Source organism: Roseicyclus mahoneyensis (genome assembly GCF_003148775.1).
GTDB classification, from domain to species: domain Bacteria; phylum Pseudomonadota; class Alphaproteobacteria; order Rhodobacterales; family Rhodobacteraceae; genus Roseicyclus; species Roseicyclus mahoneyensis.
This window is the reverse complement of sequence record NZ_QGGW01000003.1, coordinates 166,027-277,277: the sequence shown is the minus strand read 5'-3', so window position 1 is coordinate 277,277 and position 111,251 is coordinate 166,027. Positions and strand designations below refer to the sequence as shown.

The following is a 111,251-nucleotide window of genomic DNA, read 5'->3' as shown; positions in this document are numbered from 1 at the left end:
CCACCAGCACGCCGCCTTTGGCGGTTCCGTCCAGTTTGGTCATCACCAGCCCCGAGACATTGGCCATCTCCTGGAAGGTCTTGACCTGGCTCAGCGCGTTCTGCCCCGTCGTCGCATCAAGCACGAGGATCGTGTTGTGCGGCGCGTCGGGATCCTTTTTGCGGATGACGCGGACGATCTTGGCCAGTTCCTCCATCAGGTCGGCGCGGTTTTGCAACCGCCCGGCGGTGTCGATCATCAACAGGTCGGCACCATCGGCCTCGGCGCGTGTCATCGCGTCAAAGGCCAGTGCAGCCGGGTCGGACCCTTCGGGCGCGGTCAGCACCGGCACCCCGGCACGCTGTCCCCAGACCTGCAACTGTTCGACGGCCGCCGCACGGAACGTGTCGCCGGCCGCGATCACTACCGTCTTGCCCGCTGCCTTGAACTGGCTGGCGAGCTTGCCGATTGTCGTGGTCTTGCCCGATCCGTTCACGCCCACAACCAGCACGACCTGCGGCTTCTTGGGATAGATCGGCAACGGTCGCGCCACCGGCTCCATCACGCGCGCGATCTCGGCGGCGAGCAGCCCCTTGATATCGGTTGCCGACATCATGCGACCATGGCGGCCCTCGGCCATGTTGGCGGTGACGCGCAGGGCCGTGTCGACGCCCATGTCGGCGGCGATCAACAAGTCCTCGAGGCTTTCGAGCATCTCATCGTCGAGCGCGCGGCGCGGCTCGACCGTGCGGCTAACCAGACGCCCCAAAAATCCGGGCTTGGCGGCGGGCGCAGGCTCGGCCACAGGGGGGGAAACACTCGGAACAGGCACGGGTTTTGGCGCGGGGGCCAAGTCGTGGGACTGCGGTGCCAGCGGTCGCGGGGCAGCATCAGGCTCCGGCTCCGGCATCGCTTCTGGCTGCGGGTCCGGCATCGCTTCTGGCTGCGGGTCCGGTTCGAGGGCCACATCGACTGCACGCTTTTCGATGATCGCGTCCAAGCCCTCGTCGATCTTCGACGAAGATCGGAGCATCCGGTCCTTCAGCTTCTTGAAAAAGGACATGCGCGGCCTTTCGACTATCTTGACCTGCATGTCACCTAATACGGGGCGCGCGCGAAAGGAAGGCCATGGTTTTGCCAAGAATTCGTGCCACATTCCCAGCGATACCCCCCGAAGCTGCAAGGCCCCGCCCCATGCCCGTGATCGCCCGCTACGCCATCGTGACGCTGATCCCCGCCCTTTTGATCGCGCTTGGCGCGACGGTCTGGGGGTTCGGCGGCGTGCTTGCACTGATCTGGCTGACACTGGTGGCGGCGGGGATGGACCGGCTGCTCGATCCGCCGGTGCTGGACGATCACGACCACGCACCGTGGTCCGACCGGCTGGCGCTGGGGCTTGGCGTGATCCATTTCGCGCTTGTGCCGCTGGTCTTGCTCGCCCTGGGCGATCCACGTCTGTCCTTTGGCGAGACGCTTGCGCTCCTGTTCGCCACGGCCAGCTTCATGGGTCAGGTCAGCCATCCCAACGCCCATGAGCTGATCCACCGCAAAACTGCGCTTTCGCGCGGGATCGGGGCGGCTGTCTATACCTCGGTCGGGTTCGGACACCATGTCTCGGCGCACAGGCTGGTGCATCACCGCCATGTCGGCACCCCCGACGACCCCAGCACCCCACTGCCCGGCGAAAGCTTCTGGGCCTACCTGCCGCGCGCCTGGCGCGGGTCCTTCGAGGCGGGGCTCGCCTGCGAGGTCGACAGGCTCGAACGCCGCGGCCTGTCCGGCCTGAGCGCGCACAACCCTTACGTGGTCTGGGTTGGCGGCGCGGCGCTGTCCCTTGTCATTGCCCTTGTGCTGGCCGGCGTCGGCGGGGCGCTGGCGCTGATTGTGCTGGCGGCACTTTTCGGCGGGCAGGTGCTGATGTCCGACTACATCCAGCATTACGGGCTGCAGCGGCTGGAATTGCCCAATGGCAGGGTCGAACCGGTCGCGCCGCATCACAGCTGGAACGCGCCGCGCGGGTTTTCATCCTACCTGATGATGAATGCCCCCGCCCATTCGGAACATCACATGCACCCCGACCGGCCCTATGACCGGCTCGACCCGCAGGCCGATGTGCCAACGCTTCCATGGTCGCTGCCGGTCATGGCTACGCTGGCGATGGTCCCCTCGGTCTGGCACCGTGTGATGGACCGCCGCGCGTTGAGGGTCATGGAGGCGGCACAGGCCCGTCTGACCGCGACACCACCGGTGCGGCCGCGTCACCCACGCCGCGACATGTCCCAGCCCGTCACAGAAGGGGGCGGGGTCGATGAGGATGATGCTGCCCTGATGGCACGCATTGCGCGCATGGTCGACTGACCAAGGCGCTCAGAGGGCGACGCCCTGCCGCCCCGCAAGATCCGAAAAGAACTGCCAAGCCACCCGTCCCGACCGCGACCCGCGCGTGGCCTGCCATTCGATCGCCTCGGCGACCAGTTGGCTGTCCTCGACCTGCACGCCATGGGCGGCGCAATAGCCGCGGATCATCGTCAGGTATTCGTCCTGCGAACAGGGATGGAAACCCAACCAGAGGCCGAAGCGATCGGACAGCGATACCTTTTCCTCGACCGCCTCTGAGGGGTTGATCGCCGAGGAGCGCTCGTTCTCGATCATGTCGCGCGGCATCAGATGGCGACGGTTCGAGGTGGCGTAGAACACGACATTGTCCGGCCGGCCCTCGACGCCCCCATCCAGCACCGCCTTGAGCGATTTGTAATGCTGGTCATCATGCGAAAACGACAGGTCATCGCAAAACAGGATCACGCGCACCGGGGCCGCGCGCAGCAGCGTCAAGAGCCGCGCGATGCTGCCCAGATCCTCGCGCTGCACTTCGACCAGCTTGAGGTCGGGGGCGTCCGTCAGGCAGACGGCATGCACCGCCTTGACCAGTGAGGATTTCCCCATCCCCCGCGCGCCCCACAACAGCGCGTTGTTCGCGGGCAACCCACGGGCGAATTGCGCGGTATTGGCCAGCAGCGTGTCGCGTGAGCGGTCGACGCCATGCAACAGCGACAGGTCTACGCGGTTCACACGGTCCACCGGGGCCAGCCGGTCCGGGTCGGCGTGCCAGACATAGGCGCTGGCTGCGTGCCAGTCGGGGGCGGCTGCGGGGGCGGGCGCCATACGCTCAAGCGCCGCGGCGATGCGGGTCAGGACATCATCGGTCATGGGGATCAAAGCTCTTCGTTTTCGCCAAGGATGCCTTCGGCGCGCAGGCGGCGGATCTTGGACCGCTCCACCAGCCGCACCAGCACGATCGACACTTCGTACAGGCCGTAGACCACGACGAAAAGGATCAGCTGGGTGACGACATCGGGCGGTGTCACCAGTGCGGCCAGCGTCAAGATACCCACGACCGCCCATTTGCGCACATTGCCAAGCCCCGCCGCCGTCACAAGCCCCGCCTTGCCCATCAAGGTCAGCAAGACCGGCAACTGGAAACACAGGCCGAAGGCAAAGATGAACTTGAGCGCCAGATCGAGGCTTTCGCGGACGGAGCCGAGGAAGATCGTCTGAATGCCGTCGGATGGTGCCTCGGGGTTCTCGAAGGTGCCCTCGCCCGCGATCAGATTTGCCAGAGCCGGGATCGCGTCGGAAAACCCGATGAAGAAATTCATCGCCAGCGGCGTCACGACATAATGGGCGAAAGACGCACCCATCAAGAACAGCACCGGCGAGGCGATCAGGAAGGGCAGGATCGCGCCCTTTTCCGATTTGTAGAGGCCCGGTGCCACGAAACGCCACAGCTGGTGCGCGATGACCGGGAAACTGACCGCAAAGCCCATGATGATCGAGATCCGGATCAGGACGAAGAATTTTTCCTGCGGCGCGGTAAAGATCAGTCGCGCATCCTCGCCGCGCGAGCGCAGCACCTCGGCCAAGGGTTGCGAGATGAATTCCAGCGTCGGCTCGGCGATGGTGAACATCGCGACCATGCCGACGACAAAGGCCAGCACGGACCGGATCAGGCGCGTGCGCAACTCTGCCAGATGCTCGATCAGAGGCGCGGAGCTGTCTTCGATCTGGTCTTCGGCGCTCATGATGATGTGGACCCGCTGCGCGCAGCCTCGACCACCGGCGTGGGCTCGGCGGTCACATCCGCTGCAGGCGCCTCGAGGGGGGCTTGGGCCGCGGCGTTGGCGGCCGCCTCCTTGTCAGCGATGGTCTGATCGATCTTGGCCTTGCGCCGTGCCTCGACCTCATCGCGCATCTGCTTGGTCGCGGCGGCCTTTTCCTCGGCCATCTTGCGGCTGTGGCTGCCTTCGGGGAATTTCTCGGGATCAAGGTCGAAATCGTCGCCAAAGGTATCCTTCAGCGCGCTCATCCCGGCTTTCTTCGGGTTGGCGGCGAAATTCGTTGCCTTGCGCAGGTCGCGGTTCAGCTCGGTCATGCCGCTCTCGTCGGCGGCTTCGTCCATGGCGCGCTGGAAATCCTTGGCCATGGCCCGCACGCGGCCCGTGAACTGGCCTACCTTCCGAAACATCATCGGAAGTTCCTTGGGCCCCACGACGATCAGCGCAACGATGCCGATCACCAGCAGCTCCATCCACCCGATATCAGGCATCTGCGTCCCTATGCACTAGGCGGACCGCCCCCGGTTGCACGCGGGGGCACGGGTCGCGATCAGGCGTTGTCGCGCTCGGCGCGCGGGGTGACATCGCGGGCAGCCGTGGTGTCGTCTGCGGTGTTCGAGGCGTTCTCGATCTCCTGAGTCGAATCCTTCACGCCGCGCTTGAAGGCGGTGATGCCCTTGCCGACCTCACCCATCAGGCCCGCGATCTTGCCGCGGCCGAACAGGACAAGGACCACGATGGCAATGAGCAAAAGGCCCGCCGGTCCGATATTGTTTAGCATGGCTCTCTCCCTAACACCGCGGCCGCCCCAAGGGGGCGCGCGGTCCACAGATGGTCGTCAGGCAACATAGGTAGGCGTTCCGCGCGCCAGTTCAAAGCCCCAAAACGCAAGCCGCCCCGCCCCGGTCAGCGCTTTTTCGCAAAGACAAAGCACCGGTCGCGCCGCACGGTTAGCCACAGCGGCGTGCCGGGCTTGGGCAAGAACACCGCCGGAACCGTCGCCTTGAGGATGCCGCCATCGAAATCCATGCGAAACTCCACAAGGCTTTCATGGCCCATGAACCGCGCCCGCTCGACCACGCCGCGGGCAGGCGTGCCATCTTGGGGGGTGGGGTTGGGGCCGCGCCCGCCCCGGTCGAAGTCGATCTTGACGTGCTGCGGGCGGAAGACGATTTCCACATCCGTGCCATCTGCATGGCCAGGCGCGAGGAACTGGCCAAAGGGCGTGTCGACGAGCGCGCCCTGAACCGTGCCCAAGATCACGTTGATATCACTGAAGAACGCCGCCGCTGCCTTGTCGCACGGCGCATTGTAGATGTTGTACGGCGCGCCCTTTTGCACGATCTTGCCATCACGCATCAGCGCGATCTGGTCGGCCATGCGCATTGCCTCCTCGGGCTCGTGGGTGACCAGAACCACGGCCGTCCCCTCGTCCTTCAGTAGCTGAAGCGTCTCGTCGCGAATGCCGTCGCGCAGCCGGTTGTCTAGGCCTGAAAACGGCTCGTCCATCAGCATGATCCGCGGCCTTGGCGCGAGCGCACGGGCCAGCGCGACACGCTGTTGTTCGCCCCCCGACAGCATGTGCGGCGATTTGTCGGCATAGCCGCCCAGATCGACCCTTTCGAGCAGTTCCGCCACCCGCGCCGCCATCGCGGCACGCGGGCCACGCAGGCCGAACGCGACGTTCTGCCCGACCGTCAGATGGGGAAACAGCGCGAAATCCTGAAAGATGAGGCCCACGCCGCGCGCCTCCGGCGGCAGATGCATGCGTGCGTCCGACAGCGGCGCGCCATCGGCGCGCACGAGGCCCGATGATTGCCGCTCGATCCCCGCGATCACGCGCAGGCTGGTCGATTTCCCGCAACCTGACGGACCCAGAAGGCACAGGATCTCACCCGGACGCACCGCGAAACTGACATCGCGCACGACCTCGCGCCCGTCGAAACGGCAGGTGATGTGATCGACCTCGAGACGGGGGGTGTCAGCCATGGCGGGAAATACCCGATCAATTCAATCGGAAAAGCAGGTAACAGGCCCACCCCGCCGGGGCAAGGCGGGCCCGCAGCTCCGGTCAGATGGTCGCGCTGGTCTGTCCGCCATCGAGCAAGATGTTTTGCCCAACGATAAAGCCGGCATGTTGCGAGCACAAGAAAGCGCAGGTCGCGCCGAATTCCTCGATCGTGCCATAGCGCCCTGAGGGGATGGCCTTGCAGCGGATCGCGCGCGCCTCTTCCAGCGACACATCCTGCGCCTTGGCGACGCCCTTTTCCAGCGCCACCGCGCGGTCGGTGTCATGCGAGCCCGGCAACAGGTTATTGATGCATACCCCCTTGGCCGCCACCTGCCGTGCGGTGCCCGCGACATAGCCGGTCAACCCGGTGCGCGCCGCGTTCGACAGGCCCAGCGCGGGGATCGGCGCCTTGACCGATTGCGAAGTGATGTTGACCACACGGCCCCAGCCGCGGTCGATCATGCCCGGTACCAGCGCAGTCATCAGCGCGATGGGCGTCAGCATGTTGGCGTCGAGTGCCTTGATGAAATCATCGCGCGTCCAGTCCGACCACAGCCCCGGCGGCGGACCACCGGCATTGGTCACAAGGATGTCGACCGCGCCCGCGGCCTCCAGCACGCGCGCGCGCCCGGCCTCTTCGGTGATGTCGGCGGCGATGGCGGTCACGCTCACGCCATATTGGTCGCGGATGGCCTGTGCGGTTGCCTCAAGCGCCTCGGCGCCGCGGGCGTTCAGAACCAGATCGACACCCGCCTCGGCCAGCGCTTCGGCGCAGCCGCGGCCCAAACCCTTGGAGGATGCGCAGACCAGCGCGCGTTTACCCGAAATTCCCAGATCCATGCCCAAATCTCCCCTGTCTTGGCGTTCGACCCGTCCTATCAGCCCCGCCAGCGGCCCGCCAGCCTTGACCCGGCCGACCGCTGGCCCTACCCAAAATCACCACCTTGCATCCAAAGCATAAATCCATGTCCGATCTTGCACCGCTGTGCCGCTTTTCCACCTATCCGGCCGATGCCATCCGCGCCCTGACCGGCGCGAACGAGGGCGACCCGATCGGCCTTGGCGATGCGGCGCTGCCGGGTGACACCTACCGCCTGCACCGCGAAGCCGTGCCCGCACGGCTTGCCATCTGCGACCGCCCCGGAGGCGGGCAGGCCGTGGCCGAAGGGTCCGAGGTCGGTCTGCCCGGCGAGGCGCTGACCATCGCGGATTGCCATCGCTTCATGGGTGCCAAGGGCGACATGATCGAAGTTCTGGTCCTGAAGCGCCAAAGCGAGACCGAGGGGACGGTGCTGCACCTCTTGCCGCTGTCGCCCCTGCAGCCCGGCACCGAATACGACCTGATCGGATCGTCACGGGCCAGCGCGCCGGAGCGCTTCGCCGACATTGCCTCGGTCAGTTTCTTTGCCGGAACGCACCTGACATTGGCGGGGGGGGGACAGCGCAAGGTCGAGGATCTGCGCGTGGGCGATCTGGTCCTGACGCGCGACCATGGCCCCCGCCCGGTCCGATGGATCGGCCCGCAGACCCGCCGCGCGACGGGCGCCTCCGCCCCCATACGCATCGCCCAAGGCACGCTGAACGCCGCGCGCGACGTGCGGCTGTCGCCGCAACACCGGCTGTTCATCTGGCAGCGGCGCGACCGGCTGGGCACGGGACGGGCAGAGGTGTTGGTGCGCGCCGACCTGCTGGTCAACGGTACGACCGTCACGCGCGAGGAAGGCGGCCATGTCGACAGCTACCAGATCCTGTTCGACAGCCACGAGATCATATTCGCCGAAGGCATCGCGGTCGAAAGCCTGCTGGTCACCGCCGAAATCCGCGCCCGCCTGCCGCAGGGGCTGACGCTGGACGCCATCACCGAGGGCCAGCGCGAGGCCACGCGGCTGGAGGTGGACGAGACCGTGCTGGGCGACGCGGCGGGTGCCGCCGCCCGCCTGACGCATGCCAGCCGGGGAACGGGGAGCGACGAGGACTAAGCGGACTGTCTCATATCTTGTTGCGCAGCGCCGCCCAGTCGGGTGCGCAAGGCCTCGGGCAGAAGGCGGGCACTGGTGATCCGGGCAGGCTTCATTTCGGGGTAGATACGCTCGGCCCCGTAAAGGCTGAGATATTCCGCGAAATTGTCAAAGGCCCGCCGCCCTGTGTAGTCGATGAACGTCTCGGACGCTGCGCCATTGGCGACGATCACGTCATGCGCCTCGGTCTCGACATGGTAGACGGCGAAGCGTTTGGGCGTCTGGTACAGCGGCACAAGGTCGATGCCGGGAAGGCCGACAAAAGCGCCCGCATTCACCAGGACCCCGTCGATCAGCATCCCGTGCTCTTGGGTGACGCGCAGCTCCCGGTGCGTGTCCAGCACGCCCGCCGCGATGCGCACCAGACGCGCGGCATCGCCCGCGAACCGCGTCACGATGGTCTGCCGCCCAAGCCAGAGCACCGGTGCCACACCGCCACCGGCCCGGCACACAAGGTCACCCGCCGCCAGATCCTGCACCCGCCGCTCGCCGTCAGGTGTCGCGATCAGAGTATCCTCGGCAAAGCAGTTCGCGGCCCCCAGGCTGGCCGCACCATTCACCCAAGTGTCGCTGCCATCTGTCTCGCGCAGGACGCTGGCGAAGCCACCGGAACTGAACAGGGGAAATACTTCCGTCGTGCCGACTTGTGTTGCCGATGGGTGAATCGCCTCGAGCGCGGCGACCATGGTCGTTTCGGAGGCGGCTGCGGTCTCTCCCCTGAGCAAGATGAAGTCGCCGCTCGTGGGGTTGAAGAGCGCGAAGGTTGCGTCGTTCGATGGAAGCAAGCTGCGGTCGGCCTGCATCCCCGGACCGACATTGTCGAGATTGTTGAAATCTCCTGACGCTTCCACGATCGTGAAGTACCCGCCGGGCGCCATCGTGACGCCCGGATTGATCGTTGCGAGCTTACTGGCGATGCTCGTGTTGTTCTGTGTGTCCCAGAGTTCCCATCCCGATATATCTACGGTGCCAGAACTCAGATTGTGCAGCTCGATCGCGTCGTCGTCACGGCGCAAAAAGCCGTCATTGTTGGCGTCGATTGCGCCGACACCCGGCACAACAACTTGCAACTCATTGAAAACAATACCGGACAATGCGGCTGGCATGGTAAGCTACCCTTGATAGTCTTTAAGCAATGGCGATATGCCAACCAGACGGCATCGCCACCCGAACGATACCATCCGCGCCTTGCAGGGCAACAAAAACCTGCGCCAGCCCCTCGCCCAAGGCCGACCTGCCCCAGCGCGGCCGCCCGGCTTCCGGCCAGCATTGCCCCCACACCCGCCCGCCGCTATATCGCGCCCATGCTCGACGCCCCCACCAACCGCCCCGCCCTGCCGCCCGAGATCGCGCGGCGCCGGACCTTCGCCATCATCTCGCACCCCGATGCGGGCAAGACGACCCTGACCGAGAAATTCCTCCTGTTCGGCGGCGCCATCCAGATGGCGGGCCAAGTCCGCGCCAAGGGCGAGGCGCGGCGCACGCGGTCGGATTTCATGCAGATGGAAAAGGACCGCGGCATCTCCGTCTCGGCCTCCGCCATGTCCTTCGATTTCGGGAAATACCGCTTCAATCTCGTCGACACCCCCGGCCACAGCGATTTTTCCGAGGATACCTACCGCACGCTCACCGCCGTCGACGCCGCGATCATGGTGATCGACGGCGCCAAGGGCGTGGAATCCCAGACCCGCAAGCTGTTCGAGGTCTGCCGGATGCGCGACCTGCCCATCTTGACCTTCTGCAACAAGATGGACCGCGAGGCGCGCGACACCTTCACCATCATCGACGAGATTCAGGAAAACCTTGCCATCGACGTGACGCCGGCCTCTTGGCCCATCGGCATGGGGCGCGAGTTCATCGGCTGCTACGACATCTTGCACGACCGGCTGGAATTGATGGACCGCGCCGACCGGAACCGGGTCGCCGAAAGCATCCGGATCGATGGCCTCGATGATCCGAAACTGGCCGAACACGTCCCCGCAGACCTGCTGGCGCAGCTCCGCGAAGAACTTGAGATGGCGCGCGAATTGCTGCCGCCGTTTGACGCCAAGGCCTTTCTGGAGGGCTCGCTGACGCCGATCTGGTTTGGCTCGGCGATCAATTCCTTCGGCGTCAAGGAATTGATGGAAGGCATGGCAGAACACGGCCCCGCCCCGCAACTGCAACCCGCAGAACCGCGTCAGGTAGCCCCCGAGGAAGACAAGGTGGCGGGCTTCGTGTTCAAGGTGCAGGCCAACATGGACCCCAAGCACCGCGACCGGGTGGCTTTTGTCCGCCTCGCCTCAGGCCATTTCCTGCGCGGGATGAAGCTGACCCATGTGCGGTCGAAAAAACCCATGGCGATCAGCAACCCGGTGATGTTTCTGGCAAGCGACCGCGAACTGGCGGAAGAGGCTTGGGCGGGCGATATCATCGGTATCCCCAACCACGGGCAGCTCCGCATCGGCGACGCGCTGACCGAGGGCGAGGCGCTGCGTTTCACCGGCATCCCCAGTTTCGCGCCGGAACTCCTGCAGACCTGCCGCGCGGGCGACCCGATGAAAGCCAAGCATCTCGACAAGGCGCTGATGCAATTCGCCGAAGAAGGTGCGGCCAAGGTCTTCAAGCCGATGATCGGATCGGGCTTTGTCGTGGGCGTCGTGGGTGCCTTGCAGTTCGAGGTTCTGGCCAGCCGGATCGAGGGGGAATACGGCCTGCCCGTCCGGTTCGAGCCGTCGCAGTTCACCTCCGCCCGCTGGGTGCATGGCCCCAAGGATGCGGTGGAGGCCTTCGGGCAGGCCAACAAGCAGCACATGGCCACCGACAATGACGGCGACCCGGTCTATCTGACCCGCCTGCAATGGGACATCGACCGCGTGGCGCGCGACTACCCGCAGGTGCGGCTGTCGGCGACCAAGGAGTTGATGGTCTGAGGTCAGGCGCGTTGACAGCGGCCCAGTCCGGGCGCAGGCTGTGAACATAGCATGAACATACGAGGCCAGCATGACGACGCGCCTGCCCATCGACTATGTCGAGTTTACCGCCCCCGTGCTTGAGGAAACGCAGGCCTTCTTTGCCGCCGCCTTGGGCTGGGATTTTGTCGATTACGGCCCCGATTACCGCGACATTCAGGGCGCGGGCACCGGCGGCGGGCTGGAACGGGGGCCGGCGCGGGCCCCGCTGATCGTGCTCAAGGCCGATGACCTCGAGGGCGCGCTGGCGCAGGTGTGGGCCGCAGGGGCCGAGATCACCAAGGACATCTTTGCTTTTCCGGGTGGTCGCCGCTTCGAGTTTCTCGCGCCGGGAGGCATCGCCATGGCCGTCTGGACGACGTGACGCGGCCCAAAGGCAGACCGGCGGGATCGCTACAGAACCGCGTCCTGCCTACGGGCGAGATCGTGGCGGAGGCGACCTATCGCGGCATGTTCACCGGAAATCGCGGCATTCTGCACCGGGCCGACGCCACGCTGGGCGCGTCGCGCTGGACCCATCCGCATTGGGTGACCTGCACGCTCACCCATCCGCGTGGGCACCATCACGGGGCGATGCCCGATCGCGGCTGGACAGCGCTGTTCTTCCTAGACGAGGCAGTGGCGTTGGCCGCCGGGCACCGGCCCTGCGGCTATTGCCGTCGCGCGGCCTACGATGCATGGCTCGCGGCTTGGGCGCAGGCGCACGGACCGACAGACCGGATGATCATGGACCGCCGCCTTCACGGCGCGCGTGTGACCCGCAACCGCGCGCAGTTCCGGCATCAGGCCGAGGCGCAGGCCCTGCCAGATGGCGTGTTCGTGCTGTGGCGCGACCGTCCGCACCTGCTGGTCGGGGCGCAAGCCTTGCCCTTCGACGTAAATGGCTACGGTCCAGCACAACCGCGACCGCCAGGGCCGGTCACGATCCTGACGCCGCGCCCGACCGTGGCGGTGCTGGCGGCAGGATACAAGGCGGATATCCACCCCTCGGCCGCAGATGACGGAGTTTAACCCCGCCTTAACCCAGCCGGTGCCATACCCGCGATCATGTTGTGCTGGATTGCCCTGTGCCTGTCCCTCCTTGCTCTGCAAGCCCATGCGACGGGCGGCGCGCTGTCCAATGCGGCCACCGGCGTCGCAGGCGTCTACACCGGCCAGCAGCGGATCAGCGACCACCCTCACCACGTTCTCATGGGCCATGTCATCATCGTCAGCCGTGACGGGGCGTTGGCGCGCGCGCTGGTAATCGGGCACCGGCTCGACGGGATCCACCGCTTGCGGTTCTCGGAAGCCTGGACCGCCGGCCAGCCCCTGCCCTTCCACCGCGAGACAGGCGCGGGCTGCACCCATGGCCATTGCCGCGACGGGTCGGTGGGAATGATCCTGCTTGATGGCGCAGGTTTCGATCAGGCGCTGCGCAGGGGTCTTGCCGCGCGGCTGACCGTCCCCTCGGGCACCATCGACATCAGCGTGCCCGCCGCCCTGTTCCACGATGCGGCCACCCATGCGGCAGGAATGTGACAGGGCCTTGCGCCCTTGTTTGACGGCGCCCCGCTTTTCCCCTATGTGCCACCACAACCCCGCGATCCGCGCGTGGGCCCTGATCCGTGGGGCGCGACGGTCTTTGATGCGCTCCAATCCCCCCATGCCGGGAGTGTCCCGGCCAGACTGGACGCATATGACGACGTTTTCCGACCTCAACCTTAATCCCAAGGTTCTGAAAGCCGTATCCGAAGCCGGATACGAAACCCCCACTCCGATCCAGGCAGGCGCCATCCCCCACGCGCTCGAAGGGCGTGACGTGCTGGGCATTGCCCAGACCGGCACCGGCAAGACCGCCAGCTTCACGCTGCCAATGATCACCATTCTGGCGCGTGGCCGCGCCCGCGCGCGCATGCCGCGCAGCCTTGTGCTGTGCCCGACGCGCGAACTGGCGGCACAGGTGGCCGAAAACTTCGACACCTACGCCAAATACGTCAAGCTGACCAAGGCCTTGCTGATTGGCGGCGTCAGCTTCAAGGAACAGGACATGCTCATCGACAAGGGTGTCGATGTCCTGATCGCGACCCCCGGCCGGTTGCTCGACCATTTCGAGCGCGGCAAGCTGATCCTGACCGACGTCAAGGTGATGGTGGTGGATGAGGCCGACCGCATGCTCGACATGGGGTTCATCCCCGATATCGAGCGCATCTTCGGCCTCGTGCCCTTCACCCGGCAGACCTTCTTCTTCTCGGCCACCATGGCGCCCGAGATCGAGCGGATCACCAACACTTTCCTGTCCAACCCCGCCCGGATCGAAGTGGCGCGTCAGGCCAGCGCCTCGGCCACCATCGAGCAGCGCCTGCTGGAATTCCGCCCCTCGCGCCGCGACCGCGAAACCACGGCGTCTGAGAAGCGCGAGATGCTGCGCGCAGCGATCACCGCCGATGGTGCCGCATGCACCAACGCCATCATCTTCTGCAACCGCAAGGTGGATGTGGATGTGGTGGCCAAGTCTTTGAAAAAGCACGGCCTCAACGCCGAGCCGATACATGGCGATCTGGACCAGTCGCATCGCACCCGCACGCTCGACGGGTTCCGCGACGGGTCGATCAAGTTTCTGGTAGCCTCCGATGTCGCCGCACGCGGCCTCGACATTCCCAACGTGAGCCATGTGATCAACTACGACGTGCCCAGCCATGCCGAGGATTATGTGCACCGCATCGGTCGCACGGGTCGCGCCGGTCGCACCGGCATCGCCATCACCATCGCGGTGCCCTCCGACGAGAAATACCTCACGGCCATCGAAAGCCTGATCGAAACGACGATCCCGCGCACTGCTCTGCCGTGGACGCCCGAGCAAGGCAGCGCCGAACAGGCCCCGCGCCCGACAGCCCGCACCGAGACCGATGACGAGGCCCCGCGCCGGACGCGGTCGCGCAGGCCCCGCTCAGGATCGCGTGCCGTTGAGGCAGAAGCGCCGACAGCCCCCCCACGCCCCGAGACCACCCGCGAAGAGGCCCCGCCGCGTGAGCGCGACACGACCCAGACCCGCGCCCGCGAGGACCAGACCCGCGCCCGCGAGGATCGCACCCCGCGCGAACGGGACGAGCGCGCTCTGCGCGACCGCGATGACCGTGGACCGCGCGACCGCGGCACCCGGGATCGGGGCGACAGGGATCGGGGTGGCCGCCTGATCGGCATGGGCGATCACCTGCCCGGCTTTATCGCCATGAGCTTTGACGAACGCCGTGGCGGCCCTGCGCGCGAAACCATCCGAGATACCGACAGCAGGATCGACGAGGATGAAGCCCCGACGACCGTCGTATCGCAGGATCTTGAGGTTGCGATCGAGTCACAGATCCCGGCAGAACCCGTCGATGAGGGCAAGCCAGCCCCGAAACCGCGCGCCAGCCGCAGCCGGGCCAAGAAGCCCAAGGCGGATGATACCGCCGCCTGACAGGCGGCGGCGCGTGCGCTCCGGCTATGGCATAGCGCGTCGGGCGATCACCCCGAACCAGCCAAGACCTTCATAGGTCTCAAAGCCCGGCGTGCGGTGGTAGGCGTATTCGAGACCCGTACGAGTCGCGATGACGCCCTTGTCCTCCTTGGTCTCGGCCAGTGGAATGACGTCGCTCAGGACGCCGTGACCGTCCGAAGACGCCAGAACCAACCCGGTCCGGTCCGCGATGATCAATCGGGTGTCGAGCGCGGCAGGATCGCCTTGATCGGGCACAAGCACCGACTCTGCCTGCCGCGCCCAATCGAAATGGACGGCCAGAGCCCCGATCGGCGTGCCGTCGAACCGGCCGCCACGCCGCACGGCTGCGGCATAGGTGAGGACGGTGTCGTTCGCCATCTGGGGGCTGCGTCGCACATCATCGACCACATAGCCGTCACCATCGGGCAACTGCATCGCCGGCCCGAACCACGCGGAGCGTGCGGCGTCATGACCTGTGACGGGAAACTGTCGGCCACGCGCTGAGGCGATCACACGGCCCTGCATGTCGCAGAGCCAGATGTCGACATAGACGCGATAGACCCGCCAGATCGTTTCCAGCCGGGAGGCGACACTGGCCGCGTGCGCCGGATCGGGGTCGGCGCAGAAATCGGCGATCAGCGCCTCGCTGGCCCAGGACCGCACATCGCAGGTGCGCTCGTAAAGATTGCGATCCATCGTGGCGATCACGGCGCCTGCCTGATTGATGCGTCGCTCGGCATCGGCGCGCATGGCCATGTCATGGACGCTGTCCTTGAGCGCCTGCAGCCCGCGGGCCACCTCGGCGTCCAGCTCGGTCGAGACACTGTTGATGTCCAGCGCCAGATCCTTGACGGCATTTGCGACGATTGCAAAGCCGCGCCCGTGCTGGCCTGCGCGCGCCGCCTCGATCTTGGCGTTGAGGGCGAGCATGTTCATCTGCAGCGTCACCGCCTGAATCTGGCGGGTCTTGCGGGCCGCGGCGCGGCTCAGGTCTTCGGCCTTGTCGGCAATACGTTCAAGCGCTTCGTATCCAGCCGCGGCTTCAGCGGTGGACGGTATGGTATCCAGCATGGGGCCCTACTCAGGAAAAACACATCAGTTCTCCCTCAACGGCCGCAGGCCGAAAATCTTTACACTCAATCCGCACGACCGATCTGCGCCCGTGCGCCTTTATTTCGATGCCGTCAGGCGGCCATCAGCCGCGAGATCAGCACCGCCACCTCGGGCTTCTTGCCGATCTCGGTCATGCAGACCTGTCGGATGACGCGGCGTACCGCCTCTTCCAGCTTGTCGTCGTCATTGACCGTCTTGGCGTTGAACCGCGGCATGGCGCTGGCCAGTTCATCCTCGATCATCTCGGCCAGATCGGCGCCGCCGTTCGTCAGTTCGGGCAGGCCGCGCAACTGGACCCAACTGTCTTCAAGCAGCAGATCATCCTCGTCAACGATCAGCGCCACCGCCACCAGCCCGTTCAGCGCCAGCTTCATCCGGTCGCGGATCACGCCATCGAGCGCGCCGACAAAGGCCGTGCCGTCGAGATAGGTCTTGGACACCTCGATATAGTCCACGATGCCCGGCGCATTTCCCGACAGCTCCACCATGGAGCCATTGGCGGCAATGATGCCCGCCATCCCCTTGGCCAGCGCCAGTTGCGCGTGTTCGCGCAGGTGGCGGTATTCGCCGTGACAGGGGATCACGATGCGCGGGCGCAAGATGTCGTGCATCGCCTCGATGTCGGGGCGGTTGGCATGGCCCGAGACATGGTAGAAGCCGTGGCTGTCGTCGATCACATCGACGCCCTTTTCGGCCAGCGCGTTCTTGATGCGGGCGACACCCACCTCGTTGCCCGGAATGGTCTTGGAGGAGAACAAGAACATGTCCCCCTCCTTCATTTCATGGCCGAGATAGCTGGACCGGCTGAGCGCGGCCGAAGCCGCGCGCCGTTCGCCCTGCGATCCGGTCACGATCAGCATCAGGTTCTCGCGCGGCACGTCGGTCGCTTCCTCGGGCGACAGCGTGCGCGGGAAATTCGTCAAGACACCCGCCTCGGTCGCCGCGCCCACCATCCGTTTCATCGCGCGTCCCATCAGGCAGATAGAGCGGCCGTTGGCCATGCCCGCGTCGGCCAGCGTCTTGAGCCGCGCGATGTTGGAGGCAAAGGTCGTGGCCACGACCAACCCCTTGGCCCCCGCGATCAGCTCTCCGATGGGTTCGGGAAGCTGGCTTTCGGACCGGCCGGGGTGGCGGCTGAAGACGTTGGTCGAATCGCAGATGTAGGCCACCACACCGTCCTGCCCGATCTGGCGCCACATCTCCTCGTCAAAGGGCTCGCCCACCACCGGGTCACGGTCGATCTTGAAATCGCCCGAATGCACGACGCGGCCCGCGGGCGTGTCGATCACCAGAGCGGAGGCCTCGGGGATCGAGTGGCTGACGGGGGTGAATTGCACGGTGAAGGGGCCGGCGGTGACGGCCTCGGGCCACACGGGCGCGACGCGTACCTGCGCGATGTCGTGGCCTGCCTCTTCCAGCTTGCGCATGGCGTGGATGGCGGTGAAGCGGCGGCAATGCACGGGGGCCTGAAGCCGCCCCCACAAATGCCCCACCGCGCCCACATGATCCTCATGGGCATGGGTGATGAAGATGCCGTCGATGCGGTCACGCCGCGCTTCCAGCCACGCGACATCGGGGATGATGACATCGACACCGGGGGTGCCGTCCATGTCGGGAAAGGATACGCCGAGGTCGACGACGATCAGGCGTTCCTTGCCTGCGGGGCCGTAGCCGTAGACGTAGCAATTCATCCCGATCTCCCCCGCGCCACCGAGGGGGAGGTAGATCAGCCGGTTCCGGTCAGTCATATGACGCCTTGGTCCTTGTTGTATTGGTGGATGACCGTCAGGCCATGCATGGTGAGGTCATCTTCGACCCCGTCAAATAGCACATCGCCCTGCGAGAACAACGATGCAAGCCCCCCGGTGCCAATCACCCGCATGGGCCGGTCGTATTCGCCCCGGATGCGGTCGCAGATGCCGCGCACCAGTCCGATATAGCCCCAGAACACGCCCGATTGCATGCAGGCCACCGTGTTGGTGCCGATCACCTGCTGCGGCTTGGAGACATCGACATGCGGCAGCGCGGCCGCGGCATGGTGCAGCGCCTCGAGGCTCAGGTTGACGCCCGGCGCGATGACGCCGCCGACATAGGCCCCGTCATGGGCCACCACGTCAAAGGTGGTGGCGGTGCCGAAATCGACCACGATCAGGTCGCCGCCATGCCGGTCATGCGCGCCTGCGGTGTTCACCAACCGGTCTGGCCCGACCTGCGTGCCTTGATCGACGCGGGGCGGGCGCGGCAGCAGGCAGTCTGGCTTGCCCACCACCAGCGGGCGGCAGTCGAAATAGCGGTCACACAAGACGCGCAGGTTGAAGACCACGCGCGGCACAGTCGAAGACAAGATGCATTCCGTGATCTCGACCGGGATCTTGTGATGCGCCATCAGCGCCGCGAACCAGACGAAATACTGGTCCGCTGTGCGCTGGTGTTCCGTCGATGTGCGCAATGTGCACAGGAACCTTGTCCCATCCCAGACGCTGAAGACCGTATTGGTGTTGCCGCAGTCGATGCACAAAAGCATGGGCCCCGCCCCCCCGCTCAGAAGAAGATGTCGGCCGCGGCGATGCGCCTTGGGCCCTGTGCCGTTTCCAGCACGAGTTGCCCGTCGCTGTCCACGTCGGTGAAGGTTCCGGTGATCTCGTCGCGGGCGGTGCGCGCGATCAGGGTCTGGCCCAGTCGCGTCGCGCCTTGTAACCAGGCCGTTCGGATCGGGGCAAAGCCATCGGCGGCAAAGGCCCGTTCCCAGCGGTCATAGGCCGGCGCAAGCTGGTTCAGAAAATCCTCGGGCGCGATGGTTGTGCCGGTTTCTGCGGCAAGGCTGACGGGGGCAACGGCGCCCGGTTCCACCTCGGTCGCCGCAGGGGCAGCCACAAGGTTTACGCCGATGCCGATGACAAGGTGGTCGATCCGCCCGCCCAGCCCGGTGCTTTCCAGCAAGATGCCCGCGACCTTACCTCCCTTCAGCAGCACGTCATTGGGCCATTTCAGCCCCAGCGCCTCGGGGCGACCGGTGACAGCGGCCAGCGCGTCGCGCAAGGCCAGCGCCGCGACAAAGGACCTGAGCGCGGCCTGCGCTGGCAGGCCCTCGGGGCGCAACACCAGCGAGGCCGCGAAATTGCCCTGCGGGTTGACCCAAGGCCGACCCCGCCGCCCGCGCGCGGCGGTCTGGTCCAGCGCGCAGATCCATGTAGGGCCCATCAGGTCCGGCGCGCGGCGCGCGGCCTCGGCCATCGTGCTGTCGGTCGTCTGAAGGATCACCCGGCCCACACCCTCGGGCCAGGCGACAGGGTCAGCGCACAAGGGTTTCGGCGGCGGCCGCGGCCATGCCTTCCAGCCCCATCAGGTTGATCCCCGGCAGCCAGGCCAGCGCGATCAGGGCCGCCATCGCCATCAGGCCCGCGTATTGCACCACGCCCATGCGCCCATCCAGCCCCTCCCGGTCTTCGCCGAAATACATCAGGTAGACGATGCGCAGGTAGTAATAGGCCCCGATCACCGAGGCGATGACGCCCGCGATGGCCAGCCACGCCATGTCGGCCTCGACCGCGGCCCAAAGGACGGCGTATTTGCCGAAAAAGCCCACCAGAGGCGGCACGCCCGCAAGGCTGAACATCAAGACCAAGAGCGCCAGCGCCTTGCCCCCCTCGCGGCTGGCGTAAGACGACAGCGCGCTAATGTCGGTCACATGGCGGCCATCCTTTTCCATCGACAAGATGAAGGCGAAAGTGCCGATGTTCATGGTGACGTAAATGGCGATGTAGATCAGCATCGCCTCGACACCCTGTTCGGTGCCCGCCGCCAGCCCCATCAACGCAAAACCCATGTGCCCGATCGACGAATAGGCCATCAGGCGCTTGATGTCGGTCTGCCCGATCGCGGCGATCGAGCCGAGGAACATCGACAGCACGGCCAGCACCGCCACGACCTGCTGCCAGTCGCCGACAGCGCCGCCAAAAGCATCATGGACCACGCGCGCGAACAGCGCGATGGCCGCGACCTTGGGTGCCGTGGCGAGGAAGGCAGTTACAGGCGTCGGTGCGCCTTCGTAGACATCGGGGGTCCACATGTGGAAGGGCGCGGCAGAGACCTTGAAGGCAAGGCCCGAGATCAGGAACACGAGGCCGATCAGCAAGCCAATGGACATCTCGCCTTCGGTCGCAGTCACGATGATGCCCGAGAAGATCGTGGTGCCCGAGTAGCCATAGACCAGCGACGCGCCATAAAGCAGGAGGCCCGAGGACAGCGCGCCGAGGATGAAGTATTTCAGCCCGGCCTCCGTCGAGCGCACGCTGTCACGGCGCAGCGAGGCAATGACGTAAAGCGCCAGCGATTGCAGTTCGAGCCCGAGGTAGAGCACGATCAGGTCGCCCGACGAGACCATGACCATCATCCCGATCACCGAAAGGGTCACGAGGATCGGGTATTCGAACCGCAGAAGATCGGCCTTTTGCATGTAGTCGACACTCAGCGCGAGAATGGCGGCGGCCGAGAGCAAGATGGTGATCTTGGCGAAGCGCGCGAACCCGTCATCGACGAAGCCGCCGTTGAAACCAACGCGCACGCCTTCGCCCGTGACCCCGATGTAGAAGGCCATGATGACGAAGACGAGCGCCGTGCCCCAGGTCAGCGTGGCAGCCACCCCGTCCTTGGACGTGTAGACCGCCGCCAGAAGTGCGCCGAGCGAGAACAGCGTGAGCACGATCTCGGGGATCAGGATGGCTAGGTCGGGACCGATCATCGGATCACCTCAGTTGTTTGCGGCGACCATCGTGTCGGCGGCGTGCGCCGCGACAGCGATGTCGTAGGAGGAGACGAGCGCCTCGACCGAGGGACCGATCATATCGGTTACAAGGCTTGGGTAGACGCCCAAAAGCAGGGTCATGATGATGAGCGGTGCAAAGATCGCCTTTTCGCGGCCGGTCATGTCGGTGATGGATTTCAGGCTTTCCTTGATCAGGTCGCCGAACACGACCCGACGGTAGAGCCACAGCGCATAGCCCGCCGACAAGATCACGCCCGTGCAGGCCAGAACGCCGACCCATGTGTTGACCTGGAACACACCGATCAGCGTCAGGAATTCGCCGACAAAGCCCGATGTGCCGGGCAAGCCGACATTGGCCATGGTGAAGAGCATGAAAATCGCCGCATAGGCCGGCATCCGCACGACAAGCCCGCCATAGGCGTCGATGTCGCGGGTGTGCATCCGGTCATAGATCACGCCCACGCACAGAAACAGCGCGCCCGAGATGAAGCCGTGGCTGATCATCTGGAAGATCGCACCATCCACGCCCTGCTGGTTGGCGGCAAAGATCCCCATGGTGACAAAGCCCATATGCGCGACGGACGAATAGGCGACGAGCTTTTTCATGTCGTCTTGCACCATGGCGACAAGGCTCGCGTAGATGATGGCGATGACACTCAGCCACAGCACCAGCGGCGCCATGATGTCCGAGGCGACGGGGAACATCGGCAGCGAAAAGCGCAAGAAGCCGTAGCCGCCCATCTTGAGCAAGATCGCCGCCAGCACGACCGACCCGGCCGTGGGCGCCTGAACGTGGGCATCGGGCAGCCAAGTGTGCACCGGCCACATCGGCATCTTGACCGCGAAACTGGCGAAGAAGGCGAGCCAGAGCAGCGTCTGCATCCCACCCGCGATCTGCCAGCCCAGCAGGCTGATCGGACCGGCATCGAACTGGTGGGCAAGCAACAGCTCGATATCGGACGTGCCGGCCTCGACATACATGGCGATCATGGCGACCAGCATGAGGACGGAGCCGAGGAAGGTGTAGAGAAAGAACTTGAACGAGGCATAGATGCGGTCCTTGCCGCCCCAGATGCCGATGATCAGGAACATCGGGATCAGGCCCGCCTCGAAGAACAGGTAGAACAGCACCAGATCCAGCGCCACGAATACGCCCAGCATGAGCGTTTCCAGCACCAGCATGGCGATCATGTATTCCTTCACGCGATGCGTGACGCCCCAGCACGAGGCAATCGTGATCGGCATGAGGAACGTGGTCAGCAGCACGAACAGGACCGAAATGCCGTCCACGCCCACCTTGTAGGTCAGGCCAAACAGCCATGGGCTTTCCTCGACCAGCTGAAAGCCGGTGTCGCCCGGATCAAACTCGACCAAGATCGCCAGCGAGATCAGGAAGGTCGCCGTCGTCGCGGCCAGCGCGAGCCGCTTGGCGTTGAGTTGCGCCGCCGCATCCTCGCCGCGCAAGAACACGCCAAGGATCAGCGCCGCGACGATCGGCAGGAAGGTGACGATGGAAAGTAGGTTGTCCATGGGTGTCTCTCAGCCCCCCGCACGCAGCGTGACCCAGGTGACGAGGACGACGATCCCCAGAACCATGGCAAAGGCATAGGTGAAGATGTAGCCGGTCTGCGCCCGGCCCGCGAGGCGGGTGAAGAACGGGATGATGCCAAGCGCCAGCCCGTTGATCCCGCCGTCGATGATCGCGCCATCGCCGCCTTTCCAAAGCATGCGCCCCAGCCAGCGCGCCGGACGGACAAAGAGGAAATCGAACATCTCGTCGAAATACCATTTGTTCAGCAGGAACAGGTAGAGCGGACGCTGGTTCGCGGCCAGACGCTTGGGCAGCGACGGATTCACGATGTAGAACCAGAAGGCCACGGCAAAGCCCAGAGCCATGGCAAGGAAGGGGCTCCACTTGACCCAATAGGGCACCTCGTGGGCCTCGTTCAGGATGTTGTTGTCGGGGGCCGCGTGGATCGCCCCCTCGCCCGGCGCTCCGGTGAAGACGTAGTGGGAGTAGCCTTGATCGCCATCGGCAACGGCGGCGGCGTCGCCCTCGGCCGGCTCATCGACCTGCGCCTCGTCCGAATGGTCCTCGACGGCGTAGGGCACGCCAAAGAACCGCGCGACGTCATTGGTGTGCCCGAAGAAGGAATTGTACCAAACCACGCCCGCAAAGACCGACCCGACAGCCAGCAGGCCCAAGGGCGCCAGCATCGTCCACGGGCTTTCGTGCGCGTGCTCATGCGTGTGCTTGTTGCCGCGCGCCTTGCCAAAGAAGGTGAGGAACATCAGCCGCCAGGAATAGAAGCTGGTGAACACCGCCGCCACGATCAGCGCCCAGAAGGCGAACTGACCCAGATCGCCCCCGAAGGCGAAGGCGCTTTCCACCACCGCATCCTTGGAGAAAAAGCCCGCGAAGCCGAAATAGGTGGTCGGGATGCCGACGCCGGTGATGGCCAGCGTGCCGATCATCATGGCGGCGAAGGTCATGGGGATCTTTTTGCGCAAGCCCCCATAGTTCCGCATGTCCTGCTCGTGATGCATCGCGTGGATGACCGAACCTGCACCAAGGAAGAGCATCGCCTTGAAGAAGGCGTGGGTGAACAGGTGGAACATCGCCACCGAATAGACGCCCACGCCGGCCGCGACGAACATGTAGCCCAGCTGCGACATGGTCGAATAGGCGATCACGCGCTTGATGTCGTTTTGCACCAGACCGATGGTCGCGGCCACAAAGGCCGTCAGCGCGCCCACGATGATGATGAAATTGCCCGCTGTGGGCGCGTATTCGATCACCGGCGACATGCGGCAGACCAGAAACACACCCGCCGTCACCATCGTCGCGGCATGGATCAGCGCCGACACCGGCGTCGGCCCCTCCATCGCGTCGGGCAGCCAGGTGTGCAAGAACAGCTGCGCAGATTTGCCCATCGCGCCGATGAACAGCAAGAAGGCGATGGTTTCAGCCGCGTTCATCTCCATCCCGAGGAAGGAGAGGGTCATTCCCGCCAGTTCGGGCCCCATGGGCAAGATCACGTCGAACTGGATCGAATCCGTCAGCCAGAACAGGGCGAAGATGCCCAGAAGGAAGCCAAAATCGCCGACCCGGTTCACGATGAAGGCCTTCATCGCGGCAGCGCCCGCCGACGGCTTGCGGAAATAGAAGCCGATCAGGAGGTAGGACGCGACCCCCACCCCTTCCCAGCCGAAAAACAGCTGCAACAGGTTGTCGGCGGTGACCAGCATGAGCATGGCGAAGGTGAAGAACGACAGGTAGGCAAAGAACCGCGGCCGGTAGCTTTCGCCGTCCTTGAAATTGTCGTCATGCGCCATGTAGCCGAAGGAATACAGGTGCACGAGCGCCGAGACGCTGGTGATCACGATCAGCATGATCGCCGTCAGCCGGTCGATGCGGATCGCCCAGTCGGTGAACAGCGTGCCCGACTCGACCCATGTGAACAGCGACTGCGTGTAGGTCTCGCCATCAAAGCCCAGGAACACCACCCACGACAGCAGGCACGACAAGAACAGCATGGCAGTGGCCACGGCCTGCGCGCCGGTCTCGCCGATCATGCGCCAGCCGAAGCCCGCGATCAGCGCGCCGACAAGGGGGGCGAAAAGCAGGATCGTTTCCATATGCCTCAGCCCTTCATGTTCGAGACGTCTTCGACCGCGATCGTGCCGCGGTTGCGGAAGAAGCACACAAGGATCGCAAGGCCGATGGCGGCTTCGGCCGAGGCGACGGTCAGCACGAAGAGCGTGAAGATCTGCCCGGTCAGATCACCAAGGAACGCCGAAAAGGCGACGAGGTTGATGTTGACCGCCAAGAGCATCAACTCGATCGACATCAAGATGACGATGACATTCTTGCGGTTGAGAAAGATCCCGAAGATGCCGATCACGAAAAGTGCGGCCGCCACCGTCAGGTAGTGTTCTAGTCCGATCGTCATCTCGTCCCTCCGGGGCTTGCGCCCCATCTTGTCGTTCGAACCGGGGTCTGGCCCGGGTGGTCTGTCTTGTCACGCGCGATCTGCGCGCCCGTCTTGTCCGTCGCCTCGGACTTCAATCGCAAGAAGACGGCGGCGGCGGGATCGACGGCAGATCGCAGCCGCAATGCCCGGCCGACAAGCCGACCCGCTGCGCCGCGACACCCCTGCCCCGCAAGGTCCGCACGATCTGGTCCAGTGTCTGCGGGACATCGTCGGTCATGACCTCGTAGAAGTACTCCTCGGCGACCTGCCGCAGGCGGACGTCATCGTCCGGGCGGTCGGTTACCATGATGCCCTGTCGGCTGGTGCATTCGACCAGCACGCGCCGCGTGAGTTGGTCGGCGTCACGCCATTCATTGAACCAGACGACATTGCCCTCGACATGCTGGAGAAAAGCCGCGCCCCCGACCGTCGCGCAGCGCGGCGGATCAAAAACACAGGCCCCGGCGATCTCCGGTGGCACGGTCATCAAGACGGCCGTCGCAATCGCCGCACCGCGCATGTTCACAGCCCCTGCCCCGGTTTCACGTCCTTCAACTCCATCGCGGTCTTGGGGTCACGCATCATCTGCGCGACCACATCTTGCCGCTTGACGTCCGACCGGTGGCGCAGCGTCAACACAATCGCCCCGATCATCGCGACCAGCAAGATCAGGCCCGAGATCTGGAAGGCGAGAAAATACTGGTCATACAAGATCAGACCCAGAGCCTGCGTGTTATGCGCCTCCTCAAGCGGGGGCGTGGGGCTGGCCAGCCGGGTCTCGATTCCCTCGGACGGGGTCCAGGGTCCAAAAGCCAGCGCCAGCTGCATCATCAAGACGATCCCGATCAGGCCCGCCAGCGGCATGTATTTCGCCATCTCGGCCTTGAGCGCGGCGAAATCGATGTCGAGCATCATCACCACGAACAAGAACAGCACCGCAACCGCGCCGACATAAACGATGATGAGCAGCATCGCCACGAATTCGGCGCCGATCAGCACGAACAGACCCGCACCCGACAGGAAGGACAAGATCAGCCACAGCACGGAATGGACCGGGTTGCGCGCGGTCACGGTCATCAGCGCGCCGATCACCATGACGGTCGAGAACATGTAGAAGGTGACATCCGCGACGGTCATCTTACGCCTTCCCTTCCGCTTCCAGCGCCTCGGTCGCCAGTTCCATCGCCTTGGTCATCGCGGGCACGCCGCCGAACAGCGCGGCCAGACCGATGGTCTCGGCCACCTCCTGCTTGGTGGCGCCCGCGGCCACCGCATGGCGCACGGTCAGCCGGATCTGCGCCTCTGCCACTGCACCTTGGATCGTGAGACCCAGAAGCGTCAGCAAAAGCCGCGTCTTGGCTTCCAGCCCCTCGGGGTTGAACTGGCGGCCGAGAAAGGCCTCCAGCATTTCGGCTGGCACGGTGGGCCACAACTTGTCCATGCTGCCGGGGCTGACGCCGGACAATGCCGGGTTGATTGCCTTGACCCAGGCCTCGGACATTTCCTGCGCCTGGCGCATCATCGCTTCGAACGGGTTTGTGGGGGTGTCGGTCATCGGTAGGGCGCATCCAGTTCCAGGTTGCGTGCGATGGCCGCTTCCCATCGGTCGCCGTTCGCCAGCAGTTTGGCCTTGTCGTAGTATAGCTCCTCGCGCGTTTCGGTGGCGAATTCGAAATTCGGCCCCTCGACGATGGCATCGACGGGGCAGGCCTCCTGACAAAAGCCGCAATAGATGCACTTGGTCATGTCGATGTCGTAGCGCGTGGTGCGGCGTGAGCCGTCCTCGCGCGGTTCGGCGTCGATGGTGATGGCCTGCGCGGGGCAGATCGCCTCGCACAGCTTGCACGCGATGCAGCGTTCCTCGCCGTTGGGGTAGCGGCGCAGGGCGTGCTCGCCCCGGAACCGCGGGGAAAGCGGCCCCTTTTCGTGCGGGTAGTTGATCGTCACCTTGGGGGCGAAGAAGTATTTCATCCCCAGTTTGAAGCCGGCGAAGATATCGGCCAGCAGGAAATATTTCGCAGCGCGCGTATAGTCGATCTGGCTCATGTCACCCCCCGATCGCCCAGCGGGCATAGGCCCCGCCGAACAGTTCGAATTTCGCGGCAAAGGCCACCAGCACGACCCAGCCCAGCGACATCGGCAGGAACACCTTCCAGCCCAGCCGCATCAGCTGGTCGTAGCGGTAGCGCGGCACGATGGCCTTCACCATCGCGAAGAGGAAGAAGAAGAACGCCATCTTGGCCACCATCCACAGCGGGCTGTCGGGGATGAAGGGGATGGGGCTGAGCCAACCGCCAAAGAACAGCAGCGTGATCAGCGCGCACATCAAGAAGATGGCGATGTATTCGCCCGCCATGAACAGCAGGAACGGGGTCGAGGAATATTCGACCTGATAGCCCGCCACCAGTTCCGATTCCGCCTCCGGCAGGTCGAAGGGCGGTCGGTTTGTTTCCGCAAGCGCCGAGATGAAGAACAGGAACACCATCGGCAGGTGCGGCAGCCAATACCAGCCAAACAGGCCCCAGCCGGTATCCTGCGCCGCCACGATGGCCCCGAAGTTGAGCGAGCCGGTGGAGATCACCACCCCGATGATGATGAGGCCGATGGAGACCTCATACGAGATCATCTGCGCCGCAGACCGGAGCGAGCCGAGAAACGGATATTTGGAGTTCGACGCCCAGCCGCCCATGATCACGCCGTAGACCTCGAGCGAGGACATAGCGAAAACATAGAGGATGGCCACGTTGATGTCGGCCAGCACCCAAGTCTCGTTGAACGGGATGACCGCCCAGGCGATCACCGCCAGCACGAAACTGGTCATGGGAGCGAGCAAGAAGACGGGGCGGTCCGCACCGGCCGGGATCACCACTTCCTTGACGACGTATTTCAGCGCATCGGCCACCGTCTGCAGCAGGCCGAAAATGCCCACGACGTTCGGGCCGCGCCGCATCATCACGGCGGCCCAGATCTTGCGATCACCGTAAACGAGGAACAACAAGCTGATCATGACAAAGCCGAGCACCAGAAGGCTCTGCGCCGCCATGATCGTCATCAGTCCCAGCGTGGTCGAAAAGAAACCGTCCATGGGTCGTTCCCTAAACCGTCGGTATCCCCTGATCGGCACATGCGGCCGCCACGACTTCGGCGTCGAGCGTCTGCAACCCCCGAGGGAGCGCCGGCGAAATGGTGTAAACCGCATCTGCGACCCAAACGCCACCCTGTTCCTGCACATTCGTGCGGACATGTCGCGCAAAGCCGAAGCCACGGATGAGGGCGTATTGCGCAGCCGCGCAGCGGGCGTAAGCGTCCAAGTCGTCGCGGGTCGCCACACCCGTCATCTGGACCCGGAAATTGACCAGATCATCGTCCAGAAGCCGGGTCTGGACACCGTCATAGCTGGCGGGCGGCATGCTGCCGGGGCGCGGCCCCTCTGGGGCCGTGCAGGCAGCAACGGCGCAGAGGCCCGCAAGGGCCAGCAGACCACTGCGGCCCCGCGTCACGGGCCCTACTCCGCCGCGATCCTGGTCTCGGCGCGCGCCTTGGCCCGCGCGGAAAGGTCGGCCATCAGCCCCGATGCCCGGGTGATCGGGTTGGTCAGGTAATGATCGGTAACGGCAAGGACGAAATCGGCGTTGCCAAGGGCGCCCGTCGGCATGGCCTGCCATGCGTTTTCCGGCACCTCGTCCACCATCGCCAGATGCGGCACGGCCTTGACCATGGCACGCCGCAACTCGGCCAGCGTGCTCCAGGGCTGCGTCAAGCCCAGTTCGGGCGAGAGCGCGCGCAAAATGGCCCAGTTTTCCTTGGCCTCGCCCGGCGGGAAGCCTGCACGCAGCGCCAGTTGCGGGCGGCCTTCGGTATTGACGAAAAGACCCTGTTCCTCGGTCCATGCGGCGGAAGGCAGGATCAGGTCGGCCCGATGCGCGCCCCGGTCGCCATGGCTGCCCTGATAGATCACGAATGCGCCCGGCGCGATGTCGACCTCGTCGGCGCCAAGGTTGTAGATCACATCCGCGCCCTCGACCGCGGCGGTCAAACCACCCTCGCAGGTCGCGCCAACGTCCATCGCGCCGACGCGGCCAGCGGCGGTGTGCAAGATCAATAGGCCCGAGCCGGTCTTTTCCGCCACGGCTTGGGCATGGGCCAGAACCGCCGCGCCATCGGCCTCGCGGAGCGCGCCCTGCCCCACGATCACGATAGACGGCACATCCCTGACCGCACCGAACTCACGGGCGGCGAGGTCGGCAAGGGCCTTGCGGTCGGTGCCCATATGGGCGACGTCATAGGTCAGATCGACCGCCGCACCGATCAGGCCTACTTGCGCGCCCTTCAGCCATGCCTTGCGGATTCGTGCATTCAGCACCGGGGCCTCGGCACGCGGGTTGGTGCCGATCAGCATGATGTATTTCGCGGCGTCGATATCCTCGATCGAGGCCGTGCCGACATAGGCAGACCGGTTGCCCACAGGCAGTTTCGCCCCATCGGTGCGGCATTCGACGACCCCGCCTTGCCCCTCGACCAACTGCTTGAGCGAAAATGCGGCCTCGGTGGGGACCAGATCGCCGATCAACCCCGCAAGCTTCACCGCCCCTTTCATCTTGCGCCCCGCAAGCTCCAGCGCTTCGGGCCAGGTGGCCGCGCGCAACTTGCCGTTTTCGCGGATATAGGGCCGGTCAAGTCGCTGGCGGCGCAAGCCGTCCCAGACATAGCGCGACTTGTCTGACAGCCATTCCTCGTTCACGCCGTCATGGTTGCGCGGCAAGATGCGCATGACCTCGCGCCCCTTGGTGTCAATGCGGATGTTGGACCCCAGCCCATCCATCACGTCGATGGATTCGGTCTTGGTCAGTTCCCATGGCCGCGCGGTGAAGGCATAGGGCTTGGACGTCAGCGCACCCACCGGGCACAGATCGACGATGTTGCCCTGCAACTCGGAGGCCAGCGTCTGGCCCAGATAGCTCGTGATCTCGCTGTCTTCGCCGCGGCCGGTCTGGCCCATCTCGGGCACGCCCGCGACCTCGGTGATGAAGCGAACGCAGCGGGTGCACGAAATACAGCGCGTCATCGCAGTGCCGACCAGCGGGCCGAGGTCCATGTTGTCGGCCGCCCGCTTGGGTTCGCGGTAGCGCGAGAAATCGACGCCATAGGCCATCGCCTGATCTTGCAGGTCGCATTCGCCGCCCTGATCGCAAATCGGGCAATCGAGCGGATGGTTGATCAGCAAGAACTCCATCACGCCCTCGCGGGCCTTCTTGACCATGGGCGAGTTGGTCTTGACGACAGGCGGCTGCCCCTCGGGGCCGGGGCGCAGATCCTTGACCTGCATCGCGCAAGACGCGGTGGGCTTGGGCGGACCGCCCACGACCTCGACAAGGCACATCCGGCAGTTGCCGGCGATGGACAGTCGCTCATGGTAGCAAAACCGCGGGATCTCGATGCCGGCGACCTCGCAGGCCTGAATCAGGGTCATGGCGGGATCCACCTCGACCTCATGGCCGTCAATGATGATCTTGCGCAGGTCGCTCATGGGATGCGGTCCTTCCTCGGGCCCGGGCGGCGCGTCTGAAATGCCGCCCTGCTCAGTCTTGGTTGGAGCCGCTTTTAGACCTACCGGAGCAGTCTGCCAATGGGCGAACCGGCGGCGATTTCGTCGCGGCCCACGCGGCAGGCGCCGTCGGCATCCGCATCCGACATCACGCCGCGTTCGGCAAAGTATTGCCGCGCCAAGGCAATATAGCGCGCCTGCTCAGTGTCATCCTCGACATAAGCCGTCACCTCGGCGCGGCTGTAACCAAGGCCCATGGCGTGATTGGCCAGCCCCAGCAAAAAGGCGTTCGCGGCAAGGCTGCGGCGGTCGATGGAGGGGCAGGTGCGTTCGATGTGCCGCCCGATGGTGACGGCCAAAAGTCCGTTGTGAAGCCGTCCGTCGGTGCGCAGCGCAGCATATTGGTCGGCGCGTGCCGACCCGACGGTCGTGAGCAGGCCGGTTGCGATCACAAGGATCGAGATCGCCATGACTTTGGCATAGGGTTTCATCTTGGTCTTGCCTTTGGTTGCCTGTGGTCCCGCCGCCGACATGGGGAAATCGCCATCGGTTATTCAATATCAGGCACGAGACGCGAACCCGGCTGAGCGCCGGCTCGCTTATCGCCTTGCCAGAATGCGCTTAAATCCGCACACCCCAGAAGGTGACGATCAGCCAGACAAGACCGGTGATGAAGACCATCGAGAGGATGCCGTAGATCGCGGCCTCCATCCGTTCGGGTGTGTTGAGCGCCATCGCCACGCCCGATGCCATCATGGCGCCCAGCACGATCCCGAGGATCGAGCCGCCGATGCCCCATGTATACCCCAAGACCATCCCGGCGGCACAGGCCGCCATATAGATGATCGCAAGCCCGTACCAATACAGACGTACCATGTACCGATGCCCTTGCTGCCCTTGCCCTGCCCGACCTCTTTCGATGGGTCGGATCACTCTTATGGGTGTGAATCTAGGGAAAAAGAGCAGTATTCACAACATCGGGCGCCGCGCTTTGCCACGACTTGAGTCGAATTGGCCACAGATGTCGGCCTAGCCCATCCACCAGACGACCCCGGCGACGGCGATCAGCGCGAACACGGCCCCCATGACCTTCAGTTCGAGTCGGTGGCGTGCTCTGTCCCCCGAAAGACCCTCGCGGGCGCGCCGCGCCCTTGCTTCCTTGCGTCGTGAGGCCATGGCACGCTCTAGCGGATCCTCGGCAATCTTCGCGCCGCATCCGTCACAGGTCATGGAGCCGAACCCGAGCGCATTGGCATGGCCGCATTCCGAACAAAGGCCTGGGTTCGGCCGACCCCGATCACGGAGACCAAGGCCGAACGCCATCCCTTACCGCCGGGCGCAGCGGCCCGACACCACGGGCTCGCCCGCGGCGCTGCGCGCCACCGCCCATTCGCCGGTCGCGGGGTCGATCGCCCAAATGGCATCGGAAAACCCGGTCTGTTCGATGCAATGGCGCGTCGCCTCATAGCGGGCACTTTCGCGCGCCTGCTCCAGCGTCGCACCCGGCGCGCGCACCAGAACCGAGAAATCGCGCCGCGTCTCGCCCTCGGACAGACGCGCGTCAAAGGGCAGGCCCACGCCGCGCGGCCCCTGATCGCGCGCGCCACAGGCGGTGACCAAAGCCACCACGCCGAGGACCATCACAGGACGCAGGATCTTCTTCGTCATGGGTCTTCCGTTTGCCAGCACAGCCCGGGCGCGACATCGCCCTGCTCCGGTCTCGCCCATCCGTCCCTGTGCGTCAAGCGTCCGCCGGTAACAGCCGGGTTCAGCGCAGGCAGCGGGCCATGAAGTAGAACACCCCATCATCAAGCCGGATCTGGGTGTAGTCGCGCGCGGGCGGCAGGCGTTCATAGGTGGCACCCAATCCCGTGCAATGGGCCGCCGCGGCGGTTTCGGCGGCGACCCACTCGTCGCGGACCAAGCCGGTGCCGTCGCTCCGGCGCACTTCGATCGCAGGCAGGCTCTGGCTATAGGGCACGCGCCCGTTCAGGCCGCCGACCTCAAGCTGGGTCTGCGTCGCGATCAGGGCGGGCGCAACGGCGACCGGCGTGCAGCCCGACAAGATCAGCAGACACAGGCAGGCGGCCCGCAGGGCAGTCATTCGGCGGCAATCTCGACCGTGCCGCCGCGTTTCACGCGGATACGGTCCTCGATCTCGTGGCGGAAATGGCGCACGAGGCCCTGGATCGGCCAGGCCGCCGCATCACCCAAGGCGCAGATCGTGTGCCCCTCGACTTGCTTGGTGACATCGAGGAGCATGTCGATTTCCGACACCTCGGCCTCGCCCTTCACCAGACGGTCCATCACCCGCATCATCCAGCCCGTGCCCTCGCGGCAAGGCGTGCACTGACCGCAGGATTCGTGCTTGTAGAATTTGGACAGCCGCCAGATCGCCTTGATGATGTCGGTGGACTGGTCCATCACGATCACCGCCGCTGTTCCAAGTCCCGAGCGCTGTTCGCGCAGCCAGTCGAAATCCATGATCGCGCCCTCGCGCATCACGGCGGCCGGCAGCATCGGCACCGACGACCCGCCGGGGATCACGGCCTTGAGATTGTCCCAACCGCCGCGGATGCCGCCGCAATGGCGCTCGATCAGCTCGTCGAAGGGGATGCTCATGGCTTCCTCGACGACACAGGGGTTGTTCACATGGCCCGAGATCGCAAACAGCTTGGTGCCCGCGTTGTTGGGGCGGCCAAAGCCCGCGAACCATTCCGCGCCACGGCGCAGAATTGTGGGGGCTACAGCGATGGATTCGACGTTGTTGACGGTCGTGGGGCAGCCATAAAGGCCCGCGCCAGCCGGGAACGGCGGCTTCATCCGCGGCATGCCCTTTCGCCCTTCGAGGGATTCGAGCAGCGCCGTTTCCTCGCCGCAGATATAGGCCCCGGCCCCGTGATGCAGGTAAAGGTCAAAATCCCAGCCGGATTTCGCGGCATTCTTACCCAGCAACCCGGCCTCGTAGCATTCGTCGATTGCGGCCTGCAGCGCCTCGCGCTCGCGGATGTATTCGCCGCGGATGTAGATGTAGGAGGCATGCGCCTGCATGGCGAAACTGGCGATCAGGCAGCCCTCGATCAAGGTGTGGGGATCATTGCGCATGATCTCCCGGTCCTTGCAGGTGCCCGGTTCGCTCTCGTCGGCGTTCACGACCAGATAGCTTGGCCGCCCGTCCGATTCCTTGGGCATGAAAGACCATTTGAGACCCGTGGGGAAACCCGCGCCGCCGCGCCCGCGCAGGCCGCTGGCTTTCATGATCTCGACGATCTTGTCTCGTCCAAGGGCGATGATGTCCTTGGTGCCATCCCAATGGCCACGCGCCATCGCACCCTTGAGGCTGCGGTCGTGCATGCCGTAGATATTGGTGAAGATCCGGTCCTTGTCCTGAAGCATATGGCCTCTCTCGCGTGTCTGGGGCCCGGGTCTGGCAGGCCGCATGGCTTGCGTCAGCGATCTGCGCGCCGCGCTTTCCACACCCAATATGTCACAAATAGCGCCCAGACCAGTGCGGCAATCGCCGCAAGGTCGATCAGGAAGGCAAAGCGCGGCGGCAGGCCCAACCGTCCGCCGAGGAAACTGGCCCCCATCCACAGCACCATGGTGGCGGCCATCACGAAGGCCGCCAGCCGGATCTGGCCAAGGCGGCGGCGCTCGGTGTCTGTTTCGATCTTGGGGGTCTTGGGTCGCGGTGCCATCACGGGCCTTGCCTTGGATCGCCTGCCGCCCGCTTTAGCGGAAGTGCCGTGGCCGGGGCAATCCTCGGCGTCCCGGACCGCGGAGGGTCAGACCAGCGCGCGGGCCTGCGCGACGATATCGTGGCGGGCGCAGATCATGCGAAACCCCTTTTGCTGCGCGTCGAGCCAGGCGATCCCCTCCTCGTCCAGCGCAGCGATCTGGTCGAAACGGTAGATCCCGAACTCGTTGAGCGCGGCCTCCAGCTTGGGGCCGACGCCCTTGAGCCTCGTCAGGTCATCGGCCACGCCGCCGCGCGGGGCATCCCGCAGATGCTGAGAGGCGGTCGCGGTCGCTTCGGGGTCGGTCGGCGCAGGCGCGGCCCGAGGTATCCGGGGTGCGTCAGGCACGACCAGAGCGGGCGGCGTCAGCTTGACAACCTCCGCCACGGATTTGCGCGGCGGTTTCGACCGCAAACGGGGCGGGGCCGCTGCTGCGCGGCCAAGCGCGGCCCAATAGGAACGCGGCGCTGTCAGGCCAAGGGCAATGGCCTGCACGGCAGCGGCCCCCACAAAGGCCGTGCCGAAGACAACAAGGTGAAAAAAATCCCGCTGCGCAGCCTGCCCGCGCAGCCACATCGCCTCAGTCATGGTCATGTCCACACGCTTCGGGTCTGGTGGTCACCACCCCTCCGGAGGATCAGTATACGTCGCCATCGTCGACTTTGCGCGAAAATTCCGTGTCGCCACCGGCCGCCAGAACCCGCGCCTGCGCCACCCATGTGTCGCGGGTCACGCGGCCCTTGAAGCCTTCAAGGTTCTCGTCGACCCATGCGACCTCGGCCGGGGTCCATGCCGCGATCTGGTCGAAATGGTAGAAGCCGAGCCTGTGGCACAGTTGCTCCAGCTTGGGGCCGATGCCCTTGATCCGCTTGAGATCGTCCGCACCGCCCGCGCGCGGGCCATCAAGCGCGGCAGGGCGGGTGCCGACGGCGTCCGTCACCTCGGCGGGTGCGCTTGACGGTGCGGCCACAGGCTCGGGCGCGGCGGCGGCTGTTGCGGTTTCGGTCGTGACCGCCTCGGCCGCCGGTGCCGCTTCCTTGGGTGCGGCGGCAGGGGTCGCGGCGGCCCCATGGGCGGCCTTGGACACCTCCGTCGTCTTGCCGCCCCAACCCGCGCTTCCGGCAGGCACCGGGCCAGGCAAGGGCGACAGGAACATCAAGGACAGGACAACGCCCAGAATGAAGAAGATGATCGCAGCTGCAAACAGCGCCTGAAGCAGTGTCCAATCCCCAAGCAGCATAAGCGCCGCCATTCCGGCAAAGCCCGCCGCCGATGCCACGCCCCAGACAATGGCCAGATTGATCAGGCCGCTTGGCGTCGAGTTCATAACAGATCCCCCCGTTACATGTCGCTTGGCGCATGTTTAGCCCGGGGAAACCCGTTTGTCTCGCCCCTTTAGGACGTTGTGTCGCGGTCTGTTGCCTGCGCGCGCTGTCCTTCGATCATGCCATCGAAGTCGGTCGCGAACAGGAACTGCCCCAGAACGCCGCCGACGACCGTGGTCCCAAGACCCGCGAAGGCGCCCACGGCAACCCACAGGCCAAGCCAACCCACGGCGGCAAGGGCCACGGTCAGGCCCATGATCGCCGACAGGGTCCAGACTGCCGTGATCAGCATGAACCGGCGCCCGGTTGTCATTTTTGTCATTGATTTCAACTCCAGAACGGTCGTTCCGACATCAAGTTAAGCATGACCGCGCTGACGACCAGTGGCCCGGGCCGCGACATAGTGGCCTCGCTATGGGGTCAGCGCGACCCGGCCAGCGATGCCGCCTGTCCGATCCAGTCGTCACGCTCGATCCGGCCCTTGAATTGAAGGCGCGCATCGACCCAGGCGACCTGTTCGGGCGTCCAGGCGGCGATCTGGTCGAAATGCCAAAAACCCATCTCGTTCAGCAGACCTTCGAGCTTGGGGCCCACGCCCGAGATCTTCTTGAGATCATCGGCCGCTGTCCCGGCGCGCGGGGCGATCAGACGCTCGGGCTCGGCTTCGGGCGCAGCGCCCGGCACGGCCTCGTGGGTCGGACGCGCCGTGGCCTCGGCTTGCGCGGCCTGTTCGGTCACGCCCGTCCGGTCCGCGGGTTTGCCCGCCGACGGTCGCGGATCGGGCGTGCGGGTGGCACGTTCCGCCACAGCGACATCGCTGCCCGACTGCTTGCCCCATGGCGCCAACAAAGGCACCTCGGTGCCGTCGATCCGCTTGATCGTGTCGCCAAGGTCGACCGCCAGCCGTGCAGAGGTGTTGAGCACATCGCGCCCTGCCTCATGATCCTTGAGCGAGGTCAGCCCGCCCGCGGGCTCGGAGGCGTAGCGCCCGTTTTGCGGCCCGGGCGTGGGGACGCGACCGGCTGCCATCTCGTCGATGATATGGGCCAGTTTCGCGGCCGTCAGATCCTCGTAATAGTCCTTGCCGATCTGGGCCATCGGCGCATTGGCGCAGGCGCCCAGACATTCCACCTCTTCCCAGCTGAACTTTCCATCGGCCGACAGCTGGTGCGCCTTGGGGGCGATCTTGTCGCGGCAGACCGCGATCAGATCCTCGGCGCCGCAGATCATGCAGGTCGTGGTGCCGCAGATCTGCAGATGCGCAACGCTGCCGACGGGCTGCAGCTGGAACATAAAGTAAAACGTCGCGACCTCGAGCGCACGGATATGGGCAAGGCCCAGCATCTCGGCCACATGCTCGATCGCGGGCCGGGTCAGCCAGCCCTCCTGCTCCTGCGCGCGCCACAAAAGCGGGATGATGGCGCTGGCCTGCCGCCCCTCGGGGTATTTGGTGATCTGCGCCTCGGCCCAGGCCTGGTTGGCGGGGGTGAAGGCGAAGCTGGCGGGCTGGTCGGGGTGGAGGCGGCGAAGCATCTGGTGAGCGGTCCTAACTGGTCATCTTGTACGGCGGTTGAAGCTGCGGGAGCCTCCGGCGGGGATATTTTTCAAACAGAGAAGAGACGGAAGGGCGTATTCACCGGTCCACTTCGCCGAACACGATGTCGAGCGAGCCGAGGATCGCCGACACATCCGCCAGCTGGTGACCGCGGCACAGGTGATCCATCGCCTGCAGATGCGCGAAGCCCGGCGCGCGCAGTTTCGCGCGGTAGGGTTTGTTGGTGCCATCGGCCACAAGATAGACGCCGAATTCACCCTTGGGCGCCTCGACGCAGGCGTAGATCTCGCCCTCGGGGACGTGGAAGCCCTCGGTGTAAAGTTTGAAGTGATGGATCAGCGCCTCCATCGAGGTCTTCATCTCGGCGCGCGGCGGCGGGCTGATCTTGCCGCGCGTCATCACTGGGCCCTGATTTTCGGGCTCGCGCAGCTTGGCGCAGGCCTGCTTTATGATTTTTGTCGATTCCCGCATCTCGGCCATCCGGCACAGGTAGCGGTCGTAGCAATCGCCGTTCTTGCCGACCGGGATCTGGAAGTCGAACTCGTCGTAGCATTCATAAGGCTGCGCGCGCCGCAGATCCCAGGCCAGACCCGATCCGCGCGCCATCACGCCGGAAAAGCCCCAATCGAAGATATCTTGCTCGGTCACCACGCCGATATCGACATTGCGCTGCTTGAAGATGCGGTTTTCGGTCAGAAGCGTGTCGATGTCGGCCAGCGCATTGGGAAACTCATCGGCCCAGGTGTCGATATCCGCGATCAGCGCGGGCGGCAGATCCTGATGCACGCCGCCGGGGCGGAAATAGGCGGCGTGAAGCCGCGCCCCGCAGGCGCGCTCGTAGAAGATCATCAGCTTCTCGCGTTCCTCAAACCCCCAGAGCGGCGGCGTCAGCGCGCCCACGTCCAGCGCCTGCGTGGTGACGTTGAGCAGATGGTTCAGGATGCGCCCGATCTCGCAGTAAAGTACGCGGATCAGTTGCGCGCGGCGCGGCACGGGCGTGCGCGTCAGCTTCTCGATGGCCAGCACCCAAGCATGTTCCTGGTTCATCGTGCCAACATAATCAAGCCGGTCGAAATAGGGCAGGTTCTGCAGGTAGGTGCGGCTTTCCATCAGTTTTTCGGTGCCACGGTGCAGAAGGCCGATATGCGGGTCGCAGCGTTCGCAGATCTCGCCGTCCAGCTCCAGCACGAGGCGCAGCACGCCATGCGCCGCCGGGTGCTGGGGCCCGAAGTTGATATTGAAGTTGCGGATCTGCTGTTCGCCGGTCTCGACGTCCTGAAACCCGCGCCGTGTCTCGATGCTGCCGTCCATCATGATCTCGATCCCCCTGCGGATGCGACCGTGGCCTTGGTGTCGGTCTCCCACAACCACGATGCGGGTGCCGCATCGCCGAAGCGCGCGCGCACCACCTTGTAGACCTGATCGAAGACCTCGCGCGCGTCATCGCGCATGGTCTGCGTCAGGTCGGATTGGCTTGCATGCGTTGTGTCGGTTTCCCAGACCTTTCTGTCCAGCGCGCCCTCGCGGCGGGATACGCCGAGGAAATCGGTGAGCTTGTCGAGATGGCTCTGGCCGTGCGGACTGAAGATGTGTTCGTAGAAATCGTAATGGATACGCTCGCGCGGCACGACGGATTCCAGCTCGTTGATGACCCGGCCATACCGAGAGAACAGGACAAGATGGTCGGTCGGCACACGCAAACGGTCGTAAAAAAGTTCCTGAATGGATTTGGTTGCCCGCGTTTCGGCATTGCTGGCATACCACATTCGGACGGATGACCAAAATCGCATGACCGGATCACGCATCAAGAAAATGAAGCGGGTATCGGGATGGCGGCCGGCCATGTCTGTATAGGCCTCGCGGGCCAAAAGGCTGTAGGAGGGTGACAGGTCACCAAAAGCCTTTACGCCCGGAGCGCGGGCATGAAACAGGCTTAAGTAGTCCGCCTTTCCGCCCAAGACAGCGATGAGATTACTAAGCTCCGCAATCCGATCGAGCGGAAAGTCTTCGCGCAAGGCACCGTTTGAACCCTGTGTCACGCAATCCTTCAAAAGGATCTGCAGACGTCTTCGGATCTGCTGGCGCTTGTTGCCTGCTTGAAGACTGAAGAAATAGTCCATCTCCTTGTGATGGGGCACAAAAACCTCTGGATGTTGGCCGAGATACTTGCTCAGCCAGGTCGTACCGGCTTTCTGCGCGCCGATGCAGTAGAACAGCGTTTCGCCGGTCCGGCTCATTTCGCCGCCCCCTTGGCCTTCTCATCGCCCGGCAGGACATACTCGGCGCCTTCCCACGGCGACATGAAGTCGAACTGGCGGTATTCCTGCACCAGCTTCACCGGCTCGTAGACCACGCGTTTCAGCACGTCGTCATAGCGCACCTCGGTGTAGCCCGTGGTCGGGAAATCCTTGCGCAGCGGGTGGCCGCGGAACCCGTAGTCGGTCAGCAGGCGGCGCAGGTCGGCATGGCCTGTGAACAAGATGCCGAACATGTCGTAGACCTCGCGCTCGTACCAGCCCGCGCCGGGGTGGATGCCGGTGATCGAGGGCAGCATCTCGTCGTCGCGCAGCGCGGTCTTGACCCGGATGCGCTGGTTCTGGTGCATGCTCAGAAAATGCCAGACCACGTCGAAACGGCGGTCACGCTCGGGCCAGTCGACCGCCGTGATGTCGATCAGCGTCGAGAACTTGCAGTTGGGATCACCGCGGAGCCAGTCGATGAACTCAGGCACGGCCACCGGCACGATCTCGACCGTCAACTCGCCATGCGCGGACACGGTCGTGCCCAGCACGGCGTCGGACTGCCGTTCCGAGATATAGGCGGCCAGTTCGCTCAAGGCCTCGACGCTCATGTCCGTCTCCTTCGCGCCCAAAGGGGCGTCAGCGCGTGATCGTTCCGGTGCGGCGGATCTTCCGCTGCAACTGCAAGATGCCATAGAGCAGCGCTTCGGCGGTCGGCGGGCAGCCCGGCACGTAGATGTCGACCGGCACGATCCGGTCGCAGCCGCGCACGACGCTGTAGCTGTAGTGATAATAGCCCCCGCCATTGGCGCACGACCCCATCGAGATGACGTAGCGCGGTTCCGGCATCTGGTCGTAAACCTTGCGCAGCGCGGGCGCCATCTTGTTGGTCAGCGTGCCTGCCACGATCATCACGTCGGATTGCCGTGGGCTTGCGCGCGGCGCGATCCCGAAGCGTTCGGCGTCATAGCGCGGCATCGAGGTGTGCATCATCTCGACCGCGCAACAGGCCAGACCGAAGGTCATCCAGTGCAGCGAGCCTGTGCGCGCCCAGTTGATGATATCCTCGGTCGAGGTCAGCAAGAACCCCTTGTCCTGCAGGCTGCGGTTCAGCTCGGCGGTGGCGACCTCGCGGTCGGGACCGGCGGTGTTGGTGCCGGTCTGGATTTTCTCTGGCATCACTCCCATTCCAGCGCGCCTTTCTTCCATTCATATGCGAAACCGACCGTCAGCACGCCAAGGAACACCATCATCGACCAGAAGGCGAGATCCGACATCGTCGGAAAGGCCACCGCCCATGGAAACAGAAAGGCGATCTCGAGATCGAAGATGATGAACAGGATCGACACGAGATAGAAGCGCACGTCGAACTTCATCCGTGCATCGTCGAAGGCATTGAACCCGCATTCATAGGCCGACAGTTTCTCGGGGTCGGGGTTGCGCACCGCCAGCACGACGGCGGCAAGGATCAGCACGAGTCCCAATCCGATGGCGATGGCCATGAAGATCAGGATCGGGGCGTAAGCTGTCAGCAGGTCCGACATGGATGTCCTCTGGCCTTGGCTGGATGGTCGTCTGCCCGGGGAAAGCCCCCGGCGGGTCCGGTCGCGTGCCCGTTGATTTACGCTCCACGGCCAGAGGGGTCAACGGGGCGGGGTGCGGCAAATCGGGGAAAGCACGCCAGCTGTCAACTTGGCGAGTAGGAGGGCTCCACCAGGTCCACGACGAAGCTGCCGCGGAGGCGCGCCCGCCCGCCTGACGTGAAGGGATCGACGATCGCCCCGCGAAACGTGCCCACCACGGTAACAACGGCGCCCTCGCGCCGCAGCCCGGACAGAACGACACGAAAGCCGGGCCCCTCGGTCCATTCGCGTCCATAGACATCGGCGGTGTCAGGCTCACGCAACCGGAACAGCACCTCGCGCGGCTGCCCGTCCAGAACGACAAAGTTCAGAAAGACATCCGTGCCGTCAGCATGCTCGGCCGCGATCTCGATCTCCATCGCCGGGGCCGATAGCCCGTGGACATCCGCCCAGACGCCTGTCGCGGAGAAAAGGTGGCTGTCTCCGCCGGTCTCGATGATCATCTGCCCGGTCTCTTGCGCCAGCGCAGGCAATGCCCAGAGCGCCACCACCATCGCCGTCAGAACCGACCTCATTACCGCCTGATCCTCCGCCTTGACCGATGGCCCGGACCACCACCCTGCCGCGATCGCGCACCGTGCCTCAAGTGCGGTATCCCCGCACCTGCGGGGCCTAAAGGCCCGCCCGCAGTTCGCGGCGCAAGATCTTGCCACTCGCCGATTTCGGAACGCTGTCGACAAAGCGGTATTCCGACGGATGCTTGTAATGGGCAAGGCAGCCCTCGACATGGGCGCGCAAATCTTCAGGCCCCACTTCCGCCCCGGGGGCGCGCACGACAAAAGCCACCGGCACCTCACCCGCTTCGGCGTCAGACCGGCCCACCACGGCGGCATCCGACACGCCGGGATGGGCACAAAGTGCCGCCTCCACCTCGGCAGGCGCGACCTGAAACCCCTTGAACTTGATCAGTTCCTTCAGCCTGTCGCGGATGAACATGAACCCATCCGCATCGATCACCGCCAGATCGCCGGTGCGCAGCCAGCCATCTTGCGTCAGGGTCTCGGCGGTGGCTTCAGGGTTGTTGAGATAGCCCAGCATCACCTGCGGCCCGCGGACCCACAGTTCCCCCTCCTGCCCCGGGGCCATATCCGACAGCGCCACCGGATCGACGATGCGGCATTCGGTGGACGGCACGGCCTGCCCGCTCGACCCATGGCGGATGTTGCCTGCGACGGTCATGTGGGAAATCGGGCTCATCTCGGTCATGCCATAGCCCTGCACCGAGCGTGCGCCGAACCTGTCGCCCACCGCGATTTCGGTCTCCGGCCCCAAGGGCGCCGCGCCCGAAAACACTTCCACCACGCTCGAGACATCGAACTGGTCCACCAGCGGATGCTTGGCCAGCGCCAGCGCCACCGGCGGCACGATGTAGAGCCGCGTCGCGCGATGCGTCTCGATCAGGCGCAAGAACATCTCCAGATCAAAGCGCGGCATCGTCACGAGCTTTGCGCGCTGCTGCAAGAACAGGTTCATCAGCACGGTCATGCCGTAGATATGGAAGAACGGCAAAAAGGCGATGGCCACATCATCAGGCGTGATGCCCGCGACCGCGCCTGACTGGATGACATTGGCCACAAGGTTTCGATGGGTCAGCATCACCCCCTTGGGCCGCCCGGTCGTGCCGCTGGAATAGGGCAGCACCACCACATGGCGCGCCAGATCGACGGGCACCTGCGCTTGCTTTGCCCGGCCCATCACATCGTCCAGCGACAGGCATGTTTGCGCCCCGATCACCACGATGTCGCGCACGCCCGTCCCCTCGACCGCGGCGCGCGCCACTTCGACAAAGGCCGGGATCGTGACCAGCATGACAGCCCTCGCATCGGCCAGCTGGTGATGGATCTCGGGCGCGGTATAGGTCGGGTTGATCGTGGTGACGGTTCCGCCGCCATATGCCACGGCGTGAAACACGATGGGATATTCGGGCATATTGGGGGCAAGGATGGCGACCGTGCCGCCGGGCAGCACGCCGCGTTCGGTCAGCCCGCCCGCCAGCCGCCGGATCCGGTCCATCAGATCGCCCGCGCTCAGCACATTCCCCGTGGGCCCGTCGATGATCGCAGGTGCATCCCCGCGCCCCTCGAGGCCCCTGAACAGCAGCTCCGTGATCGAGACCTCGGGCACCGCGACCGTCCCGTGCAGGCTAGGGTATGTCGTCATCGCTGATCCTCCGCTGGGCGGCCCGGCCTCCCCGCCGGGCGGCGCCCTCGGAACAAGGCTAGCACGGTCGGACCGTCAGATGTCCAGCACTACCGTCCCCAGCTTGGCCCCCGAGGCGACAAGGTCATGGGCCGCCGCGCAATCGCCCAGCCCGCCACCCGGCACGACGGCAAGGCTCAGCGCGCCCGCCTCGAGCCAGTCGGTCAACTGCCGTTCGCCCGCGCGCCGCTTCTCCCCGGCCAGCTGATAGACGATCAACATGTGCAGCCGGGCGTTCTTGAACATGAAGGGGTAGAACTCGAGCCTCGGCACCATCTCGGCGGCGCTGGCATAGGCGGCAATGACGCCACCGGGCTTGATCAACGCGAGGTCGACCGCCTGGTTCGCCCCGAAATCAACCTCGATGATCCGGTCGACGCCCGCACCGCCCGTCATCTCCAGCACCGCACCCGTGACGTCGGTCTCGCGGTAATTCACCCACTCCTCTGCGGTGGAATGCACGCCCTTTGCCTCGGACGATACAGTGGCGATCACCCGCGCGCCCGCCGCCCGCGCCATCTGCACCGCATAGCGGCCGACCGTCCCCGCGCCGCCCGTCACCAGCACCGTCTGCCCCGCTACCGGCCCGTCGCCCATAACCGCATACCAAGCCGTCATTGCCGGAATGCCGAAACAGGCCCCATCGGCAAAAGATGTGCCATCGGGCAACCGCACCGCCTGCTCGTTGGGCAGCGCGACCATCTCCGCCGCCGTGCCAAAGGCCCTGTGCCAGCCTGCATTCCAGACCCAGACCCGTTCCCCGACGCGGGCCGCATCTACCCCCGCCCCGACCGCCGCGATCACGCCCGCCCCATCCGACTGCGGCACGATGCGCGGAAAGGCCATCACCGCGCCGGCCCGCGCACCCGCGCGCAGCTTCACATCCGACGGGTTCACCCCCGAGGCGTGCAGGCGCACCAGAACCTCGCCCGGTCCCGCCACCGGGTCGGGCATCTCGCCAAGGCTCAGAACCTCCCGCGCCGGTCCGAACCGCTCATACCAGACTGCCCTCATGCGCCCCTCCCATGCTTCTTTGTTTCAAAAATATCCCGGGGGAAGCCGAAGGCAGGGGGTAGAGCCCCCCCTACTCCACCCAAGCCGCCTTGCGCTTTTCGAAAAACGCCGCGATCCCCTCGGCGCTCTCGGCACTTTCCCAGCGTGCCACCAGTGCCTCGATGCTGGCCGCCACCTGCGCCGGATCGACCGGCGGCGCAAGATCAGCCACCAGCCGCTTGCCAGCCGCCACCGCGCCGGGCGCCGCCGTCAGGTAGGGCGCGATCTCGGCCTCCACCGCCGCATCAAGCCCGTCTTGCGGCACCGCGCGCGCCAGAAGGCCCAGATCGACCGCCTCCGCCGCATCGAAGACACGGCCAGAGAAAAACACCCGCCGCGCCCGCGCCGCCCCCATCCGCGCCACCACATAGGGCCCGATGGTGGCCGGGATCAGCCCCAGCCGCACCTCGGTCAGCCCGATCTTTGCGCCTTCGACACCGATGGCCACGTCGCAGACACTCATCAAACCGACGCCGCCACCAAAGGCCTGCCCCTGCACCCGCCCGATCAGCGGTTTGGGCATCGTATCGAGCGCACCCAGCATCACCGCGAGCGCCCCCGCCTCGCGCGCACGGGTCGCGGCATCGGCCGCCATCTGCGCCTGCATCCACCCCAGATCGCCGCCCGCGCAAAACGACCGCCCGTTGCCGGTCAGGACCACCACCCGCACCGCCGGATCGCGGCCAAGACGCCCGGCGACCTCGGTCAGTTCCGCGATCATCGCGCCATCCATCGCATTATGCGCCTCGGGCCGATTCAACGTCAGCCGGGCCACGCCGCGACCGTCGAGCTCAAGCTCAAGCGTCTCCATCCCGCATCCCCCGTGCCATCGCCGCCGCCGCCTCGACGGCCGCCAGATCAAGCCCTGTCTCGAAGCCGCGCGCCGCCAGATGTCGCGCCACGGCCTCGGTCGCCACATTCCCTGCCGCGCCCGGCGCATAGGGGCAACCGCCCAGACCACCAACAGCGGTGTCAAAAACCCGCAATCCTGCCTCCAGCGAAGCGTCGATATTCCCCAGCGCCCGGCCCTTCGTGTCGTGGTAATGCCCCGCCAGCCGGTCCACCGGCACCACATCCGCCACCGCGCGCAACATTGCCGCGATGGTCTCGGGCCTGCCCGCCCCGATGGTGTCGCCCAAGGACACCTCGTAACAGCCCATCGCGTAAAGCGCGCCCGCCACCCGCGCCACGGCCCCCGGCACCACCGGCCCATCATGGGGGCAATCGGTGACGCAACTGACATAGCCCCGGACCGGCATCCCGACGGCCCGTGCCGCCTCCATCACCGGGCGGAACCGCTCGAGGCTTTCGGCAATGCCCACATTGATATTGGCGCGCGAAAACCCTTCGGAGGCCGCACCGAAAATCGCCACCTCATCCACACCCGCCGTCACCGCCGCCTCGAACCCCTTGAGGTTGGGCGCAAGCGCGGCGTAGCGCACGCCCGGCGCCCGCGTGATCCCCGCCATCACCTCTGCCGCATCGGCCATCTGCGGCACCCATTTCGGGCTTACGAAACTCGTCACCTCGATCCGTTGAAACCCCGCGCGGCTCAAGGCGTCGACCAGCGCGATCTTTTCCGTCACGGGGATCAGGCGCTTCTCGTTTTGCAACCCGTCTCGAGGGCCGACTTCAAAGATCTCGACTCGCTCACCCATCCACCGGTACCTCGTAGAAGGCCTTGGCATAGAACTCCTGCGGCCCTTCGATCGCCGCGGCCGCCTGAAACCCGGGCCGGGCCTGCAGCCGCGCCCAATAGGCAAGCAACCCCGGGTAGGGGTCCATCCGCACATAGTAGGGCGCGGCGAAGAGGTTGAAGCCCAGCATGGCATCGGCCCCTGAAAACCCCGATGGCAGAAGGTAATCGCCCGCCACCATCCCCTCGAGCGCGCGCAACGTATCGGCGAGCCTGAGCGTGTTAAGCTTGACCACCGTGGCCGAGGGTCTTGCGGGCGGCCTCAGGAACAGATGATTTAGGTTCAACTGCTCGATCAGCGAGGCTTGCGTCTCGGCAAACCCCAGCGCCTCGAGGTAGCGCACCCGTTCCGCGTCCCCCGGCGGGCGCCCAAGGCCCAGATGCTCCCGCGTCTCGCACAGATACTGCACGATTGCCCCGCTCTCGAAGACCGTGATCCCGTCGATTTCCAGCGCCGGAATCCGCCCGGCGGGCGAGACGCCCATCAGGCCCGGCCCACGCATCGCGCGATCCCCGATCCTGTAGCGGATGATCTCGTCCGGCGGCATTCCCATCTCGCACAAGAGCCAAAGCACCCGGAATGACCGGCCCCAAGGCACATGATGCAGCCGGATCATGCCTCCTCCTCCTCCAGCACGATAAGCGCCGCGCCCGCCACGACCTGCGCGCCCTCCGTCACCAGCACCTCGGCCACGACCCCGTTGCGCGCAGCCGTCAAGGAATGCTCCATCTTCATCGCCTCGAGCACCGCCAGCCGGTCGCCCTCCGCCACCCGGTCGCCAACTGCGACGAAGACAGCCTTCACCAGCCCCGGCATCGGCGCCTCGATGCGGCCCCCGCCCGCGCCCGCGGTCGCGGCCACATCCAGCGGCTCGACGATCCCGAAGCCGTAGCCATTGCCCCAGAACACGGTCACGCCACCACCCGTCACCACGACCTCGGCCGGAACCTGCGCGCCGTCGATGCGCCAGCCGCTCGCCTCACGCGCAACCTCATGCACGGCGCCACCGACCTCCACATGCAACAGCCCACCCGGCCGCACCTCGACCACCGCCTCCGACACCTCTCCCGCATGGGTCAACGACACCCGCCGCCGCAGGGGCGCCCAGAGCGTGAAGCCCGCGACCGGCCCCGCCACTGTGTCCAGCCCCAGCGCGCCCAGCGCCGCCAGCGACCGCGCCCGCGTGCACGGAACAGGCTCCGCGGCCAGCGCCTCAAGATCGCGCCCGATCAGCCCCGTGTCGACATCGCCTGACGCAAACCCCGCATGCCCCGCCAACCGGCGCAAGAAGGACAGGTTCGTCACCGACCCCGCCACCTGACACCCCGCCAGCGCCTGCTCCAGCTTGCGCAGGGCCACCGCCCGCGTGGGCCCATGGACGATGATCTTGGCGATCATCGGATCATACCACGGCGATATCGCGTCCCCGGCCCTCACCCCGGTCTCGGCCCGCGCGCCATGCGGAAAGCGCAGATGCGTCAGCCGCCCCGTGGCGGGCAGAAACCCCTTGGGCACATCCTCGGCATAAAGCCGCGCCTCGAAGGCATGGCCGTCGATGGCCAGATCCCCTTGGCCGCAGGGCAAGGCTTCTCCGGCCGCGACCCGCAACTGCCATTCGACCAGATCGACGCCGGTGATGGCCTCGGTCACCGGATGCTCCACCTGCAGCCGCGTGTTCATCTCCATGAACCAGAACCCGTCAGGCCTGAGCCCGCGGCTGGCATCCACGATGAACTCCACCGTCCCCGCCCCCGCATAGCCGATGGCCTCGGCCGCGCGCACGGCGGCCTGCCCCATCGCGGCCCGCATCTCGGGCGTCATGCCGGGCGCGGGCGCCTCCTCGATCACCTTCTGGTGGCGTCGCTGGAGCGAGCAGTCGCGCTCGAACAGATGGACCGCGCGCAGCCCGTCACCGAACACCTGCACTTCGATGTGGCGCGGCTTTTCCACATATTTCTCGACCAGAACAGCATCATTGCCGAAGGCTGTCGCCGCCTCCCCCCGCGCACTCGCCAGCGCCTCGAAAAACCCCTCGGGTCCCTCCACCCGCCGCATGCCCTTGCCACCACCACCCGCCACAGCCTTGATCAGCACCGGGTAGCCTATGGCATCGGCCGCGCCCGCCAGATGCTCGGGGTCCTGGCTGGCGCCGTGATATCCCGGCACCACAGGCACGCCTGCCGCCTCCATCAGGGCCTTGGCGGCATCCTTGAGCCCCATCGCCCGGATCGCAGCCGCGCTCGGCCCGATGAATGCAAGGCCTGCGGCCTCGACCGCTTCCACGAACTCCGGGTTCTCACTGAGAAACCCATAGCCCGGATGAATTGCCTCAGCCCCCGTGGTTTGCGCCGCCGCGATGATCACATCGCCTCGCAGATAGCTCTCCGCAGGGCGCGGGCCACCGATCCGGACGGCCTCATCGGCCATCTCCACATGGCGCGCGCCCGCATCGGCGTCGGAATGGACAGCGACCGTCCGCACCCCCATGCGCCTGCAGGTGTCGATGACCCGGCACGCGATCTCGCCCCGGTTCGCGATCAGGATCTTTCGGAACATGGCGTCCCCCCTTCGTCGGCGTAGAGCCGGATCAGAACCGGCGGATTGCCCCCCGTGCCCCCGTCGGAAACATCATCGAAGAGAAAGCGATTGGCCAGCAGCCCCTCGGGCGGCAGCCGCCGTTCGAGCGCGGGCGGAAGGTCCTCCTCGCCGCTCCAGCACGACAGAAGGCAGGCCTCGGGGTCGAGGACCAGCGCCGCCGCGGCGATCTGCCGAAGCGTGGCGAAGGCATCGTGCAACGTCCCGGTCTCGGGGTGATCCGCGACAAGGCGATCAAGCTCGGCCGGTGTCGCCCCGTCGCCCTGCACGAGGTCGAGAAAGACGCAGGAACAATTCCAGCCGTCGGCCATCCGGTCGGCGACCCTCGCGACATGCGACTTGCCGCAAAGCCCCTGCGGTTTCCGCCCGGGCCCATGATCGAGGCCGATCTGCCCCGGCGCCACGGCGTCGAAGCCGGCCAGCGGCGCATCGGTGCCGAGATAGACCATCAGGCACATGGCAGGACCCCTGAGGGAAGGTCGTCACATCCGGAACAGGCCAAACCGCGTCTCCTCCACCGGCGCATTCAAGGCCGCGGCAAGGCTCAACCCCAGCACCTCGCGCGATTTGCGCGGATCGACCACCCCGTCATCCCAAAGCCGCGCCGAAGCATAGAGCGGATGCGACTGGCGCTCGAACATCTCGACCGTGGGGCGCTTGAACGCGGCCTCCGCCTCTGCTGACCATGCCTCGCCCGCCCGCTCCATCGCGTCGCGCTTGACGGTCGCCAAAACGCCTGCCGCCTGCGCGCCGCCCATCACGGAAATCCGGCTATTGGGCCATGTCCAGAGAAACCGCGGGCTGTAGGCCCGCCCGGCCATCCCGTAATTCCCCGCACCGAAAGAGCCGCCAACAAGCATTGTCACCTTGGGCACAGCCGTCGTCGCCACGGCGGTCACCATCTTGGCACCGTGCCGCGCGATCCCCTCGTTCTCGTATTTGCGGCCCACCATGAAGCCGGTGATGTTTTGCAAGAACACCAGCGGAATACGCCGCTGCGAGCACAATTCAATGAAATGCGCAGCCTTTTGCGCGCTCTCGGAAAACAGCACCCCGTTGTTGGCCACGATGCCCACATCAAGCCCCATGACCTGCGCGAAGCCCGTCACGATCGTCTCGCCAAAGCGCGGCTTGAACTCGTCGAACCAGCTGTCGTCTACGATGCGCGCGATCACCTCGCGGATGTCATAGGGCGTGGTCAGCCGCGCGGGCACCACGCCGAACAGCTCATCGGGGTCATAGGCCGGCGCGCGCCCCCCTAGGCTGGGCAATCTGCCCATCACACCGCCCCCCAACGACCGCACCGCCCGCCGCGCCAAGGCCAGCGCATGCGCGTCATCCTCGGCCAGATAATCCGCCACGCCCGACAGCCGCGTGTGCACATCGCCTCCGCCCAGATCCTCCGCGCTCACCACCTCGCCCGTCGCAGCCTTCACCAAGGGCGGGCCGGCCAGAAAGATCGTGCCTTGGTCCTTCACGATGATCGTCACATCCGACATCGCGGGCACATAGGCGCCACCTGCGGTGCATGACCCCATGACCACCGCGATCTGCGCGATGCCCTTGGCCGACATCCGCGCCTGATTGTAGAAGATGCGCCCGAAATGATCCCGGTCCGGAAAGACCTCGTCTTGCTGGGGCAGGTTCGCACCCCCGCTGTCGACCAGATAGACGCAAGGCAGCCGGTTCTCCTCGGCGATCTCCTGCGCGCGAAGGTGCTTTTTCACCGTGATCGGGAAATAGGTCCCGCCCTTCACGGTCGCATCATTGCATACGACCATCACCTGCCGCCCCTCGACGAGGCCCACTCCCGCGATTACCCCGCCGCAGGGCGCGGCCCCCTCATACATCGCGTGCCCGGCCACCGCCCCGACCTCGAGGAACGGCGATCCCGGATCGAGCAGGTTCGCCACCCGCTCGCGCGGCGGCATCTTGCCGCGACTGACATGCCGCTCGCGCGCCTTTGCACCACCGCCCTGCGCCGCCAGCGCGGCGGCCTCCTCGATCTCGGCCAGCGCCGCCAGATGCGCCGCGCGGTTGGCGCGCGCCTCCTCGGACCCGGCAAGGAACGTCGATCTCAGCCTCATTGGCCTTCCTCCCCCTCGGGACGCGCCACGGGCCGGAACGGCATCGCGTCCGCCACCCAGCCCAGTTCCAACGCCGGCCCCGACACGCCCATCAGGCGCGCGACCTGCCAAAGCGCCACCGCCTCGGTCAGCTTCAGCCGCGCCTCATGCGTGTCGCACCATGCGGCCACAGGCTCGTCCGCGCCCGCGCAATCGTCGCCCGCCGATGTCCCATGCGCCACATCCCAGAGCTGCGGGTAAAGCCCCGGCAGCAGATCGGGCGCGGGCACCTCGGCAGGCACGGGCAGGCTGCCCAGCACCCGCGCCGTCAGCGCGCGTTGATCCGCCGCCAAGGCCCGCTGACAGGCCTGCGGGGCATCCCCCCGGTCGCAGGCCACGATGGCGAGAGAGCCACAATGATGCACCCGGTCGCGGGTGACGAGCGCGAAATCCTCGACCGTCCGGGCCACGCCCGTGCGGGCAAACTCCATCTCGAAATGCGCTATGGATCGCGCGAAACAGGCGTCGAACCCTTCCGCCCCCGCAGGCGTCGCGAACAGGGTCAGCGCGATCAGCGCCCCGCCCCTCATGCGCCCGGCTCCGGGTCGGGCAAGTTCACAGGGCGGCCCCAAGCATCGACGGCCTGCGCCCAGTCGGGGCCACAGATCACCACCATCCGCACCCCCTCGATCGGCGGGGGCCAGCCCGCGCAATCCGTCGCTTCCCCGCCCGTTTCCGCCACATAGCGCGCGGCGGCGTCGAGGATGATGTCGGTCTCGGTGGGCGGCACGGCGCGCACCCCCAGCCAGAGGCCGAAGGCCGCCGCGACCGTCAGCATCGCGGCAAGCGGCAAGATCACCCCGGCCCTCATGTCACCTCCGTGACCGGGGCGGGCTGATCGGTCATCCGCGGCACCGCATGGAATGCCATCACCGCGCGCCAGTGCACGCCAACCTCGCACGAGAGCCGCACAACGCCTTCCGGCTCATCGGCTTCGCACCGCGCCAGACCAGTGTCGTAGAGGTCGCCGCGACCGGCACGCCCCACGGAAAGCGCAGCCGCTTCCTCCCGCGCCAACTCGGCGGCCCAGAATGTCAGATCCTCCGACAGACAGGTCTGCATCCCCGTTGGCGTCAGATAGCCGAACACGGAACAGGCCAGCCGCATCGGAAAGACCTCGGCACCGCAGCTGATGGGAAACGCCCGCGGGGCCAAGAAATTGGCGCTGTCCGCGGCCCAGGCGGCAGAGACACAGGCGTCGCACACCCTGTGGGGGGCCTCTGCCTGCGCCGAGACCGACGCCGCCGTCAGCCAGAGCCAGATCACTCCGACCGCCATGGCGCCCCATGCCTTCATGCCATCAGCGCCATCAACTCGCGGCCGACCAGCATCCGCCGGATCTCGGAGGTGCCCGCGCCGATTTCCATCAGCTTGGCGTCGCGGAACATGCGGGCCACGGGGCTGTCGTTCAGAAAGCCCGCGCCGCCCATCGCCTGCACCGCCTGGTGGGCGACCTTCATCCCCTCCTCGCTGGCATAAAGCACGCAAGCCGCCGCATCCTGCCGTGTCACCTGCCCGCGGTCGCAGGCCTTGGCGACCTCATAGGCATAGGCGCGCGCCGTGTTCAGCGCGGTGTACATGTCCGCGATCTTGCCTTGCATGAGCTGGAAATTGCCCACCGGCTGGCCGAACTGCTTGCGCTCGACCATGTAGGGCATCACCTCGTCCATGCAGCCCGCCATGATGCCGATGTTGACCCCCGACAGCACGACGCGCTCGTAATCGAGGCCCGACATCAAGACGCGCACCCCGCGCCCTTCCTCGCCCAGCACATTCTCGAAGGGCACCTCGACATCCTCGAACACCAGTTCCGCCGTGTTGGACCCGCGCATGCCCAGTTTGTCGAAATGGGGCGAGGTCGAAAATCCCGTCATCGTCTTTTCCACCAGAAAGGCGGTGATCCCCTTCGATCCGGCCTCGGGGTCGGTCTTGGCATAGACGACCAGCGTGTCGGCATCCGGGCCGTTGGTGATCCAGTATTTCGTGCCGTTCAGGACGTAGCGGTCATTGCGCTTGTCGGCGCGCAGCTGCATCCCCACCACATCCGAGCCCGCGCCCGCCTCGGACATGGCCAGCGCGCCGACATGTTCGCCCGACACCAGTTTCGGCAGGTAGCGCGCCTTCTGCTCCGCCGTGCCGTTGAGCTTGATCTGGTTCACGCAAAGGTTGGAATGCGCCCCGTAACTCAGCCCGATCGAGGCCGAGGCGCGGCTGATCTCCTCCACCGCGACGGTATGGGCGAGGTATCCCATGCCCGCGCCGCCGAACTCTTCCTCTACCGTGATGCCCAAGAGGCCCAGCGCGCCCATCTCGGGCCAAAGCTCATTGGGAAAGGCATTCTTGCGGTCGGTCTCGGCAGCCAGCGGCTTGACGCGGTCTTGCGCCCAGCGGTGCACCATCTCGCGCAGCGCGTTGACGTCATCGCCCAGATCGAACGTCATGGACCCAAGGAACATGGCGCCAACCCTCCCATTAATTGAACGCTCGTTCAATTCATACCTTGCGGGCGGCCAGCTGTCAAAGGATTCGCGTTGAAGGGCGCGGAGAACGGCAGTTTTCGGACCCGCAAAGCCGCAGCTTTGCGCCCCGTTTCGCTGCAGCAAAACGCCCCCCTTGCCATCGGACGCGTCGGGTGATCCGCTGGTGCCGACCGCAGGACCGAGGCCGCGATGCTCCGCTTTCATATCTACGACGTTTTCACCACCACGCCCTTCACCGGCAATCCGCTCGCCATCGTCGAGGGGGCCGATGATCTGACGACCGCGCAGATGCAGACCATCGCCCGCCAGTTCAACCTGTCCGAGACGATCTTTGTCCAACGCCCTTCCGACCCGGCCCACAGCGCCCGCGTCCGCATCTTCTTTCCCACCGCCGAGATCCCCTTTGCCGGCCACCCGACCATCGGCTGCGCGCTGCACCTTGCAGGCGAGATCGAGACTCGCATCACGCTCGAGGAAGAGGCGGGCCTCGTCCCCGTCACCATCACCCGCGACGGCACAACGTCGCGCGCCGAATTCACCGCCCCGAAACGGCCCGTCCGCCACGCCCCCGTCCCTCCGCAGGCGATGATCGCCGCAGCACTTGGCCTGCAGCCCGCGCGCATCGGCCCGCATGGCCCCAGCGTCTGGCAGGGCGGCCCGGCGTTTCTCTACTTCCCCGTCACCGACCTCTCGACGCTCGCCGCTGCCCGGCCTCATGAACCCGCATGGTCCGACCTGATGACCGCCGCGAAAGTCGACAGCGCCTATCTCTACACCGCCACGCCCGAGGGCTACCGCGCCCGCATGTTCTCGCCCGGCGCGGGCATCCCCGAGGATCCGGCCACGGGTTCCGCCAGCGCGATCCTTGCCGCGCAACTGCTGGCCAATGGCGCACTGCCCGAGGGCACGACCACGATCCCGCTGCAGCAAGGCATCGAGATGGGCCGCCCCTCTGTCCTTCGGTTGACCACCGATGTCACGGACGGAGCGCTTGGGGCTATCCGCGTCGCCGGATCGGCGGTCAGGATCGCCGAAGGGTCCATCCGCATCCCCTGAGACGGCTTTCCACAGCGCCCACCCCGACCTATATCGGACCGCATGATAGCCGATCTCCTCCGCCGCCTGACGGCGCCCGACCCCGAACCCCTGCCCTATGACGACGCGCGCACGGCGCTCGCCGCCCTTCTGGTGCGCATCGCCCGGGCCGATGGCGACTATGCCGCCATCGAGCAGGCGCAGATCGACCGCGTTCTGGCCCATCGCTACGGCCTCTCCGACGCCGAAGCACGCAGCTTGCGCGCCGAGGCCGAGGCTCTGGAGCTTGAGGCCCCCGACACCGTCCGCTTCACCCGCGCGATCAAGGACAGCGTCCCCTACGAGGACCGCGTCCATGTGATCGAGGCGCTGTGGTTCATCGTTCTGGCCGACGGCCAACGCGACCAGCGCGAGGATTCCCTCCTGCGCATGATCGCGCCCATGCTCGGCATCAACGACCGCGACAGCAATCTTGCCCGCAAACGGGTGGAAGACGCCCATTACGGTGATTGAGGGTCGGCCCTTGATCGCCGCCCTGCCGATGTATGACCGCCCCGAATTGCGCGCGGAAACCGACGCGCTGTGGTCTGCCATCCGCGATGCGCTCCGTGCCCACGGCATCGGCGCGCCCGACCACCTCACCCGCGACCGCGACCTGTGGGAGATCTGGCAAAGCCCAGACCTCCTTCTGGCCCAGACCTGCGGCCTTCCCTTCCGCGCCCGGCTGCATGCGCGTGTCACGCTGGTGGCCACCCCCGACTACGGCCTGCCTGATTGCCCGCCGGGCCATTACCGCTCCGTCATCCTCGCCCGCGACGCATCCCTGCCCGACCGCCCCCGCGTGGCGATCAACGACGCGCTCAGCCAGTCGGGCTGGGCCGCATTGCACGGCTGGGCCACCGCCCGCTCCCTGCCGCTCGGCCCGGTCACGCTCACCGGCAGCCACGCCGCCTCCGCCCGCGCGGTGGCGGGCGGCGCCGCCGATCTTGCCGCCATCGATGCCCAGACATGGCGCCTGTTGGTCCGCGCAGGCGCCGACCCGACGCTCGAGATTGCGCGAACGCCCCCCACGCCGGGCCTTCCGCTCATCACCGCCCAAGGCCGCGACCCTGCCCCGATCCGCGCGGCGCTGGCACAGGCGCTGGCCGCCCTGCCCGCGGCCAGTGCCGCGGCGCTCGACCTGCGGGGCTTTGTGAGCATCGAGGCGCGCACCTACCGCGCCATCCCGATCCCGCCCAATCCCTGATCATTCGCCCGAAAAACCGACGCAAACCGCACCATTCCCCTGCGGAACCCTGCACAAGACCGTTGCAATTGCGTCATCCATGGGCACAAATTCGCAGACCAACAATCCAAGGGTCCAGAATGTCAGCCGCACCGCCGGTCATCCAGATCACCGGTCTACACAAGAGCTTTGGCGCGCTCGAGGTGCTGCGCGGCGTCGACCTTACGGCGCGCGCTGGCGATGTCGTCTCGCTCATCGGCTCGTCGGGCTCGGGCAAATCAACGCTCCTGCGCTGCGCCAACCTGCTCGAGGACAGCCAGCAAGGAGAGATCACCTTCGAGGGCGACCCCATCCGCTGGAAGGGCACCGGCCACCACCGCCGCCCCGCGGATGCCGAACAGGTCCGCCGCATCCGCACCAACCTTTCGATGGTGTTCCAGCAATTCAACCTTTGGTCGCACCTCACGATCTTGCAAAACGTGATGGAAGCGCCCGTTACCGTCCTTGGCCAACCGAAGGCCGAGGTCGAGGAACGCGCCCGCGCCTATCTCGACAAGGTGGGCATCGGCGAAAAGGCCGACGCATGGCCCGCGCAGCTTTCCGGCGGCCAGCAGCAGCGTGCCGCCATCGCCCGCGCGCTGTGCATGGAACCCCGCGCGCTTTTGTTCGACGAGCCGACCTCAGCCCTTGACCCCGAGTTGGAACAAGAGGTGGTGCGCGTGATCCGCGCATTGGCCGAAGAAGGTCGCACCATGATCCTCGTCACCCATGACATGCGCATGGCGCGCGACCTGTCCACCCACACGATCTTCCTGCACCTCGGCAAGATCGAGGAGGAAGGCCCGCCCGCATCCCTTTTCGGCGCCCCTAAATCCGAGCGCCTGCAACAGTTCCTCAGCCACTCACAGGCAGCCTGAGGCAAGACCACCAAAAACCACACCAGGGAGACTTCAAGATGAAACACCTGATCCTGTCCGCCAGCCTTCTGGCCCTCACCGTCGGCGCCGCCGCCGCGCAAGACGTCGTGCGCATGGGCACGGAGGGCGCTTATCCTCCGTACAACTTCATCAACGATAATGGCGAGATCGACGGCTTCGAGCGCGACGTGGGCGACGAGCTTTGCGCCCGTGCAGGCTTCACCTGCGAGTGGGTCACCAACGACTGGGACAGCATCATCCCCAACCTAACCTCGGGCAACTACGACACCATCATCGCCGGCATGTCGATCACCGAGGAGCGGGAGGTGATCGTCGATTTCACCCAACCCTATTTCCCGCCCGCCGAATCCCTCTTCGTCGGCCTGTCCGAGGATTTCACTCTCGAGGGTTCGGTCGTCGCGGCCCAGACCAACACGATCCAGGCGGGCTACATCGCGGCCTCGGGCGCCACGCTGATCGAGTTTGCCACGCCGGATGAAACCGTCGCCGCAGTCCGCAACGGCGAGGCCGATGCCGTCTTCGCCGATGGCGATTACCTGATCCCGATCGCCGCCGAGGATGCCGACCTCATGATCGTGGGCGAGCCCGTGCAGCTGGGAGGCGGCGTCGGCATGGCGCTGCGCGACGGCGACGAACGGCGTGCAGCCTTCGATGCCGCCATCACCTCGATGAAGGAAGACGGCACGCTCAACGCGCTGATCCTCGAATGGTTCGGCCCGGAAGCGGCGACCTTCTGATCGGCAAGGACCGGGGGCAGGCCTTGCGCCGGCCCCCGGCCACGTTGCATTAAGGTTAACGCGCCACCGCCCCTGCTTCTTCGTTTAGAAAATATCCCGGGGGAGGCCGCAGGCCGGGGGCAGAGCCCCCCCGCCGTCCACGATAGGCCCGCATGTTCGCCTTCTGCACCGACCCCTCCACGCTCGACACACTCCGCTGGTTCAGCTGCTACCTGACCAACGGCGCGCATATGCTGTTCTACCAGTCCTTCCTCGTCGTCTTCGCGCTGCTGGCCGTCACCGCCCCCGTCTCCCTCGCCTTCGGCTTCGCCGCGGCCGCGGCCTCGCGCAGCCATATCCTGCCCGTCGCATGGCTCGGCAAGCTCTACACCGCCATGGTGCGGGGCGTGCCCGATATCGTGTTCTTCCTCTTCTTCGTCCTCGTCCTCGATCAGGCCATCGAATACCTGCGCCACCAGATCGTATGCCCCGACTGGACCGATCCGATCCGGCAAGGCGCCAATTTCCTTGTCTGCCCCGAGGCGCGCACGCCCGCGGGCAACGCCCCGCAATGGGTACACAAGACCTATGGTTTCGCGCTTGCCGTCATCACCTATGCCATCGTCTTCGGCGCGTTTTGCGGCAATGTGCTTTACGGGGCCATGCAGGCGGTGCCGCGCGCCCAGCTCGAGACGGCCGAAGCCTATGGCATGTCGCGCCGCCAGGTATTCTGGCGCGTGCTGGTGCCGCAGATGTGGGTCTATGCCCTGCCGGGGCTCAGCAATATCTGGATGATCTTGATCAAGGCCACCCCGCTTCTGTTCCTGCTCGGCATCCAGGATATCGTCTATTGGGCGCGCGAACTGGGCGGATCACGCACCGCAGTCTACCAGTATCCGCATCCTGACTGGCGGTTTTGGTACTTCCTTGCCCTGCTGGTCTTCTACCTTTGCTTCACGCGGGTCTCCGAGATCGTGCTTGCGCGCCTGACCACGCGCCTCTCGCGCGGGCAGGCGACGGCGGCGGGCGAAGCGCTCAGAAAGGCCGGAGCATGACCTGCCTAGAAGCCTTCGAGGCCTATGCCCTCCGGTCGCTGGGGATCGGCGAGCGCCTCTTGCCCAGCGCCGACATCACCTTGTGCCAACAGCTGGTCCTGATCGGCTCGGGCCTGATCTGGAACGTCTATTTCGGGATCCTCGCGCTCTCCTTCGGCTTTCTCTTCGCGGTGGCGCTGGCGGTGGGCAAGAACACGCCCGCCCGTCTGATCCGCAAACCGGCCGAATGGTTCATCTTCGTCTTCCGCGGCTCACCGCTGTTCATCCAGTTCTTCATGGCCTACGAGCTCTTCGTGATGCTGCCCCGCGTGGGCATCGAGTTCACCTTTCTGGGCGTCGAGTTCGCGGCCGAAACCCGATGGTTGTCGCGGGCCTGGCTCGGGGCGCTGATCGTCTTGTTCCTCAACACCTCAGCCTACACCGCCGAGATCTTTTATGGCGCGCTGCGCGCCATTCCTCGCGGCGATCTGGAAGCCGCCGATGCCTACGGCCTTTCAGGCTGGAAGAAATTCCGCCGCATCAGCTTTCCCACCATGCTGCGGCTGGGCTGGCCCGGCTACACGAACGAGGCGATCTTCCTGTTCCATGCCACCGCGCTGGTCTTCTTCTCCAGCTTCCCGGCCTTCCAGCAGCGCGGTGACGCGCTCTACTACGCCAACTATTTCGCGGATCGCACCTTCAACCCCTTTGTGCCCTATCCGATCGTGGCGGTTTATTTCGTGATCCTGACGCTGGTGATCATCTGGCTCTTCGGCTGGATCAACAGGCGTCTCAACCGCCACCTGCCTGCCGACCGCAGGCCAAGGCTCCGCATCCGGCCCCAGATCATCCGATGACCGACTACCTGTTCGAAAACCCCGACATCAAGGCGATCCGCACGGTCGCCGCCGACCTCAACGGGCAGGCGCGCGGCAAGCGCATCGCGCGCCGCTTCGCGGCCAAGGCCCTGACCGAGGGCACGCGCTTTCCGTATTCTGTGATGAACCTCGACATCTGGGGCGAGGATATCGAGAACAGTCCGCTGGTCTTCGAGGCGGGCGATCCCGACGGGATCTTGTGGCCCACCGAACGCGGCTTTCTGCCGGTACCATGGCTCGACACGCCCACCGCACTTTTGCCGATCTGGATGTTCCACGAGGATGGACGTCCCTATGCGGGCGACCCACGGCAGGCGCTTGCCCGCGTCATCGACCGTTACACCGCGCGCGGGCTGACGCCTGTGGTGGCGACCGAGCTGGAATTCTACATCATCGACGACGCTGGCCGCGAATTGCGCGTGCCCCCCTCGCCCCGGTCGGGCAAGCGCCGCCAGCAGGCCGAGATCCTGGCACTGCGCCAACTCGATGCCTGGGACAATTTCCTGACCGCGCTGCATGACGCTTGCGAGGATATGGACATCCCCGCCGACACCACGATTTCCGAAGCGGGGCCGGGCCAGTTCGAGATCAACCTGATGCACCAGGCCGACGCGCTCAAGGCGGCCGATGATGCCTGGCTCTTCAAGCTGATGACCGGCGGCATGGCCCGCAAGCATGGGTTTGCCGCCAGCTTCATGGCCAAGCCTTACCCCGATTACGCGGGCAACGGTCTGCACGCGCATTTCTCGATCCTCGATTCCGAGGGGCGCAACATCCTTGACGACGGCACGCCGCGGGGCTCCGACATCTTGCGCCACGCCATCGCCGGATGCCTCAAGGCGATGCCCGGCTCGATGCTGATGTTCGCGCCGCATGCGTCCAGCTATGATCGGCTGGTGCCCGGCGCACATGCCCCAACCGGCATTGCCTGGGCCTATGAGAACCGCACGACCGCGCTGCGCGTGCCCGCAGGCGGGGGGCCTGCGCGCCGGATCGAACACCGCGTGGCGGGCGGCGACATCAACCCGTATCTCTTTCTGGCCGCGATCCTTGGCGCGGCCCTGAACGGGATCGAAGATGGCGAAGCCCCCCCCGAACCGATCACCGGCAACGCCTACAATCACGATTTGGCGCAGCTTCCGACAACGTGGCAGGCGGCCATCGACGCCTTTGAACAAAGCCCCGAGATCGCCCGCATCTTCGCGCCCGAGTTGATCGCCAACCTTCTGGCCACCAAACGGCAGGAGTTGCACTACATGTCCGAACTCAGTGCACAGGAACAAACGGATCTCTATCTCGATACCGTATGACCGCGGCATGACCGCGGCCGATGCACCTTGGGGCGTGCGCCCTCCGCGCGGTTGCCTTCAGGCGCACCGCGCCCTACCCCACAGCCCCCTTGCCGCGCCTGCCGGGCGGGCATAGCTTGCCGCCATCCCAAAACACGAGCCCCCCATGATCCTCGGCATCTTGCAAACCGGCCATGTCCCGCCCGAAGTGGCCGCCCGCGACGGCACCTATACCGATCTGTTCGGCCGTCTCTTTGCCCATCGCGGGTTCGACCTGCGGACATGGTCCGTCGTGGACATGGAGTTTCCGGGCGGCCCGCAGGACGCTGACGCCTGGCTCATCACCGGCTCGCGCCATGGCGCCTATGAGGATCATCCCTTCATCCCCCCGCTCGAGGATCTGATCCGCGCCATCCGCGACGCGGGCCACCCGCTGGTCGGCATCTGCTTTGGCCATCAGATCATCGCGCAGGCGCTGGGTGGCCGGGTGGTGAAATTCGACGGCGGCTGGTCGGTCGGCCACCGAAGCTACGAGATCGGCGGCTGCGAAGTGGCGCTGCATGCCTGGCATCAGGATCAGGTGGTGGACCTGCCGCCCGGCGCCACCGTGCTGGGCTCCAACGACTTCACGCAAAACGCCGTCCTTGCCCATGGCGAGCGGATCCTGACCGTGCAGCCACACCCCGAGTTCCCCCCCTCCGTGGTCGAGGAGCTGATGCTCCACCGCTCGGCCACCGTGCCCGGCGACCTGCTCGACCGGGTGCGCGCCGATCTGGACAAGCCGACCGACAACCGCCTGATCGCCGACTGGCTGGCCGACGTGCTGGAAGGCGCGCCCGCCACACGTATCCCCTTTGCCGCGAAGGCCAGCGCATGAGTTCCGAATCCGTCGCCGCCCTGATCGCCAAGCTGCCCGAGGTGTCGCGCAAATACCTTGAGGGGCGCCCCATAGACGAGGTCGAATGCATCGTCGCCGATCTTGCGGGCATTGCGCGGGGCAAGGCCATGCCGGGCGGCAAATTCGCGCGCCAGCCGTTCTTCTACCTGCCCAACTCGATCTATTTCCAGACCATCACCGGCGACTGGGCCGACAGCGTCGCCGACGGCTTCACCGAGCCCGACATGATCCTGACGCCCGATTTCTCCACCGCCACGCCCGCGCCCTGGACCGCAGACACCACGCTTCAGGTGATCCACGACATCGACGACCAGCAGGGCCGCCCCGTGCCGTTTGCGCCGCGCAACGTGCTCAAGCGCGTCGTCGATCTCTACAAGGCGCGGGGCTGGAGCCCGATCGTCGCCCCCGAGATGGAATTCTACCTCGTCGCCCCCAACATTGACCCCGCGCGCGAGATCGAACCGCCCATGGGCCGTTCGGGCCGCAGGGCCGCCGCGCGGCAGGCCTATTCGATGTCGGCCGTGGACGAATACGGCAAGGTCATCGACGACATCTACGATTTCGCCGAGGCCATGGGCCTCGAGATCGACGGCATCTTGCAAGAAGGTGGCGCGGGCCAGATCGAGCTGAACCTGCGCCATGGCGATCCCGTCCGGCTGGCCGATGAGATGTTCTTTTTCAAGCGCATGATCCGCGAGGCGGCGCTGAAACACGACACTTACGCCACCTTCATGGCCAAGCCGATCGAGGGCGAACCGGGGTCTGCCATGCACATCCACCACTCGGTCGTGGACATCAAGACGGGTCAGAACATCTTTTCCAACGCGGACGGGTCGGAAACCCCCGCATTCCTGCATTTCATCGGCGGCATGCAGCGCAATCTGCCCGCCGTCGTCGCGCTGCTGGCGCCTTACGTGAACAGCTACCGCCGCTACGTTCCCGATTTCGCCGCACCCATCAACCTCGAATGGGGCCGTGACAACCGCACCACCGGCCTGCGCGTGCCGGTGTCGGAGCCGTCGGCGCGGCGGGTGGAAAACCGCCTGCCGGGAATGGATTGCAACCCCTATCTCGGGATCGCCGCCTCGCTCGCCTGCGGTCTGGTGGGCCTGATCGAGAAAACCCAACCCTCCGACCCCTTTGCGGGCGACGCCTACAAGCTGCCGTCTGGCATGCCGCGCAATCTTGGCGACGCGCTTGGCCTGCTCGACGCCAACCCCACGATCCGCCAGACCCTGGGCGAGGAGTTTTGCCGCGTCTACTGCGCCGTCAAGGAGCTGGAGCATAACGAGTTCTTGCAGGTGATCAGCCCGTGGGAACGCGAGCACCTGCTGTTGAACGTCTGATGCCGTGGTGGCTGCGCCTGGTCGTGATGATCGCGGGCGGTGTCGCGCTTGCAATCGGGGCTGCCGTGCTGATCCTCGGCGCGACGCTCAACGCCTTCTTGGCCGGCATACAGTCCCCATCCGCCGAGCCGCCAGAGCTGGTGCGCGTCGCGTTCTTGCAGAATGAGGGGTTCGACCCCTCGGGACCCGGGGCCGCGGTGATCTTGCACCCGGTGGCCACGGGTGGCCCGACACTGGCCGTCACCGATGCGGACCTGCTCGTCGCAGCCGCCCCGCAGGCCTTCTACACCGATGATCCGCGAGGCGAGCGCAACCTCGTGCTGCTGTCGATCCTGTTTCTCAGCCCGCCGGGGACAAACACCAGCCTGCCCTTTGCCAGCCTGTTTCTGGACGGGCGGGAGGTTGCGACCCTCATCTGTTTCCGCCCGCATTGCAGCGCATCCGACGCCCAGCGTGATCTGGCCGGACTGATCGAGGCCGGACGGCCCGCCACCCTCGAGACCGTGACCACGACCGGCACCGCGGCCATCCGCGCGCGTGAGGCGGCGATCCTCGCCGATCCCTCGCAGCTGCTGGTGTCCGGGGCCGAGCAATTGCCACCCCAAGCAGACCGCTTCGACGGCTTCGTGATGCTGCGCCTGCCCACGATATACGCCCCGGTCGAGGCGATGCCGGAGTTCGATCCGACCACACTCGAGGCCGGGATCGGACAGACCTTGCGCGATGCCATCGACGGGGCGGGCATCGCGGGCGAGATCGACACCACGTTTTCCGGGCTGAGCTGGACCGGCCTGCAACTCTGGCGCGGCGATGCCCCCGCGACGGATGTCGACGGCTACCTGATAACGCCTGCCTATCTGCCGAGCCTGACGCCCACGGCCCGGATCTGGCTCGCCGAGGGAGACGTCGCGCGCCTTGAGGCGGCACTGTCCGACCTGCCGCCCATCGGCCCGACCGAACCGCCCGATGCGGAGGCCTTGGCGCCATGGGTCCGGGCGGCGGTGGAGGCGCAGGGGTTGGAGGGGAACCTCTCCGACTATCGCTTCGATTTCGAGCTATGGTCCGTCGAGGATGGCCTGTCGCTTGGCCCCTATGGCGCGCCTGAGGTGACGCTGACCTTCTACCGGATCGCCCGATGAACCCGCTTTACCGCAACGACCGTCCGGGCCACCACCCACCCAGCTGGTATGCTGCGAGCCTCCCGCCCGAGCAGGAACGCCCTGCGCTCACAGGCGCGATAGCTTGCGATGTGGTCATCCTCGGCGCGGGCTTCACCGGGCTTTGGGCTGCGCTGACGCTGGCGCGCGCGGGCCGCAAGGTGGTGGTGCTCGAGGCGCATCGCGTGGGCTTCGGCGCATCGGGGCGCAATGGCGGGCAGGTGCAATCGGGCTTCAACAAGGGGCAACCCTGGCTCGAGACGCAACTGGGCCGCGACCGCGCCCGCGCGCTGTGGGATCTGTCGCAGGCCGGCAAGGACCAGCTTCGCAGCTTTTGCGAAAGCCACGCCCCCGAGGCCGCCTATCGCCCCGGCGTGGCGCATGGCGAATACAGCCCCCTCGATCTGGCGCAGGCGCGTCTGGACGCCGATCACATGGCCCGCCATTACGGCACGCAGATCGAGGTCATGGGCCGCGACGCCTTTGAGGCGCTGGTGAAATCGCCGCTTTACGTGGGTGGCACGCTTGACCGTTCGGCCGGACACCTGCACCCGCTCGCCTATGCACGGGCGCTCGCGCGCGCGGCCGAGGCGGCGGGCGCCGTGATCCATGAGGTCAGCGAGGTAACGCATGTCGTCACCCGCCCGCGCCTGACGCTGGCCACCGCGCGCGGGCAGGTCACGGCGGGCCATGCGATCATCGCGGGCAATGGATACCTGCCCAACATCTTGCCGCAGGTGAATGCCCGCGTGATGCCGATCAACTCCTTCATCGCCGCAACCGACCCGATCCCCAACCGTTGGAAGGATATTCTGGCCGAGGATATTGCGGTGTCCGATTCGAAATTTGTGGTGAACTACTACCGGTTCAGCGCAGATCGCCGGTTCCTCTTCGGCGGGCGCGAAAGCTATTCCATCGCCTTCCCCCGCGACATCCGCACCGCGCTGGTCGCCCGGATGGAACGGCTTTTCCCGCAACTGGCGGGCGTGGGCATCGGTCATGTCTGGGGCGGTGCGCTTGGCATCACCATGACGCGCCTGCCCCATGTCGCCCGCGTGGCACCCAACATCTTGTCGGGCGCAGGCTTTTCGGGCCATGGGGTTGCGCTGTCGGGCATGGCGGGCCGCGTGATGGCCGAGGCCGTGATGGGACAAGAGGACGGGCTGACCACGCTGGAGGCTTTGCCGATCCCGCGCTTTCCCGGCGGCACAAGCTTGCGCGCGCCACTGCTGACGCTGGCGATGAGCTGGTTCAGCCTGCGCGACCGCTTGGGCATCTGATCCCCGACAACCCTACAGCTAGTGCCACACCGTGGCACAGACGCGACATTTGCATGACATGAGGATCGGGTGCTGGATTTTGCGGCACTGACAGTATAAGTATTTCCGAAAGGGACATTTCGAAAAGGTGAAACCATGGCGATGCACGTCTCCGAGGCGCAGGCCCCGAACGTCTATGATGCCGAACCGATCCCGGCCGCGGCCCGCGCCGAAATCGACCGCCTGCTGCAATCGGGCGACCTGTTCCGCTACACGGCACCCGCCGACGCGCCCGTGGCTTTGCTGGAGCGTGAGTTCGCCGACATGATGGGCGTCAAATACGCGCTCGCCGTATCGTCTTGTTCCGCCGCGATCTTCCTTGCGCTGCGCGCGCTCGACCTTGCGCCCGGCTCCCGGGTTCTGGTCCCCGCCTTCACCTTCGCCGCCGTGCCTTCGGCTGTCGTTCACGCGTTTTGCCAGCCTGTGCTGGTCGAGGTGGGCGAGAATTACCGCATCGACATGGCCGACTTCGAGGCCAAGCTCGACGACACCATCGGCGCCGTCATCATCAGCCACATGCGCGGCCACACATCGGACATGGACGCGATCATGGCGTTGTGTGACGCGCGCGACATCCCCGTGATCGAGGATGCGGCCCATTCGCTCGGCACGCTGTGGCATGGCAAGAAAATCGGCACCATCGGCAAGATGGGCTGTTTCAGCTTCCAGTCCTACAAGATGATCAACGCGGGCGAGGGTGGCATCTTGATCACCGACGACGCCGATCTGGTCGCGCGCGCCGTCATCATGTCGGGCGCGTATGAGCACAACTGGAAAAAGCACAAGGGACCCGAGGGGCAGAACGACCCCGAACTTGCGCTGGCCTTTGCGCGCTGGCAAAATCAGCTGCCGCTCTACAACATGCGGCTGCAGAACCTGTCCGCCGCCGTGATCCGCCCGCAAATCCCCGAGCTTGCGCGCCGCGTGCGCGACGGGCTCAGGAACCACGACTATGTGGCAGGTCAGCTCAACACCTCGCCTTGGCTGCACGTGCCCCCGCCGCTGCCGCCCGAGGATCGCGCGCCCGACTCGATCCAGTTCAACCTTGTGGGCTTCGCCACCGATGCCGAGGCCAAGGCCTTTGGCGCCGCCGCCGAGGCGCGCGGGGTCAAGGTGCAGATCTTTGGCCTGTCGACCGACAATGCGCGCGCTTTCTGGAACTGGCAGTTCATTCCGGGAGAGCGGCAGGATCTGCCGCAGACCCGCGCCATGCTGATGCGCGCCTGCGACGTGCGCCTGCCCGTGCGCCTGACCAAGGCGGAGCTCGACTTCATCGTCGACGCGCTGATCGCGGCGGCCGAGGATGTGAAGGGTGAAACCCGCGCCTACGGCACCTGACGCAAGGTCATTGTGAAACCACGGCCTAACACGGCCCGGCGCACCCTCGCCGGGCCGTGTCATTTTGCCCGGCCGCGATTGCCGCGGCGCGCCCACGCGGCTAGCTTGCCGCTCAGACCGATTGCAGGAGAGCGCCATGAACGACCACGCCCCCAATTCCTGGGAAGCCCGCGCCGAGGCGCATTCGCTCTATGGTTTCACCGACCTGCCCTCGGTCCGGGAACGGGGTACGGTCGTGATCACGCATGGCGAGGGGCCCTACATCGTCGACACTAACGGCAAGCGCTACCTCGACGCCAATTCGGGCTTGTGGAACATGGTCGCGGGTTTCGACCACAAGGGCCTCGCGGAGGCCGCCAAGGCGCAATACGACCGGTTCCCCGGCTATCACGCCTTTTTCGGGCGCATGTCCGACCAGACCGTGGCGTTGTCGGAAAAGCTGATCGAGGTTTCGCCCTATCCCCGCGGCAAGGTGTTCTACACCAACTCGGGGTCCGAGGCGAATGACACCATGGTCAAGATGCTGTGGTTCATGAACCGGGCCGAGGATCGCCCGCAGGCGACCAAGATCCTGACCCGCTGGAACGGCTATCATGGCGTCACCGCCATTTCCGCCTCGATGACGGGCAAGCCCTACAATTCCGTCTTCGGCCTGCCGCTGCCCGGTTTTCTCCACCTCACCTGCCCGCATTACTGGCGCTTCGGCCACGAGGGCGAGACCGAGGCGCAGTTCACCGCAAGGCTTGCGGCGGAACTGGAAGAGGTCATCGCGCGGGAAGGCGCCGACACGATCGCCGGTTTCTTCGCCGAACCCGTGATGGGCGCGGGCGGCGTCATTCCGCCCTCGGCGGGCTATTTCCAGGCGATCCAGCCGATCTTGCGCAAGCACAACATCCCCCTGATCGCGGACGAGGTGATCTGCGGCTTCGGGCGCACGGGCAATGTCTGGGGCAGCCAGACCTATGATTTCGTGCCTGACGCCATCATCTCCTCCAAGGCGCTGACGGCGGGGTATTTCCCGATGGGCGCGGTGATCCTCGGCCCCGAGATGACCGACCGCCTGCAGGCCGCCATCGACCCGATCGAGGAATTTCCCCACGGATTTACGGCCTCGGGCCATCCCGTGGGCTGCGCGGTGGCGCTGAAAGCCATCGACGTGGTGCTGAACGAGGGGCTTCTGGACATGGTCCGCGCGGGCGCGCCACGGATGGAGACGGGCCTGCGCGAGATCGCCAAACACCCCAATATCGGGGAATTGCGCGGCATCGGCTACATGTGGGCGCTGGAGGCCGTGCAGGATCGCGCGACGAAAACGCCTTTCGCGGGCAACCTGTCGGTCAGCGAGCGTATCGCCAACACCTGCACCGATCACGGGCTGATCTGCCGCCCGCTGGGCCAAGGGATCGTGCTTTGCCCGGCGTTCACGCTGACGGACGCGCAGATGGACGAGATGTTCGCCAAACTCGATGCCGCCCTGAAGCAGGTCTTCGCCGATCTCGCCTGAGGCCGGTTCAGCGGGCTGCTGCCGTGCAATATTCGGCGGCGGCGCTGACGCGGTCGGTCATGAAGAAATGGTCTGGATCGGTCGGCCGCGTCTCAGCCTGTAGTGTGGCTGCCGCCTGCGCCAGACGTCCGGCGATGGCCGCGCGGGTGGCAAGATCGGTCGTCGTGGCGCAATCCGAGAAATCCGCCATCGCGGCGCGGTAGACGCTTTGCGATGGCCCCGGTTCAGGGGAACGAGGGGCGATCAAATTGCCAAAGAACCCACAGCCAGAAAGCACCGGCACGGCAAGCGAAAGCGCCAGCGCGGCGCGCGGCATTGGCACGACAGGCCCCCTTACATCTTGCTGAGCTTGGATTGCAGATCGGCCAGCTGACGCTTGATCTCATCAAGCTCTTCGGCGGCGGATTTGTCCGCGTCAGTCCCCTCGTCGGCATCCTTGCCGGGCGCGGACCATTGCGTGCCAAGCCCGCCGGTCATCGCCTTGAGGAAAACCTCCTGCTGGGCGCGCATCGCCTCGAAGCCCGGCATCTTGGCCATCGGGTTCATCGCTGTCATGTTCTCGACCATCTTCGACTGGCCCTGTTTCAACATCTCGAAGGACATGGTCAGGAAATCGGGGACGACCGACCCGGCCTGATTGGTGTAGCTGCGCACCAAATCGTTCAGCACGGATATGGGCAGAATGGTGTCGCCCCGGCTCTCGTGTTCGGCGATGATCTGCAACAGATACTGCCGGGTCAGATCGTCGCCCGATTTCAGGTCCACGATCTTGACCTCGCGGCCCGCGCGGATGAAGCCCGCGATATCCTCGAGCGTCACATAATCCGACGTTTCTGTGTTATAGAGCCTGCGGCTGGCATAGCGCTTGATCAGCAGCGGCTCACTGGTATCCGGACGCGCCTTCGACATCTATCCCTGTCCCTTCCCGCGGTGCAGCACAACCCTGCACGCTGCAGCATGGGCCAGCCTAGCCGCATGACGGGGAAATGCAAATTTATTGTGCAGGGGCAGAAACACCCGCAGGAATGGCGAAGGGCAGGCCCTGTTCAGGCCTGCCCTTCTGGTGTTCATGCCGGTGGGGAGGACACCGGCACGAAACGCGGCGCAGCAATTACTTCGCGGCGGCTTTCTTGGCAGCGGTGGTCACCTCGGCGGTGGCCTTCTTGACGGCGGCGGTCGCCTCCTCGGTGGCTTCCTTGCCGGCAGCCATCATCAGTTCGACGGTTTCCATCTGAACTTTCTTGGCGACTTCAGCGAAGGCGGCCATGGTCTCGGCAGCCATTTCGGCCTGTGCCGAAGCGAAATCGGTCATCGACTTGGTGTAGTCGGTCGGCTCGGACTTGACGGCGGTGACATCGGCCAGCTTGGCGATGGTGTCTTTCGTCCACTTCGACGAAATCTCGGTCGACTTCTCCGCAGCATCGAGCATCACCTTCGACATCTTCTCGCCCATCGCGGCCGAGGATTTGAAGGCGTCGTTCATGGCCGACATGTCCATCGGGAAGGCGGACATCATCTCGGTCATGGTCTTGGTGAAATCGGGGGTCTTGGTAGCCATTGGTCTTCTCCAGGGTCATGCCCCGGGTCATGGGGCGATACTTGCGTATGACCCTCACATAAATGCTGCAGTGCGGCATGTCAAGTTTTTTCTGCACTGCAGCATGACGTAGGGGCAAGCCGCGACTCAGCCCTCGACCTTCTCGCGGACATAGGTGCCCGGGGCGCTGGCAAGGACCGGAAATTCCTTGGTGCCGGGCGTGCGTGCGGGCACCTTCTCGCCCGAGCGCGCGCTCAACCAGCCGTCCCAGAACGGCCACCACGACCCTTCGTGATAGGCGGCTGCCTCTTTCCACAGGGCGGGCGTGCCGATCGCCTCGGGCCCGCGCCAATGACCGTATTTCTTCTTGCTGGGCGGATTCACGATGCCCGCGATATGGCCCGATTCCGACAAGATGAAGGTCTTGTCGCGCGACCCCATCTGCACGATCCCGCGGAAACTGTCCTTCCAGGCGGCGATGTGATCGGTTTCGCAGGCGATGGCGCAGATCGGCAGGGTCACATCGGAGACATGCAGCTTTTCGCCCATCAGGTCGAAGCCGTCGCCCGCGAACCCGTTCTTCTGACACAGGCCGCGCAGATACTGCACGGTCATCTTGCCCGGCAGATTGGTCGAATCGCCGTTCCAGAACAAAAGGTCAAAGGCCGGCGGAGCCTCGCCCATCATGTAGCTGCGCACGGCGGGCCCATAGACCAGATCCTTGGCCCGCAGATAGCTGAAGGTCTTGGACATGTAATAGCTGTCGAGATAGCCGGTTTCTTCGACCTGTCGTTCGATGGCAGCGACGAAATCATCGTCGAGAAAGGGCGTGAATTCGCCCTGATCGATGAAATCGGTCAGCGTGGTGAAGAAGGTGGCTGATTTCACCCGGGACTGCCCGCGTTTGGCCTTGAGCGCCAGCGTCAGCGCCAGCGTGGTCCCCGCCACGCAATAGCCGACCGCGTTGATCTGTGTTTCGCCCGTGATCTCGCAGACCGTGTCGATGGCCTTGAGATAACCATCCTCGATGTAGGTTTCGAAGCCGGTGTCGGCATAGCTGGCATCGGGGTTCTTCCAGCTTACCACGAAGAGCGTGTAGCCTTGGTCGACGATCCACTGGATCAGCGAGTTCTGCGGCTTGAGATCAAGGATGTAGAAGCGGTTGATCCAGGGCGGAAAGATCAAAAGCGGCGTCTGATGCACCGTTTCCGTTGTCGGCGCATATTGGATCAGCTCCATCATCGCGTTGCGGAACACGACTGATCCCTTGGCGGTGGCCAGATTCTCGCCGACGTGAAAGGCCGTCGGGTCGGCCAGCGTCGGCAAGATTTCTCCATGCCGCGCCTCGAGATCGCGCACGAGGTTCTCAAGCCCCTTCACCAGACTCTCGCCCTCGGTCTCGACCGCCTTTTCCAGCGCGTCCGGATTGGTGGCGAGATAATTGGTCGGCGAAAACAGATCGATGATCTGGCTGGCGAAGAACTCCACCCGCTTCTTGTCGCGGGGCGTCAACCCCTCCAGCTCATCCACCGCCTTCTGCATCGCCTGGGCGGAGGTCAGATACTGGCGCTTGATGAAGTTGAAATAGGGATGCGTCTTCCACAAGGGGTTGGAAAACCGCTTGTCAGAGGGCAGGTCATCTTCCTCCTGCAAGACGAGATGGCCCTGCGCCAGTTCCTTTTGAACCTCGGCGTAATGGGTCAGCGCCTGTCCCCAATACTGCACCTGCTGTTCCATCAGCTTGGCCGGGTTGGTCAGCATCTCTTGCCACATCGCCATGCCTGCCTTGAGATACAGGTCCTGCCCGGGCCCGGACAGACCGGCATCGCCGGGCTTGCGCGCGCTCAGGGCGGCAACAAGGCGTTTGGACAGATCCTCGATCCGGGCGAGGTTCTGGTTCAGGCGGTCGAGGTTCTCACCCACCACAGGCTCCTGTGCATCTTCTCGTGCCACCTTGATTTTACCTTTCCGATGGTTCACTCAACCCTAGCGATGCCGTGGTGAGGGGGCAAAGCGACGATTTGATCCGGGTGCGGAATTTCCTCCCCGGTTGTCTGGCAGGAGACGCCGATGCGCTACATGCTCACCTATGACATCATGGAATCGATGCGCGTGACGAACCAATGGATGGGCTCGACCGCGCGTGCGATGTGTTCCTATCCCCAGCTTGGCCTGTTCGCCAATCCAATGATCCAGATGACCGCCGCATGGGGCGAGGTCACGGAACGCAGCTTTGCGCGGATGGCCGTGAAGCCCGACTGGGGCATCCATTCCATTCCCGCCGATGACGGCCGCGATCACATGGTGTCTGTCGACCGTGTCGTGACGCGGCCGTTTGGCGACCTGATCCGGTTCAAGGTGCATGGCCGCGCGCCGACGGGGCGCAAGGTCTTGCTGGTTGCTCCGATGTCGGGGCATTACGCCACGCTCCTGCGATCCACGGTCCTCAGCCTGCTGCCCGATTGCGACATCTATATCACCGACTGGCACAATGCGCGTGACATTCCGGTCAGCGCCGGCAAGTTCGACATCGAGGATTACACGCTTTACCTCGTCGAATTCCTGCGCGCGATGGGGCCTGACAGCCATGTGATCGCCGTCTGCCAACCCGCGCCGCTGGCGCTGGCCGCGACCGCCTATCTGGCCGAGGAAGATCCGACCGCCCAACCCCGGTCGCTGACGCTGATCGGCGGGCCGATCAACCCCGACGCGGCCGCCACTGACGTGACCGATTTCGGCAATCGGGTTTCCATGGGGCAGCTCGAGAAATTCGTCCTGCAGCGCGTGGGCTTCAAATATGCCGGCGCGGGACGCATGGTCTATCCGGGCCTGCAGCAGCTGTCGTCGTTCATGGCCATGAACGCCGAGAAACACGCCACCGCCTTCCGCGATCAGGTGATCCGCGTGGCCAAGGGCGAAGCGAGCGACCACGACAAGCATAACAAGTTCTACGACGAATACCTTGCCGTGATGGACATGACGGCGGAGTTCTACCTCTCGACCGTCGAGCGCATCTTCAAGGGCCTCGAGATCGCGCAGAACCGCTTTACCGTCGACGGCAAGCGCGTCGATATCGGCAAGATCACCACCGTGGCCGTCAAGACCGTCGAAGGCGGCAAGGATGACATTTCCGCCCCCGGCCAATGCGTCGCGGCGCTTGATCTGTGCACCGGTCTGCCCGCCTCGAAAAAGGCGAGCTACCTTGAACCTGAGGCCGGTCATTACGGCATCTTCGCAGGCAAGAGCTGGCGCAACAAGATCCGGCCGTTGGTGCTGGATTTCATCGACGCCAATTGCGACGCCCCCAAGACACCGGTGCGCGCGGTCGGCTGATCCACCACTCAAGCCACGCGCAGGGATGTCCTAAATCCGGCAATCCCTGCGCGGCATTGGCCAAGTTTCCGGGCCAGACTTCCACTTTTGCAATCCATCCCCCGACACATCCACAGGGGTGGATCAGTCCCGGAACCGGCTGCCGTCCCACCAGAACACGCGATCGCATTCGCCCCGCGCACAGGCCCCCGCCGTGCCGCCAAAACGCAGGCCCGGCGCGCCATTGACCGCCTGCGTGACGGTGTAGCCCACGCCGAGAAAAGACTGCGGGTCGCCCGGACGGCTCGACAAGAACACGTCGATCGAACAATTGGCCGCGCCGCAATAGGGCCGCGCGATGGCACCGCCGCAGGTCACACCCGCCCAGTCGAGGATTCGGTCGGGCACCCCGTCGCGGTCAAGGTCATGGCCTGCGATGGCCCGATCGGTGATCGTGTAGGGCGCTGCACATTCGCGGCGCAGATGGGCGTCGATCTCGGCCGTCATCAGGCCCGCCATAGCGGGCTGTGCCACCGGTGCGGCCGCGCCCAATTGGGCCGGCAAGGCAAACCCCGCCTGCACCCACCCCGTCGCACAGGCCGACATCGCGGTGCCCACCCCCTCGGCCAGCCCGTCAACAGGATAGCGCCAAGCCGCCCCCACGCCGCTGTCCAGCACCAGATCAGAGGCCGCAGCCAAGGCCCCGAACAACGGATCGGCCATGGCCAGTTCCACCATCCATTCACCATAAAGCTCGTCCCACCGCAGCGGCGGCAGGCGGTAGCCCGTTCCGTCCAACGTCACTGTCACCGCAGGCAGAACTCCACCCTCGACCGGCCGCACAAGCTCCGCACTCAGGGTGATGAACATGGCGAAAGGGCCGTTCAGGATCGTCTCGTGATCGTCGGTCTCGATCAGGGAGCGGCGTTGCGGCGAGGGCGCGTTGCAGGTGAATGTCAGCGAATATTCCGGTGCGACCGTGCCCGCATAGATCAGCCCGCCGGTATCGGCGGCGATGTTTTGCCAAGTCTGGCCCATGACCATCACGGGCAGGCAAACCAAGGCAGCGGCGAAGGGCAAGGCGCGAGTCATGGACTAAACTGTAACCTGCCGCCCCGCACCGGTCCACGGTCCAACTCGGCCCGGTTCTCCCGTGCAACCGTCGTCTGGTCGTGGATGGGCTGCACCACCCTCGCGGTCATCGCGGGTGTCTGGGTGTGATCCGCGGCGAGAGGCTGGAAGGGATCGCCCCCCTCTCTGGCTTGGTGCGGGGGCCGCCCCCTGCCCGCCCTGGCGTGGCGGCGAAACCGAACGGCAGTGGATGTCCCGCGACAGGCTAGATACGCGCCAGCACTTCCTCGACCGCGCGGGTGATCGTGGCGAGGCACCCGGGATCTGAAAACCGGTGATCGGCCCCCTTGACCAGTTCCAGCCGGATATCGTCGCCTTTCAGATGGTCGAGAAGCCTGAGCGCCACGGCCATCGGCACATCGGCATCGGCGGTGCCTTGCAACAGCCGCACCGGGATCGGCAGGGCAAGGGGGGTTCGCAAGACAAGGTGATCGCGCCCGTCCTCGATCATGCGGCGGGTGATGATCATATCCGCGCCGTAGTCGGACGGCAGCGCGACCTGTCCCGCCTCCATGCAAGCGCGGCGCTGGTCTTCGGACCAGTCGGCCCACATACCGTCCTCGGTGAAATCGGGGGCGGCGGCGATGGTCACCAGCCCTGCCACCCGCCCGGGCATCCGCTTGGCCAGAAGCAGGCTGATCCATCCGCCCATCGAGGAGCCAACCAGCACCAGCGGCCCCTCGGTCAGCGCCTCGATCGCGGCCTGCGCATCCTCGGCCCAGTCGCCGACGCATCCCTCGGTGAAAGCGCCGCTGCTCGCGCCATGCCCCGAATAATCGAAACGCAAAAAGGCCCGCCCGCTGCGCCGCGCCCAATCCTCCAGATGCGCTGCCTTTGTGCCCGTCATGTCCGAGCGCAGACCGCCCAGAAATACCACACCGGGTTCGCGCCCCGAAAACCGGTGCCACGCGATGCGCCGCCCCTGCGGCGTGTCAAGAAAGTCCGGCTCTGCCATCATTGCCTCCGCTCGTTGGCGCGACCCTGCGGCAGGACCGCGACCGGGGCAATCCCCCGTCGGGCACCCGCCCGTCCCATGCGCGGGTTGCTGCCCGCCCGCCCAGCATGGGGCCCGCGACCCACCGTTGACTTCGCCGCGCGGCTTGGCCAGAAAGCCGCACGACATACCCGCAGCCGGGCGTTCAGTAGGCGCCAAACCGACGAGGAGGCCGACCGATGGCCCAGATCACCCTGACCTTCCCTGATGGCAACGCGCGCGACTACCCCGCCGGCACGACGCCCGGGCAGGTCGCCGCCTCGATCTCCAAATCGTTGGAAAAAGCCGCGATTTCCGCAACCGTGAACGGGGCTCCTTTCGACCTGCAATGGCCGATCGAAGGCGACGCGACCATCGCGCTGCACACGATGAAGGACGCGCCCCAAGCCCTCGAACTCATCCGCCACGACATGGCACATGTGATGGCCCGCGCTGTGCAGGAGATCTGGCCTGACGTGCGCGTCACCATTGGCCCAGTGATCGAGAATGGCTGGTACTACGACTTTGACCGCACGGATCCCTTCACCCCAGAAGACCTTGGCCAGATCGAGGCCAAGATGCGCGAGATTATCAACCTGCGCGATCCGGTCAACACCGAGATCTGGGACCGCGACCGCGCCATCGCGCATTACGAGGCCTCGGGCGAGCCCTACAAGGTGGAACTGGTGGGCATGATCCCCGAAGGCCAGCCGATCCGCATGTATTGGCATGGGGCTTGGCAGGACCTGTGCCGCGGCCCGCACCTGAGCCACACGGGCCAATTGCCCGCCGACGCCTTCAAGCTGATGAAGGTCGCGGGCGCATACTGGCGCGGCGACTCGAGCCGCCCGATGCTGCAACGCATCTATGGCGCGGCCTTCCAGAACCGCGACGACCTCAAGGCGCATCTGACCTTTCTGGAAGAGGCGGAAAAGCGCGACCATCGCCGCTTGGGCCGCGAGATGAACCTCTTCCACATGCAAGAAGAGGCGCGCGGACAGATCTTCTGGCACCCTAACGGCTGGACCGTCTACACCACGCTGCAAGACTACATGCGCCGCCAGCAGCGCCGCGGCGGCTATGTCGAGGTCAACACTCCGCAGGTCGTCGAACGCAAGCTGTGGGAAGCCTCGGGCCACTGGGAAAAATATCAGGAAAACATGTTCATCGTGGAAGTGGACGAGGACCACGCCCGCGAAAAGGCCGTGAATGCGCTCAAGCCGATGAACTGCCCCTGCCACGTCCAGATCTTCAATGTCGGCATGAAATCCTACCGCGACCTGCCGCTGCGCATGGCAGAATTCGGCTCGTGCAACCGCTACGAGCCCTCGGGCGCGCTGCACGGGATCATGCGCGTGCGCGGCTTCGTGCAAGATGACGCCCATATTTTCTGTACCGAGGAACAGATCGAGGCCGAGACCGCGCGCTTCATCACCTTCTTGTCGAACATCTACCGCGACCTCGGCTTTCCGGATTTCGAGGTCCTGTTCTCCACGCGCCCCGAACAACGCGCAGGCAGCGACGAAGTCTGGGACAAGGCCGAGGCCGCCCTCCTCTCCGCCACCCGCGCCGCGGGGATCGAGCCGGTGGTCAACCCCGGCGAAGGCGCCTTCTACGGGCCCAAGCTGGAATTCACGCTCACCGACGCCATCGGCCGCAAATGGCAATGCGGCACACATCAGGTCGATTTCGTCCTGCCCGAACGACTGGATGCTAGCTACATCGGCCCCGATGGCGAGAAACACCGACCCGTCATGCTGCACCGCGCCTGCCTTGGATCCTTCGAACGCTTCATCGGCATCTTGATCGAGGAACATGCCGGCCGCCTGCCCTTCTGGCTTGCGCCGCGTCAAGTTGTCGTCGCCTCCATCGTGTCCGAGGCCGATGATGCCGTTCATCAGGCCGTGGCGCAGTTGCAGGCCAAAGGCATCCGGGCCGAGGCCGATGTCCGCAATGAAAAGATCAACTACAAGATCCGCGAGCATTCCGTGGGCAAGGTGCCCGTGATCCTCGCCATCGGCCGCAACGAGGTCGAGGCAGGCACCGTCACGCTGCGCCGTCTGGGCGAGACGCAGACGCAACTGCGCCCGCTGGCCGAGGTCGTAGCCGAGCTTGCCGCCGAAGCCGTGCCGCCTGACCTGCGCACGCCGGGCTGAGCGCGCGCAATCGGGGGCCCTGCCCCCGTCGCGGGCTTGGGCCTGCGTCTTCCCCGGGGTAGTCCCGAAACAGGGAAGGCCAAGGGGGAGGGGTTGCATGAAGGCGTGGCGCTTCGAGGGTGGGTTCGGGTTCGAGAACCTCCGGCTTGTCGAGCTGCCCGATCCCGTGCCCGGCGCGGGCGAGGTGCTGCTGGAGATGCGCGCGGCGGCGCTGAACTACCGCGACCTTGTCGTCCTGCGCGGCCAGCACGGCCGCCGGGTTCAACCACCGCTGATCCCGCTTTCGGATGGGGTGGGGGTCGTGGCCGCAACTGGGCCGGGCGTGACCGGCTTGCCCCCCGGCACCCGCGTCTGCCCTGCCTTCTTCCAGCATTGGGACGGCGGGCCGCCCCCTGACGATCTGGAGGCCGGGCGGCTGGGCGGACCGCTCGACGGCGTGCTGGCGACGGCCTGCGTCTTTCCCGCCGCGACCGTCGTGCCGGTGCCCGACCACCTGAGCGATGCCGAGGCCGCCACCCTGCCCTGCGCCGGCCTGACCGCCTGGAGCGCGCTCATGGCCGCGCCACAGATCTGCCCCGGCGAGGTGGTTCTGGTGCTGGGCACCGGCGGCGTGGCCTTGATGGCGGTGCAACTGGCCAAGGCCGCCGGCGCGCGGGTGATCGTCACCACCTCAACGCCCGAGCGTGCCGCACAGGTCGCCGGTCTTGGGGCGGATCTGGTGATCGACCGGGGCGCGACGCCCGATTGGGCGGCCTGCGTGCGTGCGGCGACGGACGGGATGGGCGCGGACCGGGTGCTGGAACTGGGCGGCGCCGCGACCCTGCCCGATACGATCCGCTGCACCCGGGTGGGCGGTCAGATCATCTTGATCGGCAATGTGACCGGCAACCGGGCCGAGATCTTCCTGCCCGCCATCCTGACCCGGCAATTGACGCTGCGCGCGGTCACGGTGGGGTCCCGGCAGGGCCTTGCCGCGTTGAGCCGCGCCATCGGGCAACATGGGCTGCGTCCGGTGGTCGGTCAGACCCTTCCCTTCGCCAAAGCACCGGACGCGTTCCGGATACTCGAGACGCAATCGGTTTTCGGCAATATCTGCATCCGCATCGGCGATTGATGCCCTCAGGCTTCGCGCAGCGCCGAGGTGATATCGGTCACGACACGGTCGACATGCCCGCGCGGCAGGATGCGCGCGAGGCCAAGCGCCCCGCGCCCGCCCAGCATGATCCGGATCGGCAACGGCAGGGCGCGCAGGCTCAGGATCAGGTGGGCCATCTGGTGCCGCCTGTCCTCGCGGCTGATGGTCAGACCGATCAGCCCGGGGCGCTGGCGGCGGACGATGTCGATGATGTCACGTGCGGGCGTGTCGAGGCGCAGGTCGATCTGCCAGCCTTCGCCGCGAAAGGCCTCGGCCGCCAGCACAAGCCCGAGGTTATGGGGCTGGCCCGGGATGGTGGCGAAAATGCCCAACCGTTCCGGCCCACGGACGAAGGGCACATTGCGTTGCCGGAACGCCTGGTTGAGGCGGAAGATCTGTGCGATGGCGACCGAGACATCGGCGAAGGACAGTTTGTCGGCCTCCCAGCCCTCGCCCAGCCGACGCGCGGCACGAGACAGCAAGCCATCCGCGATCTTGGCATAATCCTGGCTGTGGGTGGTCAGGCGTCGCACCACCGCCTCGGCCGCTGCGTAGTCGCCCGCGACAAGATGATCGCAAAAGCTGGCAACCACGCTGTCGGGCAGAGGCGGGGCCGAAGCCCCGGCACGCTCCGCCGCTTCGCGCGCCAGTCGGGCTATCGCCGCACGGGCCAGCCATTCGACCGATCCGGGATTGACGCCGCCCGCCTCCGACCCCGCATCGGTCGCGCTGTCTGCGGTGTCGCGCCCCGCCTGCGCACGCGCCTCGTCGTCTTTGCTCTGTCTCACCGTGCCGTCTCCCGTCAGCCGACATGCAACAGCAGCGGGATAACCGCGCGTCAGCACGGGCAGCGGACATCCCTGCCACCATGGCGCAACAGGATCGGGCGCGAGTCAAGTTGCACTGTGCAAAATTTGCACAGAAAAATATTTCACCAAGCCGAGCGGACACCCCTGCCGGAGGGTCAGAAATGCGCCTTTTCCTCGTCCGGCCTGCCCGCGGCCAGCGCGAGGAAACCGCCAAGCCCGAGGCAAGCGATGGGAAACATCGTGAAGACGCCAAAACCCAAGCCGTGATAAATGCCGCCCGCCGCGGCCAGCATCAAAAGCCCGCCCCATAGCGCCCGCGACCGCGCCATCGCGGCCCCGGCGATCCCAAGGATGGGTGCGATCAGCGAGACCGTCTTTTTCATCTGGGGATCGGGCAGTTGCCGGGCGAGGTCGGGAACCTCGCCGAACCAGTCGACGAAGACGACATAGCCATAAACGAAAAAGCCCACGACCATGGCAATCAACCCACCGATCAGGCCCAGCACGAGGGCAGCGTTGCGCATTTAGGTTTCCTTTCGTGCGACTCAGGGCACCAGATAGAGATGGGAGCGCTGCGGAAAAAGGACATCGACCAAACGGGCATACGGTGAAACATATTCGCCCATTCCCCCCTGGCCGCTGACACAAGGCGACAGTTGACGCTGCGTCAGAACCTCAAGACGAGGATCATACATTTGTTTTTGAACATTAGTTTTTGGGCCTCGCGCTCACAGCCGCGTCACGGCCCGTAACGCAATCGTGGGCCACGCGGCTGTGATTGGCGTTTGATCGGCTGTCCTGCGCAACTTTCGTTTGTCCGCCACTCAAAGGGCGGCGCGTAATCGTGACCCCTGTCATCGACCATTCGGGAGCTAGACCAACCATGACCACCGCCACGAAATCCCTCGCCCTGCTGGGTGCTGTTGCCGCCGCCGTCTCCGCCCATGGCGTGACCGAAGCGCAGGCGCAGGCCAATGAAAAGTGCTTTGGCGTCAGCCTTGCGGGCGAAAACGACTGCGCCGCCGGCCCCGGCACGACCTGCGCCGGCACCTCGACCGTTGACTATCAGGGCAATGCCTGGACGCTCGTCCCCGTCGGCACCTGCGGCGACATCGAACTGCCCGATGGCCGCATGGGCATGACCCTCGAGGCGCTCGAGGCCGAAGGCTTCGAAGGTCTCGCGCGCGACCTGCCCGAAGGGACCGACACCTCGGTCCTGCGTCCGGTCTGAGCCTGACCGACGCATCCCCGCGGTTCCGGGATCCCCACCCGGAACCGCACCCCTGTCTGACCAGCCGGACCCCCGACATGCTTGACACAACCGCCCCCCGTGCCCTTCCGCTTGCTGCCGGCATCGGCTTCAAATCGCGACATTTCGCCGGTCTGATCGAGGCCCCGGGCCCCGTTGCATGGCTGGAGGTTCATGCCGAGAACTACATGGGCAATGGCGGCCGCCCCTTGGCGCAACTGCGCGCGCTGGCCGAACGCTTTCCGATCTCGGTTCATGGCGTCGGCCTGTCGATCGGGGGCGAGCGTGCGCTTGACCGCGACCATCTTGCGCGGCTGCGGCACCTGTGCGGCTGGCTGCAGCCCGCCAGCTTTTCGGAACATCTGGCTTGGTCGACCCATGACACCGGGTTCCTGAACGATCTTCTGCCCCTGCCCTATACCGCCGCGACCCTGACCCGCGTCGCCGTGCATATCGACGAGGTGCAGACTACGCTTGGGCGGCGCATGCTGCTGGAAAACCCCTCAACCTATCTGGCCTTTGCCGACAGCGAGATGGCGGAGGTCGAATTCCTCGCCGAACTGGCGCGGCGCACCGGCTGCGGGCTGTTGCTCGATGTGAACAACGTCTTCGTGTCGGCCACCAATCAGGGCTGGGACGCGCGCGCCTATATCGACGCCTTCCCGCTCGATGCCGTGGGCGAGATCCATCTGGGCGGCCATGACGAGGATACCGACGACCAGGACCGCCCGCTTCTGATCGACAGCCATGGCCGACCGGTCGTGGACCCGGTCTGGACGCTTTACGCTCACACCATCGCCCGCGGCGGCCCACGGCCCACGCTGATCGAATGGGACACCGACGTGCCGCCCCTGCCCGAGTTGCTGGACGAGGCCGCGCGGGCCACGGCCATCTTGCAGGCTGCCGAGGTGACGCGATGAGCGGTCAAGGCCAGTTCGGCGCAGCTCTGCTTGACCCCGCCCAGCCCGCACCCAAGGCGCTGAGGAACCCGTTCGGCGGGTCTGCGGGCAAGCGCTTCGACGTGTACCGCAACAATGTCGCCGTCTCGCTGACGCAGGCGCTGGAAACCGGCTTTCCCACAATCGCCAAGCTGGTGGGGGATGACTTCTTCAAGGCGATGGCGGGCGTCTACCTGCGCGCCAACCCGCCCGCGGATCCGCGGCTGGCGCTTTACGGCACGAGCTTCCCTGGCTTTCTGGCGCGCTTTGCCCCGGTCGCGCATCTGCGCTACCTGCCCGATGTGGCGCGTCTCGATCTGGGGTTGCGGCAATCCTACCATGCCGCCGATGCCGCGCCTTTCGACACCACGGGGATCGACCCCGCCGCCGTCATGGCGCTTAGCCCGCGGCTGGCGCCTGCCACGCTGGTCCTGTCCTCGCGCCACCCGGTCCACGGCATATGGCGCTACAACACGACCGAGGGTGCGCCGAAACCCGCGCCGGGCGCACAAGATGTGCTGCTCGCGCGCAAAGGGTTTGACCCTATGCCCTACCTTTTGCCGCCGGGTGGCCTGACCTTTGCCCGCGCTCTCAAGGGCCGTCTGACCCTGTCGGACGCGATGACGCGCACGCTCGCCGATCATCCCAAAGCCGATATCGCGGCGCTTGTGACCTTGTTCTTCACCTCCGGCGCCTTGACGGGCGAGCCCGACCGCCACTCCTGAAAGGATTTCCCATGCAGTCCCTCATCGCGCTTCACGCCCGGATTTTCGATGCGCTCGAGACCCATGTCGCGCCTACCCTGCTGCCGACGCTGGCGCGGTTCATCTTCGTGGCGGTCCTGTTCCTCTATTACTGGAATTCCGGCCTGACCAAGCTGGGCGACGGGTTGTCGGGCCTCTTCACGCTCTCGACCGGCGCCTATGTCCAGATCTTGCCGCGCGTGTTCGACGCGGTGGGCTACGACCCCTCGGCCTTGGGCCTGTTCCCGAAGTTGATCGTGTTCTTCGGCACCTGGACGGAATTCCTGTTGCCGATCCTGTTGCTGATCGGCCTGTTCACCCGTCTGGCCGCGCTGGGAATGTCGGGCTTCGTGCTGGTGCAGACATGGGTCGACGTGATGGGCCATGGCGCGGCCCTTGGCAGCCTGTTTGACCGCCACGCCAATGGCCTGATCGACACACGCCTGCTGTGGCTGTTCCCGCTGGTCTATCTGGTGCTCAAGGGCGCGGGGCCGCTATCGGTCGATGCGGCTCTGGCCCGGCGTCAGACGCCCAGCGCGGCCCTCACGCCCGCGTCCCAGCCGAGGTAAAGCGCGCCGTCCGCGTCGATCACGGGCCGTTTCATCAACGCGGGATGCGCGGCCAGAAGGGGTTCGGGCGCGTCCGCGCGCTCAGCATCAGACAGACCCTTCCATGTGGTCGAGCGGCGATTGACCAGCGCATCGCCGAATTCCGCCAGAAACCGCGCCCGCGTTGCGACGTCCAGCGGTGTCTCGCGGATATCGATCAGAACCGCACCCTGTCCCGTCAGTGCCTTGACCGCAGCGCGACAGGTGTCGCAGGTTTTAAGTCCGTAAACCTTCATCTTGCCCTCTTTTTCAGCAGCCCGCGCCCAAGGTTGCACGCCTTGCGCAAAAACCTGCCCGGCCCTTGCGCCGTCCGGGTGCCATCATCTTGCTTTTTCAGCACCTCGCGCCATCCTTTTTTGGCGATTGCGCGCCATGGAGTGCAATCACACCATGGACCAATGAGGGAAAGACAGACCGATGCCCACAGGCACCGTGAAATGGTTCAACACCACAAAGGGGTTCGGCTTCATCGCGCCCGATGACGGCGGCAAGGACGTCTTCGTCCATATCTCCGCCGTGGAGCGCGCGGGGCTGACCGACCTGCCCGACAATACCAAGCTTAGCTACGAACTGCGGGCAGGCCGCGACGGCCGCGAATCGGCGGTGGAACTGCGCAAGATCGGCTGAGGCGGATCGGCCGTCAGTCTGGCGCGAACGACCGCCGGTCGTCGAAATCGGCATTGCGGCTTCGGTCTGGCAACGGCACAGGGGTAACGCCGGCACGCCACGGTTCAATCGGCTTGCATCACGTCAGCCAGCAAGCGCGCGTGCGGCCATGACACCGCCCCAAGCGGCAACCGCCGTCACAGCCGTTCCCCATGCCAGATCTATCGCCACCATCTGAGGGTGCCAATCGCGCATCACGGCCCATGACGTGAATTCATAGGTCCCATAGGCGAGAAAGCCGAGGATGGCGCCATTCATCAGCGCCTGCACCGGCACCCCGTCGCGCAGCGCAGGCCATGAGGCGAAGTAGATCACCCCGAACATGTAGGTGAAGTAGAACAAGATGGCGGGCAGCAGCCGGAACCCATCGTACAGCCCGTCGCCAAGGTGGCGCGCAAAGACCGGCTGGATCACCGACCGCAGCATGATCGCATCTGCCACAAGGAAAATGGCACTGGTCACAAGGAAGAGGACAACAAGGGACATCTGCGCTCCGGCACCAACGATCTGAGTGGGACGTAGGGCAGCGGGCCCCTGCTGTCGAGGGCGCGCCGTCTGCTTGCCTGCGTGCAGGCCCGAGGGCCGGGGAAACCGGCGCGCCTTCCGGCCGACGGCAGGGCCAAGCCCGCGCGCCTGCAAGCGCCCGGCAGGCACACAGCCCGGTCCCGCCGCCCGCGCCCCTTCACCCCCTTGCGCCGCTTGCCGTTTGCGCCCATCTGCCCCTGACCGCGCCTTGCCTTCCCACAACCCTGAAAGTAGGGTGCGCCGGATTTCGACAGGGGCCGCGCCTTGCGCGCCCGATATGCCACAAAGGACCGCCCGAGACATGGAAGCCTTCGCCCAGTTCGTCCCCCTCATCCTGATCTTCGTGATCATGTATTTCTTGCTGATCCGTCCGCAGCAAAAGAAGGTGAAGGAGCATCAGGCAATGATCGCGGCCCTGCGCCGGGGCGACGAGATCGTGACAGCGGGCGGGTTGATCGGCAAGATCACGAAGGTGAAGGACGATGCCGAGGTCGAGGTCGAACTGACCACCGGCATGAAGGTGCGCGTCCTGCGCCCGACCATCGCGCAGGTCCGCTCCAAGACGGAACCGGCAGCCGCCAACGACTGATCCCGCGGGGCTTTCGCCCCCCGGACCCGGACCTTCCGAAAGGGCCCTGACTGATGTTGCAGATCCCGTTGTGGAACCGGCTGGTGATCATGCTCGTGGTGCTGGCGGGGCTGTCCTTCGCCATGCCCAACCTGTTCTACGATCGGGTCGAGCGGCACAATGATGCCACAGCCGTAATCGAGGATACGGGCGTCATCACCGATGCTCTGGCGGCGGAACGGGCGCTTTGGCCCGATATCCTGCCCTCGACGCTGGTGAACCTTGGTCTCGACCTGCGGGGCGGCGCGCATCTGCTGGCCGAGGTGCAGGTCGCCGACGTCTACGAGGCGCGGATCGATGGGCTCTGGCCCGATGTGCGCGACGTGCTGCGCGACGCGCGCGATCAGGTCGGCACGATCCGGCGCGAGAATGCGGCCCCGGGCGAACTGCGGGTCCGCATCAGCCAGCCCGAGGGAATTGCAGCAGCCGTTTCCGCCGTGCGCACCCTGGCGACGCCGGTGATCGGGTTGACCGGCGTAGGCTCCCCCACGCTTGACGTGCGGGGCGACGGCGATACCGTCGTTGTCACGCTGTCCGAAGCCGAGCGTCAGGCGACCGACGATCGCACCATGCAGCAATCGGTGGAAATCGTGCGCCGCCGCGTTGACGAGGCCGGCACGCGCGAACCGACGATCCAGCGCCAGGGCACCGACCGCATCTTGATCCAGGTGCCCGGCATCGGCTCGGCGCAGGAGCTCAAGGACCTGATCGGCACCACCGCGCGCCTGACCTTTCATCCCGTCGTGCGGCGCACGACCGACCCCGAGGCGCGCGTCGATGCGCGCCAGATCCTGCTGCCATCGCTCGATGAGCCGGGGGCCTTCTATATCCTCGAACAGACGCCCGTGGTGACCGGTGACGATCTGGTCGACAGCCAGCCGACTTTCGACCAGCAGACCGGGCAACCGGCGGTGACCTTTCGCTTCAACCCGCGGGGCGCGCGGGATTTCGGCGCCTATACCACCGCCAACATCGGCGCGCCCTTCGCCATCGTGCTGGATGACGAGGTGATCTCGGCCCCCATCATACGTTCGGCCATCACGGGCGGCTCTGGCCAGATCACGGGCAATTTCACCGTGGCGGAATCGACCGAACTGTCCATCTTGCTGCGTGCGGGCGCGCTGCCAGCAGAAATGGTCTTCCTCGAGGAACGCACCATCGGCCCGGAACTGGGCGCCGACAGCATCGCGGCGGGCGAGACGGCGGCGCTGGTGGCCTTCTCCGCCGTTCTGGTCTTCATGGTGCTCAGCTATGGGCTCTTCGGGGTCTTCGCCTCCATCGCGCTGATCCTCAACGTCGGCCTGATCTTCGGTGTGCTGTCGCTGATCGGAGCGACGCTGACCCTCCCGGGCATCGCGGGGATCGTGCTGACCATCGGCATGGCGGTCGACGCCAACGTGCTGGTTTTCGAGCGCATCCGCGAGGAGCTGAAAACCGCCAAGGGACCGGCGCGGGCCATCGAACTGGGCTATTCCCGCGCGCTGTCGGCGATCATCGACTCCAACCTCACGACCTTCATCATCGCCGTGATCTTGTTCACGCTGGGTTCCGGCCCGGTGCGCGGCTTCTCGGTGACGCTGGGGATCGGGATCATCACCTCGGTCTTCACCGCGATCTACGTGACCCGACTGATCATCGTGACCTGGTTCGAGCTGCGTCGCCCCAAGACAATCGAGGTCTGAACCATGCGCCTGCGCCTTGTCCCCCAAGAAACCAACATCGACTTCTTCAAATATGCGCGCCTGACCTTCGGCGCGTCCATGGTGGCGATGGTGCTGTCGCTGGGAATCTGGTTCAGCATGGGGCTGAATTTTGGCATCGACTTCCTTGGCGGAACCACGATCCGGACGGAATCCTCGCAGCCCGTGGATGTGGCGGCCTACCGCGCCGCGCTGGATGCGCTGGCGCTGGGCGATGTGTCGATCACCGAAGTCTTCGACCCAACCTTCGGCCCCGACGAGAACGTCGCCATGATCCGCATCCAGGCGCAGGAGGGGCAGGAAAGCGTCACCCCTGAAACCATCACCGCAGTGCAGGACGCGCTGCGCACGGTCTATCCTGCGATGAGCTTTCCCAGCGTGGAATCCGTGGGCCCCAAGGTCTCGGGCGAGTTGATCACCACGGCCATCATCGCCGTGCTCGCCTCGCTCGGCGCGATCCTCGTTTACATCTGGCTGCGCTTCGAATGGCAGTTCTCCGTCGGCGCCGTGGTGGCGCTGGTCCATGACATCGTGCTGACGATCGGGGTGTTTTCGCTGCTTCAGATCCGCTTCGATCTGGCCACCATCGCGGCGCTGCTGACCATCGTGGGCTATTCGATCAACGACACCGTGGTGATCTTCGACCGGCTGCGCGAGAACCTGATCAAATACAAGACGCGGCCGCTGCAAGAGGTCATGAACCTCAGCGCGAACGAGACGCTGTCGCGCACCCTGATGACGTCGGGCACGACACTGGTTGCTCTTGCAGCCCTGCTGATCCTTGGCGGCGACGTCATCCGCGGCTTTGTCTTCGCCATCTTCTGGGGCGTGATCGTGGGCACCTATTCCTCGATCTATGTCGCCAAGAACGTGGTGCTGATGATCGGGGTCAAGCGCGACTGGTCCAAGCCCGATGGCAAGGCCGGCACGCAGTTTTCCAACATAGATGCCTGAGGGGCTTTCGGCGGCGCTGGCGCTGCCGGGGCTTTGGGGGCTTTTGCTGGCAGTGACGGTTGCGGGCACGGTGTTTGGGTTCGCGGGCTTTGGTGCCGCGCTGATCTTCCTTCCCGTGGCCGTGTCGCTGGTGGCACCGGAACTGGCCGTCGCCGCGTTTTCAGTGACGGCGCTGTCATCGCTTGTCACGGTGGTGCCGCGTGCCTTTGGCCAGACCGACAAGCGGGCACTTGGGCAATTGCTGTTGGCGGCGATGGCGGGCTTTCCAGTGGGGGTATGGATGCTGCGCTCAGCGGACGAGACGGTGATCCAATGGGCGGTGTCGGGTCTTGTGCTGCTGACGCTGGCGGCGCTGGTCGCGGGCTGGCGCATGAAGACAGCGCCGCGCACCGGCGCACGTCTGGGCGTGGGGGCTGCGACAGGCGTCGTGGGCGGCGCCACGGGGCTGACCGGGCCGGTGGTGATCTTGTTCAACCTCGGCGCGGGCGCGCCCGCCGCGGTGACGCGCGCCAACACGCTGGTGTTCCTGACGCTATCCTCGGCGCTCTTGTTGCCGCAACTCTGGCTGCAGGGCCTGCTCAGGCCCGAGGCACTGTGGCTTGGTCTGGTGCTGGTGGTGCCCTATGCCTTGGGCAACCGGATCGGTCAGGCGCTGTTCGATCCGGGGCGCGAGGGGTTATATCGCCGCGTGGCCTATGCGATCATCGGTGCCTCGGCGCTGGTGGGCCTGCCGATCTGGAGATGAGGAGAACCGAACCATGCGCATGAACGAGGTGACATACGACGACAGCCGCCCGGTGGATGCCTATGGCCCCGGGTTCTTCCGCATCGGCGGCGAGATCGTGCAGGGCGCGGTCATCATCCTGCCCTCGGGCGTGTTTGGCTGGGGCGGCCAGGACGACCGCGCGCGCCTGCTCGCCGCTGCGGGCGAGATCGACGTGCTGTTCATCGGGACGGGGGCCGAGATCGCCCAAATCCCCCGTGATCTGCGCGCCGTGCTGGAAGGCGCGGGTCTCGGGGTGGAAATCGCGGCGAGCCCGGCGGCCTGCCGGACGTATAACGTGCTTTTGTCCGAGGGGCGGCGCGTGGGGCTGGCGGCGCTTCCGGTCTGACGGAGGCAATGCCGGCAACCCCTACGGCAACTGCCCCGTCGGCAGGGCCAGCCCGCCCAGGATCATCACCCCAAGTTCCCGTTCCAGCTTGCGGCGCATGGCGCGGGCAAAATCATCATGGCTGTCGGCGTATTCGACAAAGGCGCCGGGGCCGCGGATCACCTCCGAGAGGTAATACTCCTCGATCCCGCGCGCAGCACCGCCAATGGCCAGCCCGTTCACCGTGATGCCGACAAAGGGGAAATGCGCATAGGCTTCGGCAGGGCCGAACCCGTCATTGTTGATACCATCGCCCGAGATGTCGAGCGTCTGGAACAGGCAGGGCGGCGCCACCGCGAAACGCTCCGCAGCATAGCCCAGCGCATAGCCCAGAGCGGTCGGGAAATCCTCGTGGCGGCGGGTTTGACGCGCAAGGCGTTCGGCGATGCGCGTCAGATCCTCCTCCGAGGTGATCAGCGTCCAGTCCACGATCAGGTCCTGCTGAAACCGCCCCGACCATTCGTAGATCGACAACGCCACCGGGCCGGGACCGTTCACGAACGCCTCCACGATCTCGGGCGCAATGAGCGCGCTGGCGATCCCGTCCAGTTGCTGGCGGTATTCACCCGCATCGACCGAGGCCGAGACATCGACGCCTAGCAAAAGCGCAAGGCGGCACTGCTCCTGCGCGGCCACCGGGCTGGCGGCCAGCGCAAAGGCAAGGGCCGCCGCCGTCCTCACCAATGGCCCGTGTTGGGCATCGAGGCCCAAGGCTCGGCCGGGGCCAGCGCCTCGCCCTCCTGCAGCAACTCGACCGAGATGTTGTCGGGCGAGCGCACAAAGGCCATGTGCCCGTCGCGGGGCGGGCGGTTGATCGTCACGCCATGATCCATCAGGTGCTGGCAGAGCTCGTAGATATTGCCGACCCGGTAGGCGAGATGGCCGAAATGGCGGCTGTCGGACGGCAGGCCCTCGTCGCCATCCCAGTTGTAGGTCAGTTCCACCGGGCATTCGGGTTGGTTCGGGGGCGCCATGAAGACCAGCGTGAAGCGGCCCTTCTCACTCTCGATCCGCCGCGTCTCGTGCAGGCCGAGCAGCTGGTAGAAGGCCATGGATTTCTCCAGATCCTTCACCCTCACCATCGTGTGCAGGTATTTCAGCATCATCTGTCCTTCCGGTTTGTCCCTTGCGCCCGATCCTAGCGCGGGTGGCGTCCGGGCACATCCCCGACGGGCGGTAAATTTCCTGTGGGTAAAACCGCCCTGCCGCACCCCCTTTATCTTGCGGTGTGGCGGTTGCGTAATGCAAGATATGGGGGTTCGCCCCGCCATGCCCCAAGCCCGAAAAGGAGTGGCCCATGCCCCTCACCCCCGAAGCCCAGGCCGAGATCGCCGACGCCCGCGCCACCCCGCGCCCCACGCTCCGCGCCGTCAGCGAGGGGATGGAGGCGCATCTCTACACCGCCCATCCGGTGCTCGATCACGGCTTTGTCCGCGTCATCGACTACATGGGCGACGACAGCGCCATCGTGCAGGCCGCGCGCGTCAGCTACGGGGCGGGCACCAAGCATGTCAGCAATGACGAGGGACTGATCCGCTACCTGATGCGGCACTGGCATTCGACCCCCTTCGAGATGTGCGAGGTCAAGTTCCACGTCAAGCTGCCCGTCTTCGTGGCCCGCCAGTGGATCCGCCACCGCACCGCCAATGTGAACGAATATTCCGCGCGCTATTCGATCCTGGACCGCGAGTTTTACATCCCCGCGCCCGAGAACCTTGCGGCGCAATCCACCGTCAACAATCAGGGCCGCGGCGCGGTGCTGGAGGGTGAGGAAGCCGCCCGCGTGCTGGAGTTGCTCAAATCCGACGCAGGCCGCGCCTATGACAATTACGAGGCGATGCTTTCGCAGGATGGCCAGCAGGGTCTGGCCCGCGAACTGGCGCGGATGAACCTGCCCGCGAACATCTACACGCAATGGTATTGGAAGGTGGACCTGCACAACCTTTTCCACTTCCTGCGCCTACGGGCGGACGCCCATGCGCAATACGAGATCCGGGTCTATGCGGAACTGATGTGCAAGCTGGTGGCCGATTGGGTGCCGCTCGCCTATGCGGCCTTCGCCGATTACCGGATGGGCGGCGTGAACCTGAGCGCCAAGGGGCTCGAGGTGATCCGGCGGCGTCTGGCGGGGGAGGACGTGACGCAGGAGACGAGCGGGATGAGCAAGGGGGAATGGCGGGAGTTTGAGGGGGTGTTTGGGTGAATGATAACGGCTCTGTTGCGACAGAGCCCTTCACGTATGACAACTTAACCCATATGAGGTTTTATTAAAAGTCCTTGTCCTGTTGGCAGTGTAGCAACCATCGTATTTTTAGATCTGGCAAAATTATTCCATACATTATATGTTTCAAAGTGATGCTTCCAACCGTAGTCATCGATTACAATGAAGGCAGTTGGCGATATTTTATCCCAAAGCGAATTAATAACCTCAAGTTCCGTTTTAGCGACATTCAGATCAACGCTTAGGTAACATATTTTATTGATCTTGCAGTCACTAAGACTACCAGGCAAAATACCCCTAACCAGTTCGACGTTGGGGAATTCCTGAAAGTTTTGCCTGACATCCTCGTAGCTGTCATAATACCCCATTCTAGTGTTTTCTGACTCTGTCGCGGTCGGTATGCCCTTGAATGTGTCAAAGAGATAAAACTTTTTTGGAACTTTTTGGAATCCAAGGCTATTGCAAATAGTGGTTGAAAGCAAACCACTGTCAACTCCACACTCAACAAAATCGCCCTCCAGTGATAGGCCATGCCTTGCGGCAAACAAAGCTACATGTGCCCTCCACCTAATATCAGGGACATCTATTGGGCTGTTTTTATAAGCATTTTCAGCCTTTAACCATGCAGATGAAAAATTAGGGTCGTCCATGAAATCCAAATTCACAAACCACGTGGAAAACGCGTCGCCAATATAACCTCGCCTTACTTTAGGCTTGCGCTTAATTCCAAGTGTTCTCTTTATATAACGCCCAATTCCAAAAGCCATTTTTCCTCCTCAATTTCAAAATTACTGCGCGGAACATTCTGGAAATATTTGCGCCCATTTTTACCGCTGTTACCGACTATCCCTATACTAGGGGCCCAATTCTTGCAATACCCCTACGTGGTAATACGGACCCAAGTTTCCGAACGGGCCAACAATTGCTCAGTTGTACCTCGAGGCGGAGAGCAGAGTCCGTCGGGTTGATTTAGAGGAACTCCAAACGATGGAGTTCCTCGCCCCGGGCCGAACAGCGTCCGCAGGACGCCGGCCCATCGCCGACCCGCCCCCCGGGGCGGCGATTTGGTGACGTGGGCGCTCCGGCCAAAGGTCGTCCGGGCATGGCACCATAAAGCGCAAGGCTCAAAGGTCAGATCGCCTCCCCGCGGCTCGGCGATGGCCCGGCTTGGTGAGGGCGTCGAGCGGTATTGCGGTGCGCCTGAAGGCGCAACCTACCCATTCACGCCCGCTACTCCCCCCGCGCCTCCGCCCGCAACTGCGCCACCAGTTCCGCATTCGCCGCCTCCCACGCCGTAAACGCGCGATAGGTGGCGATCCGCTCCGCCCCATATTCCGGGGTGCCCATGGGCGACGGGTCCAGAGGCGCAAACCAGTCCTTCACCGCCTCGTAGGTCTCGACGCAGGCGAACCGGTCGTGGCTGAGCGGCTGCTGCCCCTGCGCTGCCGCATCGCAGGTGTAATAGGCCAGCAAAAGGGCAAGGAAGTCTCCCAAGGCGCGACTCCTTTCCGGCCAGCAGACCGCCGCCGCCCCGCCCCTGTCAAGCCGCGCCGCCGCCCGCGCGGTCACGTCTGCGTCAGGCCCGCCGCCACGCGCCCCTTCCCCCCTCCGCCCGCCTCTGGCATACCCCGCCCGACGACAGCGCCAGACGAGGCCCCCATGCACGACATCCGCGCCATCCGTGAAAATCCCGCCGCCTTCGACGCCGCCCTCGCCCGCCGTGGCATGGCCTCGCAGTCCCTCACCATCCTGTCGCTCGACGAGGCACGCCGCGCCTGCATCCTGGCCGCGGAAACCGCGCTGGCCGACCGCAACGCCGCCTCCAAGGAGGTCGGCGCCGCCAAGGCGCGCGGCGACGAGGCCGAGTTTGACCGGCTGCGCGCGTTGGTGACCGAGAAAAAGGACGAGATCGCAAGGCTGGAGGAAGAGGCCAAGGCCAAGGACGGCGCGCTCCGCGACCTGCTCGCCACCATCCCCAACCTGCCCTATCCGGACGTGCCCGATGGCGCGGACGAGGCGGGCAATGTGGAGTTGCACCGCTGGGGCACGCCGCGCGCCTTCGACTTTGCGCCCAAGGAACATTACGAGATCGCAGGCGCCGCCCCCGGCCTTGATTTCGAGACGGCGGCGAAACTCTCGGGCGCACGCTTTGTCGTGATGCAAGGCGCCATCGCCCGCCTGCACCGGGCGCTGGCGCAATTCATGCTCGACATCCACACGACCGAGAACGGATTGACCGAGGTGAACGGCCCGGTGTTGGTCCGCGCGGAAACCATGTTCGGCACCGGACAGTTGCCGAAGTTCGGCGAGGACAGCTACGAGACGACCAATGGCTGGTGGCTCATCCCCACCTCCGAGGTGTCGCTGACCAACATCGTCGCGGGCGAAATCCTTGACGAAGCCACCCTGCCCATGCGCCTGACCGCCCATTCGCTGTGCTTCCGCTCCGAGGCCGGATCGGCAGGCCGCGACACGGCGGGCATGCTGCGCCAGCATCAGTTCGAAAAGGTCGAGATGGTGTCGATCACCCATCCCGACCACTCGGATGCGGAACAGACCCGCATGTTGCGCTGCGCCGAGGGCATCCTCGAACATCTCGGCATCCCCTACCGCACCATGGTGCTGTGTACCGGCGACATGGGCTTCGGCGCGCGGCGCACCTATGACATCGAGGCCTGGCTGCCGGGCCAGAACACCTACCGCGAGATCAGCTCGGTTTCCACCTGCGGCGATTTTCAGGCGCGACGGATGAACGCGCGGTTCCGCCCCACAGGCGGCGGCAAGCCCGAGTTTGTCCATACGCTCAACGGCTCCGGCCTCGCCGTGGGCCGCTGCCTGATCGCGGTTCTGGAAAACGGCCAGCGGGCGGATGGGTCGGTGGTTATCCCGGCGGTGCTGCATCCCTATATGGCGGGCAAGACATGCATCACGCCCGAGGGAACCCTTGCCTGATCTGGAAAACCCCGACGACCCGCAAGACGGCGCCAAGCTCAAGGCGGTGCTGGTGCTTGTGGCTGCCGTGGCCTTCGTCGTCTCGCCCTTTCTGGCACAGCCCTTCACCGGCTTTGATCCGGCGCAGCTACCGATCCCGGTCGACGATCCCCCGATCCAGCCGGCAGGCTATGCCTTCTCGATCTGGGGCGTGATCTACCTCTGGCTGCTCGGCTCCGCGGGCTACGGCCTGTTGCGCCGCGACACCGCCGCCGATTGGGACGCGGGGCGCTGGGGCGCCTTCGTCAGCCTCGCCATAGGCGCCAGCTGGATCGCGGTCGCGCTGAGCGCCCCGGTGATGGCCACGATCCTGATCTGGGCGATGCTCGGCGGCGCGCTCTGGGCGCTCCTGCGCGCTCCCGCCCGAGACCGGGCGTGGAATGCCCTCCCCCTCGGTCTCTATGCCGGCTGGCTCACCGCCGCGTCCTGCGTGGCGACCGGCACCGTGGTCATGGGTTACGGTTGGGGCAGCCCGGCGGCTGTCAGCTGGGTCATGCTTCTGATCGCTCTTGCCCTCGCCGTCGCCCTTACGCTTCGCCTGCGCACGCCCACCTATCCCCTCGCGGTTGGCTGGGCGCTGATCGGCGTGCTCGCCACCAACGGTGCCACCGCCTTCGGTATCGCCGCAGGCCTTGGCGCCGCGGCGATGCTGGCGCTGGCGGCCCGCCAGATCCGCGCCTAACCCCTTCTCTGTTTCAAAAATATCCCAGGGGAGGCCGAAGGCCGGGGGCAGAGCCCCCAATCAGGGGGCCCCGCCCGCTTGCCGCGCCGCCCCCCAGCCGCTAGACCCGAGCGCAACCGCACCCGGCAGGACGACCCCATGCGCATCCTCATCACCAATGACGACGGCATCAATGCCCCCGGCCTCAAGGTGCTGGAAGCCATCGCTGCCGAGATCGCTGGACCCACGGGCGAGGTCTGGACCGTTGCCCCCGCTTTCGAGCAATCGGGGGTGGGCCACTGCATTTCCTACGTCCACCCCACGATGATCGCGGAACTCGCCCCCCGCCGCTTCGCCGCCGAAGGCTCGCCCGCCGATTGCGTGCTGGCGGGGCTTTTTGACGTGCTCAGGGACAGCCCGCCCGATCTGGTGCTTTCAGGCGTGAACCGGGGCAACAACGCGGCCGAGAACGTGCTTTACTCCGGCACCATCGGTGGCGCGATGGAGGCCGCACTTCAGGGCCTGCCCGCCATCGCGCTCTCGCAATACTACGGCCCCGGCAACGTGACCCTGAGCGACAGTTTCGAGGCGGCCAGCCAGCATGGCGCGGGGGTGATCCGCAAGCTCCTCGACAACGGCCACTGGGATCAGACCGATTACCGCGTTTTCTACAACGTGAACTTCCCACCCCTGCCCGCCGCCGAGGTGCGCGGCACCCGCGTCACCACGCAAGGCTACCGGCGCGGGACGCATTTCAGCGTCGAGCCGCATCTGGCCCCCAATGGCCGCCGGTTCCTGTGGATCAAGGGCGGGCGGCAGGACATCGCCACCGAACCGGGCTCGGATGCCCATGCCAATCTCGACGGCTATATCTCGGTCACGCCGATGCGCGCCGATCTGACCGCGCATGACAGACTCGACACCTTGAGGGCCGCGCTGGAATGACCCCCGAGGACGCCACGCGCAAGATGCAGTTCCTGTTCCAGCTGCGCCAGAAAGGCGTGACCGACACCCGTGTGCTCAAGGCGATGGAGGCGATCGACCGTGGCGGGTTCGTGCAGGGCCATTTCGCCGCCCGCGCCTACGAGGACATGCCGCTGCCCATCGCGTCGGGCCAGACGATCAGCCAGCCCTCAGTCGTGGGGCTGATGACGCAGGCGCTGTCGGTCCAGCCGCGCGACACCGTGCTGGAGATCGGGACCGGCTCGGGCTATCAGGCCGCGATCCTTGGCGAATTGGCGCGCCGCGTCTACACCATCGACCGCTTCCGAACCCTGACGCGCGAGGCCGAGGCGCGGTTTGCTGCCCTTGGCCTCACCAACATCACCGTGCTGACGGGCGACGGCAGTTTCGGCTTGCCCGATCAAGGCCCCTTCGACCGGATCCTCGTGACGGCCGCGGCCGAGGACCCGCCGGGGCCACTGCTGCAACAGCTCAAGCTCGGCGGGGTCATGGTGCTACCCGTCGGCCAGTCCGACGCGGTGCAAAGCCTGATCAAGGTCACCCGCCGCGCCGATGGCGCGGGCTTCGACTATGACGAGATCATGCCGGTGCGTTTCGTCCCTCTGATCGACGGCCTGCCGCGCGATTGAGGCAACTGTGATCGGCAATTCGCCGCCGCAGGGGTTTATCCATGCCCCGGTTTCGATGTAGAAGCGGCATCAAGACAAGAACCCCGACCCGCGGGGTCGTAGCCAGTGAATGCCCGGCCCATGGTCCGGCCATGATGTTGAGGAAGACCCGAGCGATGCGCCGCGCCCATCTGATCGCCCTTGGCCTTTGCCTGCCGTTTCTGGCGGGCTGCGTCGCGTCCGACCTCGATTTCGACCTGCGGCCCGACCGCATTTCGACAAGGGGCGCAGGCGTGGCTGCCCCCCGTCCCGCCCCTGATGCCAACGGGCTTTTGACATATGAAAGCTATCAGGTCGTCGTGGCCCGTCGCGGCGACACGGTCGCGGGTGTCGCCGCGCGCATCGGCGTGGACGCCGATGAACTGGCCCGCTTCAACGGACGGCAGACCACCGATGTGCTGCGGGCTGATGAAATCCTCGCCTTGCCGCGCCGGGTGACACCCGGTGGCACTGCCGCACCCGGAGGGCGCGACATCGCCGCCATCGCCTCGGGCGCCATCGACGCCGCCGAGGCCCGCCAGACCCCTGCCGCTGCACCCTTGGCGGTGCAGGACGGTGCGGAACCCGTGCGCCACCGCGTGGCCCGCGGCGAAACCGCCTATTCGGTCGCGCGGCTCTACAGCGTGTCGGTGCGCTCGCTGGCGGAATGGAACGGGCTCGGCCCCGATCTGGCGGTCCGCGAAGGGCAATTCCTGATCATCCCGCTGGTGATCGAAGAGGCCCCACAAGCCGCCCGTACAGCCCCCGGCACCACGGTGGCGCCGCTGCCACCCTCCTCGGCGACGCCTCTGCCCGCACCGATCCAACAGGGCACCCCGCCCGCAAGCGGCACGCAGACCGCGGCGCCGGCGGCCGCCCCTGCGCCTGCACCGACACCGCCGCCCGCAGCAGCCCCCACGGCCCGCTTCATCATGCCGGTGTCGGGCAGCATCATTCGGCCCTATGGCCGTGGCAACGAAGGCATCGACATCGGGGCCGCGACGGGAACTCCCGTGCGCGCCGCGGGCGACGGCGAGGTGGCGGCGATCACGCGGGACACCGACCAGATCCCGATCCTTGTCGTGCGTCATTCAGATGGGCTGCTGACGGTCTACGCCAACATCCGCAACATCTCCGTCGCGCGCGGTGACCGCGTGACCCAGGGACAGACCCTGGCCGAGGTCGGCCCGGGCGACCCGTCGTTCCTGCATTTCGAGGTGCGACGCGGGTTCGAGGCGGTGAACCCGACCCAATACCTGCCCTGACAAGGGCGCGCCGCTGCCCACGGCGCATGACCTTGGGACACGCCTGCGCGGCGTGGCGGGAACCGGTCGGTAAAGTGGTGGATGAACCCTGACCACGGGGGTGAGATCTACCCTCAGATCCTTGGCCGTCCGCCGCGCGATCACGGCGGCAAGACTTGCGCGGTCGATGATCAACCGCCGTCACGTGATCGGCATGTTTTTGCGCTGGACCGACCCGCCTGCCCCCGCTAGGCGGACCGGATCACCAGACCGGAACCGCCCTCATGACCGCCGCCCTGATCGCAGGCTTTGCCCTGTCGCTGTCGCTGATCCTCGCCATCGGGGCGCAAAATGCCTTTGTCCTACGCCAAGGGTTGCGCCGCGCCCATGTCGGTGCGGTGGTGGCCGTCTGCTGCCTTTCCGAGGCGGTTCTGATCTTCACCGGCGTCGCGGGTTTCGGGGCCATTGCAGCACGCGCCCCTTGGGCGATCGAGGCGATGCGCTGGGGCGGCGCGGCCTTTCTCGTGGTCTACGGCCTGCGCAGCCTGCGGGCCGCCTTGACCACGACCGGCGCGCTTGAGGCCGTCGGCCCGGCACGGCAAGGCCTGCGCACTGCCATCGCCACGACCCTACTGCTGACATGGGCCAATCCGCATGTCTATCTTGACACGGTCGGGCTGATCGGCGCGGTCGCGGCCACCTATGGCGAGGGGCGTTGGGCTTTTGGCGCGGGCGCGCTGTCGGCCTCCGTCCTGTTCTTCGTGGCCTTGGGCTATGGCGCGCGCGGGCTTGCCCCTGTCTTTGCCCGGCCTGCCGCGTGGCGGGCGCTGGATGCCATGGTGGGCGCGACGATGCTGGCTCTGGCGGTCAAGCTTGCGCTCGGCGCCTGAGCGTCTGGACAGTCCCTGCCGCCTGCGCCATGTCTGACGCATGATCCCCACCCCCAAAGCCACGTCCCCGGCCGCAGCCTTGGCGCCTGTCCCGCCGCAGGCCGCGCAGCCGGTCGCCGGGATCATCTGGATGATCGTCACCGGCCTGTGCTTTGTCGTCGTCACCGCCAGCGTCAAGATGGTCGGCACAGAGGTTCCGGCGGCGCAATCGGCCTTCTTGCGCTTTGCGCTTGGCGTGGTGTTCCTGATCCCGATGTGGCCTGCGGTGCGCGCGGCCACCATCGACCGCAAGACCTGGGGCCTCTTCGGCATTCGGGGTCTATGTCATTCCATCTCGGTGGTATTGTGGTTCTTCGCCATGACGCGCATCCCCATCGCGGATGTCACCGCACTGAACTACCTCAACCCGATCTACGTCATGCTGCTGGCTGTCATTCTTCTAAAAGAACGACTTGGGCCTTGGCGCATTGGGGCAGTTGGGGTGGCTTTCCTCGGCACACTGGTCATCGTGCGCCCCGGCTTCCGCGAGATCGATATCGGCCATATCGCCATGCTGGGAACCGCCGTGGCGATGGCGGCCAGCTATTTCATGGCCAAGGTGCTGAGCAGCCGCACCAAGCCCGAGGTGGTGGTCTTCATGCTCTCGGTGGTGGTGCCGATCTTGCTGCTGCCCTATGCGTGGATGGTCTGGGTGCCGATCGGCTGGCGCGAACTGGGGCTTTTGACGATCACGGCGATCTTTGCCACGGCGGGCCATTACACGATGACGCTGGCCTTCACCAAGGCGCCGCTGACCGTGACGCAGCCCGTGACCTTCTTGCAGTTGATCTGGGCCACGACCTTGGGTGTGGTGGTGTTCGGCGAAGCGGCGGATGTCTTCGTCATGCTGGGCGGCGCGATGATCATCGGTGCGATCAGCGTCGTCACCTGGCGCGAGGCGCGGCGCAAGTCGCTGATCACGCCACCGCCCGACGCACCCACGGCCTAGGTTAACCTTTTTCCTTTCGCCTGCAAATTATGCAGCCTGCCACCATCCCGCTCAGGCTGGGACCAAAGACCGTTGCCGCAACGCAGCGATCCGCACTCTGTCATACGCGATTAACCATTCCGGTCGTCAATGAACCACAGCGGAGGTTCGCATGACTTTGGAAGCCCTGATATTCGGCGGGATCGGTACTTTGGCCGAGGTCGCGGAACTCGATCGCGCGGCATGGAACGCGGCCTTTCGCGCGCATGGCGTCGATTGGAACTGGTCGCAAGACACTTATGGAGAGTTGATGCGGCCGGGCGGCGACCGCCAATTGGCGGCGCGCTATGCCGCCCATCTGGGGCAAGTGGTCGAGGCGGATCTGCTGGACCGCACCCACCAGAATCATTTCGCCACCATGCTTGCGGGCGGCGTGCCGCTGCGCCCCGGCGTGGCGCGGGTGATGAACTGGGCGGCGCGCGGTGGCGTCCGGCTGGCGCTTGTCAGCCGGTCCGAGGTCGATCCGGTGCGCGCCCTGCTTGTGGCGACGGCGCGGGCGCGCGGCGGCGTGGCCTTTGACGTGGCGATCTTGCGCGACGACGTCGCCCGCATGGCCCCTGACCCCGAAGCGATGGAGGCGGCCCTGATCGAGCTGGGTCTGGGCCCATCGCGGGCGGTGGCGGTCGTTGATACCCCCGTGGCGATGCAGGCCGCGCGGGCGGCGGGCCTTGCCGCCCTCGCCTTCCCCGGCCGCTTGGCCGAGGCCGAGCCCGAAACCTTTGCCGGCGCCCCGATCGCCCATGTCCTCAGCCCCGAGGCCTTGATCTCGGCCTGGCGCGGCGACAGCTGCGAGGCGGCGGAATGACGGGGCGCAAAGCGCTGCGGGCTTGATCTGGCTCAAGGTAGGCGCGGCATGTCAGGGCCTAGGGTCGGTGCGATCCCACGGACCCATGGAAGGAAGCCCGCATGTCCCACACTCCCCACGAACTGGCCGAGGAATTTCCGCAAGACGTCCAGAAGATCCATGCGCTCAAGACCACCGACAGCCATTTCGCCCGTCTGATGGAAGCCTATCACGACGTCAACCGCGCGGTGCACCGCTCCGAGACCGGCATCGAGCCGGTGGATGATTTCACCGAGCAAAAGATGCGCAAGGAACGCATGGCGCTGAAGGATCAGATCGCGACAATGCTCGCCAAGGTCTGAGCGGCGGTATCACGAGCAGGCGGGGCCGCGCGGCCCTGCCCCCTCAAGCGTCCCCGCCGTCTCCGTCGCCGCCGTCGCCACCATCCCCATCGCCGCCATCCCCATTCCCGTCGATGTCCTCGGCCCTGCCGTCATCGCCGTCATGCCCTTCCAGCAGCGCCTGAAAGCGCTCAAAGAACTGGTCGGCCATCCGCGTGGCGAAACTGTCCACCAGCCGCGATCCAAGCTGCGCGATCTTGCCGCCCACCTTGGCCTCGACATCGTACTGCAGGTCGGTGCCACCACCCTCGGCATCCGACAGCACGATCCTGGCCGCGCCCTTGGCAAAGCCCGCGACGCCGCCCTTGCCCTCGCCGGTGATCGTGTAGCTGGTTCCGGGCACGACATCCGACAGCGTCACCTCGCCCTTGAAGGTCGCCTTGACCGGCCCGACCTTTTGCTTGACCACCGCGCTGAACCCCTCTTCGGGCGAACCGGTCAATTCTTCGCAGCCCGGAATGCAGGCCTTGAGGACCTCGGCATCGTTGAGCGCCGCCCAGACTGTCATCCGGTCTGCCGCGATGGTGCGGGTTGCGTGCAGTTCCATGGTCGGTCTCCTCCGTGCGTGAGCGTTCAGGATTAGGGGGCGGGAGCCGCAGGCGTCAACGCCCGATCTCGTAGGGCAGCGTGCCGCGCCGGTTCGGATCGACCACCAGATGCCGCTCGAGCGGCGGCACCGCGCGCTGGTGGCACTGCGCCCGCTCGCAGATCCGGCACGAAATCCCGATGGGCTGAAACGCCCTGTCGCGGTCCAGATCCAGCCCGTCGGCATAGACCAGATCGCCCGCATGCTTGACCTCGCAGCCTAGCGAAATGGCAAAACGCCGCGTGGGCAGGCCCCAGGCCCCACCCGACTTGGACACGTCGCGCGCGATGATCACATAGCGCATCCCGTCGGGCGTCTCGGCCAGTTGGCGCAGAAACCGCGTCGGCGTCTCGAAGGCCTGATGCACGTTCCACAGCGGGCATGCGCCGCCAAAGCGGGCGAATTGCAGCCGTGTCGCAGAATGGCGTTTGGTCACCGTGCCCGCCTGATCCACGCGCGCGAAAAAGAACGGGATGCCCTTGGCCCCGGGCCGCTGCAGCGTCGACAGCCGGTGCGCCACCTGTTCGATCGAGGCGCCGAACTGGATCGACAGCCGCTCCAGATCATGCCGCGTTTCGCGCGCGGCGCCCGCAAAGCGGGAATAGGGCATCAGCACCGCGCCCGCGAAGTAATTGGCCATCCCGATCCGCGCAATCTCGCGCGAGGTGTCGGACTGGAACCGCGCCAGATCCAGCGTCGCCTCGATCAGCTGCGCCTGTCCCAAAAGCGCGTATTGGTGCAAAAGCTGGAACCGCTGCGTCTCGGGCGCGGCGCGCGGGCTGAGGGTGAGAATCCGCGTGGCCGGATCATAGGCGCGCACGCCCTGCCCTGCCTCCAAGCGCAGCGTGACGCCCATCGCGGCCAGAACGGCTTCGGTATGGGCGGCCAGATCGCCGGTCGCCTGACCCGCAAAGCGTTCGGCCGCACGGTCCACCGCGTCGATGTAATTGTCGCAATAATGGAAGAAGTCGCGCACCTCCTCCCACGGGCTGGGGGCGGAACGGCGGTCCTGCCCCAGCGCCTCGTCGAGACTGGCCAGCCGTTCATGGGTCTGCCGGTAGGCCCGGTGCAGGTCGAGAAAGGCGCGCGCCAGTGCGGGCGCGTTAGATGCTGCAAGACGCAGGTCCGCCATGCCGGGCGCACCATCGGAAAACACCGGATCGGCCAGCGCCTCGCGCATGTCCGACACCAGCCGTTCGGCGTCGCCCGCGCGCAGCTCGGTCACGTCGATGCCAAACTCCTGCGCCAGCCCCAGAACCACCGCGGTCGAGACCGGGCGGTTGTTGTTCTCCATCTGGTTGAGATAGGGCAGCGACACGCCAAGCCGCGCGGCGAAATCCTTTTGCGTCAGGCCCAGCCGCGTGCGGATCTCGCGCAGCTTGGCACCGGCGTACAGCTTCTGAGGCGGCATGGGCGCGGCTCCGTCAGATTTGCAAGCGCATCGTGCATGTTTGCAAACCGCGCTGCAAGCCTTACCCTTGAACCTGCCGCTGCCTCCGGATCGTGTAGAGGATGGCAAGAACCCCCAGAACCGATGTGACCAGCATGATCGCGATCAGCGGATAGGCCCCGCCATCGCCGGTCAGCACCGCGCCTGCCAGCGCCGACAGGGCAGCGCCGCCACCGATCATGATCGCGCCGCCAAGGCCAGAAGCCGTGCCCGCCAGATGCGGACGCACCGACAACATGCCAGAGGTCGCATTGGGCAAAACCATGCCGTTGCCAAGACCAACGAAGGTCATGAACCCGAAGAACACCAGCGCGGTCTTGAGCCCGATCAGGAAAAACAGCAGTGACAGTGTCAGCCCGACGGCCGAGATGATCGCGCCGTACAAGATCATCGCGTTGATCCCCGCGCGCACCGAATACCGCCCCGAGATCCAGTTGCCGAAAAAATATCCCAGCGCAGGCGCCCCGAAGTAGAAACCGACCGCCGAGGGCGACAGGCCGAACACCTCCGACCCGACAAAAGGCGCGCCGCCGAGATAGGCAAAGAACGCGCCCGAGGCAAAGGCCGCCGAGAGGCAGTAGCCCCAGAACCGGCGCGAGGTCAGCAGTTCGGGGTATTGCGCGAATTGCGCCGCGAAACTGCCCGAGCCTGGGCGCGCCGTCTCGCCCAGATCGCGCCATGTCAGCACCAGAACCAGAAGGCCCAGCCCGAACAGCAGCCAGAAATTCGCCTGCCAGCCGAAGCTCTCGTCCAGCACGCCGCCCAGCGCCGGGCCGATCATCGGCACGACCGCCATGCCCATGGTGACATAGCCGATCTGGCTGGCGGCCTGATCGGCCGGATACATGTCGCGCACCACTGCGCGCCCCAGCACAAGGCCCACGACGACCACCGCCTGCATCATCCGGAAGAACAAGAAGACCTCGATGTTCGGCGCAAAGAGACACCCGAGCGTGGCCACCAGAAACACCGCCACCCCCCCCAGCAGGACGGGCCGCCGCCCATAGCGATCCGAAATCGGACCGATCAGGATCTGAAGGCCGGCGTTCACCGCAAGATAGAGCGCGACCGACAGCTGCATCAGCCGGTAATCGGTCACGAAATACTCGGTCATCTGCGGCAGCGACGGAAGGAAGATGTTCATGGACAAGGCACCGAGGCCCGTCAGAACGATCAAGGTGAAAATATGGGGCGGGGTCGCGCGGTCGAGGAACCGCACCGGTTCGATTGTTGACATGCACACGGAACTAGGCCGAACCGGCGCGCGGGTCCAGAGGTGGCGGCATGCGCGGACGCAGGGGTGTCTGTGCGCTCACGTCCAGCGGTGGAATACGAAGAAGGCTCCGGCCGCGATCAGACCAAAGCCTATTAGGTGGTTCCAGGCCAGCGGCTCGCGCAGGTAGACCACGGAAAACACGCCGAAAACGGTCAGGGTGATGACCTCCTGTATGGTTTTCAACTCGGCAGCCGATCGGCAGCCGAGAAATGTCCGTGCCCGATCCGGTTGGCCGGGACCTGCAGCAGGTATTCGAAAAAGGCGATGCCCCAGCTGATGAAGATCACCGTTACCAAGGGCGCGGTCTTGAACTTGAGGTGCCCGTACCACGCGAAGGTCATGAAGATGTTGGACAAGATCAAAAGGCCGATCGTGGTGACCGGAACGGAAAACTGCGGCATGGTTCACCTGAGGGACATGGGGGCGCCACACCTGTGTAGCGCAGCCCCGATCCTCCGGCGAGAGGGAGGTCGCAGCCCCTGAGCAATTTTGCAAATATTGCACGCAATCCGCAAACTACTTTGCAAATATGCGCAATCCGACTCGCCTCCTGTCCCCTGCGGCCATAGGGTCCGCGACAATCGGCCCGGTCCTGCGCTACGCCTGTGGGAACGCCGCGCTCACGACCATTCGGAGGGGAAGCCGCATGAAGGATATCTTGCAAGAACTCGAGCACCGCCGCGACCAGGCGCGCCTTGGCGGCGGGCAGGTCCGCATCGACGCACAGCACGCCAAGGGCAAGCTGACCGCGCGCGAACGGTTGGAGCTCTTGCTCGATGAAGGTTCCTTCGAAGAATACGACATGTTCGTCACCCACCGCTGCACCGATTTCGGGATGGAGAAATCCAAGCCCCGCGGCGACGGCGTGGTGACCGGCTGGGGTACGGTCAATGGCCGCATGGTCTATGTGTTCAGTCAGGATTTCACCGTTCTGGGCGGATCGGTGTCGGAAACGCATGCCGCAAAGATTTGCAAGATCATGGACATGGCGATGCAGAACGGCGCGCCCGTGATCGGTATCAACGATTCCGGCGGCGCGCGCATTCAGGAAGGCGTCAGCAGCCTTGCCGCCTATGGCGAGGTGTTCCAGCGCAACATCGAGGCCTCGGGCGTGGTGCCGCAGATCAGTCTCATCATGGGCCCTTGCGCGGGCGGCGCGGTCTATTCGCCCGCGATGACCGACTTCATCTTCATGGTCAAAGACAGCTCCTACATGTTCGTGACCGGCCCCGACGTGGTGAAGACCGTCACCAACGAGGTCGTCACCGCCGAGGAACTGGGCGGCGCCACCACACATACCCGCAAGTCCAGCGTCGCCGACGGCGCCTTCGAGAACGACGTCGAAGCCTTGGCCGAGGTGCGCCGCCTGATCGATTTTCTGCCGCTGTCCAATCGCGAAAAGCCCCCCGTGCGGCCCTTCTACGACAGCCCCGACCGGATCGAGGAAAGCCTCGACACGCTGATCCCGGACAATCCCAACAAGCCCTACGACATGAAGGAACTGATCCTGAAGGTCGCGGACGAGGGCGATTTCTACGAGATTCAGGAAGAATTCGCCAAGAACATCATCACCGGTTTCATCCGGCTGGAGGGGCAAACGGTCGGCGTGGTGGCCAATCAGCCGATGATGCTGGCGGGGGTTCTGGACATCGACAGCGCGCGCAAGGCCGCGCGCTTCGTTCGCTTTTGTGACTGCTTCGAGATCCCTTTGCTCACTTTCGTGGATGTTCCGGGCTTTTTGCCGGGCACTGGGCAGGAATATAGCGGCGTCATCAAGCATGGCGCGAAACTGCTCTTCGCCTACGGCGAGGCAACGGTTCCGAAAGTCACCGTGATTACGCGCAAGGCCTATGGCGGGGCCTATGTGGTGATGTCCTCGAAACACCTGCGGGGCGACATCAACTACGCCTGGCCGACCTCGGAGATCGCGGTGATGGGCGCCAAGGGCGCGGTCGAGATCATCCACCGGGGCGATCTGAATGACGCGGAAAAGACGGCGGCCCACACCAAGGAATACGAGGATCGTTTCGCCAATCCCTTTGTCGCGGCCGAGCGCGGCTTCATCGACGAGGTGATCCAGCCGCGCTCCACCCGCAAACGGGTCTGCCGGGCCTTTGCGCAGCTGCGCACCAAGCGCAAGCAGATGCCGTGGAAGAAACACGACAACATTCCGCTGTAGGCTGGGCAATTTGCCCACCAATCCCTGCACGGCGGGCAGAGTGCCCACTCCACGAGGCCCCACATGACCGACCCCATCTTCCACATGATCACCGGCGGCCCGCGCCCCGTCGCCCCCTTTTCCCACGCGGTGGAGGTGGACGGCTGGGTGTTGCTAACCGGCCAGATGCCGACCGACCCCAGAGCCCCCGACGCGCTCCTGCCCGAGGGTGTGGCGGCGCAGACGGCCCGCGTGATGGAGAACCTCGAGATCGTGCTGAAAGGCGTCGGGCTGGATCTATCGCATGTCGTGCAGATGCGCGCCTATCTGACGGAATTCGAACGCGATTATGCAGCCTTCAACGAGACCTACCAGGGCTTTTTCCCGCCAGACCGCAGGCCGGCCCGCACCACCATCGGCGTGACCGCGCTGGCCGTGGGGGCGCTGGTCGAAATCGACTGCGTCGCCCACAGGCCAAAGGATGCCGCCCGGTGAGTCTGCCCACCCTTCCCCTAGCAGGTCTTCTGTCGCTGGTGCCCCTGACCTCCATGGCCGAGGCATGGCCCCTTGGCGAGTTGGCTGCCCCCTCGGGGCTGAGCCTGTCGCTGATGGAGCTGCTGTTCGAGGAAAACCCGTGGTCGGGCGAGATGCTGGTCGTGGTGCGTCTGCTCGCACCGACCATCGTCGAGGATCTCGATACCCCGCTCATGCTGCGCACCGACATGGACTGGGCCTGCCGCACATGGGGTGTTCCTGCCGCAGCGACGCTGGCCACCGCGCCCGATCTGGTGGTGATCGAGATGATGGCATCCCCGGTCGAACGCGGCGTGTCCGCACCGGAGGTGCCGCAATTTTTCGAACAATACCGGCTCGAAGGGCCGGTCTGCATCTGGGAGCTTTTCTGATGTTTCCACAACATGTTGCGGCGCGACGCTCAGGTGGATGCGGATTTGATGCAAGCCGGTCACAGAAAGACACGGCCTGTGGAAAATCCTGTGGAGAAAGCACGCCTCGCGGTATTCTCGGGAGCGGCCGTACCCATGCGGCTGTACCTCTGATCATGGCCGTTTGCGTGCATTCGGGCATGGTCCAATACGAAAGGAAAGCGAGATGTCGCGTTTCATCCAAACGCTTCTTGCCTTGGGCCTTGTGGCAGGTGTTGCAGCTTGCGGCTCTTCGGCGCCCGTGCAGGAAGAAATCATCTTCATCGAACCCGCACCGATCACGCACGATCGGGTGTCGAACAAGTATCGCTGAAGACCACCGGACCGGGCGGGCGGCAACGCCTGCCCGGACCTCCCCGTCGCCCGCGACACTGGCAGGCGCTGTGCACCGGTGGAAATTCCCACTCGGCAAAAAGGCCCTTCTCCGGCACTGTAAGGCGCGCATATGCGCCTCAAGCGGGAGAAAGCCATCATGTTTTCGCGAAAATCGATTGCCGTCTTCACCATCGCTGCTGCTGCCCTCGCCGGCTGTGCGGCCCCCAATCCACCCAGCCGCGCCGCAGCAACGCCCCTTTTCAACAAGTCCGGCGAAGCCCTCTGCCGGCCTGCGGGGCAGCAGATCAACGCCACCTACCCGGCCCGTGTCCCGATCTGCGAGGATGTCTGCGAAGGGGACTACGTGGCAGGTGCCAATGTGGCGATCTGCCCACCTGTCTACATCGATCGGCGTCAGCCCACGGATGACGGCCGGAACGACGGCGGCCAGAACGACACCCGAGGGGGCACCCAGCGTCCCTGACACCGCGAGGCTTCATCAGGCCTCCACCAGCGTGGGAATTCCGCGATGATCAAGCACCGCGGATTTCCCGGCCGTCTTCCCGGCACGGATTACCAGTTCACGATCCGCAGAGCGGCAAAGGAGGGCGCGACGAAACTGGTCGCGCGCGAACGCTACGCCGACCGCAAGCCCGCCGACCGCCGCGCCGATGCCGCCTTCATGGAGGCGCTTTGGCTGTGTTTCGGCACCGAACCCTTCGAGCGTGGCAATCTTGATGCCGGACGGCTGTCCTGGCTCTTTGGACGCGAGGTCGTACCGGCAGAGGATCCGTTTGATCCCGCAAGCTACGAGGCGCTGCTGGTCATAGACGAGCGCCGCGCCCGTGCCGCCTTTCCCGAAGCCTTCGACGGCCGCGGCATCTGGGAAGGCGCATCGGCATGATATCGCCTTTCGCCTTTGCCGGTGCGCGGTTTCGCGCGCATCGCGGACTTGGGGGCGAAATTCCCCTTCCGTCGCGGGAAATCCGTGTCATGCTGACTATGCCGGTTGATGTCCCCAGTTGCAAGACAACCGGCATCGACAAGACGTGTTACCCTTCCCCTTCGACGCGGTCGGCCAGCTTGCTGCGCCGACCGCCTTTTTCCGCCGATGGGGGTATGGGTCCGGAAAGCCCTGCTATCGCGTCGGGCGAATTGCCTGTATATATTCCGACACGAGGCACATCGACAGGAGCAGACGCAAAATGCGCGCCACCCAAAAGACTTTCATCCCCGCAACTCTCTTTGCCGCGGCCCTCGCGTTGTCGGGCTGTGTCACCTCCGATCTCGAACGCGCCGGTCTCGGCGCGGCGGCCGGTGGTGTCACCGCGGCAGCCTTCAATGGCAACATCGGCACCGGCATCCTCATTGGGGCAGCCGGGGGCGCGTTGTGCGACGACGTGGGCCTCTGCTGAGGATCACGCCCGGCGCGCCCGCGCGCTGAGAAAGACAATCACGGACCAAGGCCATCGGGGTGCAACACCCCCGGTGGCCTTTTTTGCGTCAGAACAGGGCCCAAGCCCTGCAGGGAAGGGACAGTGACCATGTTCAAGAAGCTCTTGATCGCCAACCGGGGCGAGATTGCCTGCCGTGTCATCAAGACGGCGCGCAAGATGGGGATCGCCACGGTCGCGGTCTATTCCGATGCCGACCGAAACGCGCTGCATGTCAAGATGGCCGACGAGGCGGTGCATATCGGCCCCGCGCCAGCATCCGAGAGCTACATCGTGATCGACAAGATCATGGCGGCCATCAAGGCCACGGGTGCCGAGGCCGTGCATCCGGGTTACGGCTTCTTGTCCGAGAACATGAAATTCGCGCAAGCGCTCGAGGCCGCGGGCGTGGCCTTTGTCGGCCCGCCCAGCCCCGCGATCGAGGCGATGGGCGACAAGATCACGTCGAAGAAACTGGCGGCCGAGGCCGGGGTTTCGACCGTGCCGGGCTACATGGGCCTGATCGCGGATGCCGACGAGGCGGTGAAAATCTCCAATCAGATTGGCTATCCGGTGATGATCAAGGCCAGCGCCGGCGGCGGCGGCAAGGGCATGCGCATCGCCTGGACCGACCTTGAGGCGCGCGAGGGCTTTCAGGCGTCCAAGAACGAGGCGAAATCGAGCTTCGGTGACGACCGCATCTTCATCGAGAAATTCGTCACCCAACCGCGCCACATCGAGATTCAGGTTCTGGCCGACAGCCATGGCAATTGCGTCTACCTTGGCGAACGGGAATGTTCGATCCAGCGCCGCAACCAGAAGGTGATCGAGGAGGCGCCCTCTCCTTTCCTCGATGCCGCCACGCGCAAGGCCATGGGCGAACAGGCTGTCGCGCTGTCGCAGGCCGTGGGCTACACATCGGCGGGCACAGTGGAGTTCATCGTCGACGGGGACCGGAATTTCTATTTTCTAGAGATGAACACCCGGTTGCAGGTGGAACATCCGGTGACGGAGCTGATCACCGGCGTGGACCTTGTGGAGCAGATGATCCGGGTCGCGGCGGGCGAAAAGCTGCCCTTTGCGCAAGACGACATCACGTTGACCGGCTGGGCGATGGAAAGCCGGCTTTACGCCGAAGATCCCTATCGCAACTTCCTGCCCTCGATCGGACGGCTGACGCGCTACCGCCCGCCGGTCGAGGTGCAGGCCGGGCCGCTGCACGACACCGGCAAGTGGCAGGGCGAAGCGCCCTTGGGCGACACGGCGGTCAGGAATGACACCGGCGTCTTCGAGGGTGGCGAGATCAGCATGTTCTACGACCCGATGATCGCCAAGCTCTGCACCTGGGCGCCCGACCGGGCCGGTGCGATTGCCGCAATGCGCACGGCGCTCGATGGGTTCGAGGTGGAAGGGATCGGGCACAACCTGCCCTTCTTGTCGGCCGTGATGGACCATCCGCGCTTTGCCAGCGGCAACATCACCACAGCCTTCATTGCCGAGGAATATCCCGACGGGTTCGAAGGTGCCACGCTTGCGCCGGACGCTTTGGCACGCGTTGCGGCGGCTGCGGCGGCGATGCACAGGGTGGCCGAGATCCGGCGCACGCGGGTGTCGGGGCGGATGGACAACCACGAACGCCGCGTCGGCACCGATTGGGTGGTGACGTTGCAGGGCTCGGATTTCGACGTGACCATTGCCGCCGACCCTGACGGGTCGACCGTGCGTTTTGCCGATCGACAGGCGATGCGGGTGACCTCGGACTGGACGCCGGGCGACAGCCTTGCGCGGCTGATGGTCGAGGGCGAGGCGCTGGTGCTGAAGGTTGGCAAGATCCCCGGCGGGTTCCGGCTGCGGACGCGCGGCGCGGATCTCAAGGTCCATGTGCGCAGCCCGCGTCAGGCGGCACTGGCCCGCCGCATGCCCGAAAAACAGCCGCCCGACACCTCGAAACTGCTGCTCTGCCCAATGCCGGGCCTGATCGTGCGCATCGACGTGGAGGTGGGGCAAGAAGTGCAGGAGGGTCAGACGCTGTGCACGGTCGAGGCGATGAAGATGGAAAACATCTTGCGTGCCGATCGCCGCGGGATTGTGGCCGCGATCAAATGCGGGGCGGGCGACAGCCTGGCCGTCGACGAGATCATCATGGAGTTCGAGTGACGCCGTGACCCGCCGCGCGCCGCATATCGGAAATGGACCGGGGCATCATTGCCCCGTCCGGATCTCTTCTTGGCGGAGCGCGAAATTGTCGATGCCGCGCGTGATCTCGCGCACATCGCGGGGCGACGGGCGGCGAAAGCCGATGGCGCCGTCTTTTTGTATCACCACCAGCGAGAAGCCGCGCGGGCGCAGCGCCGTGCGGATGGCCGAGCGAGCCTCCGGATCTGTGTCGACAAGGATCACCACGTCACGATCCAGAAGGGGCTGGGGCCTGTCGGCCAGCAGCTGCAATTGTTCTGCGACACGTGGATCATTCGGGGTATCGGCGAAGACGATGATCGGACGGGCGATCCACTGGAATTCCTCCAGCGTCAGCTCGCGGGCATCCCGCGGCTCCAGCGGATCGACAATTTCCATCTCGGCATCGCCCGCCTCGGCGGCGGCAACGGCCATGGACTGTGCCCAAGCCATGCCCGTCAGGGTCAACGATGCGGTAAACGCTAGCACGATGTGTCGCATTCTTCCTCCGTTCGTCTCGGATATAGGCACGCGCCGCGGAAAAGCGAAGCATTTCGGGCATGTCGTGCCACGCATTTTTTCCTTTCACGCGATCTTCACAGGTCGCGCGGCAATCTTGCAGCCGCACCCCGTGCCGGGGTCGGGATGACAAGGGCGCCATGCGTATCGTGCTTCACCTTGGTGCGCATCGCACCGCGACGACCACCTTCCAGCGCACGCTGGGTGACAATGCCGACGCGCTGCGGCGGGCGGGGATCGCCTATTGGGGGCCGCGGCGTCTGCGCGCAGGTCTGTTCGATGGATTGTACGGCGGTGCGCCAGCCCTGCCGCCGCGGCGCGAAGGGCGGGCGGCGGGCCGCGTCGCCCTGCAGGTCGAGATGGCGGCGCGCGCGGGCGCGAGCACCCTGATCGTCAGCGAAGAGAACATGCTGGGCACCATGCGGCTGATCACGCAGGCAGAACGGCTCTATCCCGATGCGGGCGGACGGGTAGCGCGCTTTGCCGATGCCTTCGCGGGCCATGATGTAACCTTGGGCCTGTCGATCCGGTGCCATGATGCGTTCTGGGCCTCGGTGCTGGGATGGCGGGTGCTGCGCGGCGGTGCCTTGCCCCATCCGGCGCTGTGCGACCGGCTGGTGACGCAGCCGCGGCGCTGGCGGCATGTGATCGCCGATCTGGCACAGGCCGTCCCGCAGGCCCGGATCGTCGTCTGGACGCATGAGGCGATGGCCGGCCGTCCCGGCGATCTGCTGGCGCATCTGACCGGGGCGTCTGTGCCGCTGAAGGGCGCGGACCGCTGGTGCAACCCCGGTGTCCGGCTGCCCGAGTTGCGCGCCTATCTGGCCGACATCGGCGCGGATCCTGCGTTGGCGCGCGGGGCGGCCGGGCGTTTCATGCCCTTTGACCCGCATCAGCGCGCCGCGATGCGCGCGCAATACGCCGAAGACATCGACTGGCTGACCGCCGGTGCCGGTGGTCTGGCGCGATATATCGACGAGGTCGGGGCACGAACCCCAGGCCCGACAGGACAAGGAAGAGGACCTACAGATGACGCAGAACACGCACGCCGCATGGCGTGATCTCGCCGCAAAGGAACTGCGCGGCCGCGATCCGG

123 protein-coding genes and 1 pseudogene (2 of these 124 only partly in view) are annotated in these 111,251 nt (G+C 65.5%); 54 read left to right on the top strand and 70 right to left on the bottom strand.

Features of this window, described 5'->3' with window-relative positions:
• Window positions 1-1,042: the 5' portion of a signal recognition particle-docking protein FtsY gene (gene ftsY, locus C7455_RS08485; RefSeq protein WP_109667557.1), read on the bottom strand. It extends 116 nt beyond the left edge of the window; only the first 1,042 of its 1,158 coding nucleotides appear in the window; it begins with the start codon at window positions 1,040-1,042; the stop codon falls past the left edge of the window.
• 131 nt (window positions 1,043-1,173) lie between these two features.
• Between ftsY and C7455_RS08480 the strand changes: the two genes are divergently transcribed.
• Window positions 1,174-2,337 (top strand): alkane 1-monooxygenase, encoded by a 1,164-nt coding sequence (locus C7455_RS08480; RefSeq protein WP_109667331.1) that lies wholly within the window; start codon window positions 1,174-1,176, stop codon window positions 2,335-2,337.
• A 9-nt stretch (window positions 2,338-2,346) separates the two neighbouring features.
• Here C7455_RS08480 and C7455_RS08475 read toward each other — a convergent pair whose 3' ends face one another.
• From C7455_RS08475 to C7455_RS08450, 6 genes are all read right to left on the bottom strand, one after another.
• Window positions 2,347-3,186 (bottom strand): ATP-binding protein, encoded by an 840-nt coding sequence (locus C7455_RS08475; RefSeq protein ID WP_109667330.1) that lies wholly within the window; start codon window positions 3,184-3,186, stop codon window positions 2,347-2,349.
• A gap of 5 nt (window positions 3,187-3,191) precedes the next feature.
• Entirely contained in the window at window positions 3,192-4,058 is an 867-nt protein-coding gene (gene tatC, locus C7455_RS08470) for a twin-arginine translocase subunit TatC (RefSeq protein ID WP_109667328.1), read from the bottom strand.
• Window positions 4,055-4,582 carry a Sec-independent protein translocase protein TatB gene (gene tatB / locus C7455_RS08465; protein ID WP_109667327.1) on the bottom strand — a complete coding sequence of 176 codons (528 nt, stop codon included), beginning with the start codon at window positions 4,580-4,582 and terminating at the stop codon, window positions 4,055-4,057. Before tatB ends, tatC begins: the two co-directional genes overlap by 4 nt.
• Window positions 4,583-4,641: 59 nt before the next feature.
• Complete coding sequence (locus C7455_RS08460) at window positions 4,642-4,872, bottom strand: twin-arginine translocase TatA/TatE family subunit (RefSeq protein WP_109667326.1); 231 nt, start codon at window positions 4,870-4,872, stop codon at window positions 4,642-4,644.
• Between the two features lie 125 nt (window positions 4,873-4,997).
• Window positions 4,998-6,080 (bottom strand): ABC transporter ATP-binding protein, encoded by a 1,083-nt coding sequence (locus C7455_RS08455; RefSeq protein WP_109667324.1) that lies wholly within the window; start codon window positions 6,078-6,080, stop codon window positions 4,998-5,000.
• A gap of 82 nt (window positions 6,081-6,162) precedes the next feature.
• Window positions 6,163-6,942, bottom strand: coding sequence for an SDR family oxidoreductase (locus C7455_RS08450; RefSeq protein ID WP_109667323.1), 780 nt, complete (start codon window positions 6,940-6,942; stop codon window positions 6,163-6,165).
• A gap of 125 nt (window positions 6,943-7,067) precedes the next feature.
• Between C7455_RS08450 and C7455_RS08445 the strand changes: the two genes are divergently transcribed.
• Window positions 7,068-8,081, top strand: a complete 1,014-nt coding sequence (locus tag C7455_RS08445) for a Hint domain-containing protein (RefSeq protein WP_109667321.1) — start codon at window positions 7,068-7,070, stop codon at window positions 8,079-8,081.
• Here C7455_RS08445 and C7455_RS08440 read toward each other — a convergent pair.
• Window positions 8,078-9,226, bottom strand: coding sequence for a Hint domain-containing protein (locus C7455_RS08440; protein ID WP_109667320.1), 1,149 nt, complete (start codon window positions 9,224-9,226; stop codon window positions 8,078-8,080). The two genes, C7455_RS08445 and C7455_RS08440, sit on opposite strands and share 4 nt — an antisense overlap.
• Before the next feature lie 198 nt (window positions 9,227-9,424).
• Between C7455_RS08440 and C7455_RS08435 the strand changes: the two genes are divergently transcribed.
• From C7455_RS08435 to C7455_RS08415, 5 genes are all read left to right on the top strand, one after another.
• Complete coding sequence (locus C7455_RS08435; protein WP_109667318.1) at window positions 9,425-11,032, top strand: peptide chain release factor 3; 1,608 nt, start codon at window positions 9,425-9,427, stop codon at window positions 11,030-11,032.
• Window positions 11,033-11,102: 70 nt separating this feature from the next.
• Entirely contained in the window at window positions 11,103-11,435 is a 333-nt protein-coding gene (locus C7455_RS08430; RefSeq protein ID WP_109667317.1) for a VOC family protein, read from the top strand.
• Window positions 11,432-12,082 (top strand): hypothetical protein, encoded by a 651-nt coding sequence (locus tag C7455_RS08425; protein WP_109667315.1) that lies wholly within the window; start codon window positions 11,432-11,434, stop codon window positions 12,080-12,082. The genes C7455_RS08430 and C7455_RS08425 overlap by 4 nt, the downstream gene beginning before the upstream one ends.
• A gap of 36 nt (window positions 12,083-12,118) precedes the next feature.
• Entirely contained in the window at window positions 12,119-12,592 is a 474-nt protein-coding gene (locus tag C7455_RS08420; protein WP_109667313.1) for a hypothetical protein, read from the top strand.
• Window positions 12,593-12,749: 157 nt separating this feature from the next.
• On the top strand, window positions 12,750-14,510 hold the full coding sequence (locus C7455_RS08415) for a DEAD/DEAH box helicase (protein WP_109667312.1): 1,761 nt from the start codon (window positions 12,750-12,752) through the stop codon (window positions 14,508-14,510).
• A gap of 24 nt (window positions 14,511-14,534) precedes the next feature.
• On the opposite strand, the gene C7455_RS08410 is transcribed toward C7455_RS08415, so the two are convergent.
• From C7455_RS08410 to C7455_RS08195, 43 genes are all read right to left on the bottom strand, one after another.
• Entirely contained in the window at window positions 14,535-15,602 is a 1,068-nt protein-coding gene (locus C7455_RS08410) for a methyl-accepting chemotaxis protein (RefSeq protein ID WP_109667310.1), read from the bottom strand.
• Window positions 15,603-15,715: 113 nt separating this feature from the next.
• The gene (locus tag C7455_RS08405) at window positions 15,716-17,392 is read right to left on the bottom strand and encodes a ribonuclease J (protein WP_109667308.1); all 1,677 of its coding nucleotides are present in this window, start codon (window positions 17,390-17,392) and stop codon (window positions 15,716-15,718) included.
• Window positions 17,389-18,168 carry a type III pantothenate kinase gene (locus C7455_RS08400; protein WP_109667307.1) on the bottom strand — a complete coding sequence of 260 codons (780 nt, stop codon included), beginning with the start codon at window positions 18,166-18,168 and terminating at the stop codon, window positions 17,389-17,391. Before C7455_RS08400 ends, C7455_RS08405 begins: the two co-directional genes overlap by 4 nt.
• Window positions 18,169-18,185: 17 nt before the next feature.
• Complete coding sequence (locus C7455_RS08395; RefSeq protein ID WP_281269406.1) at window positions 18,186-18,905, bottom strand: biotin--[acetyl-CoA-carboxylase] ligase; 720 nt, start codon at window positions 18,903-18,905, stop codon at window positions 18,186-18,188.
• Window positions 18,906-18,936: 31 nt separating this feature from the next.
• Entirely contained in the window at window positions 18,937-20,385 is a 1,449-nt protein-coding gene (gene nuoN, locus C7455_RS08390) for an NADH-quinone oxidoreductase subunit NuoN (RefSeq protein ID WP_109667303.1), read from the bottom strand.
• Window positions 20,386-20,394: 9 nt separating this feature from the next.
• On the bottom strand, window positions 20,395-21,939 hold the full coding sequence (locus tag C7455_RS08385; protein ID WP_109667302.1) for an NADH-quinone oxidoreductase subunit M: 1,545 nt from the start codon (window positions 21,937-21,939) through the stop codon (window positions 20,395-20,397).
• Window positions 21,940-21,948: 9 nt separating this feature from the next.
• Window positions 21,949-24,048, bottom strand: a complete 2,100-nt coding sequence (gene nuoL / locus C7455_RS08380) for an NADH-quinone oxidoreductase subunit L (RefSeq protein WP_109667300.1) — start codon at window positions 24,046-24,048, stop codon at window positions 21,949-21,951.
• 5 nt (window positions 24,049-24,053) lie between these two features.
• Entirely contained in the window at window positions 24,054-24,362 is a 309-nt protein-coding gene (gene nuoK, locus C7455_RS08375) for an NADH-quinone oxidoreductase subunit NuoK (RefSeq protein WP_109667298.1), read from the bottom strand.
• 112 nt (window positions 24,363-24,474) lie between these two features.
• Window positions 24,475-24,870, bottom strand: coding sequence for a hypothetical protein (locus C7455_RS08370; RefSeq protein ID WP_146199960.1), 396 nt, complete (start codon window positions 24,868-24,870; stop codon window positions 24,475-24,477).
• A gap of 35 nt (window positions 24,871-24,905) precedes the next feature.
• Window positions 24,906-25,520: an NADH-quinone oxidoreductase subunit J gene (locus C7455_RS08365; RefSeq protein ID WP_109667295.1), complete on the bottom strand. Its 615-nt coding sequence runs from the start codon at window positions 25,518-25,520 to the stop codon at window positions 24,906-24,908.
• 1 nt (window position 25,521) lies between these two features.
• Window positions 25,522-25,938: a carboxymuconolactone decarboxylase family protein gene (locus C7455_RS08360; RefSeq protein ID WP_109667294.1), complete on the bottom strand. Its 417-nt coding sequence runs from the start codon at window positions 25,936-25,938 to the stop codon at window positions 25,522-25,524.
• Window positions 25,935-26,429, bottom strand: coding sequence for an NADH-quinone oxidoreductase subunit NuoI (gene nuoI / locus C7455_RS08355; protein WP_109667292.1), 495 nt, complete (start codon window positions 26,427-26,429; stop codon window positions 25,935-25,937). The genes C7455_RS08360 and nuoI overlap by 4 nt, the downstream gene beginning before the upstream one ends.
• 1 nt (window position 26,430) lies before the next feature.
• Window positions 26,431-27,468, bottom strand: a complete 1,038-nt coding sequence (nuoH, locus tag C7455_RS08350; RefSeq protein WP_109667290.1) for an NADH-quinone oxidoreductase subunit NuoH — start codon at window positions 27,466-27,468, stop codon at window positions 26,431-26,433.
• 10 nt (window positions 27,469-27,478) lie between these two features.
• Complete coding sequence (locus C7455_RS08345; protein WP_109667288.1) at window positions 27,479-27,883, bottom strand: hypothetical protein; 405 nt, start codon at window positions 27,881-27,883, stop codon at window positions 27,479-27,481.
• A 5-nt stretch (window positions 27,884-27,888) separates the two neighbouring features.
• The gene (nuoG, locus tag C7455_RS08340) at window positions 27,889-29,910 is read right to left on the bottom strand and encodes an NADH-quinone oxidoreductase subunit NuoG (RefSeq protein ID WP_109667286.1); all 2,022 of its coding nucleotides are present in this window, start codon (window positions 29,908-29,910) and stop codon (window positions 27,889-27,891) included.
• An 80-nt stretch (window positions 29,911-29,990) separates the two neighbouring features.
• Window positions 29,991-30,419, bottom strand: a complete 429-nt coding sequence (locus C7455_RS08335; protein ID WP_146199959.1) for a DUF5333 domain-containing protein — start codon at window positions 30,417-30,419, stop codon at window positions 29,991-29,993.
• 130 nt (window positions 30,420-30,549) lie between these two features.
• Window positions 30,550-30,804 carry a hypothetical protein gene (locus C7455_RS08330; RefSeq protein ID WP_109667283.1) on the bottom strand — a complete coding sequence of 85 codons (255 nt, stop codon included), beginning with the start codon at window positions 30,802-30,804 and terminating at the stop codon, window positions 30,550-30,552.
• Between the two features lie 450 nt (window positions 30,805-31,254).
• Window positions 31,255-31,596, bottom strand: a complete 342-nt coding sequence (locus tag C7455_RS08320; protein ID WP_109667280.1) for a hypothetical protein — start codon at window positions 31,594-31,596, stop codon at window positions 31,255-31,257.
• A gap of 100 nt (window positions 31,597-31,696) precedes the next feature.
• Window positions 31,697-32,032, bottom strand: a complete 336-nt coding sequence (locus tag C7455_RS08315) for a hypothetical protein (RefSeq protein ID WP_109667279.1) — start codon at window positions 32,030-32,032, stop codon at window positions 31,697-31,699.
• Entirely contained in the window at window positions 32,029-33,324 is a 1,296-nt protein-coding gene (nuoF, locus tag C7455_RS08310; protein ID WP_109667277.1) for an NADH-quinone oxidoreductase subunit NuoF, read from the bottom strand. Before nuoF ends, C7455_RS08315 begins: the two co-directional genes overlap by 4 nt.
• Before the next feature lie 53 nt (window positions 33,325-33,377).
• Window positions 33,378-33,626 carry a DUF5337 domain-containing protein gene (locus tag C7455_RS08305; RefSeq protein WP_109667276.1) on the bottom strand — a complete coding sequence of 83 codons (249 nt, stop codon included), beginning with the start codon at window positions 33,624-33,626 and terminating at the stop codon, window positions 33,378-33,380.
• An 87-nt stretch (window positions 33,627-33,713) separates the two neighbouring features.
• Window positions 33,714-34,259 (bottom strand): hypothetical protein, encoded by a 546-nt coding sequence (locus C7455_RS20320; RefSeq protein WP_211315467.1) that lies wholly within the window; start codon window positions 34,257-34,259, stop codon window positions 33,714-33,716.
• 43 nt (window positions 34,260-34,302) lie between these two features.
• Complete coding sequence (locus C7455_RS20640; RefSeq protein WP_109667274.1) at window positions 34,303-34,992, bottom strand: NADH:ubiquinone oxidoreductase; 690 nt, start codon at window positions 34,990-34,992, stop codon at window positions 34,303-34,305.
• A 68-nt stretch (window positions 34,993-35,060) separates the two neighbouring features.
• Complete coding sequence (locus tag C7455_RS08290; protein ID WP_109667272.1) at window positions 35,061-35,312, bottom strand: hypothetical protein; 252 nt, start codon at window positions 35,310-35,312, stop codon at window positions 35,061-35,063.
• 98 nt (window positions 35,313-35,410) lie between these two features.
• Window positions 35,411-36,523, bottom strand: coding sequence for an NADH-quinone oxidoreductase subunit E (locus C7455_RS08285; RefSeq protein WP_109667271.1), 1,113 nt, complete (start codon window positions 36,521-36,523; stop codon window positions 35,411-35,413).
• 100 nt (window positions 36,524-36,623) lie between these two features.
• Window positions 36,624-37,859: an NADH-quinone oxidoreductase subunit D gene (locus C7455_RS08280; RefSeq protein ID WP_425450634.1), complete on the bottom strand. Its 1,236-nt coding sequence runs from the start codon at window positions 37,857-37,859 to the stop codon at window positions 36,624-36,626.
• Window positions 37,856-38,782, bottom strand: coding sequence for a sulfotransferase (locus tag C7455_RS08275; RefSeq protein WP_109667268.1), 927 nt, complete (start codon window positions 38,780-38,782; stop codon window positions 37,856-37,858). The genes C7455_RS08280 and C7455_RS08275 overlap by 4 nt, the downstream gene beginning before the upstream one ends.
• Complete coding sequence (locus tag C7455_RS08270; protein WP_109667266.1) at window positions 38,779-39,396, bottom strand: NADH-quinone oxidoreductase subunit C; 618 nt, start codon at window positions 39,394-39,396, stop codon at window positions 38,779-38,781. Before C7455_RS08270 ends, C7455_RS08275 begins: the two co-directional genes overlap by 4 nt.
• A 28-nt stretch (window positions 39,397-39,424) precedes the next feature.
• Window positions 39,425-39,964 (bottom strand): NuoB/complex I 20 kDa subunit family protein, encoded by a 540-nt coding sequence (locus tag C7455_RS08265; protein WP_109667265.1) that lies wholly within the window; start codon window positions 39,962-39,964, stop codon window positions 39,425-39,427.
• Window positions 39,964-40,329 carry an NADH-quinone oxidoreductase subunit A gene (locus tag C7455_RS08260; RefSeq protein ID WP_109667263.1) on the bottom strand — a complete coding sequence of 122 codons (366 nt, stop codon included), beginning with the start codon at window positions 40,327-40,329 and terminating at the stop codon, window positions 39,964-39,966. The genes C7455_RS08265 and C7455_RS08260 overlap by 1 nt, the downstream gene beginning before the upstream one ends.
• A 143-nt stretch (window positions 40,330-40,472) precedes the next feature.
• Window positions 40,473-40,943, bottom strand: coding sequence for a hypothetical protein (locus C7455_RS08255; RefSeq protein ID WP_109667262.1), 471 nt, complete (start codon window positions 40,941-40,943; stop codon window positions 40,473-40,475).
• Window positions 40,944-41,040: 97 nt separating this feature from the next.
• Window positions 41,041-42,588: an AMP-binding protein gene (locus C7455_RS08250; protein ID WP_109667260.1), complete on the bottom strand. Its 1,548-nt coding sequence runs from the start codon at window positions 42,586-42,588 to the stop codon at window positions 41,041-41,043.
• Between the two features lie 75 nt (window positions 42,589-42,663).
• Window positions 42,664-43,641, bottom strand: coding sequence for an NADPH:quinone reductase (locus tag C7455_RS08245; RefSeq protein WP_109667258.1), 978 nt, complete (start codon window positions 43,639-43,641; stop codon window positions 42,664-42,666).
• Between the two features lie 70 nt (window positions 43,642-43,711).
• Complete coding sequence (locus C7455_RS08240) at window positions 43,712-44,491, bottom strand: crotonase/enoyl-CoA hydratase family protein (protein ID WP_109667257.1); 780 nt, start codon at window positions 44,489-44,491, stop codon at window positions 43,712-43,714.
• Entirely contained in the window at window positions 44,478-45,338 is an 861-nt protein-coding gene (locus C7455_RS08235; protein ID WP_109667255.1) for a hydroxymethylglutaryl-CoA lyase, read from the bottom strand. Before C7455_RS08235 ends, C7455_RS08240 begins: the two co-directional genes overlap by 14 nt.
• Window positions 45,331-45,993: a glutathione S-transferase family protein gene (locus C7455_RS08230; RefSeq protein ID WP_109667254.1), complete on the bottom strand. Its 663-nt coding sequence runs from the start codon at window positions 45,991-45,993 to the stop codon at window positions 45,331-45,333. Before C7455_RS08230 ends, C7455_RS08235 begins: the two co-directional genes overlap by 8 nt.
• Window positions 45,990-47,933, bottom strand: a complete 1,944-nt coding sequence (locus tag C7455_RS08225) for an acetyl-CoA carboxylase biotin carboxylase subunit (protein ID WP_109667252.1) — start codon at window positions 47,931-47,933, stop codon at window positions 45,990-45,992. Before C7455_RS08225 ends, C7455_RS08230 begins: the two co-directional genes overlap by 4 nt.
• Window positions 47,915-48,430, bottom strand: a complete 516-nt coding sequence (locus tag C7455_RS08220; RefSeq protein ID WP_109667251.1) for a hypothetical protein — start codon at window positions 48,428-48,430, stop codon at window positions 47,915-47,917. Before C7455_RS08220 ends, C7455_RS08225 begins: the two co-directional genes overlap by 19 nt.
• A gap of 24 nt (window positions 48,431-48,454) precedes the next feature.
• Entirely contained in the window at window positions 48,455-50,059 is a 1,605-nt protein-coding gene (locus C7455_RS08215) for a carboxyl transferase domain-containing protein (protein ID WP_109667249.1), read from the bottom strand.
• Complete coding sequence (locus tag C7455_RS08210; RefSeq protein WP_109667248.1) at window positions 50,056-50,628, bottom strand: hypothetical protein; 573 nt, start codon at window positions 50,626-50,628, stop codon at window positions 50,056-50,058. The genes C7455_RS08215 and C7455_RS08210 overlap by 4 nt, the downstream gene beginning before the upstream one ends.
• Window positions 50,625-50,909, bottom strand: a complete 285-nt coding sequence (locus C7455_RS08205; protein ID WP_109667246.1) for a hypothetical protein — start codon at window positions 50,907-50,909, stop codon at window positions 50,625-50,627. Before C7455_RS08205 ends, C7455_RS08210 begins: the two co-directional genes overlap by 4 nt.
• Window positions 50,906-51,394 carry a hypothetical protein gene (locus tag C7455_RS08200; protein WP_109667245.1) on the bottom strand — a complete coding sequence of 163 codons (489 nt, stop codon included), beginning with the start codon at window positions 51,392-51,394 and terminating at the stop codon, window positions 50,906-50,908. Before C7455_RS08200 ends, C7455_RS08205 begins: the two co-directional genes overlap by 4 nt.
• Window positions 51,391-52,554 (bottom strand): isovaleryl-CoA dehydrogenase, encoded by a 1,164-nt coding sequence (locus tag C7455_RS08195; RefSeq protein WP_109667243.1) that lies wholly within the window; start codon window positions 52,552-52,554, stop codon window positions 51,391-51,393. The genes C7455_RS08200 and C7455_RS08195 overlap by 4 nt, the downstream gene beginning before the upstream one ends.
• Before the next feature lie 213 nt (window positions 52,555-52,767).
• Here C7455_RS08195 and C7455_RS08190 point away from each other — a divergent pair, with 213 nt between their 5' ends.
• The 14 genes from C7455_RS08190 to C7455_RS08125 all read left to right on the top strand — a co-directional run bounded on the left by C7455_RS08190 (window position 52,768) and on the right by C7455_RS08125 (window position 67,255).
• Window positions 52,768-53,634 (top strand): PhzF family phenazine biosynthesis protein, encoded by an 867-nt coding sequence (locus tag C7455_RS08190; RefSeq protein ID WP_109667242.1) that lies wholly within the window; start codon window positions 52,768-52,770, stop codon window positions 53,632-53,634.
• A gap of 42 nt (window positions 53,635-53,676) precedes the next feature.
• Window positions 53,677-54,126 carry a tellurite resistance TerB family protein gene (locus C7455_RS08185; protein ID WP_109667240.1) on the top strand — a complete coding sequence of 150 codons (450 nt, stop codon included), beginning with the start codon at window positions 53,677-53,679 and terminating at the stop codon, window positions 54,124-54,126.
• A gap of 10 nt (window positions 54,127-54,136) precedes the next feature.
• Entirely contained in the window at window positions 54,137-54,859 is a 723-nt protein-coding gene (locus C7455_RS08180; protein WP_109667238.1) for a phosphate/phosphite/phosphonate ABC transporter substrate-binding protein, read from the top strand.
• Window positions 54,860-54,978: 119 nt separating this feature from the next.
• Window positions 54,979-55,755 carry an ABC transporter ATP-binding protein gene (locus C7455_RS08175; protein WP_109667237.1) on the top strand — a complete coding sequence of 259 codons (777 nt, stop codon included), beginning with the start codon at window positions 54,979-54,981 and terminating at the stop codon, window positions 55,753-55,755.
• A gap of 38 nt (window positions 55,756-55,793) precedes the next feature.
• Window positions 55,794-56,513 carry a transporter substrate-binding domain-containing protein gene (locus tag C7455_RS08170; RefSeq protein ID WP_109667235.1) on the top strand — a complete coding sequence of 240 codons (720 nt, stop codon included), beginning with the start codon at window positions 55,794-55,796 and terminating at the stop codon, window positions 56,511-56,513.
• A gap of 152 nt (window positions 56,514-56,665) precedes the next feature.
• Window positions 56,666-57,547 (top strand): ABC transporter permease, encoded by an 882-nt coding sequence (locus C7455_RS08165; RefSeq protein WP_109667233.1) that lies wholly within the window; start codon window positions 56,666-56,668, stop codon window positions 57,545-57,547.
• Window positions 57,544-58,383: an ABC transporter permease gene (locus tag C7455_RS08160; RefSeq protein WP_109667231.1), complete on the top strand. Its 840-nt coding sequence runs from the start codon at window positions 57,544-57,546 to the stop codon at window positions 58,381-58,383. Before C7455_RS08165 ends, C7455_RS08160 begins: the two co-directional genes overlap by 4 nt.
• Entirely contained in the window at window positions 58,380-59,714 is a 1,335-nt protein-coding gene (locus C7455_RS08155; protein WP_109667229.1) for a glutamine synthetase family protein, read from the top strand. The genes C7455_RS08160 and C7455_RS08155 overlap by 4 nt, the downstream gene beginning before the upstream one ends.
• Before the next feature lie 145 nt (window positions 59,715-59,859).
• Complete coding sequence (locus tag C7455_RS08150) at window positions 59,860-60,570, top strand: type 1 glutamine amidotransferase (RefSeq protein WP_109667228.1); 711 nt, start codon at window positions 59,860-59,862, stop codon at window positions 60,568-60,570.
• Window positions 60,567-61,937, top strand: a complete 1,371-nt coding sequence (locus C7455_RS08145; RefSeq protein WP_109667226.1) for a glutamine synthetase family protein — start codon at window positions 60,567-60,569, stop codon at window positions 61,935-61,937. The genes C7455_RS08150 and C7455_RS08145 overlap by 4 nt, the downstream gene beginning before the upstream one ends.
• Window positions 61,937-63,076, top strand: coding sequence for a hypothetical protein (locus C7455_RS08140; protein WP_109667224.1), 1,140 nt, complete (start codon window positions 61,937-61,939; stop codon window positions 63,074-63,076). The genes C7455_RS08145 and C7455_RS08140 overlap by 1 nt, the downstream gene beginning before the upstream one ends.
• Window positions 63,073-64,374: an NAD(P)/FAD-dependent oxidoreductase gene (locus C7455_RS08135; RefSeq protein ID WP_109667223.1), complete on the top strand. Its 1,302-nt coding sequence runs from the start codon at window positions 63,073-63,075 to the stop codon at window positions 64,372-64,374. The genes C7455_RS08140 and C7455_RS08135 overlap by 4 nt, the downstream gene beginning before the upstream one ends.
• Before the next feature lie 141 nt (window positions 64,375-64,515).
• Entirely contained in the window at window positions 64,516-65,751 is a 1,236-nt protein-coding gene (locus C7455_RS08130; protein WP_109667555.1) for a DegT/DnrJ/EryC1/StrS family aminotransferase, read from the top strand.
• Between the two features lie 136 nt (window positions 65,752-65,887).
• Window positions 65,888-67,255 carry an aminotransferase gene (locus tag C7455_RS08125; RefSeq protein WP_109667221.1) on the top strand — a complete coding sequence of 456 codons (1,368 nt, stop codon included), beginning with the start codon at window positions 65,888-65,890 and terminating at the stop codon, window positions 67,253-67,255.
• A 7-nt stretch (window positions 67,256-67,262) separates the two neighbouring features.
• Here the strand turns inward: C7455_RS08125 and C7455_RS08120 are convergent, their stop codons facing one another.
• From C7455_RS08120 to phaC, 4 genes are all read right to left on the bottom strand, one after another.
• Window positions 67,263-67,577 (bottom strand): hypothetical protein, encoded by a 315-nt coding sequence (locus C7455_RS08120; protein ID WP_146199958.1) that lies wholly within the window; start codon window positions 67,575-67,577, stop codon window positions 67,263-67,265.
• 11 nt (window positions 67,578-67,588) lie between these two features.
• Window positions 67,589-68,164 (bottom strand): polyhydroxyalkanoate synthesis repressor PhaR, encoded by a 576-nt coding sequence (gene phaR / locus C7455_RS08115; protein ID WP_109667218.1) that lies wholly within the window; start codon window positions 68,162-68,164, stop codon window positions 67,589-67,591.
• 202 nt (window positions 68,165-68,366) lie between these two features.
• Entirely contained in the window at window positions 68,367-68,813 is a 447-nt protein-coding gene (locus tag C7455_RS08110; protein ID WP_109667217.1) for a Phasin, read from the bottom strand.
• Window positions 68,814-68,939: 126 nt separating this feature from the next.
• On the bottom strand, window positions 68,940-70,745 hold the full coding sequence (gene phaC / locus C7455_RS08105; protein ID WP_109667553.1) for a class I poly(R)-hydroxyalkanoic acid synthase: 1,806 nt from the start codon (window positions 70,743-70,745) through the stop codon (window positions 68,940-68,942).
• 117 nt (window positions 70,746-70,862) lie between these two features.
• On the opposite strand from phaC, the gene phaZ reads away from it, so the two are divergent.
• Window positions 70,863-72,125 (top strand): polyhydroxyalkanoate depolymerase, encoded by a 1,263-nt coding sequence (phaZ, locus tag C7455_RS08100; protein ID WP_109667215.1) that lies wholly within the window; start codon window positions 70,863-70,865, stop codon window positions 72,123-72,125.
• Window positions 72,126-72,248: 123 nt separating this feature from the next.
• On the opposite strand, the gene C7455_RS08095 is transcribed toward phaZ, so the two are convergent.
• Window positions 72,249-73,196, bottom strand: coding sequence for a hypothetical protein (locus tag C7455_RS08095; protein WP_146199957.1), 948 nt, complete (start codon window positions 73,194-73,196; stop codon window positions 72,249-72,251).
• 244 nt (window positions 73,197-73,440) lie between these two features.
• A complete protein-coding gene (locus tag C7455_RS08090) occupies window positions 73,441-74,190 on the bottom strand; it encodes an alpha/beta hydrolase (protein WP_109667552.1) in 750 nt (249 codons plus the stop codon).
• Window positions 74,191-74,408: 218 nt separating this feature from the next.
• On the opposite strand from C7455_RS08090, the gene thrS reads away from it, so the two are divergent.
• Both thrS and C7455_RS08080 read left to right on the top strand, forming a co-directional pair.
• A complete protein-coding gene (gene thrS, locus C7455_RS08085) occupies window positions 74,409-76,364 on the top strand; it encodes a threonine--tRNA ligase (protein WP_109667212.1) in 1,956 nt (651 codons plus the stop codon).
• A gap of 97 nt (window positions 76,365-76,461) precedes the next feature.
• Window positions 76,462-77,478, top strand: coding sequence for a zinc-dependent alcohol dehydrogenase family protein (locus C7455_RS08080; RefSeq protein WP_109667211.1), 1,017 nt, complete (start codon window positions 76,462-76,464; stop codon window positions 77,476-77,478).
• A gap of 5 nt (window positions 77,479-77,483) precedes the next feature.
• Here C7455_RS08080 and C7455_RS08075 read toward each other — a convergent pair whose 3' ends face one another.
• The gene (locus tag C7455_RS08075) at window positions 77,484-78,287 is read right to left on the bottom strand and encodes a cobalamin B12-binding domain-containing protein (protein WP_170119031.1); all 804 of its coding nucleotides are present in this window, start codon (window positions 78,285-78,287) and stop codon (window positions 77,484-77,486) included.
• A 176-nt stretch (window positions 78,288-78,463) separates the two neighbouring features.
• Entirely contained in the window at window positions 78,464-78,832 is a 369-nt protein-coding gene (locus tag C7455_RS08070) for a hypothetical protein (protein ID WP_109667208.1), read from the bottom strand.
• A gap of 359 nt (window positions 78,833-79,191) precedes the next feature.
• Between C7455_RS08070 and C7455_RS08065 the strand changes: the two genes are divergently transcribed.
• The 4 genes from C7455_RS08065 to C7455_RS08050 all read left to right on the top strand — a co-directional run bounded on the left by C7455_RS08065 (window position 79,192) and on the right by C7455_RS08050 (window position 81,807).
• Window positions 79,192-79,539, top strand: a complete 348-nt coding sequence (locus C7455_RS08065) for a BufA1 family periplasmic bufferin-type metallophore (protein WP_109667206.1) — start codon at window positions 79,192-79,194, stop codon at window positions 79,537-79,539.
• A 77-nt stretch (window positions 79,540-79,616) separates the two neighbouring features.
• Complete coding sequence (gene bufB, locus C7455_RS08060; protein ID WP_109667205.1) at window positions 79,617-80,477, top strand: MNIO family bufferin maturase; 861 nt, start codon at window positions 79,617-79,619, stop codon at window positions 80,475-80,477.
• Window positions 80,474-81,220 carry an HvfC/BufC N-terminal domain-containing protein gene (locus C7455_RS08055; protein ID WP_109667203.1) on the top strand — a complete coding sequence of 249 codons (747 nt, stop codon included), beginning with the start codon at window positions 80,474-80,476 and terminating at the stop codon, window positions 81,218-81,220. Before bufB ends, C7455_RS08055 begins: the two co-directional genes overlap by 4 nt.
• 11 nt (window positions 81,221-81,231) lie before the next feature.
• Window positions 81,232-81,807, top strand: coding sequence for a DoxX family protein (locus C7455_RS08050; protein ID WP_109667202.1), 576 nt, complete (start codon window positions 81,232-81,234; stop codon window positions 81,805-81,807).
• Here the strand turns inward: C7455_RS08050 and C7455_RS08045 are convergent.
• Entirely contained in the window at window positions 81,762-82,082 is a 321-nt protein-coding gene (locus tag C7455_RS08045; protein ID WP_109667200.1) for an arsenate reductase family protein, read from the bottom strand. The two genes, C7455_RS08050 and C7455_RS08045, sit on opposite strands and share 46 nt — an antisense overlap.
• Before the next feature lie 181 nt (window positions 82,083-82,263).
• Between C7455_RS08045 and C7455_RS08040 the strand changes: the two genes are divergently transcribed.
• A complete protein-coding gene (locus C7455_RS08040) occupies window positions 82,264-82,473 on the top strand; it encodes a cold-shock protein (protein ID WP_109667199.1) in 210 nt (69 codons plus the stop codon).
• A 123-nt stretch (window positions 82,474-82,596) separates the two neighbouring features.
• Here C7455_RS08040 and C7455_RS08035 read toward each other — a convergent pair whose 3' ends face one another.
• Window positions 82,597-82,998, bottom strand: coding sequence for a DUF2177 family protein (locus tag C7455_RS08035; protein WP_109667197.1), 402 nt, complete (start codon window positions 82,996-82,998; stop codon window positions 82,597-82,599).
• Window positions 82,999-83,338: 340 nt separating this feature from the next.
• Here C7455_RS08035 and yajC point away from each other — a divergent pair, with 340 nt between their 5' ends.
• From yajC to C7455_RS08010, 5 genes are read left to right on the top strand one after another with little or no spacing between them, the layout of a single operon-like run.
• Window positions 83,339-83,626, top strand: coding sequence for a preprotein translocase subunit YajC (gene yajC / locus C7455_RS08030; RefSeq protein ID WP_109667196.1), 288 nt, complete (start codon window positions 83,339-83,341; stop codon window positions 83,624-83,626).
• Between the two features lie 53 nt (window positions 83,627-83,679).
• On the top strand, window positions 83,680-85,347 hold the full coding sequence (gene secD, locus C7455_RS08025) for a protein translocase subunit SecD (protein ID WP_109667194.1): 1,668 nt from the start codon (window positions 83,680-83,682) through the stop codon (window positions 85,345-85,347).
• A gap of 3 nt (window positions 85,348-85,350) precedes the next feature.
• A complete protein-coding gene (gene secF / locus C7455_RS08020; RefSeq protein ID WP_109667192.1) occupies window positions 85,351-86,319 on the top strand; it encodes a protein translocase subunit SecF in 969 nt (322 codons plus the stop codon).
• Window positions 86,312-87,064, top strand: a complete 753-nt coding sequence (locus C7455_RS08015) for a sulfite exporter TauE/SafE family protein (protein WP_109667191.1) — start codon at window positions 86,312-86,314, stop codon at window positions 87,062-87,064. Before secF ends, C7455_RS08015 begins: the two co-directional genes overlap by 8 nt.
• Window positions 87,065-87,077: 13 nt before the next feature.
• Entirely contained in the window at window positions 87,078-87,431 is a 354-nt protein-coding gene (locus tag C7455_RS08010; protein ID WP_109667189.1) for an Mth938-like domain-containing protein, read from the top strand.
• 21 nt (window positions 87,432-87,452) lie between these two features.
• On the opposite strand, the gene C7455_RS08005 is transcribed toward C7455_RS08010, so the two are convergent.
• The gene (locus tag C7455_RS08005) at window positions 87,453-88,151 is read right to left on the bottom strand and encodes a DUF1194 domain-containing protein (RefSeq protein ID WP_109667188.1); all 699 of its coding nucleotides are present in this window, start codon (window positions 88,149-88,151) and stop codon (window positions 87,453-87,455) included.
• On the bottom strand, window positions 88,148-88,576 hold the full coding sequence (locus C7455_RS08000; RefSeq protein WP_109667186.1) for a VOC family protein: 429 nt from the start codon (window positions 88,574-88,576) through the stop codon (window positions 88,148-88,150). The genes C7455_RS08005 and C7455_RS08000 overlap by 4 nt, the downstream gene beginning before the upstream one ends.
• A gap of 191 nt (window positions 88,577-88,767) precedes the next feature.
• On the opposite strand from C7455_RS08000, the gene thyX reads away from it, so the two are divergent.
• The gene (gene thyX / locus C7455_RS07995) at window positions 88,768-89,673 is read left to right on the top strand and encodes an FAD-dependent thymidylate synthase (protein ID WP_109667185.1); all 906 of its coding nucleotides are present in this window, start codon (window positions 88,768-88,770) and stop codon (window positions 89,671-89,673) included.
• A 44-nt stretch (window positions 89,674-89,717) separates the two neighbouring features.
• Here thyX and C7455_RS07990 read toward each other — a convergent pair whose 3' ends face one another.
• Complete coding sequence (locus C7455_RS07990) at window positions 89,718-90,458, bottom strand: TylF/MycF/NovP-related O-methyltransferase (protein ID WP_109667183.1); 741 nt, start codon at window positions 90,456-90,458, stop codon at window positions 89,718-89,720.
• A gap of 463 nt (window positions 90,459-90,921) precedes the next feature.
• The gene (locus tag C7455_RS07985) at window positions 90,922-91,185 is read right to left on the bottom strand and encodes a hypothetical protein (protein ID WP_146199956.1); all 264 of its coding nucleotides are present in this window, start codon (window positions 91,183-91,185) and stop codon (window positions 90,922-90,924) included.
• Between the two features lie 165 nt (window positions 91,186-91,350).
• On the opposite strand from C7455_RS07985, the gene serS reads away from it, so the two are divergent.
• The 9 genes from serS to C7455_RS07940 all read left to right on the top strand — a co-directional run bounded on the left by serS (window position 91,351) and on the right by C7455_RS07940 (window position 99,260).
• Entirely contained in the window at window positions 91,351-92,643 is a 1,293-nt protein-coding gene (serS, locus tag C7455_RS07980) for a serine--tRNA ligase (protein ID WP_109667180.1), read from the top strand.
• Window positions 92,636-93,364 (top strand): tryptophan-rich sensory protein, encoded by a 729-nt coding sequence (locus tag C7455_RS07975; RefSeq protein ID WP_245904265.1) that lies wholly within the window; start codon window positions 92,636-92,638, stop codon window positions 93,362-93,364. Before serS ends, C7455_RS07975 begins: the two co-directional genes overlap by 8 nt.
• Before the next feature lie 138 nt (window positions 93,365-93,502).
• On the top strand, window positions 93,503-94,288 hold the full coding sequence (gene surE, locus C7455_RS07970) for a 5'/3'-nucleotidase SurE (RefSeq protein WP_109667179.1): 786 nt from the start codon (window positions 93,503-93,505) through the stop codon (window positions 94,286-94,288).
• On the top strand, window positions 94,285-94,935 hold the full coding sequence (locus tag C7455_RS07965; protein ID WP_109667177.1) for a protein-L-isoaspartate(D-aspartate) O-methyltransferase: 651 nt from the start codon (window positions 94,285-94,287) through the stop codon (window positions 94,933-94,935). Before surE ends, C7455_RS07965 begins: the two co-directional genes overlap by 4 nt.
• Window positions 94,936-95,090: 155 nt before the next feature.
• Window positions 95,091-96,218 carry a peptidoglycan DD-metalloendopeptidase family protein gene (locus C7455_RS07960; RefSeq protein ID WP_245904264.1) on the top strand — a complete coding sequence of 376 codons (1,128 nt, stop codon included), beginning with the start codon at window positions 95,091-95,093 and terminating at the stop codon, window positions 96,216-96,218.
• Window positions 96,219-96,481: 263 nt separating this feature from the next.
• Window positions 96,482-97,087, top strand: coding sequence for a LysE/ArgO family amino acid transporter (locus C7455_RS07955; RefSeq protein ID WP_109667175.1), 606 nt, complete (start codon window positions 96,482-96,484; stop codon window positions 97,085-97,087).
• A gap of 40 nt (window positions 97,088-97,127) precedes the next feature.
• On the top strand, window positions 97,128-98,075 hold the full coding sequence (locus tag C7455_RS07950) for a DMT family transporter (RefSeq protein WP_342767624.1): 948 nt from the start codon (window positions 97,128-97,130) through the stop codon (window positions 98,073-98,075).
• A gap of 151 nt (window positions 98,076-98,226) precedes the next feature.
• Window positions 98,227-98,919 (top strand): HAD family hydrolase, encoded by a 693-nt coding sequence (locus C7455_RS07945; protein ID WP_109667173.1) that lies wholly within the window; start codon window positions 98,227-98,229, stop codon window positions 98,917-98,919.
• A 101-nt stretch (window positions 98,920-99,020) separates the two neighbouring features.
• Window positions 99,021-99,260: an HP1242/YdcH family protein gene (locus C7455_RS07940; RefSeq protein ID WP_109667171.1), complete on the top strand. Its 240-nt coding sequence runs from the start codon at window positions 99,021-99,023 to the stop codon at window positions 99,258-99,260.
• A gap of 43 nt (window positions 99,261-99,303) precedes the next feature.
• Here C7455_RS07940 and C7455_RS07935 read toward each other — a convergent pair whose 3' ends face one another.
• The 4 genes and pseudogenes from C7455_RS07935 to C7455_RS07920 form a co-directional block, all read right to left on the bottom strand.
• Window positions 99,304-99,846, bottom strand: a complete 543-nt coding sequence (locus C7455_RS07935; protein WP_109667169.1) for an SRPBCC family protein — start codon at window positions 99,844-99,846, stop codon at window positions 99,304-99,306.
• 55 nt (window positions 99,847-99,901) lie between these two features.
• A complete protein-coding gene (locus tag C7455_RS07930) occupies window positions 99,902-101,296 on the bottom strand; it encodes a helix-turn-helix domain-containing protein (protein ID WP_109667167.1) in 1,395 nt (464 codons plus the stop codon).
• 61 nt (window positions 101,297-101,357) lie between these two features.
• Window positions 101,358-102,572 carry a multidrug effflux MFS transporter gene (locus C7455_RS07925; RefSeq protein ID WP_109667166.1) on the bottom strand — a complete coding sequence of 405 codons (1,215 nt, stop codon included), beginning with the start codon at window positions 102,570-102,572 and terminating at the stop codon, window positions 101,358-101,360.
• Between the two features lie 75 nt (window positions 102,573-102,647).
• A pseudogene (locus C7455_RS07920) lies at window positions 102,648-103,012 on the bottom strand (DMT family protein).
• 245 nt (window positions 103,013-103,257) lie between these two features.
• On the opposite strand from C7455_RS07920, the gene C7455_RS07915 reads away from it, so the two are divergent.
• The 8 genes from C7455_RS07915 to C7455_RS07885 all read left to right on the top strand — a co-directional run bounded on the left by C7455_RS07915 (window position 103,258) and on the right by C7455_RS07885 (window position 109,618).
• Window positions 103,258-104,790 (top strand): acyl-CoA carboxylase subunit beta, encoded by a 1,533-nt coding sequence (locus C7455_RS07915; RefSeq protein WP_109667164.1) that lies wholly within the window; start codon window positions 103,258-103,260, stop codon window positions 104,788-104,790.
• Between the two features lie 63 nt (window positions 104,791-104,853).
• A complete protein-coding gene (locus C7455_RS07910; RefSeq protein ID WP_211315466.1) occupies window positions 104,854-105,264 on the top strand; it encodes a RidA family protein in 411 nt (136 codons plus the stop codon).
• Window positions 105,261-105,674 (top strand): DUF6497 family protein, encoded by a 414-nt coding sequence (locus tag C7455_RS07905; RefSeq protein WP_146199955.1) that lies wholly within the window; start codon window positions 105,261-105,263, stop codon window positions 105,672-105,674. Before C7455_RS07910 ends, C7455_RS07905 begins: the two co-directional genes overlap by 4 nt.
• Before the next feature lie 205 nt (window positions 105,675-105,879).
• The gene (locus tag C7455_RS20115; protein WP_170119030.1) at window positions 105,880-106,026 is read left to right on the top strand and encodes a lipoprotein; all 147 of its coding nucleotides are present in this window, start codon (window positions 105,880-105,882) and stop codon (window positions 106,024-106,026) included.
• Between the two features lie 132 nt (window positions 106,027-106,158).
• Window positions 106,159-106,512 (top strand): hypothetical protein, encoded by a 354-nt coding sequence (locus C7455_RS07900; protein WP_109667160.1) that lies wholly within the window; start codon window positions 106,159-106,161, stop codon window positions 106,510-106,512.
• 45 nt (window positions 106,513-106,557) lie between these two features.
• A complete protein-coding gene (locus C7455_RS07895) occupies window positions 106,558-106,932 on the top strand; it encodes a hypothetical protein (protein ID WP_109667158.1) in 375 nt (124 codons plus the stop codon).
• A 301-nt stretch (window positions 106,933-107,233) separates the two neighbouring features.
• Window positions 107,234-107,443 (top strand): hypothetical protein, encoded by a 210-nt coding sequence (locus tag C7455_RS07890; protein ID WP_109667157.1) that lies wholly within the window; start codon window positions 107,234-107,236, stop codon window positions 107,441-107,443.
• Between the two features lie 129 nt (window positions 107,444-107,572).
• Entirely contained in the window at window positions 107,573-109,618 is a 2,046-nt protein-coding gene (locus C7455_RS07885) for an acetyl-CoA carboxylase biotin carboxylase subunit (protein ID WP_109667155.1), read from the top strand.
• 45 nt (window positions 109,619-109,663) lie between these two features.
• Here C7455_RS07885 and C7455_RS07880 read toward each other — a convergent pair whose 3' ends face one another.
• Entirely contained in the window at window positions 109,664-110,137 is a 474-nt protein-coding gene (locus C7455_RS07880; RefSeq protein ID WP_245904263.1) for a DUF4174 domain-containing protein, read from the bottom strand.
• Between the two features lie 158 nt (window positions 110,138-110,295).
• On the opposite strand from C7455_RS07880, the gene C7455_RS07875 reads away from it, so the two are divergent.
• Window positions 110,296-111,216, top strand: coding sequence for a hypothetical protein (locus C7455_RS07875; RefSeq protein ID WP_109667151.1), 921 nt, complete (start codon window positions 110,296-110,298; stop codon window positions 111,214-111,216).
• Window positions 111,185-111,251, top strand: partial view of a methylmalonyl-CoA mutase gene (gene scpA, locus C7455_RS07870; protein ID WP_109667149.1) — the beginning only. Its footprint extends 2,069 nt past the window's final position; 67 of the gene's 2,136 nt are visible here — the first part of the coding sequence; the start codon lies at window positions 111,185-111,187; its stop codon lies beyond the right edge, outside the window. The genes C7455_RS07875 and scpA overlap by 32 nt, the downstream gene beginning before the upstream one ends.

Coding starts and splice junctions, on each gene's coding strand:
- C7455_RS08480 (WP_109667331.1), top strand. CDS start 1,174: ATGCCCGTGATCGCCCGCTACGCCATCGTGACGCTGATCCCCGCCCTT.
- C7455_RS08475 (WP_109667330.1), bottom strand. CDS start 3,186: ATGACCGATGATGTCCTGACCCGCATCGCCGCGGCGCTTGAGCGTATG.
- tatC (WP_109667328.1), bottom strand. CDS start 4,058: ATGAGCGCCGAAGACCAGATCGAAGACAGCTCCGCGCCTCTGATCGAG.
- tatB (WP_109667327.1), bottom strand. CDS start 4,582: ATGCCTGATATCGGGTGGATGGAGCTGCTGGTGATCGGCATCGTTGCG.
- C7455_RS08460 (WP_109667326.1), bottom strand. CDS start 4,872: ATGCTAAACAATATCGGACCGGCGGGCCTTTTGCTCATTGCCATCGTG.
- C7455_RS08455 (WP_109667324.1), bottom strand. CDS start 6,080: ATGGCTGACACCCCCCGTCTCGAGGTCGATCACATCACCTGCCGTTTC.
- C7455_RS08450 (WP_109667323.1), bottom strand. CDS start 6,942: ATGGATCTGGGAATTTCGGGTAAACGCGCGCTGGTCTGCGCATCCTCC.
- C7455_RS08445 (WP_109667321.1), top strand. CDS start 7,068: ATGTCCGATCTTGCACCGCTGTGCCGCTTTTCCACCTATCCGGCCGAT.
- C7455_RS08440 (WP_109667320.1), bottom strand. CDS start 9,226: ATGCCAGCCGCATTGTCCGGTATTGTTTTCAATGAGTTGCAAGTTGTT.
- C7455_RS08435 (WP_109667318.1), top strand. CDS start 9,425: ATGCTCGACGCCCCCACCAACCGCCCCGCCCTGCCGCCCGAGATCGCG.
- C7455_RS08430 (WP_109667317.1), top strand. CDS start 11,103: ATGACGACGCGCCTGCCCATCGACTATGTCGAGTTTACCGCCCCCGTG.
- C7455_RS08420 (WP_109667313.1), top strand. CDS start 12,119: ATGTTGTGCTGGATTGCCCTGTGCCTGTCCCTCCTTGCTCTGCAAGCC.
- C7455_RS08415 (WP_109667312.1), top strand. CDS start 12,750: ATGACGACGTTTTCCGACCTCAACCTTAATCCCAAGGTTCTGAAAGCC.
- C7455_RS08410 (WP_109667310.1), bottom strand. CDS start 15,602: ATGCTGGATACCATACCGTCCACCGCTGAAGCCGCGGCTGGATACGAA.
- C7455_RS08405 (WP_109667308.1), bottom strand. CDS start 17,392: ATGACTGACCGGAACCGGCTGATCTACCTCCCCCTCGGTGGCGCGGGG.
- C7455_RS08400 (WP_109667307.1), bottom strand. CDS start 18,168: ATGCTTTTGTGCATCGACTGCGGCAACACCAATACGGTCTTCAGCGTC.
- nuoN (WP_109667303.1), bottom strand. CDS start 20,385: ATGATCGGTCCCGACCTAGCCATCCTGATCCCCGAGATCGTGCTCACG.
- C7455_RS08385 (WP_109667302.1), bottom strand. CDS start 21,939: ATGGACAACCTACTTTCCATCGTCACCTTCCTGCCGATCGTCGCGGCG.
- nuoL (WP_109667300.1), bottom strand. CDS start 24,048: ATGGAAACGATCCTGCTTTTCGCCCCCCTTGTCGGCGCGCTGATCGCG.
- nuoK (WP_109667298.1), bottom strand. CDS start 24,362: ATGACGATCGGACTAGAACACTACCTGACGGTGGCGGCCGCACTTTTC.
- C7455_RS08370 (WP_146199960.1), bottom strand. CDS start 24,870: ATGACCGTGCCACCGGAGATCGCCGGGGCCTGTGTTTTTGATCCGCCG.
- C7455_RS08365 (WP_109667295.1), bottom strand. CDS start 25,520: ATGACCGTCGCGGATGTCACCTTCTACATGTTCTCGACCGTCATGGTG.
- C7455_RS08360 (WP_109667294.1), bottom strand. CDS start 25,938: ATGACCGACACCCCCACAAACCCGTTCGAAGCGATGATGCGCCAGGCG.
- nuoI (WP_109667292.1), bottom strand. CDS start 26,429: ATGAGCCAGATCGACTATACGCGCGCTGCGAAATATTTCCTGCTGGCC.
- nuoH (WP_109667290.1), bottom strand. CDS start 27,468: ATGGACGGTTTCTTTTCGACCACGCTGGGACTGATGACGATCATGGCG.
- nuoG (WP_109667286.1), bottom strand. CDS start 29,910: ATGAGCGACCTGCGCAAGATCATCATTGACGGCCATGAGGTCGAGGTG.
- C7455_RS08335 (WP_146199959.1), bottom strand. CDS start 30,419: ATGAAACCCTATGCCAAAGTCATGGCGATCTCGATCCTTGTGATCGCA.
- C7455_RS08330 (WP_109667283.1), bottom strand. CDS start 30,804: ATGGTACGTCTGTATTGGTACGGGCTTGCGATCATCTATATGGCGGCC.
- C7455_RS08320 (WP_109667280.1), bottom strand. CDS start 31,596: ATGACGAAGAAGATCCTGCGTCCTGTGATGGTCCTCGGCGTGGTGGCT.
- C7455_RS08315 (WP_109667279.1), bottom strand. CDS start 32,032: ATGACTGCCCTGCGGGCCGCCTGCCTGTGTCTGCTGATCTTGTCGGGC.
- nuoF (WP_109667277.1), bottom strand. CDS start 33,324: ATGCTTCAGGACAAGGACCGGATCTTCACCAATATCTACGGCATGCAC.
- C7455_RS08305 (WP_109667276.1), bottom strand. CDS start 33,626: ATGGCACCGCGACCCAAGACCCCCAAGATCGAAACAGACACCGAGCGC.
- C7455_RS20320 (WP_211315467.1), bottom strand. CDS start 34,259: ATGACCATGACTGAGGCGATGTGGCTGCGCGGGCAGGCTGCGCAGCGG.
- C7455_RS20640 (WP_109667274.1), bottom strand. CDS start 34,992: ATGAACTCGACGCCAAGCGGCCTGATCAATCTGGCCATTGTCTGGGGC.
- C7455_RS08290 (WP_109667272.1), bottom strand. CDS start 35,312: ATGACAAAAATGACAACCGGGCGCCGGTTCATGCTGATCACGGCAGTC.
- C7455_RS08285 (WP_109667271.1), bottom strand. CDS start 36,523: ATGCTTCGCCGCCTCCACCCCGACCAGCCCGCCAGCTTCGCCTTCACC.
- C7455_RS08280 (WP_425450634.1), bottom strand. CDS start 37,859: ATGATGGACGGCAGCATCGAGACACGGCGCGGGTTTCAGGACGTCGAG.
- C7455_RS08275 (WP_109667268.1), bottom strand. CDS start 38,782: ATGAGCCGGACCGGCGAAACGCTGTTCTACTGCATCGGCGCGCAGAAA.
- C7455_RS08270 (WP_109667266.1), bottom strand. CDS start 39,396: ATGAGCGTCGAGGCCTTGAGCGAACTGGCCGCCTATATCTCGGAACGG.
- C7455_RS08265 (WP_109667265.1), bottom strand. CDS start 39,964: ATGCCAGAGAAAATCCAGACCGGCACCAACACCGCCGGTCCCGACCGC.
- C7455_RS08260 (WP_109667263.1), bottom strand. CDS start 40,329: ATGTCGGACCTGCTGACAGCTTACGCCCCGATCCTGATCTTCATGGCC.
- C7455_RS08255 (WP_109667262.1), bottom strand. CDS start 40,943: ATGAGGTCGGTTCTGACGGCGATGGTGGTGGCGCTCTGGGCATTGCCT.
- C7455_RS08250 (WP_109667260.1), bottom strand. CDS start 42,588: ATGACGACATACCCTAGCCTGCACGGGACGGTCGCGGTGCCCGAGGTC.
- C7455_RS08245 (WP_109667258.1), bottom strand. CDS start 43,641: ATGAGGGCAGTCTGGTATGAGCGGTTCGGACCGGCGCGGGAGGTTCTG.
- C7455_RS08240 (WP_109667257.1), bottom strand. CDS start 44,491: ATGGAGACGCTTGAGCTTGAGCTCGACGGTCGCGGCGTGGCCCGGCTG.
- C7455_RS08235 (WP_109667255.1), bottom strand. CDS start 45,338: ATGGGTGAGCGAGTCGAGATCTTTGAAGTCGGCCCTCGAGACGGGTTG.
- C7455_RS08230 (WP_109667254.1), bottom strand. CDS start 45,993: ATGATCCGGCTGCATCATGTGCCTTGGGGCCGGTCATTCCGGGTGCTT.
- C7455_RS08225 (WP_109667252.1), bottom strand. CDS start 47,933: ATGTTCCGAAAGATCCTGATCGCGAACCGGGGCGAGATCGCGTGCCGG.
- C7455_RS08220 (WP_109667251.1), bottom strand. CDS start 48,430: ATGTGCCTGATGGTCTATCTCGGCACCGATGCGCCGCTGGCCGGCTTC.
- C7455_RS08215 (WP_109667249.1), bottom strand. CDS start 50,059: ATGAGGCTGAGATCGACGTTCCTTGCCGGGTCCGAGGAGGCGCGCGCC.
- C7455_RS08210 (WP_109667248.1), bottom strand. CDS start 50,628: ATGAGGGGCGGGGCGCTGATCGCGCTGACCCTGTTCGCGACGCCTGCG.
- C7455_RS08205 (WP_109667246.1), bottom strand. CDS start 50,909: ATGAGGGCCGGGGTGATCTTGCCGCTTGCCGCGATGCTGACGGTCGCG.
- C7455_RS08200 (WP_109667245.1), bottom strand. CDS start 51,394: ATGAAGGCATGGGGCGCCATGGCGGTCGGAGTGATCTGGCTCTGGCTG.
- C7455_RS08195 (WP_109667243.1), bottom strand. CDS start 52,554: ATGTTCCTTGGGTCCATGACGTTCGATCTGGGCGATGACGTCAACGCG.
- C7455_RS08190 (WP_109667242.1), top strand. CDS start 52,768: ATGCTCCGCTTTCATATCTACGACGTTTTCACCACCACGCCCTTCACC.
- C7455_RS08185 (WP_109667240.1), top strand. CDS start 53,677: ATGATAGCCGATCTCCTCCGCCGCCTGACGGCGCCCGACCCCGAACCC.
- C7455_RS08175 (WP_109667237.1), top strand. CDS start 54,979: ATGTCAGCCGCACCGCCGGTCATCCAGATCACCGGTCTACACAAGAGC.
- C7455_RS08170 (WP_109667235.1), top strand. CDS start 55,794: ATGAAACACCTGATCCTGTCCGCCAGCCTTCTGGCCCTCACCGTCGGC.
- C7455_RS08165 (WP_109667233.1), top strand. CDS start 56,666: ATGTTCGCCTTCTGCACCGACCCCTCCACGCTCGACACACTCCGCTGG.
- C7455_RS08160 (WP_109667231.1), top strand. CDS start 57,544: ATGACCTGCCTAGAAGCCTTCGAGGCCTATGCCCTCCGGTCGCTGGGG.
- C7455_RS08155 (WP_109667229.1), top strand. CDS start 58,380: ATGACCGACTACCTGTTCGAAAACCCCGACATCAAGGCGATCCGCACG.
- C7455_RS08150 (WP_109667228.1), top strand. CDS start 59,860: ATGATCCTCGGCATCTTGCAAACCGGCCATGTCCCGCCCGAAGTGGCC.
- C7455_RS08145 (WP_109667226.1), top strand. CDS start 60,567: ATGAGTTCCGAATCCGTCGCCGCCCTGATCGCCAAGCTGCCCGAGGTG.
- C7455_RS08140 (WP_109667224.1), top strand. CDS start 61,937: ATGCCGTGGTGGCTGCGCCTGGTCGTGATGATCGCGGGCGGTGTCGCG.
- C7455_RS08135 (WP_109667223.1), top strand. CDS start 63,073: ATGAACCCGCTTTACCGCAACGACCGTCCGGGCCACCACCCACCCAGC.
- C7455_RS08130 (WP_109667555.1), top strand. CDS start 64,516: ATGCACGTCTCCGAGGCGCAGGCCCCGAACGTCTATGATGCCGAACCG.
- C7455_RS08125 (WP_109667221.1), top strand. CDS start 65,888: ATGAACGACCACGCCCCCAATTCCTGGGAAGCCCGCGCCGAGGCGCAT.
- phaR (WP_109667218.1), bottom strand. CDS start 68,164: ATGTCGAAGGCGCGTCCGGATACCAGTGAGCCGCTGCTGATCAAGCGC.
- C7455_RS08110 (WP_109667217.1), bottom strand. CDS start 68,813: ATGGCTACCAAGACCCCCGATTTCACCAAGACCATGACCGAGATGATG.
- phaZ (WP_109667215.1), top strand. CDS start 70,863: ATGCGCTACATGCTCACCTATGACATCATGGAATCGATGCGCGTGACG.
- C7455_RS08095 (WP_146199957.1), bottom strand. CDS start 73,196: ATGACTCGCGCCTTGCCCTTCGCCGCTGCCTTGGTTTGCCTGCCCGTG.
- C7455_RS08090 (WP_109667552.1), bottom strand. CDS start 74,190: ATGGCAGAGCCGGACTTTCTTGACACGCCGCAGGGGCGGCGCATCGCG.
- thrS (WP_109667212.1), top strand. CDS start 74,409: ATGGCCCAGATCACCCTGACCTTCCCTGATGGCAACGCGCGCGACTAC.
- C7455_RS08080 (WP_109667211.1), top strand. CDS start 76,462: ATGAAGGCGTGGCGCTTCGAGGGTGGGTTCGGGTTCGAGAACCTCCGG.
- C7455_RS08070 (WP_109667208.1), bottom strand. CDS start 78,832: ATGCGCAACGCTGCCCTCGTGCTGGGCCTGATCGGTGGGTTGATTGCC.
- C7455_RS08065 (WP_109667206.1), top strand. CDS start 79,192: ATGACCACCGCCACGAAATCCCTCGCCCTGCTGGGTGCTGTTGCCGCC.
- bufB (WP_109667205.1), top strand. CDS start 79,617: ATGCTTGACACAACCGCCCCCCGTGCCCTTCCGCTTGCTGCCGGCATC.
- C7455_RS08055 (WP_109667203.1), top strand. CDS start 80,474: ATGAGCGGTCAAGGCCAGTTCGGCGCAGCTCTGCTTGACCCCGCCCAG.
- C7455_RS08050 (WP_109667202.1), top strand. CDS start 81,232: ATGCAGTCCCTCATCGCGCTTCACGCCCGGATTTTCGATGCGCTCGAG.
- C7455_RS08045 (WP_109667200.1), bottom strand. CDS start 82,082: ATGAAGGTTTACGGACTTAAAACCTGCGACACCTGTCGCGCTGCGGTC.
- C7455_RS08040 (WP_109667199.1), top strand. CDS start 82,264: ATGCCCACAGGCACCGTGAAATGGTTCAACACCACAAAGGGGTTCGGC.
- C7455_RS08035 (WP_109667197.1), bottom strand. CDS start 82,998: ATGTCCCTTGTTGTCCTCTTCCTTGTGACCAGTGCCATTTTCCTTGTG.
- yajC (WP_109667196.1), top strand. CDS start 83,339: ATGGAAGCCTTCGCCCAGTTCGTCCCCCTCATCCTGATCTTCGTGATC.
- secD (WP_109667194.1), top strand. CDS start 83,680: ATGTTGCAGATCCCGTTGTGGAACCGGCTGGTGATCATGCTCGTGGTG.
- secF (WP_109667192.1), top strand. CDS start 85,351: ATGCGCCTGCGCCTTGTCCCCCAAGAAACCAACATCGACTTCTTCAAA.
- C7455_RS08015 (WP_109667191.1), top strand. CDS start 86,312: ATGCCTGAGGGGCTTTCGGCGGCGCTGGCGCTGCCGGGGCTTTGGGGG.
- C7455_RS08010 (WP_109667189.1), top strand. CDS start 87,078: ATGCGCATGAACGAGGTGACATACGACGACAGCCGCCCGGTGGATGCC.
- C7455_RS08000 (WP_109667186.1), bottom strand. CDS start 88,576: ATGATGCTGAAATACCTGCACACGATGGTGAGGGTGAAGGATCTGGAG.
- thyX (WP_109667185.1), top strand. CDS start 88,768: ATGCCCCTCACCCCCGAAGCCCAGGCCGAGATCGCCGACGCCCGCGCC.
- C7455_RS07990 (WP_109667183.1), bottom strand. CDS start 90,458: ATGGCTTTTGGAATTGGGCGTTATATAAAGAGAACACTTGGAATTAAG.
- serS (WP_109667180.1), top strand. CDS start 91,351: ATGCACGACATCCGCGCCATCCGTGAAAATCCCGCCGCCTTCGACGCC.
- surE (WP_109667179.1), top strand. CDS start 93,503: ATGCGCATCCTCATCACCAATGACGACGGCATCAATGCCCCCGGCCTC.
- C7455_RS07965 (WP_109667177.1), top strand. CDS start 94,285: ATGACCCCCGAGGACGCCACGCGCAAGATGCAGTTCCTGTTCCAGCTG.
- C7455_RS07960 (WP_245904264.1), top strand. CDS start 95,091: ATGCGCCGCGCCCATCTGATCGCCCTTGGCCTTTGCCTGCCGTTTCTG.
- C7455_RS07955 (WP_109667175.1), top strand. CDS start 96,482: ATGACCGCCGCCCTGATCGCAGGCTTTGCCCTGTCGCTGTCGCTGATC.
- C7455_RS07950 (WP_342767624.1), top strand. CDS start 97,128: ATGATCCCCACCCCCAAAGCCACGTCCCCGGCCGCAGCCTTGGCGCCT.
- C7455_RS07945 (WP_109667173.1), top strand. CDS start 98,227: ATGACTTTGGAAGCCCTGATATTCGGCGGGATCGGTACTTTGGCCGAG.
- C7455_RS07940 (WP_109667171.1), top strand. CDS start 99,021: ATGTCCCACACTCCCCACGAACTGGCCGAGGAATTTCCGCAAGACGTC.
- C7455_RS07935 (WP_109667169.1), bottom strand. CDS start 99,846: ATGGAACTGCACGCAACCCGCACCATCGCGGCAGACCGGATGACAGTC.
- C7455_RS07930 (WP_109667167.1), bottom strand. CDS start 101,296: ATGCCGCCTCAGAAGCTGTACGCCGGTGCCAAGCTGCGCGAGATCCGC.
- C7455_RS07925 (WP_109667166.1), bottom strand. CDS start 102,572: ATGTCAACAATCGAACCGGTGCGGTTCCTCGACCGCGCGACCCCGCCC.
- C7455_RS07915 (WP_109667164.1), top strand. CDS start 103,258: ATGAAGGATATCTTGCAAGAACTCGAGCACCGCCGCGACCAGGCGCGC.
- C7455_RS07910 (WP_211315466.1), top strand. CDS start 104,854: ATGACCGACCCCATCTTCCACATGATCACCGGCGGCCCGCGCCCCGTC.
- C7455_RS20115 (WP_170119030.1), top strand. CDS start 105,880: ATGTCGCGTTTCATCCAAACGCTTCTTGCCTTGGGCCTTGTGGCAGGT.
- C7455_RS07900 (WP_109667160.1), top strand. CDS start 106,159: ATGCGCCTCAAGCGGGAGAAAGCCATCATGTTTTCGCGAAAATCGATT.
- C7455_RS07895 (WP_109667158.1), top strand. CDS start 106,558: ATGATCAAGCACCGCGGATTTCCCGGCCGTCTTCCCGGCACGGATTAC.
- C7455_RS07890 (WP_109667157.1), top strand. CDS start 107,234: ATGCGCGCCACCCAAAAGACTTTCATCCCCGCAACTCTCTTTGCCGCG.
- C7455_RS07885 (WP_109667155.1), top strand. CDS start 107,573: ATGTTCAAGAAGCTCTTGATCGCCAACCGGGGCGAGATTGCCTGCCGT.
- C7455_RS07880 (WP_245904263.1), bottom strand. CDS start 110,137: ATGCGACACATCGTGCTAGCGTTTACCGCATCGTTGACCCTGACGGGC.
- C7455_RS07875 (WP_109667151.1), top strand. CDS start 110,296: ATGCGTATCGTGCTTCACCTTGGTGCGCATCGCACCGCGACGACCACC.